General features: G+C 67.8%; 106 protein-coding genes and 1 pseudogene (2 of these 107 cut by a window edge). 59 read left to right on the top strand and 48 right to left on the bottom strand.

Features of this window, described 5'->3' with window-relative positions; all coding sequences use genetic code 11:
• Positions 1-529 carry the 3' portion of a glycosyltransferase family 2 protein gene (locus AB0M15_RS16665; protein WP_363818964.1) on the top strand. It extends 515 nt beyond the left edge of the window, so the window shows 529 of its 1,044 coding nt (coding positions 516-1,044); the start codon falls outside the window, past its left edge; the stop codon is at positions 527-529.
• 52 nt (positions 530-581) lie between these two features.
• On the opposite strand, the gene AB0M15_RS16660 is transcribed toward AB0M15_RS16665, so the two are convergent.
• Both AB0M15_RS16660 and AB0M15_RS16655 read right to left on the bottom strand, forming a co-directional pair.
• Positions 582-1,343, bottom strand: a complete 762-nt coding sequence (locus AB0M15_RS16660) for an ABC transporter ATP-binding protein (RefSeq protein WP_363818962.1) — start codon at positions 1,341-1,343, stop codon at positions 582-584.
• On the bottom strand, positions 1,336-2,226 hold the full coding sequence (locus AB0M15_RS16655) for an ABC transporter permease (protein ID WP_363818959.1): 891 nt from the start codon (positions 2,224-2,226) through the stop codon (positions 1,336-1,338). The genes AB0M15_RS16660 and AB0M15_RS16655 overlap by 8 nt, the downstream gene beginning before the upstream one ends.
• 91 nt (positions 2,227-2,317) lie before the next feature.
• Between AB0M15_RS16655 and AB0M15_RS16650 the strand changes: the two genes are divergently transcribed.
• The 3 genes from AB0M15_RS16650 to AB0M15_RS16640 all read left to right on the top strand — a co-directional run bounded on the left by AB0M15_RS16650 (position 2,318) and on the right by AB0M15_RS16640 (position 6,118).
• Positions 2,318-4,021 (top strand): metallophosphoesterase, encoded by a 1,704-nt coding sequence (locus AB0M15_RS16650; protein WP_363818956.1) that lies wholly within the window; start codon positions 2,318-2,320, stop codon positions 4,019-4,021.
• Between the two features lie 222 nt (positions 4,022-4,243).
• Positions 4,244-4,738 (top strand): carbonic anhydrase, encoded by a 495-nt coding sequence (locus AB0M15_RS16645; RefSeq protein WP_363818953.1) that lies wholly within the window; start codon positions 4,244-4,246, stop codon positions 4,736-4,738.
• A 156-nt stretch (positions 4,739-4,894) separates the two neighbouring features.
• Complete coding sequence (locus tag AB0M15_RS16640) at positions 4,895-6,118, top strand: alkaline phosphatase (protein ID WP_363818951.1); 1,224 nt, start codon at positions 4,895-4,897, stop codon at positions 6,116-6,118.
• 8 nt (positions 6,119-6,126) lie between these two features.
• Here the strand turns inward: AB0M15_RS16640 and AB0M15_RS16635 are convergent, their stop codons facing one another.
• Positions 6,127-6,414, bottom strand: coding sequence for a YiaA/YiaB family inner membrane protein (locus AB0M15_RS16635; protein WP_343983461.1), 288 nt, complete (start codon positions 6,412-6,414; stop codon positions 6,127-6,129).
• Positions 6,415-6,550: 136 nt separating this feature from the next.
• On the opposite strand from AB0M15_RS16635, the gene AB0M15_RS16630 reads away from it, so the two are divergent.
• From AB0M15_RS16630 to AB0M15_RS16615, 4 genes are all read left to right on the top strand, one after another.
• Positions 6,551-7,567, top strand: coding sequence for a YihY/virulence factor BrkB family protein (locus AB0M15_RS16630; RefSeq protein ID WP_363818948.1), 1,017 nt, complete (start codon positions 6,551-6,553; stop codon positions 7,565-7,567).
• A gap of 311 nt (positions 7,568-7,878) precedes the next feature.
• Positions 7,879-8,484, top strand: coding sequence for a type IV toxin-antitoxin system AbiEi family antitoxin domain-containing protein (locus AB0M15_RS16625; protein WP_363818946.1), 606 nt, complete (start codon positions 7,879-7,881; stop codon positions 8,482-8,484).
• Entirely contained in the window at positions 8,484-9,017 is a 534-nt protein-coding gene (locus tag AB0M15_RS16620; RefSeq protein WP_363818943.1) for a nucleotidyl transferase AbiEii/AbiGii toxin family protein, read from the top strand. The genes AB0M15_RS16625 and AB0M15_RS16620 overlap by 1 nt, the downstream gene beginning before the upstream one ends.
• Positions 8,900-9,382, top strand: a complete 483-nt coding sequence (locus AB0M15_RS16615; RefSeq protein ID WP_363818941.1) for a nucleotidyl transferase AbiEii/AbiGii toxin family protein — start codon at positions 8,900-8,902, stop codon at positions 9,380-9,382. The genes AB0M15_RS16620 and AB0M15_RS16615 overlap by 118 nt, the downstream gene beginning before the upstream one ends.
• A 333-nt stretch (positions 9,383-9,715) precedes the next feature.
• Here the strand turns inward: AB0M15_RS16615 and AB0M15_RS16610 are convergent, their stop codons facing one another.
• The 4 genes from AB0M15_RS16610 to AB0M15_RS16595 all read right to left on the bottom strand — a co-directional run bounded on the left by AB0M15_RS16610 (position 9,716) and on the right by AB0M15_RS16595 (position 14,349).
• A complete protein-coding gene (locus AB0M15_RS16610) occupies positions 9,716-11,665 on the bottom strand; it encodes a glycosyl hydrolase family 8 (RefSeq protein WP_363818939.1) in 1,950 nt (649 codons plus the stop codon).
• A gap of 157 nt (positions 11,666-11,822) precedes the next feature.
• Positions 11,823-12,533 (bottom strand): tyrosine-protein phosphatase, encoded by a 711-nt coding sequence (locus AB0M15_RS16605; protein WP_363818937.1) that lies wholly within the window; start codon positions 12,531-12,533, stop codon positions 11,823-11,825.
• Positions 12,530-13,606 (bottom strand): iron-containing alcohol dehydrogenase family protein, encoded by a 1,077-nt coding sequence (locus AB0M15_RS16600; protein ID WP_363818935.1) that lies wholly within the window; start codon positions 13,604-13,606, stop codon positions 12,530-12,532. The genes AB0M15_RS16605 and AB0M15_RS16600 overlap by 4 nt, the downstream gene beginning before the upstream one ends.
• 5 nt (positions 13,607-13,611) lie before the next feature.
• The gene (locus AB0M15_RS16595; protein ID WP_363818933.1) at positions 13,612-14,349 is read right to left on the bottom strand and encodes a phosphocholine cytidylyltransferase family protein; all 738 of its coding nucleotides are present in this window, start codon (positions 14,347-14,349) and stop codon (positions 13,612-13,614) included.
• Between the two features lie 131 nt (positions 14,350-14,480).
• Between AB0M15_RS16595 and galE the strand changes: the two genes are divergently transcribed.
• The 3 genes from galE to AB0M15_RS16580 all read left to right on the top strand — a co-directional run bounded on the left by galE (position 14,481) and on the right by AB0M15_RS16580 (position 19,123).
• Positions 14,481-15,434 (top strand): UDP-glucose 4-epimerase GalE, encoded by a 954-nt coding sequence (galE, locus tag AB0M15_RS16590; protein WP_363818931.1) that lies wholly within the window; start codon positions 14,481-14,483, stop codon positions 15,432-15,434.
• 99 nt (positions 15,435-15,533) lie between these two features.
• A complete protein-coding gene (locus tag AB0M15_RS16585) occupies positions 15,534-15,953 on the top strand; it encodes a cyclic nucleotide-binding domain-containing protein (RefSeq protein ID WP_363818929.1) in 420 nt (139 codons plus the stop codon).
• 11 nt (positions 15,954-15,964) lie between these two features.
• Positions 15,965-19,123, top strand: coding sequence for an AAA family ATPase (locus tag AB0M15_RS16580; protein ID WP_363818927.1), 3,159 nt, complete (start codon positions 15,965-15,967; stop codon positions 19,121-19,123).
• Here the strand turns inward: AB0M15_RS16580 and AB0M15_RS16575 are convergent.
• The gene (locus AB0M15_RS16575) at positions 19,076-20,320 is read right to left on the bottom strand and encodes a homoserine O-acetyltransferase (RefSeq protein WP_363818925.1); all 1,245 of its coding nucleotides are present in this window, start codon (positions 20,318-20,320) and stop codon (positions 19,076-19,078) included. The genes AB0M15_RS16580 and AB0M15_RS16575 overlap by 48 nt on opposite strands.
• Positions 20,321-20,327: 7 nt before the next feature.
• A complete protein-coding gene (locus AB0M15_RS16570) occupies positions 20,328-21,653 on the bottom strand; it encodes a bifunctional o-acetylhomoserine/o-acetylserine sulfhydrylase (protein WP_363818923.1) in 1,326 nt (441 codons plus the stop codon).
• Between the two features lie 1,139 nt (positions 21,654-22,792).
• Here AB0M15_RS16570 and AB0M15_RS16565 point away from each other — a divergent pair.
• On the top strand, positions 22,793-23,605 hold the full coding sequence (locus AB0M15_RS16565) for an alpha/beta hydrolase (protein WP_363818921.1): 813 nt from the start codon (positions 22,793-22,795) through the stop codon (positions 23,603-23,605).
• Here the strand turns inward: AB0M15_RS16565 and AB0M15_RS16560 are convergent.
• A complete protein-coding gene (locus AB0M15_RS16560; protein WP_363818918.1) occupies positions 23,590-24,375 on the bottom strand; it encodes an SDR family NAD(P)-dependent oxidoreductase in 786 nt (261 codons plus the stop codon). The genes AB0M15_RS16565 and AB0M15_RS16560 overlap by 16 nt on opposite strands.
• On the bottom strand, positions 24,376-25,053 hold the full coding sequence (locus AB0M15_RS16555; RefSeq protein WP_363818916.1) for a TIGR03089 family protein: 678 nt from the start codon (positions 25,051-25,053) through the stop codon (positions 24,376-24,378).
• A gap of 159 nt (positions 25,054-25,212) precedes the next feature.
• On the opposite strand from AB0M15_RS16555, the gene AB0M15_RS16550 reads away from it, so the two are divergent.
• A complete protein-coding gene (locus tag AB0M15_RS16550; protein ID WP_363818913.1) occupies positions 25,213-25,413 on the top strand; it encodes a twin-arginine translocase TatA/TatE family subunit in 201 nt (66 codons plus the stop codon).
• Between the two features lie 70 nt (positions 25,414-25,483).
• Here AB0M15_RS16550 and AB0M15_RS16545 read toward each other — a convergent pair whose 3' ends face one another.
• The gene (locus tag AB0M15_RS16545; protein ID WP_363818911.1) at positions 25,484-26,395 is read right to left on the bottom strand and encodes a LysR family transcriptional regulator; all 912 of its coding nucleotides are present in this window, start codon (positions 26,393-26,395) and stop codon (positions 25,484-25,486) included.
• A gap of 70 nt (positions 26,396-26,465) precedes the next feature.
• Here AB0M15_RS16545 and AB0M15_RS16540 point away from each other — a divergent pair, with 70 nt between their 5' ends.
• Positions 26,466-27,317, top strand: a complete 852-nt coding sequence (locus tag AB0M15_RS16540) for an SDR family NAD(P)-dependent oxidoreductase (protein ID WP_363818909.1) — start codon at positions 26,466-26,468, stop codon at positions 27,315-27,317.
• A gap of 71 nt (positions 27,318-27,388) precedes the next feature.
• Here the strand turns inward: AB0M15_RS16540 and AB0M15_RS16535 are convergent, their stop codons facing one another.
• Positions 27,389-28,201, bottom strand: a complete 813-nt coding sequence (locus AB0M15_RS16535; RefSeq protein WP_363818906.1) for a class I SAM-dependent methyltransferase — start codon at positions 28,199-28,201, stop codon at positions 27,389-27,391.
• Positions 28,202-28,255: 54 nt separating this feature from the next.
• Here AB0M15_RS16535 and AB0M15_RS16530 point away from each other — a divergent pair, with 54 nt between their 5' ends.
• The gene (locus AB0M15_RS16530) at positions 28,256-29,593 is read left to right on the top strand and encodes a hemolysin family protein (RefSeq protein ID WP_363818904.1); all 1,338 of its coding nucleotides are present in this window, start codon (positions 28,256-28,258) and stop codon (positions 29,591-29,593) included.
• Positions 29,590-30,678, top strand: coding sequence for a hemolysin family protein (locus tag AB0M15_RS16525; protein WP_363818901.1), 1,089 nt, complete (start codon positions 29,590-29,592; stop codon positions 30,676-30,678). The genes AB0M15_RS16530 and AB0M15_RS16525 overlap by 4 nt, the downstream gene beginning before the upstream one ends.
• A gap of 5 nt (positions 30,679-30,683) precedes the next feature.
• Here AB0M15_RS16525 and AB0M15_RS16520 read toward each other — a convergent pair whose 3' ends face one another.
• From AB0M15_RS16520 to AB0M15_RS16495, 6 genes are all read right to left on the bottom strand, one after another.
• Positions 30,684-32,540: an ATP-binding protein gene (locus AB0M15_RS16520; RefSeq protein ID WP_363818899.1), complete on the bottom strand. Its 1,857-nt coding sequence runs from the start codon at positions 32,538-32,540 to the stop codon at positions 30,684-30,686.
• A gap of 1 nt (position 32,541) precedes the next feature.
• Positions 32,542-33,237, bottom strand: coding sequence for a response regulator transcription factor (locus AB0M15_RS16515; protein ID WP_363818896.1), 696 nt, complete (start codon positions 33,235-33,237; stop codon positions 32,542-32,544).
• Positions 33,238-33,314: 77 nt separating this feature from the next.
• Complete coding sequence (locus tag AB0M15_RS16510) at positions 33,315-34,589, bottom strand: ABC transporter permease (protein ID WP_363820234.1); 1,275 nt, start codon at positions 34,587-34,589, stop codon at positions 33,315-33,317.
• Between the two features lie 74 nt (positions 34,590-34,663).
• Positions 34,664-35,332, bottom strand: coding sequence for an ABC transporter ATP-binding protein (locus AB0M15_RS16505; protein ID WP_363818894.1), 669 nt, complete (start codon positions 35,330-35,332; stop codon positions 34,664-34,666).
• Positions 35,329-36,600 carry a peptidoglycan-binding protein gene (locus AB0M15_RS16500; RefSeq protein WP_363818891.1) on the bottom strand — a complete coding sequence of 424 codons (1,272 nt, stop codon included), beginning with the start codon at positions 36,598-36,600 and terminating at the stop codon, positions 35,329-35,331. The genes AB0M15_RS16505 and AB0M15_RS16500 overlap by 4 nt, the downstream gene beginning before the upstream one ends.
• Positions 36,597-37,238: a hypothetical protein gene (locus tag AB0M15_RS16495; RefSeq protein WP_363818889.1), complete on the bottom strand. Its 642-nt coding sequence runs from the start codon at positions 37,236-37,238 to the stop codon at positions 36,597-36,599. The genes AB0M15_RS16500 and AB0M15_RS16495 overlap by 4 nt, the downstream gene beginning before the upstream one ends.
• A 128-nt stretch (positions 37,239-37,366) precedes the next feature.
• On the opposite strand from AB0M15_RS16495, the gene AB0M15_RS16490 reads away from it, so the two are divergent.
• The gene (locus AB0M15_RS16490; protein WP_363818886.1) at positions 37,367-38,491 is read left to right on the top strand and encodes an NAD(+)/NADH kinase; all 1,125 of its coding nucleotides are present in this window, start codon (positions 37,367-37,369) and stop codon (positions 38,489-38,491) included.
• A gap of 25 nt (positions 38,492-38,516) precedes the next feature.
• Entirely contained in the window at positions 38,517-39,614 is a 1,098-nt protein-coding gene (locus tag AB0M15_RS16485) for a sugar phosphate nucleotidyltransferase (protein WP_363818884.1), read from the top strand.
• 78 nt (positions 39,615-39,692) lie between these two features.
• Here the strand turns inward: AB0M15_RS16485 and AB0M15_RS16480 are convergent, their stop codons facing one another.
• From AB0M15_RS16480 to cofD, 3 genes are all read right to left on the bottom strand, one after another.
• Positions 39,693-40,412, bottom strand: a complete 720-nt coding sequence (locus AB0M15_RS16480; protein WP_363818882.1) for a DUF3105 domain-containing protein — start codon at positions 40,410-40,412, stop codon at positions 39,693-39,695.
• Between the two features lie 87 nt (positions 40,413-40,499).
• Complete coding sequence (locus AB0M15_RS16475) at positions 40,500-41,468, bottom strand: coenzyme F420-0:L-glutamate ligase (RefSeq protein WP_363818880.1); 969 nt, start codon at positions 41,466-41,468, stop codon at positions 40,500-40,502.
• The gene (gene cofD, locus AB0M15_RS16470) at positions 41,465-42,442 is read right to left on the bottom strand and encodes a 2-phospho-L-lactate transferase (protein WP_363818877.1); all 978 of its coding nucleotides are present in this window, start codon (positions 42,440-42,442) and stop codon (positions 41,465-41,467) included. Before cofD ends, AB0M15_RS16475 begins: the two co-directional genes overlap by 4 nt.
• 114 nt (positions 42,443-42,556) lie before the next feature.
• Between cofD and AB0M15_RS16465 the strand changes: the two genes are divergently transcribed.
• From AB0M15_RS16465 to AB0M15_RS16450, 4 genes are all read left to right on the top strand, one after another.
• Positions 42,557-43,783, top strand: coding sequence for a hypothetical protein (locus AB0M15_RS16465; RefSeq protein WP_363818874.1), 1,227 nt, complete (start codon positions 42,557-42,559; stop codon positions 43,781-43,783).
• A gap of 272 nt (positions 43,784-44,055) precedes the next feature.
• A complete protein-coding gene (locus AB0M15_RS16460) occupies positions 44,056-44,322 on the top strand; it encodes a WhiB family transcriptional regulator (RefSeq protein ID WP_164594311.1) in 267 nt (88 codons plus the stop codon).
• Between the two features lie 169 nt (positions 44,323-44,491).
• Positions 44,492-47,404, top strand: a complete 2,913-nt coding sequence (locus tag AB0M15_RS16455) for a glycosyltransferase family 2 protein (RefSeq protein WP_363818872.1) — start codon at positions 44,492-44,494, stop codon at positions 47,402-47,404.
• A 5-nt stretch (positions 47,405-47,409) separates the two neighbouring features.
• The gene (locus AB0M15_RS16450; RefSeq protein ID WP_363820232.1) at positions 47,410-48,879 is read left to right on the top strand and encodes a DUF5719 family protein; all 1,470 of its coding nucleotides are present in this window, start codon (positions 47,410-47,412) and stop codon (positions 48,877-48,879) included.
• A 4-nt stretch (positions 48,880-48,883) separates the two neighbouring features.
• Here the strand turns inward: AB0M15_RS16450 and AB0M15_RS16445 are convergent, their stop codons facing one another.
• A complete protein-coding gene (locus tag AB0M15_RS16445; protein WP_363818869.1) occupies positions 48,884-49,330 on the bottom strand; it encodes a metallopeptidase family protein in 447 nt (148 codons plus the stop codon).
• A 31-nt stretch (positions 49,331-49,361) separates the two neighbouring features.
• Here AB0M15_RS16445 and AB0M15_RS16440 point away from each other — a divergent pair, with 31 nt between their 5' ends.
• The 9 genes from AB0M15_RS16440 to AB0M15_RS16400 all read left to right on the top strand — a co-directional run bounded on the left by AB0M15_RS16440 (position 49,362) and on the right by AB0M15_RS16400 (position 57,215).
• Entirely contained in the window at positions 49,362-49,754 is a 393-nt protein-coding gene (locus AB0M15_RS16440) for a DUF3499 domain-containing protein (protein WP_363818866.1), read from the top strand.
• Positions 49,755-49,837: 83 nt separating this feature from the next.
• Entirely contained in the window at positions 49,838-50,455 is a 618-nt protein-coding gene (locus tag AB0M15_RS16435) for a hypothetical protein (protein WP_363818864.1), read from the top strand.
• Between the two features lie 76 nt (positions 50,456-50,531).
• On the top strand, positions 50,532-51,620 hold the full coding sequence (locus AB0M15_RS16430; protein ID WP_363818862.1) for a Gfo/Idh/MocA family oxidoreductase: 1,089 nt from the start codon (positions 50,532-50,534) through the stop codon (positions 51,618-51,620).
• Positions 51,613-52,347: a ThuA domain-containing protein gene (locus tag AB0M15_RS16425; protein ID WP_363818860.1), complete on the top strand. Its 735-nt coding sequence runs from the start codon at positions 51,613-51,615 to the stop codon at positions 52,345-52,347. The genes AB0M15_RS16430 and AB0M15_RS16425 overlap by 8 nt, the downstream gene beginning before the upstream one ends.
• 37 nt (positions 52,348-52,384) lie before the next feature.
• Complete coding sequence (locus AB0M15_RS16420) at positions 52,385-53,773, top strand: phosphomannomutase/phosphoglucomutase (protein WP_363818857.1); 1,389 nt, start codon at positions 52,385-52,387, stop codon at positions 53,771-53,773.
• Positions 53,774-53,977 (top strand): Trm112 family protein, encoded by a 204-nt coding sequence (locus AB0M15_RS16415; RefSeq protein ID WP_328334834.1) that lies wholly within the window; start codon positions 53,774-53,776, stop codon positions 53,975-53,977. It begins immediately after the preceding gene.
• The gene (locus AB0M15_RS16410) at positions 53,977-55,059 is read left to right on the top strand and encodes an SIS domain-containing protein (RefSeq protein ID WP_363818853.1); all 1,083 of its coding nucleotides are present in this window, start codon (positions 53,977-53,979) and stop codon (positions 55,057-55,059) included. The genes AB0M15_RS16415 and AB0M15_RS16410 overlap by 1 nt, the downstream gene beginning before the upstream one ends.
• Positions 55,053-56,219, top strand: a complete 1,167-nt coding sequence (gene manA / locus AB0M15_RS16405) for a mannose-6-phosphate isomerase, class I (RefSeq protein WP_363818850.1) — start codon at positions 55,053-55,055, stop codon at positions 56,217-56,219. The genes AB0M15_RS16410 and manA overlap by 7 nt, the downstream gene beginning before the upstream one ends.
• Positions 56,220-56,255: 36 nt before the next feature.
• A complete protein-coding gene (locus tag AB0M15_RS16400; RefSeq protein WP_363818847.1) occupies positions 56,256-57,215 on the top strand; it encodes a cation diffusion facilitator family transporter in 960 nt (319 codons plus the stop codon).
• Between the two features lie 39 nt (positions 57,216-57,254).
• On the opposite strand, the gene AB0M15_RS16395 is transcribed toward AB0M15_RS16400, so the two are convergent.
• The 4 genes from AB0M15_RS16395 to AB0M15_RS16380 form a co-directional block, all read right to left on the bottom strand.
• The gene (locus AB0M15_RS16395; RefSeq protein WP_363818845.1) at positions 57,255-57,917 is read right to left on the bottom strand and encodes an ABC transporter ATP-binding protein; all 663 of its coding nucleotides are present in this window, start codon (positions 57,915-57,917) and stop codon (positions 57,255-57,257) included.
• A 12-nt stretch (positions 57,918-57,929) separates the two neighbouring features.
• A complete protein-coding gene (locus AB0M15_RS16390) occupies positions 57,930-59,888 on the bottom strand; it encodes a hypothetical protein (RefSeq protein WP_363818843.1) in 1,959 nt (652 codons plus the stop codon).
• 160 nt (positions 59,889-60,048) lie between these two features.
• Entirely contained in the window at positions 60,049-60,378 is a 330-nt protein-coding gene (locus AB0M15_RS16385) for a lactococcin 972 family bacteriocin (protein ID WP_343983591.1), read from the bottom strand.
• A gap of 319 nt (positions 60,379-60,697) precedes the next feature.
• Complete coding sequence (locus AB0M15_RS16380; RefSeq protein ID WP_363818839.1) at positions 60,698-61,066, bottom strand: MerR family transcriptional regulator; 369 nt, start codon at positions 61,064-61,066, stop codon at positions 60,698-60,700.
• A gap of 122 nt (positions 61,067-61,188) precedes the next feature.
• On the opposite strand from AB0M15_RS16380, the gene ahcY reads away from it, so the two are divergent.
• Positions 61,189-62,625, top strand: a complete 1,437-nt coding sequence (gene ahcY, locus AB0M15_RS16375; RefSeq protein ID WP_363818837.1) for an adenosylhomocysteinase — start codon at positions 61,189-61,191, stop codon at positions 62,623-62,625.
• A gap of 117 nt (positions 62,626-62,742) precedes the next feature.
• Positions 62,743-63,165: a hypothetical protein gene (locus tag AB0M15_RS16370; RefSeq protein WP_363818835.1), complete on the top strand. Its 423-nt coding sequence runs from the start codon at positions 62,743-62,745 to the stop codon at positions 63,163-63,165.
• Here AB0M15_RS16370 and AB0M15_RS16365 read toward each other — a convergent pair.
• A complete protein-coding gene (locus tag AB0M15_RS16365) occupies positions 63,134-63,880 on the bottom strand; it encodes a helix-turn-helix transcriptional regulator (protein ID WP_363818832.1) in 747 nt (248 codons plus the stop codon). The genes AB0M15_RS16370 and AB0M15_RS16365 overlap by 32 nt on opposite strands.
• A gap of 31 nt (positions 63,881-63,911) precedes the next feature.
• Complete coding sequence (locus AB0M15_RS16360; RefSeq protein WP_363818829.1) at positions 63,912-64,913, bottom strand: RDD family protein; 1,002 nt, start codon at positions 64,911-64,913, stop codon at positions 63,912-63,914.
• Between the two features lie 77 nt (positions 64,914-64,990).
• Between AB0M15_RS16360 and AB0M15_RS16355 the strand changes: the two genes are divergently transcribed.
• Both AB0M15_RS16355 and AB0M15_RS16350 read left to right on the top strand, forming a co-directional pair.
• Positions 64,991-65,989 (top strand): stage II sporulation protein M, encoded by a 999-nt coding sequence (locus tag AB0M15_RS16355; protein ID WP_363818826.1) that lies wholly within the window; start codon positions 64,991-64,993, stop codon positions 65,987-65,989.
• Between the two features lie 31 nt (positions 65,990-66,020).
• A complete protein-coding gene (locus AB0M15_RS16350; protein WP_363818823.1) occupies positions 66,021-66,788 on the top strand; it encodes a DUF1206 domain-containing protein in 768 nt (255 codons plus the stop codon).
• Here AB0M15_RS16350 and AB0M15_RS16345 read toward each other — a convergent pair.
• Genes AB0M15_RS16345 through AB0M15_RS16335 form a run of 3 tightly spaced genes read right to left on the bottom strand, consistent with a single transcriptional unit; the run spans position 66,785 to position 69,943 of the window.
• On the bottom strand, positions 66,785-68,623 hold the full coding sequence (locus AB0M15_RS16345; protein WP_363818821.1) for a sensor histidine kinase: 1,839 nt from the start codon (positions 68,621-68,623) through the stop codon (positions 66,785-66,787). The two genes, AB0M15_RS16350 and AB0M15_RS16345, sit on opposite strands and share 4 nt — an antisense overlap.
• A 54-nt stretch (positions 68,624-68,677) precedes the next feature.
• Positions 68,678-69,334: a fibronectin type III domain-containing protein gene (locus AB0M15_RS16340; RefSeq protein ID WP_363818818.1), complete on the bottom strand. Its 657-nt coding sequence runs from the start codon at positions 69,332-69,334 to the stop codon at positions 68,678-68,680.
• Positions 69,335-69,340: 6 nt separating this feature from the next.
• A complete protein-coding gene (locus AB0M15_RS16335) occupies positions 69,341-69,943 on the bottom strand; it encodes a hypothetical protein (RefSeq protein ID WP_363818816.1) in 603 nt (200 codons plus the stop codon).
• 226 nt (positions 69,944-70,169) lie between these two features.
• On the opposite strand from AB0M15_RS16335, the gene AB0M15_RS16330 reads away from it, so the two are divergent.
• From AB0M15_RS16330 to AB0M15_RS16310, 5 genes are read left to right on the top strand one after another with little or no spacing between them, the layout of a single operon-like run.
• Complete coding sequence (locus AB0M15_RS16330; protein ID WP_363818813.1) at positions 70,170-71,981, top strand: ABC transporter substrate-binding protein; 1,812 nt, start codon at positions 70,170-70,172, stop codon at positions 71,979-71,981.
• A complete protein-coding gene (locus AB0M15_RS16325) occupies positions 71,978-73,009 on the top strand; it encodes an ABC transporter permease (RefSeq protein WP_363818810.1) in 1,032 nt (343 codons plus the stop codon). Before AB0M15_RS16330 ends, AB0M15_RS16325 begins: the two co-directional genes overlap by 4 nt.
• Positions 73,006-73,884 (top strand): ABC transporter permease, encoded by an 879-nt coding sequence (locus tag AB0M15_RS16320; RefSeq protein ID WP_363818808.1) that lies wholly within the window; start codon positions 73,006-73,008, stop codon positions 73,882-73,884. Before AB0M15_RS16325 ends, AB0M15_RS16320 begins: the two co-directional genes overlap by 4 nt.
• Positions 73,884-74,843 (top strand): ABC transporter ATP-binding protein, encoded by a 960-nt coding sequence (locus AB0M15_RS16315; RefSeq protein ID WP_363818805.1) that lies wholly within the window; start codon positions 73,884-73,886, stop codon positions 74,841-74,843. Before AB0M15_RS16320 ends, AB0M15_RS16315 begins: the two co-directional genes overlap by 1 nt.
• A 56-nt stretch (positions 74,844-74,899) precedes the next feature.
• Positions 74,900-75,769, top strand: coding sequence for an ABC transporter ATP-binding protein (locus AB0M15_RS16310; protein WP_363818803.1), 870 nt, complete (start codon positions 74,900-74,902; stop codon positions 75,767-75,769).
• 134 nt (positions 75,770-75,903) lie between these two features.
• Here the strand turns inward: AB0M15_RS16310 and AB0M15_RS16305 are convergent, their stop codons facing one another.
• Positions 75,904-76,137, bottom strand: a complete 234-nt coding sequence (locus AB0M15_RS16305) for a hypothetical protein (protein ID WP_363818800.1) — start codon at positions 76,135-76,137, stop codon at positions 75,904-75,906.
• Between the two features lie 19 nt (positions 76,138-76,156).
• Here AB0M15_RS16305 and AB0M15_RS16300 point away from each other — a divergent pair, with 19 nt between their 5' ends.
• From AB0M15_RS16300 to AB0M15_RS16290, 3 genes and pseudogenes are all read left to right on the top strand, one after another.
• Positions 76,157-76,486 carry a helix-turn-helix domain-containing protein gene (locus tag AB0M15_RS16300; RefSeq protein ID WP_363818797.1) on the top strand — a complete coding sequence of 110 codons (330 nt, stop codon included), beginning with the start codon at positions 76,157-76,159 and terminating at the stop codon, positions 76,484-76,486.
• A gap of 104 nt (positions 76,487-76,590) precedes the next feature.
• Positions 76,591-77,853 (top strand): AAA family ATPase, encoded by a 1,263-nt coding sequence (locus AB0M15_RS16295; protein WP_363818794.1) that lies wholly within the window; start codon positions 76,591-76,593, stop codon positions 77,851-77,853.
• Positions 77,853-78,466, top strand: a pseudogene (locus AB0M15_RS16290) (RloB family protein). Before AB0M15_RS16295 ends, AB0M15_RS16290 begins: the two are co-directional and overlap by 1 nt.
• Positions 78,467-78,729: 263 nt before the next feature.
• Here AB0M15_RS16290 and AB0M15_RS16285 read toward each other — a convergent pair.
• Genes AB0M15_RS16285 through AB0M15_RS16265 form a run of 5 tightly spaced genes read right to left on the bottom strand, consistent with a single transcriptional unit; the run spans position 78,730 to position 83,819 of the window.
• Positions 78,730-80,022 (bottom strand): DUF58 domain-containing protein, encoded by a 1,293-nt coding sequence (locus AB0M15_RS16285; protein ID WP_363818791.1) that lies wholly within the window; start codon positions 80,020-80,022, stop codon positions 78,730-78,732.
• Complete coding sequence (locus AB0M15_RS16280; protein WP_363818788.1) at positions 80,022-80,996, bottom strand: MoxR family ATPase; 975 nt, start codon at positions 80,994-80,996, stop codon at positions 80,022-80,024. Before AB0M15_RS16280 ends, AB0M15_RS16285 begins: the two co-directional genes overlap by 1 nt.
• Positions 80,993-82,153 carry a DUF4350 domain-containing protein gene (locus AB0M15_RS16275; RefSeq protein ID WP_363818785.1) on the bottom strand — a complete coding sequence of 387 codons (1,161 nt, stop codon included), beginning with the start codon at positions 82,151-82,153 and terminating at the stop codon, positions 80,993-80,995. The genes AB0M15_RS16280 and AB0M15_RS16275 overlap by 4 nt, the downstream gene beginning before the upstream one ends.
• Positions 82,150-82,785: a DUF4129 domain-containing protein gene (locus tag AB0M15_RS16270; RefSeq protein ID WP_363818782.1), complete on the bottom strand. Its 636-nt coding sequence runs from the start codon at positions 82,783-82,785 to the stop codon at positions 82,150-82,152. The genes AB0M15_RS16275 and AB0M15_RS16270 overlap by 4 nt, the downstream gene beginning before the upstream one ends.
• An 8-nt stretch (positions 82,786-82,793) precedes the next feature.
• Positions 82,794-83,819 carry a hypothetical protein gene (locus AB0M15_RS16265; protein ID WP_363818779.1) on the bottom strand — a complete coding sequence of 342 codons (1,026 nt, stop codon included), beginning with the start codon at positions 83,817-83,819 and terminating at the stop codon, positions 82,794-82,796.
• 225 nt (positions 83,820-84,044) lie between these two features.
• On the opposite strand from AB0M15_RS16265, the gene mtrA reads away from it, so the two are divergent.
• The 6 genes from mtrA (at position 84,045) to AB0M15_RS16235 (ending at position 91,315) form a co-directional block, all read left to right on the top strand.
• On the top strand, positions 84,045-84,722 hold the full coding sequence (gene mtrA / locus AB0M15_RS16260) for an MtrAB system response regulator MtrA (RefSeq protein WP_026163715.1): 678 nt from the start codon (positions 84,045-84,047) through the stop codon (positions 84,720-84,722).
• A 71-nt stretch (positions 84,723-84,793) separates the two neighbouring features.
• Positions 84,794-86,455: an MtrAB system histidine kinase MtrB gene (gene mtrB, locus AB0M15_RS16255; protein WP_363820229.1), complete on the top strand. Its 1,662-nt coding sequence runs from the start codon at positions 84,794-84,796 to the stop codon at positions 86,453-86,455.
• Positions 86,452-88,218 (top strand): LpqB family beta-propeller domain-containing protein, encoded by a 1,767-nt coding sequence (locus AB0M15_RS16250; RefSeq protein WP_363818776.1) that lies wholly within the window; start codon positions 86,452-86,454, stop codon positions 88,216-88,218. Before mtrB ends, AB0M15_RS16250 begins: the two co-directional genes overlap by 4 nt.
• 38 nt (positions 88,219-88,256) lie before the next feature.
• Positions 88,257-88,973 (top strand): phosphoribosyltransferase family protein, encoded by a 717-nt coding sequence (locus tag AB0M15_RS16245; RefSeq protein ID WP_363818773.1) that lies wholly within the window; start codon positions 88,257-88,259, stop codon positions 88,971-88,973.
• 215 nt (positions 88,974-89,188) lie between these two features.
• Entirely contained in the window at positions 89,189-89,815 is a 627-nt protein-coding gene (raiA, locus tag AB0M15_RS16240) for a ribosome-associated translation inhibitor RaiA (RefSeq protein ID WP_363818770.1), read from the top strand.
• Between the two features lie 153 nt (positions 89,816-89,968).
• Positions 89,969-91,315: a ferredoxin reductase family protein gene (locus AB0M15_RS16235; protein WP_363818768.1), complete on the top strand. Its 1,347-nt coding sequence runs from the start codon at positions 89,969-89,971 to the stop codon at positions 91,313-91,315.
• Here AB0M15_RS16235 and AB0M15_RS16230 read toward each other — a convergent pair.
• Positions 91,312-92,106, bottom strand: coding sequence for a serine protease (locus tag AB0M15_RS16230; RefSeq protein WP_363818765.1), 795 nt, complete (start codon positions 92,104-92,106; stop codon positions 91,312-91,314). The genes AB0M15_RS16235 and AB0M15_RS16230 overlap by 4 nt on opposite strands.
• A gap of 154 nt (positions 92,107-92,260) precedes the next feature.
• On the opposite strand from AB0M15_RS16230, the gene AB0M15_RS16225 reads away from it, so the two are divergent.
• The 4 genes from AB0M15_RS16225 to AB0M15_RS16210 all read left to right on the top strand — a co-directional run bounded on the left by AB0M15_RS16225 (position 92,261) and on the right by AB0M15_RS16210 (position 98,425).
• Entirely contained in the window at positions 92,261-93,007 is a 747-nt protein-coding gene (locus tag AB0M15_RS16225) for a helix-hairpin-helix domain-containing protein (protein WP_363818762.1), read from the top strand.
• A 33-nt stretch (positions 93,008-93,040) separates the two neighbouring features.
• Positions 93,041-94,252, top strand: coding sequence for a crosslink repair DNA glycosylase YcaQ family protein (locus AB0M15_RS16220; protein ID WP_363818759.1), 1,212 nt, complete (start codon positions 93,041-93,043; stop codon positions 94,250-94,252).
• A 207-nt stretch (positions 94,253-94,459) separates the two neighbouring features.
• The gene (gene secA / locus AB0M15_RS16215) at positions 94,460-97,384 is read left to right on the top strand and encodes a preprotein translocase subunit SecA (RefSeq protein ID WP_363818755.1); all 2,925 of its coding nucleotides are present in this window, start codon (positions 94,460-94,462) and stop codon (positions 97,382-97,384) included.
• An 87-nt stretch (positions 97,385-97,471) separates the two neighbouring features.
• Positions 97,472-98,425, top strand: a complete 954-nt coding sequence (locus AB0M15_RS16210) for a nitronate monooxygenase (protein WP_363818752.1) — start codon at positions 97,472-97,474, stop codon at positions 98,423-98,425.
• Here AB0M15_RS16210 and AB0M15_RS16205 read toward each other — a convergent pair.
• Genes AB0M15_RS16205 through AB0M15_RS16180 form a run of 6 tightly spaced genes read right to left on the bottom strand, consistent with a single transcriptional unit; the run spans position 98,415 to position 104,130 of the window.
• Positions 98,415-99,716 carry an alpha-glucosidase/alpha-galactosidase gene (locus AB0M15_RS16205; RefSeq protein WP_363818749.1) on the bottom strand — a complete coding sequence of 434 codons (1,302 nt, stop codon included), beginning with the start codon at positions 99,714-99,716 and terminating at the stop codon, positions 98,415-98,417. The genes AB0M15_RS16210 and AB0M15_RS16205 overlap by 11 nt on opposite strands.
• On the bottom strand, positions 99,713-100,267 hold the full coding sequence (locus tag AB0M15_RS16200) for a PfkB family carbohydrate kinase (protein ID WP_363818747.1): 555 nt from the start codon (positions 100,265-100,267) through the stop codon (positions 99,713-99,715). The genes AB0M15_RS16205 and AB0M15_RS16200 overlap by 4 nt, the downstream gene beginning before the upstream one ends.
• 5 nt (positions 100,268-100,272) lie before the next feature.
• Complete coding sequence (locus AB0M15_RS16195) at positions 100,273-101,091, bottom strand: carbohydrate ABC transporter permease (protein ID WP_363818744.1); 819 nt, start codon at positions 101,089-101,091, stop codon at positions 100,273-100,275.
• Positions 101,088-102,014, bottom strand: coding sequence for a sugar ABC transporter permease (locus AB0M15_RS16190; RefSeq protein WP_363818741.1), 927 nt, complete (start codon positions 102,012-102,014; stop codon positions 101,088-101,090). Before AB0M15_RS16190 ends, AB0M15_RS16195 begins: the two co-directional genes overlap by 4 nt.
• Positions 102,014-103,294 carry an ABC transporter substrate-binding protein gene (locus AB0M15_RS16185; protein WP_363818738.1) on the bottom strand — a complete coding sequence of 427 codons (1,281 nt, stop codon included), beginning with the start codon at positions 103,292-103,294 and terminating at the stop codon, positions 102,014-102,016. The genes AB0M15_RS16190 and AB0M15_RS16185 overlap by 1 nt, the downstream gene beginning before the upstream one ends.
• 35 nt (positions 103,295-103,329) lie before the next feature.
• Positions 103,330-104,130 carry an endo alpha-1,4 polygalactosaminidase gene (locus tag AB0M15_RS16180; protein WP_363818736.1) on the bottom strand — a complete coding sequence of 267 codons (801 nt, stop codon included), beginning with the start codon at positions 104,128-104,130 and terminating at the stop codon, positions 103,330-103,332.
• Between the two features lie 304 nt (positions 104,131-104,434).
• On the opposite strand from AB0M15_RS16180, the gene AB0M15_RS16175 reads away from it, so the two are divergent.
• Genes AB0M15_RS16175 through AB0M15_RS16150 form a run of 6 tightly spaced genes read left to right on the top strand, consistent with a single transcriptional unit; the run spans position 104,435 to position 111,595 of the window.
• The gene (locus AB0M15_RS16175; protein ID WP_363818733.1) at positions 104,435-105,466 is read left to right on the top strand and encodes a LacI family DNA-binding transcriptional regulator; all 1,032 of its coding nucleotides are present in this window, start codon (positions 104,435-104,437) and stop codon (positions 105,464-105,466) included.
• Positions 105,463-106,752 carry an extracellular solute-binding protein gene (locus AB0M15_RS16170; protein ID WP_363818730.1) on the top strand — a complete coding sequence of 430 codons (1,290 nt, stop codon included), beginning with the start codon at positions 105,463-105,465 and terminating at the stop codon, positions 106,750-106,752. Before AB0M15_RS16175 ends, AB0M15_RS16170 begins: the two co-directional genes overlap by 4 nt.
• Positions 106,749-107,651, top strand: coding sequence for a sugar ABC transporter permease (locus AB0M15_RS16165; protein WP_363818728.1), 903 nt, complete (start codon positions 106,749-106,751; stop codon positions 107,649-107,651). Before AB0M15_RS16170 ends, AB0M15_RS16165 begins: the two co-directional genes overlap by 4 nt.
• Positions 107,648-108,475, top strand: coding sequence for a carbohydrate ABC transporter permease (locus tag AB0M15_RS16160; protein ID WP_363818726.1), 828 nt, complete (start codon positions 107,648-107,650; stop codon positions 108,473-108,475). Before AB0M15_RS16165 ends, AB0M15_RS16160 begins: the two co-directional genes overlap by 4 nt.
• A gap of 22 nt (positions 108,476-108,497) precedes the next feature.
• Positions 108,498-109,556, top strand: a complete 1,059-nt coding sequence (locus AB0M15_RS16155) for a glycosidase (protein WP_363818723.1) — start codon at positions 108,498-108,500, stop codon at positions 109,554-109,556.
• Positions 109,553-111,595 (top strand): hypothetical protein, encoded by a 2,043-nt coding sequence (locus tag AB0M15_RS16150; RefSeq protein ID WP_363818721.1) that lies wholly within the window; start codon positions 109,553-109,555, stop codon positions 111,593-111,595. The genes AB0M15_RS16155 and AB0M15_RS16150 overlap by 4 nt, the downstream gene beginning before the upstream one ends.
• Here the strand turns inward: AB0M15_RS16150 and AB0M15_RS16145 are convergent.
• The 3 genes in view from AB0M15_RS16145 to AB0M15_RS16135 are tightly spaced (at most 60 nt apart) and all read right to left on the bottom strand, a layout consistent with a single transcriptional unit that may run on beyond the window.
• Positions 111,585-112,622, bottom strand: a complete 1,038-nt coding sequence (locus tag AB0M15_RS16145) for an aminoglycoside phosphotransferase (RefSeq protein ID WP_363818719.1) — start codon at positions 112,620-112,622, stop codon at positions 111,585-111,587. The genes AB0M15_RS16150 and AB0M15_RS16145 overlap by 11 nt on opposite strands.
• A gap of 10 nt (positions 112,623-112,632) precedes the next feature.
• Positions 112,633-113,322, bottom strand: a complete 690-nt coding sequence (locus AB0M15_RS16140; RefSeq protein WP_363818716.1) for a helix-turn-helix transcriptional regulator — start codon at positions 113,320-113,322, stop codon at positions 112,633-112,635.
• A 60-nt stretch (positions 113,323-113,382) separates the two neighbouring features.
• On the bottom strand, positions 113,383-113,440 hold the 3' portion of the coding sequence (locus AB0M15_RS16135) for a VanW family protein (RefSeq protein WP_363818713.1). 992 nt of this gene lie beyond the right edge of the window; 58 of the gene's 1,050 nt are visible here — the last part of the coding sequence; the start codon falls outside the window, past its right edge — the gene reads right to left on this strand; its stop codon occupies positions 113,383-113,385.

Raw genomic sequence — 113,440 nt, 5'->3', positions numbered from 1 at the left:
GCTGGAGCGGGTGGGTGGCTTCGACGAGTCCATGCACCGGGCGCAGGACTGGGAGCTCAACTACCGCATCCGCAAGACCGGCGGGCTGATCTGGTTCAGCCCCGACCTGTCGGTGACGTACCGCCCGCGCTCGTCTCTGAAGGACGTCGCCAAGCAGTTCTTCCACACTGGCCAATGGCGCCGCGAGGTCATCCGCCGCCACCCCGAAACCGCCAACAAGCGGTACCTCGCCCCGCCCGTCGCTGTCGTCCTGCTCGCCCTGGGCACCATCCTCGGCATCATCGGCCTGGCCACCGGCTCCGCCATCCTCGACCTGGGCTTCCTGGCCCCTCTCGGCTACGCCCTCCTGCTGATCTTCGGCTCAGCCATGGAAGGCCGCTACCTCCCCTGGAAAGCCCTCTTCTGGCTCCCCCTGATCTGCGCCACCATGCACATCTCCTGGGGCCTAGGCTTCCTCATCGGCCTCCAGGAACGCCCAGCCCCGCCGGCAACAGCACCCGGCGCGCCAGGGGCAGCCGCCTCGGCGTAGTACCGGACAGCTCCTCGTAGTTCCGGGCAGCTCCTCCGATGGTCTGGGGGAGCTACCGGGCTGCGGTTGCTTCGCGGGTGTAGGCGGCTACTACTTCCTTGACGTCCCCGTCCATCCGGAGGATGCCTTTGTCGAGCCAGATGGCTCGGTTGCAGGTGTCCAGTACTACGTCGAGGCTGTGGCTGACCAGGAAGACGGTGCCGGCTTCGGAGCGGAGGTCCTTGATCTTTTGTTCGGAGCGGACGCGGAACTCGGCGTCACCCGTCGCGAGGGCCTCGTCGACCAGGAGGATGTCGTGGGTTTTGGCGGAGGCGATCGCGAACTTGAGGCGGGCCGCCATCCCGGACGAGTACGTCGACATCGGCAGGTCGATGAAGTCGCCGATGCCGGAGAACTCGACGATCTCGTCGTACCGGGCGGTGATCTCGGCCGGTGACATGCCCATCGCCAGGCAGCCGAGGACGACGTTGCGGTCGCCGGTCAGGTCGTTCATCATCGCCGCGTTGACGCCGAGCAACGACGGCTGGCCGCCGGTGTAGATCGCGCCCGACGCGGGCGGCAGCAGGCCGGCGATGGCGCGCAGCAGGGTCGACTTGCCGGAGCCGTTGCGCCCGATGACGCCGATCGCATCGCCCTTGTACGCCGTGAACGTGACGTCCTTGACCGCGTGCACCTCGCGGATCGTCGGCCGGTCCTGGCGCTTCAGGATCCGCCGGAACGCGGTCGCCGCAGTCCCCTTGCCGCCCTGCCCGGCGATCACCTTGTAGATGATGTTGACGTCGTCGGCGATGACGGTCGGAATCTGTTCAGCCACGGCCGTACCGATCCTCGGCCCGCCAGAAGAACACGAACCCGCCGACCAGTACGACGACCGCCCACGCGGCCGCGATCGACCAGGCGTGCGGCAGCTCGTTGCGCGCGTGCTCGCGGAGCAGCGATCGGCGTACCAGATCGATGTACGCCGAGATCGGGTTGAGCGACAGCACCTGGATCACCCAGCCCGGCGCGTCCAGCGCGCGGAGCTTGTCGGGGATCGAGAAGAAGATGCCCGAGGCGTACAACCAGGTCCGGGTCACGAACGGCAGCAGCTGGCTGATGTCGGACACGAAGGTCCCGATCCGGGCGAAGATCAACGTCATCCCGAGGTTGAACATGGTCTGCATCGCCAGCGCCGGTACGACCATCAGCCACCGCCAGCTCGGCCCGTCGGTCAGCCCGACGAACGCGAACAGGATCGCCATCGAGACCAGCATCTGGTTGAGCTCGTTCACCACGTACGCCAGCGGCAGGGTCGCCCGCGGGAAGTGCAGGGTGCGGATCAGCGACATGTTGAGGGCGAGCGATCGCGACCCCTCGGTCATCGAGCGCTGCGTGTAGGTGAAGACGAACATCCCGCAGATCAGGAACGCGGCGTAGTTGTGGATGCCGTTCTTGGTGCCCAGCAGGACGCCGAAGGCCAGGTAGTAGACGGCGGCGTTCATCAGCGGCGTGAGTACTTGCCAGACGGAGCCGAGGCGCGCACCGGCGTACAGGGCGTAGGTGCGCGCCCGTGCATAGCTGAGGATGAACTGCCGGCGTCCCCAGAGTTCCCGCAGGTAGCCGCCGAGTGGTGGTCTGGCGGAGCTTCTGGTCAGGCCATGTCGCTCTGCCAGCGCCGCCAGGTCGACGGTCTCGGCCGGCCCGGCCGCGTTAGACATGCGGGCCAATCTAGCGGCCCCGGTTGCCGACGCTCACATCGGCGGGCCGGTAGCTGTCGCGGTGCGCCCGGTTGCGCCGTAGCGTGTGCGGGTGAAGCAGAGCCGCCCTTCTGATCTTTCCGAGGAAGAACTCGGATTCCGCATCCGTGGTCCAGTGCGCTGGCTGCTGCCGTCAGTGCTCGGCAGTATCGGCGTCAAGGCTGTCCTGTCAGGGATCTTCGGCGCGTACGCCGACAAGCGCGAGCTGCAGAGTTCCTTGCCCGCGGACTTCTACCAGCACGGTACCGACGAGTTGTGGTTCGACTTCGTGGCCGATCTGGGGGACGGGTTCGATGCGACGTACACGGTCGCGTCGTTGCTGGCTGCCCCGGAGTTGGAGCCCGTCGACGGGTTGCGCCTTCCGCGCGCTTCGCTGCTCGTGATGGGTGGCGACGAGGTCTACCCAGCCGCGTCGTCGACGGCGTACGAGGATCGGACGAAGGGCCCGTACGGCGCTGCGCTGCCGGACCCGGTCGACCCGCCGACGCTGTTCGCGCTGCCGGGCAACCATGACTGGTATGACGGGCTGACTGCGTTCCTGCGTGTCTTCGCCCAGCAACGCGCGGTCGGCGGCTGGAAGACCGAGCAGGGCCGCAGCTACTTCGCGATCGAACTCCCGCAACACTGGTGGCTCGTTGCCATCGACACCCAGTTCGGCGGGTACATCGACGCGCCACAACTCGCCTACTTCCGGGCCGCGCTGGCCGGGATGCAGGCCGGCGACGCGGTGATTCTCTGTACGCCGACGCCCGCGTGGGTGCACGCCGGCGCGGGCGAGGACACGCACGAGTACGACACCATCCGCTTCTTCGACCGCGAGATCATCCAGCCGATGGGTGGGGTGACGCGGGTGATGCTGTCGGGGGACTCGCATCACTACGCCCGGTACGCCGAACGCGACGGCAGCGGTCAACGGATCACGAGCGGCGGGGGAGGGGCGTTCCTCTCGGCGACCCACCTGCTGCCCTCGTCGCTGACCCTGCCGCCCAAGGTTTCCCGGGTCGCCGATGTCAACGAGGTCGCGACCTTCGACCGGGTGGCGACCTACCCGACGGCTCGCGAGTCTGCGCGGCTGGCGAAGGGCATCTACAAGCTTCCCTTCCGCAATGTCGGCTTCTGGGGACTCACTGCCGGGCTGCAGACCGTGCTCGCCCTGCTGGTTCAATTCGGCCTGGCTCTGTCGCCGGACGGCATCTTCGGACTCATGGCCGTCTGGACCCCAGCGGCTTTCGGCGTGGTCTTCACGATCTTCGCCGGAATCCTCTTCGCCCGCTTCGGCCTGAAACGCAGCGGCCGGGCCGCCGGAGTCGCCGGCTTCCTGCATTCCCTGGCCCACTTGGCGTTGATGGTCGCCTGGGCAGCCGTACTGTTCCGCCTCAGCCAATCCGCGGCCGACTGGATAACCGTCCTCGTCACCCTCGTGGTGACTCCCGTCGTCGTCGGCTTCGTCGACGCCGAACTGGTCGCCGCGTACCTGCTGATCGCCGGCAAGTTCGGCTTCAACGTGAACGAACTCTTCGCCGGCCAGAGCATCGAGGACTACAAGGGCTTCCTCCGCCTCCACATCTCCCGCAACGGCGATCTCACGATCTACCCCCTGAAGGTCCCCAAGGTCTGCCACACCTGGAAAGCCGCCCCCGACGCCCCGCCAGAAACCCCGTGGCTGATCCCCACCCGAGGCACCCTCCACACCTCCCTGATCGAACCGCCGATCTCAGTACCCCGCAAACGCAACCCCACCACCGCCGTCCTGTAGAAGCACCCACCCCTTTCGATGTTGTGCTCTGCGTCCCGCTCGACAGGAGGTGCCGCCGATAAGCCGGTATCTCCGTCCGATGCTCAGCGTGGGTGACCGACCGCCGCCGGAGCACCTCCTGTCGACTGGGCCTCATCCCAGGTAGTGAGATGACTCCCCGGAGTGATGGGGAAAAGTTAAGTTTGTGTATCTGCTTACTCGACTTTCCCGGAGGTCCGGACCATGAGCGTGACCGATGAACTGCTTGCCAACGCCGAGCAGTACGCGGCGACCTTCGACAAGGGTGACCTGCCGCTGCCTCCTGGCAAGCACGTCGCCATCGTGGCCTGCATGGACGCCCGCCTCAACCCCTACGGCCTGCTCGGGCTGAGTGAGGGCGACGCGCACGTCATCCGCAACGCCGGTGGCGTGATCACCGCCGACGAGCGCCGCAGCCTGGCGATCAGCCAGCGCCTGCTCGGCACCAAGGAAATCATCCTCATCCACCACACCGATTGCGGCATGCTCACCTTCACCGACGACGGATTCAAGGCCGACATCCAGGCCGAAACCGGCCTCAAGCCCGACTGGTCCGCCGAAGCCTTCGCCGACCTCGACGAAGACGTCCGCCAATCCCTCCAGCGCATCGCCGCCGACCCCTTCATCCCCGTCAAGGACTCGGTCCGCGGTTTCATCTACGAGGTAGAAACTGGCCGCCTCCGCGAGGTCAAGAACTAACCCCTCGTCGCACCTCAATAAACCCAGGTCGCTTCGGTGACCTGGGTTTCTTATGTCCGCCACATAACCCCGACGGTTGCTACTCCTCAGCTGGATCGCTACAGTCGATTTCTGTTAGTAAGGTTTCCTAATAGTTTCACCAAGCTGGGGGACGGTATGCGCGGTCTTGCCGTGGTGGTGGCGTTGACGGTACTCGGCGGAAGTACGGCCGTCGCCGTCGCACAGACGACGATGGGGCCGGAGGTGACGAGTGCCCGGGTCGCCAAGAACATCATCTACATCCAAGGCGACGGCATGGGGCTGGGGCAGCGCGACCTGATCCGGCTGGCGCTCAAGGGCCGGTACGGCGAACTCGAGCTCAACAAGCTGCCGGTCGCCGGGCTCGTGCGCACCACGTCGGAAGACCCGGACGAGATCGTCACCGACTCTGCGGCCTCGGCGACAGCGTTGGCGACCGGGCACAAGACCCGCAATGGAGTCGTCGGTATGGACTCGAAGGGCCGCCCGGTCGAGACGATCCTGGAGCGGGCGAAGCGGGCGGGGAAGTCGACTGGGCTGGTCACCACGGCCCAGGTGACCGGTGCCTCGCCGGCAGCGTTCGCGGCGCATGTGCCGAGCCGTGATCTGCAGAGCGACATTGCCAGGCAGTACATCGAGAACATCCGGCCGGACGTCCTGCTCGGGGGCGGCGAGGACTGGTGGTACCCGAAAGGCAATCCCGGGCTGTGGCCGGACAAGCCCGGCGAGGAAGAGAGTCGGAGCCCGTACGGCAACCTGGTCGAGAAGGCGCAACGTACGGGGTACACCTATGTGCGCAACGCCGACGAGCTGCGCGCCACCCGTTCGAATCGGCTCCTCGGGCTGTTCTCCAACGAGGACATGGTCGACTACGGGCCGGACGGCGTCGGCAGGTACGCGCCGCGGGTGCCGCTGCAGCTGATGGCGCGCAAGGCGCTGGACGTGCTTTCGAAGAACCCGCGCGGCTTCTTCCTCTTCCTGGAGGAGGAGGGCATCGACGGGCTGTCGCACGAGAACAATGCCCACGGGGTGATCGACGCGGGCCGGGCGCTCGACAGTACGGTCGCCGAGGTGATGCGCTTCGTCGCCACCCACCCGGACACGCTGGTGATCATCAACGGCGATCACGAGACCGGTGGCCTGAGCATCGAGAACTACGACAGCGACGAGACCGACCCTCGCCAGGACGGCCCGTTCCCGATCCCGGGCTCGAAACTGCGCTTCACCGTCGACTGGACCACCAACAGCCACAGTGGCTCCGACACTCCGTTGACAGCCAGCGGTCCGGGATCGGCTCGGTTGGGCCGGGTTCAGGACAACACCGAGGTGTACTACGCGATGCGGGCCGCTGCCGGACTGTGAGCCGGCTGTCAGGCGTCGACCTTGAAGGGGTCGTGTTCGGAGAGGAGTTTGTCCAGCCGGGCCTGGTCCACCCGGTTGGTGACTTCGGATAGCTCTTGCCGATCCCGGACGACCTTGCACAGCGTCACCGTCGACGTGACGAGGTACAGGAGGCCGAGGGCGAGGAAGGCGCGGATCCAGCCGGCGGCGGGGAGGTACACGATGGCGATGGTCATGGCGGTCATCGAGAGGGCGAAGGACAGGATCGCCTGGAGGTAGAAGGCGGAGGTCTGCGAGGGCTGGATGGGTTTCGTCATGGGCTTATCGTCGGGGCGGGTGTGGCGTCGGCGCATGAGATGAACTACTCAAGGTGAGGGTGCGGGGCTTCGGCTGTTGGGGTGGTGTCGGGGAGTCCTGGGCTGGGGGCGTGGGCTGGGGCCGTACCGTTGGGGGGTGAATGGGATTGCGGGGCGGGTCGATTCCGTGCAGCGGAAGCGGCGCGTGCTGGGGTTTCCGTTGGCTGTGGTTTACAAGTTCTTCGACGATCAGGGCAGTTATCTGGCGGTGATCGTCACGTACTACGCGTTCGCGGCGATCTTTCCGATGTTGCTGATCTCGTCGTCGGTACTCGGTTTCGTGCTGCAGGGGAACGAGGATCTGAAGAACGCCGTGTTGCAGTCGGCGCTCAAGGAGTTCCCGATCGTCGGGACTCAGCTGGCGACGCCGCAGGGGCTGCAGGGGAGTACGCCTGCCGTGATCATCGGAACGCTGGCCGCGTTGTACGGCATCATCGGGCTCGGGCAGGCGGTACAGAACGCCGTCAACGTGACCTGGGGAGTACCGCGCAACGGGCGGCCTGATCCGTTCCGCGGGCGCCTCCGGTCGGGGGCGTTGCTGGCGCTGGCCGCTCTGACGGTACTGAGTTTCGCGACGCTCACCGTACTAGCCTCTGGTAAGGCGCCGCTCCCCGGCGGAGTGGCGGAAGGCATGGGGTGGCTGGTCTCGATCGCCTCCGTTCTGGTCCTGACAGCCATGCTGACGCTCGTCCTCCGCCCCGGCGCCAGGCCGCGGCCGCCGCTCCGGAAGGTTGTTCCTGGAGCATTCTTCACCGCTGTCGGCTGGCACTTGCTCGAACGCCTCGGCGGCATCTACGTCGACGATGTCCTCGCCAAGGCCAGCGAGGTGAACAGTGTGTTCGCCCTGACCCTCGGACTGATCGGCCTCATCTACGCGGCGTCGGTGATCGCCGTCATCGGCGCGGAACTCAACTCGGTGATAGTCCATCGCCTGTACCCGCGCTCGCTGCTGGCTCTCTTCACCGACTCGGCTGTCAATCTGACGCCGGCCGACCATCGGGCGTACGCCATGTACGCCCAGGCCCAACGCCACAAATCAACCGAAACAATCGACGTCACCTTCAACCACCCAGACGTCGACCCACCCCACAACCCGGACCCCTCGGCCGACTGAGTTCCGCACGCGATTCCCCACGCGGCCTGGCTACGCGGGCTCCTCCGTCGCTCCACAGACCGCTCCCACCCACCCTGATTCGCGTGCTGCGCCCGCTCGGAAACGGTCGCCGCTCCCCACCCCCAGCTCCCGCGGTGCTCCTCCGTCGCCCCGCCCGCTGCCTCGCTCCCCACCGTGCCCTCGCATGTCGATGACTGTCAGCGCTCTACGAATTGCTCTCGAAGACCGGCCCTGCGCTTCACCATCACTCGCGAGCGCACCTGTGTATCGAATCCGACCCCTCAGTACCCTCAAGGGGTAGGATTCGATACATGGAGCTATCTCGCCTGGGGCATCGGATGGCATCGCTGCCGCCCACGTTCACCACAGCGCAGGCTCGCGAGGCCGGCCTATCTCCCCGGGATCTGGCGACGCTGGTCAGCGACGCAGTGGTGGATGAACTGTCGCACGGCGTATACCGGCAGACAGAGGCCCCCGAGACCGCCCACCCCGATCTGCTGGCAGTGCATGCCAGAGCTCCTCACGCCGTCATCTGCGACGAGTCCGCCCTCGCTCTTCATGAGCTGATCGACGACATCCCCTCGGCTGTCCATATCGCCGTACCACGTGGCAGCGTCCGCCCCGCAATCTCGTATCCACCGGTCGTGGTGGCGCAGTACGCGGTCAAGAACTTCACCCTCAACATCGAGCAATACGAGGCGGCCGCAGGAGAATTCGTCCCGGTCTACGATGCGGCCCGGAGTGTGGTCGACGCCATGCGACACCGCCATCGCATCGGGCAAACGCTGGCGCTGGCGGCACTCGGCCGCTACTTGAGAACCAGCGGGCCGGATGGGATCGGCGATCTCCAGCAGATCGCTCGCGAGCTGAACGCCCTCTCCATCATTCGGCCAGCCATCGAAGCGGTGCTTGCCTGATGGTCAATCCCACTCGTGACAGCACCGCCGGCCGGGTCTACAACGACCTGCGCAATGCCGCACGCCGCGCTGGCCGCTCGACCGACGAAGTCATGATCGAGTACATTCTTGAACGCTTTCTCTACCGGCTGGCCACATCTCCAGCGGGCGGTAGCAACTTCGTCCTCAAAGGCGGCCTGCTCCTGGCGCAGTTCGGCGCACGCCGGGCGACGCGGGACATCGATATTCTCGGACAAGCGTTCAGCGGTGACGACACTGAGATCATTCGGCGAATCACGGAAATCGCTGGGACCGAGGTCGACGACGGCGTGCTGTTCGATGCCGCGAGCCTGAAGACCGTTCCGATCCGTGAAGACGGCCGCTATCACGGTTTGCGCCTCGTGATGCCGGCCTCCATCGCCGCGCCCGTCTCAAGTTGCAGCTCGACGTCAGCCTCGGCGATCCCGTCACCCCAGAACCCCAGCTCATCGAGTACCAGCAGCTACTGGCTGCAGAGGGCTTCAGCATTCTCGGCTATCCCCTCGCAACCGTAATCGCTGAAAAACTCTCCACAGCCATTGAACTTGGCGACCTCAACACCCGCGACCGGGACTATGGCGATCTTTACCGCCTGCTGCGAGGCAATGCCCTCGACGCCAAAGAAATCTCGACTGCTCTCGCGATCACGGCAGCGTACCGAGGGATCACCCTGAGATCACTCAGTTCAGTCATCACCGATCTTCCACAACAACGACAGTCCTCCTACACGGCCTGGCTACGACGTCAAGGCTCGGCTGCATCTGGATACCCGGCCGACTTCGCGGACACGGTCAAGCTGGTCGCAGCCTTCGCAGACCCACTGATCAGAGGCGAGGCACAGCACGGAAGGTGGGATCCAGACCAAGGCCGATGGGTCTGACCCACAGTTGCCCACGCAAACCCAGGCGCACGCTCGGGAAGCGGGCTGTGCCCGAGGGGCCGGCGTGCTGCGTCTGCGGCGGCCGGTCCAGCGGCGGGGGCGTAGGGGTTATGGCCAGCCGAGCACGGAACGGGAGTTCCACGGATGCCGCTGAATGCCCGATGAGGTGAGGCGCGATGCGGGTGTTCTCACCAAAGCGCGCGACGGAGGAGCGCGCCCAGGGTGGGTGGGAGCCGCCGAACGTGGTCGCGACGCATGAGCGGCCATCGGAGGCGGCGTGGGGAACGACGGAGCGCCCGCCAATTGGGTTGGCGGGCGCTCGGCGTACCGGGGTTACGGAACCCAGTGGTTGTGGGTGACGGTGATCATTACCTGGAGTTGGATGCTTGCGGCGTAGTAGCTGTTCGTCGCGATCGGGGTGGCGAGCATCTTGTTCCAGATGGCGTCCAGCCAGGCTTGGCTGCTGGAGTCGGTCATGGCGGTGACGGCGAAGGGGGCGAAGAAGGCGGCGTCGCTGCTGGAGTCGATTGCGGTGCCGTTGAGTTTGTAGCCGGTGGCGATGCTGTTGGCGTTGCCGCCGGTCTTGGACTTGATCCAGGTGTTGAGTTTGCGGGCCGCGGTCAGCGACGCGCTGTCGCCGCTGGTGACGGCGTCGGCGCCGATGCGCCACGGGTCGCGGCAGGCGTTCCACCAGAAGGCGCCGTCGTTCGGGTCTTCGAGGACCTGGCCGGTGGCCGGCTTCGGGGTGGTGTTGGTGTTGATCACGAAGTCGGGCAGCAGGCCAGTGGTAGCCGCATAGTTGGCCTGCAGGGACGCGGTGACGCTCTGATGCTTGGTGCGGATGGTGTCCCAGACCGAGTTGCCGGTGGCGGCACGGAAGGCGCGGAAGTGGTCGATCATCCAGTCCGACGTACGGGACATGTTGTACGTCGAGTCGCCCGAGGTGCTCCAGTCGCCGAAGGTGAGGAGGTTGGTGTTCGGGTTGATCTCGCTCGCCTTGATCGCGTTGATGTGCTTGATCGCGAGCTGCTTGTAGTTGTACGTCCCGGCGCTGCCCCATTGCCGGTCGGCCAGCAGCAGGCCGTAGGCGACGTCCATGTCGCCGTCGGTGGCGCTGTCGGAGCCGTTGACGCTCTGGCAGGAGGTGTTCTGCTCGGCGGCGAGCAGGTCGGCGTTGTTCACCGAGGGGTGGGCGAGCATGTACTTGACCAGGCCGTCGAAGATCGTCTTCGCGGCCGGGTCGGCGCCGGCCATGGTCGCGGTGATGACCATGCCGTAGCCCTGGGCCTCAGCGACGTACGGGTGGTCGGCGTCGGGGGAGATGATCTGGTACCAGCCGTTGCCGCAGTTCTGCTTGACGAACGCCGACTTCCACTGCTGGTAGTAGTCGATCACCTTCTGGTCGATCGCGGCCTGGCTGCCCGACGGCGTCAGCATCCCAGCTGCGTAAGGGATTGTGTGACTGCCGAACGGAACTGCCGGTCCGCCGCCGCCACCGGCCTGCGTGGTCGCGGTGACCGTGTTGCTCGCCCCGGACGTGTTGCCGGCGGCGTCGCGGGCCTTGACCGTGTACGTGTAGGAGGTCGAGGCGGTACGGCCGGTGTCGGTGTAGGCGGTACCGGCGACGGTCGCGACCTCCGCGCCGTTGCGGGAGATGACGTACCCGGTGACGCCGACGTTGTCCGTGGATGCGTTCCAGGCAAGGGAAACGCTGCTCGAGGTGGTACCGGTCGCCGCGAGGTTGCCCGGCGTACTCGGTGGTGTGGTGTCGGGGGTACCGCCGCCGATCGAGCCGTAGACCTCGAACTCGTAGAGCGAGTACCCGTACGCCGTACCGCGCGCCGTCCCGTAGACGCGGACGTACCGGCCGCTACCCGACAGCGTCAGGTCGTCGGTCGCGCCGTTGCCGGTCGTGGTCGAGAAGACGTCGGTCCAGCCCGTCGAGCCGTCGGCCGAGGTCTGGATCTTGTACGACTTCCCGTACGCGGCCTCCCAACTCAACTTGACCCTTGAGATGGTCGCGGTGGCGCCGAGGTCGACCCGGATCCACTCGGGATCGTGGGCCTCGACGCTGGCCCAGCGGCTGGTGGCATTGCCGTCGACGGCCTTGGTGGCCTCGAATCCGGTGCCCTCGATCGACGAGGCGGTGGCGGGCTTTCCCTGGGAGAGCAGGGTGTCTGCGGCCACTGCGTCGGTCGACGCGGAGCTGGCCAGCGCGGGTATTGCGAAGAGAAGTGAAGTGGCGACCGCGGCAGCGGTCAGCCCTCGAGTCAGGTACGACATCAGCGTCCTCCGGGCGGTGGGGGAAAGGACCTGCAGCAACAATCGTTAGGAAACCTTCCTAACGATTAGCCGAAGGTAAATCCCCACCCGACGGAGCGCAAGACCTCGACGCAGATCAGTACTGAGGGCGGGGGGAGGAGCCGGGGGGCCGCGTGGACTAGGCGGTGAGGCGGGTTCGGAGGTTGTCGAGGTCGGCGGAGGTCAGGCCGGCTTGTTCCAGGTAGGGGATTGGGCCCCCGTACTTGGTGTCCAGGTGGCGGAGGATCGCGGTGAGGGATTCGGGGCGGGTGTCTCGGTACTCGATCAGGTGCGGGTGCAGGGACTCGTCTGGTTCGGCCGCCAGCTGTTCGGCGAGCATGCCGGCCATGCGGGATTGGGTGAGGGCGTAGTCGGCGACGATCTCGTCCTCGGGGACGCCTGCGATGATCAGGGCGAGGGCGGCGACTATGCCGGTACGGTCCTTGCCGCCGTAGCAATGGATGATCACTGGGCCGTCGGGGGCTTCGGCGATGGCACGGAGGGCGGCGGCGAAGCGGTCGGGGTGAAGGTCGAGCATCAGGTTGCAGGACTCGACGATGGTGGTGTGGTCCTGCGGGTCGGCCGGGTCCTGGACGGGAACGTGCAGGCCGAGAGGGTCGCCGGTGAAGGGCGTGGGGAAGCGTGAGATCTCGGCGGTGGTGCGCAGGTCGATGATGCGGCTCACGCCGGTACTACGGACCGCCGCGACCCCCTCCTCGGACAAGAACTGCAGGCAGTCGGAGCGGATCAAGGCACCGACCCGGATGGAGCCGCCGTCCGCGGTAGGCAGCCCGCCGAGGTCCCGGGCGTTGCGGCAGTTGGGCCAGTCGAGATGCCGGTCGGCAGTCACTCGTCCTCCAAAACGGCAGTGATCCGGTCGTTCAATGCGTTCGCCTTCGCCGTGATCCGGGATGGGGTCAACGCGGATTCCTCCAGCACGGTGAAGCGGCCCGGCCGGGTCTGGGGTGCATAGCCGACCACCCCTTCGAACTCCTCGAGGCTGAAGCCGAGATCTGACGGCCGCACCGGCAGCCCATGGCGATGCAGGCAGCGGACAGTCGCCTCGAAAGCCGGCAGATCACCACGCAAGAACCAGGCGAAGGCAGCTCCGACGCCGACCTGTTCCCCATGAAAAGCCCGCCGCGCAGGATGCAGCAGATCAATAGCGTGCGAGATCTCGTGGCAAGCCCCGGACGACGGCCGCGAGGTCCCGGCGACGACCATCGAGATGCCCGACAGGATCAAGCCCTCGGCCAGAACAGTCAGAAACGCGTCATCAGAGACAAAACCGGGGTGATTCATCACCGCCTCGGCAGCGGTCCGGGCCAGCGACACGGCCAACCCGTCGATCTCCTCGCCCCGCAAGGCATGCGCAGTCTGCCAGTCCGCGATCGCCGACAGGTTCGAAACGATCTCGCCGATCCCCGAGCGCACCGACCGCACAGGCGCGGCGGCGATCAGATCGAGATCGACCAGCACGGCCAGCGGCGCCGGTACGCCGTACGAACCGCGCCCGGCGTCATTGTCCAAAGTGCTGATCGGCGACGCGATCCCGTCATGCGCGAGGTTGGTGGCCACGGCAACCATCGGCAACCCGAGTCGCGCGGCCGCGAACTTGGTGACATCGAGCACCGTCCCGCCGCCGATTCCCACGACCGCGTCATACCGCTCCCGCCGGATCTGCTCGACCAGCTTGATCGCCGTATTGATCGTCCCGCCGTCCACCGTGAACCAGTCGGCCCCGGCCAGCCCGTCGCGGAAGGTCGACTGCACGATCGGCCCGTACGTCGCCCCGACGGCGATCGCGACCCGCCCCGACGTCGAGATCCGCTGGTCGGCCAGGATCGCCCCGAGCTCAGCCAGCGCCCCGCGCCGGACGTCGACCACCAACGGCGCCGGCACCATCCGCGCGAGCAAAGGCATGACGGCTAGCCAAATCCGAGAATGCGACGAGCGCGGGCCAGGTCGTCGTGATTGTCGATCTCCACCCAGTCGACGGCCCCGATGCCCGCGACGTCGATCCGATGCCCCTGATCGACCAGCAACTGATACCCGTCCTCGTAGTACAGGTTCGGATCCCGCTCCCAGGTCGCCTTCAACGCGTCCGCCAGGACCACCGCGGCCGACGGCTCGAGCAGTGTGACGCCGATGTACTCACCAGATGCCGAAGCGGGATCAATCAACTTGGTGATCCGCTCGACGCCACCCGAAGCGGAGCAGATCACCTTCATCTCCTCGTCGGCCAGCGTCTTCTCGGTGTCCAGGGCGAGAATGATCGAGCGATCCTCGCCACGAGCGGAAAGCAGCGCCTCCTGCACCGACACGGGATGCACAGTGTCCCCGTTCGCCAGCATCACGCCGCCGCCGAGCAGATCGCGCGCACACCACAGCGAGTACGCGTTGTTCCACGTCTCGGCCTTGTCGTTGAAGACCAGTTCGAGCTGTACGCCGTACCGCTCCTCGAACCCGGCAACCCGCGACTCGATGGCCGCCGCCGCGTACCCGACGACGATCGCCACATCGGTGATCCCGACCGCCGCGTAGTTGGCCAGCGTCAGGTCGAGCACCGTCGTCTCCGGGCCGATCGGGACGAGTGCCTTGGGCAACGTGTCCGTGTACGGGCGCAGGCGGCGGCCGGTACCGGCGGCGAGGACGAGTCCGATCATCCGCGCATCCTAGGTTGGCCTGACCCCAAACGATGCCACTCGGCGCAAGATGATCGATTATGTTTGAACGTGAGTAGTTGTGTGGTTAAATGAGAATGAAAACACCACGCAGCGGATGGGAGCATCGGGACATGACATGGCTGGTGACTGGCGGAGCCGGATACATCGGATCGCACGTGGTGCGCGCCTTCAAGGCGGACGGGATCGACGTCGCGGTGATCGACGACCTGTCCAGCGGCAAGGCTGAGTTTCTGCTCGACGGCGTACCGTTCACGCACGCCAACCTGCTCGACGGCGACGCCACCCGGCGGGCCCTCGAAGGAGTCAGCGGCGTCGTCCACCTCGGCGGTTTCAAGTACGCCGGCGTCTCGGTCGAGCGCCCGATGCACACCTACACGCAGAACGTGACCGCCATGGTCAGCCTGCTCGACGCGATGGCCGAGCAGGGCGTCGGCAACATCGTCTTCTCCTCCAGCGCGGGCGTCTACGGCACGCCGAAGGACGAGGTGGTGACCGAGCAGACCGCACCGGACCCGCAGAGTCCGTACGGCGAATCGAAGCTGATCGGCGAGTGGCTGCTCAAGGACCAGGCCAAGGCGGTACCGCTCAACCACACCGCCCTGCGCTACTTCAACGTGGTCGGCTCCGGCGACCCCAAGGTCTACGACGCCAGCCCGTACAACCTGTTCCCGATCGTCTGCAACCTGCTCACCCAGGGCAAGGTGCCGCAGATCTACGGCACCGACCACCCGACCCCGGACGGTACCTCGGTCAAGGACTACGTGCACGTCGCCGACCTGGCCCGGGCGCACGTCGCCGCCGCGCGGATCCTGGACGACGGCAAGACCCTCGAGCCCGTCTACAACCTCGGCAGCGGAACCGGTACGTCCGTACGCCAGATCATGGACGCGGCCCGCCGGGTCACCGGCATCGACTTCACCCCCACCGAGGGCCCCCGCCGCCCCGGCGACCCCTCCCGAGTCGTCGCCTCAGGCGAGCTGGCCGCCCGCGACCTGGGCTGGAAGAACACCTACACCGTCGACCAGATGTTTGCCACCGCCTGGGAAGCCTGGCCGCGGGCATAGGACGGGTGAACCCCCGTGGTCGTGGGCCCCTCGCGGTTGTAGCCTTTGGCGCAGTTCACTGTTGTCCGCCTGGCGGACACCGATCAAGGGGTGCGATCCATGAGTCACGAGAGCCTGCCGCATTTCCTGGCGAAGGTCGACCTCTTCGCGGGGCTGTCCAAGGACACTCTGTCCGAGCTGGTTACCCGCGGGACCACGCTGGCGATCCAGCCTGGCGCCCACGCGACCGAGCAGGGCAGCGACGACGCCGGCCTGCAGGTCGTCCTGGAGGGTTCCGCCGAGGTCTCCGTCAACGGGGTCGACCGCGCGCCGCTCGGCCCGGGTGACTCCTTCGGTGAGATCTCCCTGGTCGACGGCCTGCCGCGCTCGGCGACCGTCGTCGCCGGGCCCGACGGACTGACCACGTTCGCGCTGTCCTCGCTCGCCTTCATGGAGGTCGTCAGGGCGAACCCGGACGTCGCCGAGGCGCTGCTCAAGGGTCTCGCCGCGCGCGTCCGGTTGCTCGAGTCGCAGGGCTGACCCAGCGCCTCATGCCGCCGGCGGAGGAGCGCAAGGTCGTCTCGGTGCTGTTCTGCGACCTGGTCGGGTTCACGGCTGCGGCCGAGGCGGCTGATCCGGAGGACGTCCGGCGCTGGCTGACGCCGTACCACCGAACCCTCAAGACCACGGTCGAGCGGTTCGGCGGTACGGTCGAGAAGTTCGCCGGCGACGCGATCCTGGCCGTCTTCGGCGCACCGCTGTCCCGCGAGGACGACGCCGAGCGCGCCGTCCGGGCCGGCTTGGCGATCCTCGACGAGCTTGCCGCGGGCACCCTTCAGGTCCGGATCGGGATCGAGACCGGCGAGGCGCTGGTGGAGATCAACGCCAGGCCTGAGCTGGGCGAGCCGTTCGTGACCGGTCTGGTGGTCAACACGGCCGCCAGGTTGCAGACGTCCGCCCCGGTCGGCGCGGTCGTCGTCGGCGCGGCGACGTACGCGGCAACCAGTCGTGTCTTCGACTACGAACCGCTGGAACCCGTTGCTGCCAAGGGGATTCGCCGCCCGCTGCAACGCTGGCAGGCCGGTGAACCGCGCGCCCGCGTCGGCGCCGACGTGATCCGCGACCTCACCACTCCGCTGGTCGGGCGGCAACGCGATCTGTCTCTGCTCCGGATGGCATTCGACAAGGCCGTCGCCGAGCGCTCACCTCAATTCGTCACGCTGCTCGGCGAACCGGGCATCGGCAAGTCCCGCCTGGTCGCCGAGCTCGGCGCGGAGCTGGACAAGCTCGACGACATGATCATCTGGCGGGAGGGCCGCTGCCTCCCGTACGGCGAAGGCCCGTTCTGGCCGATTGCGGAGATCGTCAAAGCCCAGGCCGGTATCCGCGAAAGCGACCCGCCCGCACAGGCCGCCGAGAAGCTCGAAGCCATCCTGCCCGAGGCCGACCGTTCCTGGTTGCGTGCCCGCGTACGCCCACTCGTCGGCGCCGAGGCCGACGGCAAACCCGCCGCCGTGGCGCAGGAAGAGTCGTTCGCTGCCTGGCGGGAGCTGCTGGAGAGCTTCGCCGAGTCGTACCCGACCGTCCTGGTGCTCGAAGACCTGCACTGGGCCCGCGACGCGCTGCTGGCGTTCGTCGACCACCTCGTCGAGTGGGTCAAAGAGCTGCCGCTTCTGGTCGTCATCACAGCCCGTCCCGAACTGCTCGAACGCGGCGCGCACTGGACCCGCGGGCAGCAGAACGCGTGGATGATCGGCCTCGCCCCGCTGTCCGGCTCCGAGACCGACCAGCTCTTCGGCGAACTCCTCGTCGGCGACCGGCTCCCCGCCCGCACTAGAGCGGACTTGGTCGGCCGTGCCGATGGGAACCCCTTGTACGCCGAGGAACTCGCCCGGATGGTCAACGAGCTGGGCCCTGGTTCGGTCGCCCTGCCGTCGGGGATCACCTCGATCATCGCCGCCCGGCTGGACACGCTCGAGCCCGATCGCAAAGCGCTGCTCGCGAACGCGGCGGTGATCGGTCGCGTCTTCTGGGCCGAGGCGGTCGCCGCGCTGGTGGATCGCGACCCGGCGGACGTCGTACAGGAGCTGCAGGAGCTGGCGCGCAAGGAGTTGGTCCGGCCGATTAGGCAGTCGTCGCTGGAGGGGCAGCGGGAGTACAGCTTCTGGCACTCGCTGACTCGCGACGTCGCCTACAGCCAGGTCCCGCGAGCAGCCCGATCGGCCAGGCATGTGGCGGCCGCGGATTGGCTGGAGTCGCAATGTAGTGCTGGGCAAGGCGATACGACGAGTGTGATCGCTCATCACCTCGGTACTGCGCTGCAGCTCGCCGATGCGGTCGGGGATCTCGAACTGGTGGAGCAGTTGGCTCCTCGCGCACGCGGGTACCTGCGTCGGGCGGCCGAGCAGGCGATGAACCTGGACGCGACCGAGGCGATGGACCTGCTCGACCAGGCGCTGGGGCTTACGCCAGAGGGCGATCCGGACCGGCCCGAGGTGCTGGCGCGGTGGGGTTGGGCGGCGTTCCTGACTGGGCGGCTGGACGATGCGCTGGCGGCGTACCGGTCGGCGGTTGTCGGATTCGATGCCGTCGGCGATCTGGTCGGGGTGGCTCGGGCGCTGCGGTTGTCGACGTACGCGATGAGCAGTATGGAAGAGAGTCTGGCGACGATCGATCGAGTGGTGTCGATCTTCGAGAGCTTCGGGCCGAGCGAGGATCTGGTCGGCGCGCTGGCTGGGCAGGCGGTCATCCTGACGGTCGCCAGCCGGCGTAATGAGGCGATCGCGGCGGCCAACCGGTCGCTGCGGATGGCCGAGGAGCTCGGGTACGGCGTACCGCATCGGGCGCTGGAGGCGCGTGGGCTGTCGCGGGTCGGCAACGGTGATACCGGCGGTGTGGTCGACATGAAGGACGCGCTGAGCGCGCTGCTCGACGAGGGCAAGGCGCGGGACGCGGCGGTCACGTGGCTGAACTACGGGTTCGTGGTCTGGCAGATCGAGGGACCGCGGGCGGCGCTGGAGACGCTCAAGGAGACCGAGGAGTTCACCCAGCGGCGACGGCTGGCGGAGTTGCGGCAGCAGCTCAGTTGCACGGTGCTCGAGCTGATGATGGAGCTGGGGCAGACCGAGGAAGTCATTGCTGCTTGCCGTGCGCAACTTGATGATCCGGGGCCGGCGTTCATCACTCTGCGGCGGATCGAGGTGCTGGCGGCGTTGGCTCGCGCCGAGCTCGAGCTGGGGATTCCGGGGGCGCGGGCTTCGGCTGAAGAGGCGTATCGGTTGGGGATCGAGACCGATTGGCCGGACTTCCAGGCGATCGGTGGGGCGCCGGCGGCTACGGCTCGTGCTGCTGATGGGGATCGGGCCGGCGTACAGGAGGTGCTTGAGCGGTTGCTCGGGTTGGAGGTGCTGACCGGGAGCCACGAGTTTGCTGCCCGGTTGCCGACCTTTGTGCGTGCTGGGTTGGCGGTGGATCTGCCTGAGCTGGCTGAGCGGGTCGCCGGGCTGATCGTTCCGTTGTTGCCGATGCGGGAGTATTCGCTGGCGACGGCGGCCGCGCTGCTGGCGGAGTACCGGGGTGATTCTGGTGCGGCGATTGCCGGGTTCGGGAAGGTCGCGGCGGACTGGAAGACCTTTGGGAACCTGCTGGAGGAGAGGTACGCGCTAGCGGCTGTCGAGCGTCTCCGCGATCAGAGCGCCGACCTGGTCTAACTCGATCAGGAAGCCGTCGTGGCCGTACGGGGACTTGATCAGGTGCAGCGGGCCGGCGTCTTTGCTTGCATCGATGAGCTCTGTGGAGAGCCTGCTCGGGTAGAGGCGGTCGGAGTCTACGGCTGCGATGACCAGGCGGGATTTCAAGCCCTGCAAGGCTTTTGTGAGACCGCCGCGGTTGCGGCCGACATCGTGGGTGTTCATCGCTTTGGTGAGGGCGACGTAGGAGCCGGGGTCGAATCTTCTGGCTAGTTTGTGGGCGTGATGGTCCAGGTATGACTCGATGGCGAACCGGCCGTCGCCTTGCGGGTTGCGGCCGAAGCGGGTGGCCAGCTCGTACTCGGAGCGGTAGGTGATGTGGGCGATTCTTCTCGCGATACCTAGGCCTGTGGTGGGTGCTTCGCTGGTGTCGTAGTAGTCGCCTTGGTTCCAGGCGGGGTCGGATTCGATGGCGGCCAGTTGGGGTGAGCACCAGGCGATTTGCTCTGCCGATGCGTAGCCTGTCGAGGCCAGGACGATCGCTGTGTTGACTCTGTCTGGGTAGAGCAGTGGCCATTCGAGGGCGCGCATTCCGCCCATCGAGCCGCCGATCACCGCTGTCCACTTGTCGATTTCGAGTTGCGTGGCGAGGGCGGCCTCCGCGGCTACCTGGTCCCTGATGGTGATGGCGGGGAATCGGCTGCCCCACGCTTTGCCGTCGGGCGCTGTCGACGACGGGCCGGTGGTGCCTTGGCAACCACCCAAGACGTTCGCGGCGACGACGTACCAGTCGGCGGGATCGACGTACCGGCCGCTGCCGATCAAGCCGTCCCACCAGCCCGGGGTCAGTTGCCCCGGGCCGGCCGGGCCGACCACGTGTGCGTCCCCGGTAAGGGCATGACAGATCAGGACGGCATTGTCCCGGGCCGCGTTCAGCCGGCCCCAGGTCTCATAGGCAACCAGTACTCCGGGCAGCTCGGCCCCGGACTCGAGTCTCAAGTCCCCGATCTCCGCGAACCGCCGGCCGGCCACCGGATCACCCGGCCGCCAACCACCTCCCACCCGGACGGAGGGTGAGGCAGGATCGCCCACCCACCCCACACCGGCCACCTGACCTGGTGTGGGGTGGGCTCCCGGCGTACCGGGACTACCTGGCTCGCCGCCGATGTCCCGCCCCCGGGCATCGACTGGTGAGGCAGGCGGGCGATCCTGGGTCATTGGATGGTCAGACCGACTTGGCCGCGGCGAAACCGACCTCGAGGTCAGCCAGGATGTCGTCGATGTGCTCGAGGCCGACCGCGAGCCGGACCAGGCCGGGGGTTACGCCGGATGCGAGCTGGTCCTCGGCGGAGAGCTGGCTGTGTGTGGTCGACGCCGGGTGGATGACGAGCGAGCGGACGTCGCCGATGTTGGCCACGTGGCTGTGCAGCTGCAGCGCGTCGACGAATCGCTTGCCCGCGTCGACGCCGCCCTTGATCTCGAACGCGACCACGGCGCCGGCTCCACGGGGGGTGTATTTCTGCGCCAACTCGTAGTACTGGCTGGACGGCAGGCTCGCGTACGCGACGCTGTCGACCTCGTCGCGTGCCTCGAGCCACTGCGCGACCTTGAGCGCGTTGTCGAGGTGGCGCTCGATCCGCAGCGACAGGGTTTCGAGGCCCTGGGCGATGAGGAACGCGTTGAACGGCGACACCGCAGTACCGAGGTCCCGCAGCCACTGGACGCGCGCCTTGAGGATGTACGCGAGGTTGCCGAGGTCCGAGCCGACGCCGAGCGCGGTCGCGTAGGTGAGCCCGTGGTAGCTGTCGTCGGGCTGGTTGAAGCCGGGGAACCGCTCCGGGTTCTGCGCGTAGTCGAACTTGCCGGAGTCGACGATGACGCCGGCGATCGCCGTACCGTGACCGCCCAGGTACTTCGTCGCCGAGTGCACGACGACGTCGGCGCCGTGCTCCAGCGGGCGCAGCACGTACGGGGTGGCGACGGTGTTGTCGACGATCAGCGGTACGCCGAACTCGTGCGCGACACCGGCGATCCCCTCGATGTCGAAGATCTCACTCTTCGGGTTGGCGATCGTCTCGCCGAAGAACGCCTTCGTGTTCGGCTTGATCGCGGCCTTCCACGACTCCAGGTCGCTCGGGTCCTCGACGAAGCTGACCTCGATACCGAGCTTGGGGAACGTGTAGTGGAACAGGTTGTACGTACCGCCGTACAGGCTCGGGCTGCTGACGATGTGGTCGCCGGCCTCGGCGACGTTGAGCAGCGCGAGGCTCGTGGCGGCTTGGCCGGAGCTCACCAGGAGTGCGGCCGTTCCGCCTTCCAGGCTTGCGATCCGCTGCTCGACCGCGTCCTGGGTCGGGTTCTGGATCCGGGTGTAGATGTTGCCGAACTCCTGCAGCCCGAACAGGCTCGCGGCATGATCGGTACTGTCGAAGGTGTACGACGTGGTCTGATAGATCGGCAGCGCCCGCGCGTTCGTCGTCGCGTCGGACGTCTGGCCGGCGTGGATCTGCCGGGTCTCGAAAGACCAGCTGGGGGTCGTGTTCTCGCTCATGACGGTCCTGTTCTCGGGTACGACGGCGCAGCCCATCAGCTCCGCTGCTCTCGTGCTGCGCGGAACGATCGGCACGCCTTGTGGTTAAGGGGTTTTCAGCTCACAACAGGCGCTAGCGGCAACAACACTCGCTCATAACAGCTCCTGGCTCCCCGGGCCGCCGCTGACGGACCGCCCTCGTACGAAAGACGATAACGTCACTAGACATTGACCCCCGGTAACCGTCCACATGCTGATCATCCGTAGTACTCCCCACGCCGGCGCCCCACTCGCTCCTCCGTCACTCGCCGGGCGCTGAGCTCCCACCCACCCAGCACGCGGGCTCCTACGTCGCCCGCTTTGTTGAAGCGTTCGCCCTCAGCTCTATCGCCGCCACAGCCCGACTCGCCAACCCGCCCACCGACTTACCCGACCACCTCACCCGGTCGCCCGACCCCGGGCTCGTGACGCTTGGCGTCACCTCGCCACCAGATGCGGCCCGGGCCACCAACTCCCTATGCGTGGAATGGTTGTCCGCTCCCAGCCGTTGCCGCCGACCGGCTCGTGACGCTTGGCGTCACCTCGCGCCGGGATGCGGCACGGGCGAAGGATTCCCACGCAAGCGAGCCGCAGCTGCTCCGGGTGCCCGCCGTCGTCGGCCTCGTAACGCTTGGCGTCACTTCGCCACCGGATGCGGCAAGGCAGACCAACTCCCCCTGCGGGGAAGGCCTGCGGCTTCGACGGTTGCTGCCGCACGGCTATTGACGCTGGGCGTCACCTCGGTCCGGACGCAGGACGGAATCGGCAGCCACGGCGTCGGTGCTCCGCTATGACTCGTCCTACCGGAAAGAGAAAATCAGCCCGAGCCGTTAGGCGTCCGGGCTGATCGTGATGGGTCGACTGTACTACTGCGACGCTCCGGCTGGGAGGCCCACAGAAATCGCCGGACAGGGGTGCCTATGAGCACGCTGCCGCCAGCCGCCACGTTCGCCGGATGTTGGGTTGTGGCGGCCTTTGTGGGGCAGATTGGATGCCCCGGCGAGGCCTCCATTTGTGCAGCGGCTGTTGCACAAATGGAGGAGCAGTTGTCGATGTGGAATCTGCACGTAAGGCCTTGCAGATTTGGGGTTTGTGGGCCCTTGGTGGGGTTGGATGGGGGGATGGCCAATCCGGAGACGTATGAAGTGGTTCGGGCGGATGGGGCGGTGCTTCGGTACTGCTTGTACGGGCCGGAGGGTGGGTATCCGGTGGTGTCGCACAACGGGACGCCTAGTAGTCGGTGGAAGTGGCCGGCGTTGGCTGAGTCGATGTCGGGGAGTGGGTTCAGACATCTGGTTTACGACCGGCCCGGGTATGGCGGATCGACCCGGCGGCCGGGGCGGATGGTGGTTGATGCGGTGGAGGATGTGCGGGCGTTGATGGACGCGCAGGGGTGGGAACGGTTTGCGGTGAGTGGTGGGTCGGGTGGGGCGCCGCATGCGTTGGCTTGTGCGGCGTTGCTGGGGGATCGGGTCAGCTCGTGTGTGGTGATCTCTGGGGTCAAGCCGGCCGATCCGAAGAAGGCTGCGCCTGAGGAGGGGGAGTTGCGGCGCCAACTTGCGGAGGTGGCGGCGGAGATCGTGGGGCGGATCGACGATGGTGCGCCGGAGTTGCCAACAGGGCCGGGGCCTGCGGCGCGGGATGATCCGGACGCGATGGAGCGGCTGCGGGCGACCTTTGTCGAGGGGACGGATGGGTGGGTCGACGACAGTTTTGCGCTTGCCCGGCCGTGGGGGTTCGAGCTGTCGGAGATCAAGGTGCCGGTGGGGCTGTGGCGAGGTACGAGCGACGCCAACGTTCCCTCGGAAGATGCCGACTATCTTCTCGAGCACATTCCCGGAGTGCAGGGCCATGTCTTCGAGGGTGGGCACTTGCCTGGGTCTGCCACGTACGAAGAGATCTACGACTGGCTGAGAGGTCAGGTCGTCGGGTAGTCCTTGCGGAAGGGGCCGGTGGGGGTCAGGTCCAGTAGGCCGGGGCCGGTGAGGACGCCGCCTTCTACGGGGAGGGTGTGGCCGGTGATCCAGGAGGCGTCGGAGGAGGCCAGGAAGGCTACGGCGGCGGCGATGTCTTCGGGTTGGCCTACCCGGCCCAACGGGTAGAGAGCCTTGAACTTCTCCAGGGTGTCCGGCTGGTTGTCCCAGTTCGGGGTGTGGACGGTGCCGGGGGCGACGACGTTGAAGCGGACGCCCATGCTGCCGTAGCGGGCGGCGAAGTTCTGGGTCAGTGCGATCTGGCCGGCCTTCGCAGCGGCGTACTCGATGTTGCCGAAGGCAGCGATCCCGTTCACCGAGCTGATCGTGACGACGTTGCCGCGGGTCTTCACCAGATGGGGAAGCGACGCCTGGATGCAGCGCGCCGCGCCGACCAACGTGAGGTCGAGTTGCCGGTGCCATTCGGAGTCGCTCGTGTCCTCAGGGACGGTACTGACGATGCACCCGCCCGCATTGTTGACCAGTACGTCGAGCCGCCCGAACCGCTCGACAGCCGCCGCAACGGCCGCGTCGACCTCCTCGCGGACGGTCACATCAAGACGGACGGCCAGCGCGTCACCCAACTCCGCGGCCAGCGCCTCGATCTTGTCCTCTTGCAGATCGGTGATCACCACCGAGCCACCCTCGGCCGCGATCCGCCGCGCGACCGCGGCGCCGATCCCCTGCGCCCCCGCCGTCACGAGCGCCACCTTGCCATCGAAACGCTGCATCTAGATCCCCTCCAGAACGCGATCGACCTTCTCGTCCGAGACCCGCCGGTCGAGCTTGGCGGGATCGAGGTTGCGGCAGAGCACGATTGAGCCACCGCCGGCGATCACGCCGATCAGCGTCCCGATGCCGGCCGGCGTGACGAGAGAGGTCGTGGTGAGTACGCGGTCGGAGATCGGTTCCGCCGCGGCGATCAGTTCGTCGTGGGTCTGCTCGTCGTACGCCGTACTCCCACCGCCCGGCGGATCGAACGGCACGAAGAGGTCCGGATGGTTGTAGACCTCGGCCCCGTAGTCGTGGACCCCGGCCGGCAACGGCTCCCGGAACCGGCCACCGAGCGGCAGCAGCGCCGACGCGACCGTCTCGCGCGATCCGCGGATGGCGAAGTCGGGCCCGGTGATCGCGAGCGTGCCGACGCCGTTGGTGACGGCCGCGCCGACCGACCAGGTCGACAGCGCCCAGACGACGCCGAGCCAGTGCGGCGGCAGGCCGATCGCGACGGACTCGCCCGGTTCCAGGTCGTACTCGTCGGCGAGCAGGTTGGCCGTCTTCGCCACCCAGTTCGCGGTGGTGACCGCGCTGAGCTCGATCCGCTCGCCGGTGACGTCGTCGTAATAGGTCAGGAACGGGTTGGCGCCATCCCGTCGTACCGCGGCGCCGAACAACTCAGGAAGGGTCACGCGACAACCATAGTGCTCTGGGTCGGGCGCGCCCGCCCATCTCCGGCGCCCAGGCAGGCACGCACCTGAACACCGGAGCTGAAGCGGGAGCGCCCGACCCAGAGCACTACGTTCGGCCCGAAGTACCGTGGTGGGGGACACCTGGAAAGAAGGATCGTCATGGCTTCATTGCTGGCGCTGCCCGAGGGCGGCGAGTGGAGCGTGCTGCTCGTCATCGTCGTGCTCATCTTCGGCGCGAACAAACTCCCCGACCTGACCCGCAACGTCGGCAAGGCCCTGGTCGAGTTCCGCAAGCTCTCCGAGAAACCGGACCCTCAGGACAAACCCCAGACCACCGAAGAACAAAAACCACAGCTCTGACAACCCCGTACTACGCGCGGCACGCGGCCTCGGGCCGAGTGCCGCGGCGTGCAGGAGGTGGTGGGTGTGGTTAGGGGTGGGCGGTTTGGTGGGCTGCTGTGCGGAGGGCGTCGGCTACTGCCTCGGTGGGGTCGGTGAGCTTGCCCGGAAGGCGGGCCAGCAGGATCCGGCGGAGTTCTTGGGGGCCGTTGCGGACGGTGAGGACCCGGATGCCGGGTGGGGTGGTGCGTTCCAGGGACGTGGAGACGGTGGTGATACCTGCGCCGGCGGCCACCAGGTGGAGTTTGGCCAGCCAGTCGCGGGCGGTGTGGGCGATTTCGGGGCGTTCGTCCAGACCCGGCCAGACGCCCATCTGGTCGGCTGAGGAGCCGGCGATCCAGCGTTGGCCGCGGAGGTCGGCGACGTCGACCGAGTCGGCGACAGCCAGCGGATGACTGGCCGGTACTGCGATGCGCAACGGCCGCTCAGCCAGCGTCTCCAGCTTCAGCGCGGGCGTCTCGCTGTCCGGCGGGCGGAAGGGTGGGGCGGCGGCGAGAAGCGCCAAGTCGATGCTGCCGGCCCGGAGCGATCGGACCAGCGAGGGAGTCGTCCCCTCCCGGGTGACCAGGTTGATCGCCGGATGCGAACGACGCACCGCAGTGATTGCCATCGGCAACAACACGGCACCGGCGCTCGGGAACCACCCCAACCGGACGGTTCCGCCCTCGACGGGCAGCCCGGACAGCTCCCGCGCTGTCGCGTCGATCTGGTCGAGTACGCCGGCCGCGTTCCGTAGTACCAGCTGACCGGCGGCTGTCAGCCGGACACCGTCTCGGCGCCGCTCGAGGAGCTGCGTCTGCGCCGCGCGTTCGATCGACGCGATCTGGCGGGAGACGGCCGACTGGGTGTAGCCGAGCGCGGTCGCCGCGGCCGTGAAGGTGCCGCGCTCGGCGACCTCGCGGAACACCCGCAGCGCGACCAGGGAGACGTCGGAGAAGTCCATGACGTTTACGCATACTACCCGTGCTCAAGTCTCGTTTGAGTCATGCAACCGCCGTTCCTAGCCTGGCGACATGAGACCGCAGAGAATCGCCCTGGTCACCGGGGCCAACCAAGGGATCGGGTACGCCCTCGTCGAAGGCCTGGCCGCCCGGCTCGACGCAGCTGATCTGGTCCTACTCACGGGCCGCAACCCGGAACGCGTCGCAGCAGCGGCCGAGCGGGTCAACGGGACAGCGCAGGTTGAAGGCCGAGTCCTCGACGTCACCGACGCGACCGCTGTCGCCGAACTGGCCGCCGACCTGCAGACCCGTTACGGCGGCGTCGACATCGTCATCTCGAACGCCGTCGGCCCGCTGTCCCCGGACCGCACGCAGGCCGAGCAGGCCGACGAGTTCATCGCAGTCGCCAACGGCGGCGCCACCGCCGTACTGCGTTCCTTCGCCCCGGTACTACGTCCAGCCGGCAGCCTGATCGTCGTCGCCAGCTCACTCGGCACCCTCGACCACCTGGACGCCAAGGTCCAGCCACTGTTCGAAGACGGCCACACCCTGGACCAGATCGAGCAGGCCGTCGAGGACTGGCGCCGGACCATCCACGCCGACACGCACGCCGATCACGGCTGGCCCGACTGGATCAACATCCCCTCCAAAGTCGCCCAGGTGGCCGCGGTACGAGCGGTCGCCGCAATCCGGCGTACCGACGATCTCGCCGGCGACACCCTGATCGCCTCGGTCTGCCCCGGCCTCGTCGACACCCGCGCCTCCCGCCCCTGGTTCGAAGACTTCAGCGAGGCCCGCTCCCCAGCAGAAGCAGTCCAACCGATCCTCGACCTCATCCTCACCAGACCCATCGACCCATCGACCTACGGCGAACTGATCCGCGACGGCAAAGTCCTGCCCTGGCTCGGCGAAACCACCGACTGAAGATCGACCCTGCTGGGTGTTTCGCCTTTGGTGGAAGGGATCGGCGGACTGACCACGACCTGAGCCGCGGCCTAGGTGGTGAAGAGGTTCAGGCGGTAGGTCCTGACCTGTGGTGCCAAGGCGAGCGCGCTCAGCTGTGCCCGGAAGGCGAGTGGCAGGGCGGCCTGGACCGCGGGCTGGGGTTCGGCGACGGTGCGGCTGTCGAGCAGGCGCAAGCCCCAGGACTCCAGCTCGCTCGGGTCGTTGCAAGGCCACAGGAACCTGGCCGACATCAGCTTGGCCTCGTTGTGGTTGTCGATCCGGTCCAGCATCGCCGCACCGGCCGTGTCGAAGGCGACCGGGCTGCCGGGGAACTGGTCCCGGATGAAGCCGATCGCGGCCTCGCAGCCTTCGCGGGGCACATACGGCAGGACGGCCTCGGCGACGAAGAAGTACGGCCCCGGGTGCTCGCGCACAGCGCCGAGCCAGTCGGCATCGGTCACCGACCCGGCGACCATCGCCCGCCGGTCGGTCGGCTCGAAGAACTGCCGCCGCAGCTCCATCGAGTCCGGCAGATCCAGCTCGACCCAATGGCACGCCCCGTTGTCGAGCCGCTCGAACCGCGTGTTCAGCCCGGCGCCGATCTCGACCACGGTCCCGCCGGGATGCTCACCGAGGAACTCGGAGACCCAGCCGTCGAAGATCATCCCGCGCAGCACCGCGCCAGCCAGGCTGCGGTTGCCGTCGAACTTGGCGAAGTCGTAGTCGAGCGAGTCGACGATCTCGACCGCCTTGGCGTCACTGAGCATCGGCTGCTCTTTGCGCGCCTCGACCGCCCGGCCGTACAGCGGGATCAGCATCGTCTCCTGGGCAGGACCGAGCTTCACCTCACGCCGTTCGCTCACCCGAAGCCTCCATCCGTCGCCGGTGCACCATGCTACTCAAGCTAAAGTCACTGCATGTTGATCGTGATCGGCCTGGTGCTGATCCTGGCGTTGACCGTTGCCACCGGCTATTTCGTGGCCCAGGAGTTCTCCTACGTCGCAGTGGACCGGAACCGGCTGCAGAGCCTGGCCGACGGGGGTAACGCGGCCGCGGCCAGAGCGCTGAAGGTGACGGCCCGGCTGTCTTTCGTCCTGTCGGGCGCGCAGGTCGGCATCACCGTCACCGCGCTGCTGGCCGGCTACGTCGCCCAGCCGTACCTGGGCGCCGGTCTGGAGGACCTGCTCGGTACTGCGGGCCTGCCGGCCGGCGTGAGCCTGACCATCTCCGTCATCCTGGCGTTGCTGTTGGCAACGATCATCCAGATGGTGTTCGGCGAGCTGGCCCCGAAGAACCTGGCGATCGCCCGGGCCGAGGCGATCGCGCTGCGGCTGTCCCGGTCGACGCTGATCTACCTGACCGTCGCCGGCCCGCTGATCCACGTCTTCGACGCCACCTCGAACCGGATCCTGCGCCGGGTCGGGATCGAGCCGGTCGAGGAGCTCCCGCAAGGCGCCACCGCCCAGGACCTGGACCGGATCATCGCCACGTCGTACGAGCAGGGCCTGCTGGACGAGGACACGATGCGGCTGCTCGATCGCGGGCTCGACTTCCGGTACCGCAACGCCGACGAGGTGATGACGCCGCGCGTCGACGTGATCACCGTGCACCGCGACGAGCCGCTGACCCGGGTGGTCGAGCTGCTCGACACCGGGCACAGCCGGTTCCCGGTGATCGGGGAGTCGGTCGACGAGGTGGTCGGGGTGATCGCGATCGGCGACGTGGTGGAGATCGAGCCGGCCCAGAGGGCCCGCTTCACGGCGGTCTCGCTGATCTCGCCGCCGGTCGTCGTACCGTCGACCTTGCCGCTGCCCGCAGTACTGCAGGCGCTTCGTACCGCGCATCGGCAGCTTGCGATCGTGGTCGATGAATTCGGTGGGTTCGCCGGGGTGTTGACGCTGGAGGACATCGCTGAGGAATTGGTGGGCGAGATCCGCGACGAGGATGATCTGCCGGAGCCTGACCTGATCTCGAACCCGGATGGGTCGTGGACCTTGCCCGCGCGGTGGCGGATCGATCAGGTGGCCGAGGCTACTGGGATCCAGCTGCCGGAGGACGAGGACTACGACACGGTGTCCGGTTTGATCATGGCTCGGCTCGGGCGGATTCCCGTGGTTGATGACGAGTTGGTGGTGGAGTTGCCTCGGCGCTTCGACCATGACGGGCGGCCGGTGCCTTTGGAGTTGGTGCGGCTTCGCGTTCAGACCGTACTTCGGCACGTGCCGGGCATCGTCGTACTGGAGCGTCTCTCATGAGTACTACGGTTGCGCTGCTGATCTCCTTGTTGCTGCTGATCCTCAATGGGTTCTTCGTGTCGGCGGAGTTCTCGCTGGTCGCGTCGAAGCGGCATCGGCTCGAGCAGGCGGCCGCGTCGGGTTCGCGGGCCGCGCGGGCGGCGATCGCCGGGGTGAGCGAGCTGTCGTTGATGCTCGCGGGTGCTCAGCTCGGGATCACGTTGTGCACGCTGGGACTTGGCTCGCTGTCGGAGCCGGCGGTGGCGGACCTGCTGCATCCGCTGTTCGAGCTGGTCGGAATCCCTGAGGAAGCTGGGCATGTGATCGCGCTGATCATCGCCGTCGGCGGGATCGGCCTGCTGCACGTACTGCTTGGCGAGATGGCCCCGAAGTCGTGGGCGATCAGCGATCCCGAACGGTCGGCTTTGCTGCTGGCGTTGCCGTTCCGGGGCTTCACGTACCTCGTACGCCCGCTGCTGATCGTCCTGAACTGGATGGCGAACCTCTGCCTCCGCGTCCTGAAGGTGACCCCGCAGAACGAGCTGGCCAACGCCCACGGTCCCGACGAGCTGCGCCTGCTGATCGAGTCCTCCCGCGAACACGGCACCCTGGAAGCCCCAGAACACGACCTCCTCACCGCGATGCTCGCCCTGCAGAACATCACCGTCGCCCAGGTGATGACCCCCACCGTCTCGGTATCCACCGTCACGGCCTCCGCCAGCGCCCGAGAGGTAGAACTGACCAGCCGCCGAGAAGGCCACTCCCGGCTAGCCGTCGTAACCCCCGGTACCACCGCAGTCTGCGGCATAGTCCACGTCAGCGACGCCGCCCGAGCCACCACCCGAGGCGGCACCACTCTCCAGGCATCCCAACTGATGACCGAGCCCCTCCGCCTACCAGCCACCACTCCGGTCGCGGCCGCAATCCGCCTGATGCGAGAAAAACGCTCCCAACTAGCCGTAGTCCAGGAAGGCGACACCCCCGTCGGCGTAGTAGCCCTAGAAGACCTCCTAGAGGAGGTAATCGGCGAATTCGACGACGAAACAGACCCCATAATCACGGCCTCCCGCCGAACCCCACCCCCGCCACCGGCCGCTGAAGGATGACCGGCTCACCGGTGGAGGGATGCGGGAAGGCGGAGGGTGAAGGTGGAGCCTCCGTCGAGGGTGCTGGTTGCGGTGGCGGTGCCGCCGTGGGCTTCGATCAGGCTGCGGACGATCGGCAGGCCGAGGCCGCTGCCGCCGGTGTGGCGGTTGCGGGACTGTTCTGCGCGCCAGAACCGGTCGAAGACCTTCGGTAGATCCTCAGCGGCGATGCCCGCACCGGTGTCGATCACGTCGATGACGACCTCGCCGGCCTCGTCTTCGATGCGGCCGGTGATTTGGACTGTGCCGGCCGCGGGGGTGAAGCGGAGGGCGTTGGCTACTAGGTTGCCTACGGCCTGGCGTAGGCGGACTGGGTCGGCTTCTAGTTCGATGTCGCCGGTGGTTGTTGAGGTTAACGTGATGTTGGCGTGTTCGGCTTGGCTGCGGAACGTAGTGGCGACCTGGTCGAGTAGCAGGCCTAGGTAGACCCGTTCGGGGTGGATGCGTAGGTTGCCGGCGTCGGCGGTGGCGAGGTCGCGGAGGTCGTCGAGGATGTGTTGCAGGAGCGCGGCCTCTTCGCCGAGTGAGGCGATGAAGGTTGCGTCCGGTTGGGCGACGCCGTCCTCGACGGCTTCCAGCCAGCCGCGGATGTTGCTGAGTGGTGTTCGGAGTTCGTGTGCGATGTCGCTGACCATTGCTCTGCGCAACGATTCGGTCTTGGCTCGGGCGTCGGCCAGCTCGTTGAATGCCAATGAGAGTTGGCCGATCTCGTCGATGCCGCGGACCTTCACCCGGACGTTCTCGTCGCCGCTGGTCATCCGTCGCGACGCCTTGGTGAGGGCTCGCAGCGGTTGGACCAGGCGGATTCCGCCGACGGCTGCGATCAGCACGGTGATACCGAGGATCGCAGCGGCGACGCCGGCGATGCGTTTCTGGTTCGCGGGGGACAGGTCGAACTCCGCCGACGCCTCGCTGTGGGTGCTGACGAAGAGGAGGGCGGGCGGAGCGACGTAAGGGGTGAGCAGGGCGCGCCGCGAGGCGGTCATACAGGCCTCGACAGCCGCGGGGTCGGGTAGCGGAGGCGCCACGGAGGGTTTGACGGATCGCCTGTCGGACGGGGTTTCGGCTGGCCTGCTGGTGGGGCCGGGCTGCAGCTGGCTGGTGGTGACACCGAAGTACGGGGTCCAGCTCAGGTCGGCCTGGAGCTTGATCGGCGTGGTCGGTCCGCGTTTGGCCAGGCAGGCGTTGACCCGGCTCTGCAAATCCGAATACGCCTTGCCCTGCTCGGAGTCGATCTCGTCGAGCGCATCCGACGGGCACTGATCCAGGATGTACTGCGACGCTCCCTCGATCTGCGGCCGGCCGGTCGGGTCGTAGGTGATCTTGCCGAGTCCGCCCGAGCTGAGCTGTACGCACTTGAGGACCCTCGTGGCCACGTCGTCGAGTCTGGACTTCGCCGCGTCGGAGAGCTTGAACGGGCCGACGACCCGGGAGTCGATCTGCCCGGTCGCGTCGGTCGGCGTACCGCCGAGGCCGGTACTGAGGTCGAGCGGCCAGACGAGCGCGGACGGGGTCTGGGTCGCCGGAACCGGCTGGCCGGAGATGAGCCGGCGGTCGCGGGTGGTGAGGCTGATCTGCCGGCCGGTGTCGAAGGCGAGCCGGGAGATCTCCTTGCCGATACCCGACCAGCTGCGATGGGTTGCGGCGAACCCGACCAGGGTGTTGTAGATCTTTGCGTCGTCGGCGAGCGCTTGGCCTTGTTGCTGCTGGATGGCGACCGTCGTACTGCGGGCCGCGAGCCAGGCGGTCGCCGCGATCGAGCAGAGCGCGATCAGGACGGCTCCGGCCAGCAGCCGGACGAGCAAGCTCCGCCGGGCGGTCATTTCACCCGTCGGTCAGCTTGTAGCCGACGCCGTAGACGGTCAGCAGGCGGATCGGTTTGCGGGGGTCGGGCTCGATCTTCTTGCGCAGGTTGAGTACGTGCGTGTCGATCGTGCGGGTGGTGATGTATTGGTCGATGCCGTGCAGTTGCTCGAGCAGTTGGGCCCTGGTGAAGACGCGGTGGGGGCGGGCGGCCATCGTCGCGATCAGGCGGAACTCGCCGGGCGTACAGGTGATTTTGGTGCCGTCGGCAAACAACTCGTGGCGTTCGGGGTCGATGGCGACGCCGCCTACTCGGAGCATGGTGTCCGGTTCGGTGGCTGGTGATGGTCTGCCGTTGCTTCGTCTCAGCAGGGTGCGTACGCGAGCTGCTAGTTCGCGGGGGCTGAAGGGTTTGGTCATGTAGTCGTCGGCGCCGAGGTCGAGGCCGAGGAGCATGTCGTCTTCCTCGGTACGGGCGGTGAGCATCAGGACGGGGATGTCGGACTCGCGGCGCAGGATCCGGCAGACGTCGAGGCCGTCGACGCCGGGGAGCATCACGTCGAGGACGAGGAGTTCGGGCTGACGGCGGCGGACTTCGTCGAGCGCCGAGCGGCCGTCGTGGACGACGGTGACTTCGTGGTTCTCGCGTTCGAGGTAGCGCCGGACGAGCTCGGCCTGCTTCTCGTCGTCCTCGGCGAGCACGACCTGGGCACACATGGCTTCGACTATAGGTCGGGTTGTCGTCGCTCCGGGTGATGTGCGGTCGGCCGGGACAACATCCTGACATTTGATAGTCAATCTGACGCGAGCGCTTCTGTTGGGGTGAGCAACGATGCGCGGATCGCGGGGTAGACGCCGGCTAGGACGCCGACGGAGATGGAGGCGGCCAGGCCGGCGAGGACGGCGGTGGGTGGGATGACGATGGGCCAGTTTTGCGCGTCGGCGTACCCGATCACGCCGAGGATGCCGAGGATGGCGCCCATCAGGCCGCCGATGGTGCAGAGGACGACGGATTCGGTGAGGAACTGGCCGCGGATCTGGCGGCGGTTGGCGCCGAGGGCGCGGCGGAGGCCGATCTCGCGGCGGCGTTCGAGGACGGAGATGACCATCGTGTTGGCGACGCCGATGCCGCCGACCAGCAGCGCTACGCCGGCCAGGCCGAGGAACAGGGTGGAGAAGGCGTTCTGGGTGATGCGTTTGGCGGCGAGGGCTTCGGAGGGGCGGCTGACCTGGACCATGCCGGGTTGCTCGGGGCTGAGGGTGCGGCCGAGTACTGCGCGGACGTCCTCGACTGCTGTGTCGGCGGAGCGGACGTAGACGACGGATGGTCGGCCGTCGAAGCCGAGAATCGTCTTGGCGGCCTCCCAGCCGATCAGGACGGATTGCTCGACGTCTGGGGCTAGCGGTGAGGTCGAGAGGATGCCGATGACGGTGAACCAGGTGTCGTTGAGCAGGATCCGCGGTGGCGGCTGACCGGCTGGCAGGTCGGTGATGCCGAGCCAGGTGGCGGCTTTGGCGCCGAGCACGACGGTCGGGAACTTGTCGGTTGCCTGAGACAAAAACTTGCCTGAGTAAACCTTCGCCCCGAGCAGATCCAGCAGATTGGGCGTCCCGGCCAACACAGTGATCCCACTGCTGTTAGTAGTCCCATCGATCTTGTCCGACCGCCGCACGCTCGCATGCACATTGGCCACGCCACTGACCTCGTGCACCGGCCCGATCCGCTCTGCCATCCCCACCGACTCAACCGGCAACCCAGCCGCCTGACTCTGATCATTCGCATTAGGCACAGCCGCAGCCCGCAACAAATCCGGCCCCAACGTCGACAACTCATCCAGCACAGCCTGCTGACTGGACGCGGGAATCCCGGTCACCACGATCATCGTCGCAATCCCAATCGAAATCCCCAACGCCGACAACGCAGCCCGCAGAGGCCTCGTCCGCACCCGAGTAAGCCCAAGCAGGAGGAGGTCAGAGAGCGCCAACCGCACAGGTTGGGTCAACTGGTCACCGCGACCACGCGACCTGCGCAGTCCCCGTCGCAGCCGGCTACCACCTTCGCCCGCCATCAGCCCACTGCCGCTCGCCTCTTGCTGTGGCCGGGCGGGGGTCTCGGTGGGTGGTTGGGTGGGGTTGGGGTGGGTCATGCGTCTCCTACTAGGTGGCCGTCGCGCATTTCGAGTCGGCGGGGGAGGTGGGCGGCTATGTCTCGGTCGTGGGTGATGACGGCGATGGTGGTGCCGGTGGAGTGGAGTTGGTGGAGGAGGTCCAGGACTGCGTGGCCGTTGGTGGTGTCCAGGGCTCCGGTGGGTTCGTCGGCCAGGACTATCGCGGGGGAGTTGACGAGGGCTCGGGCGATGGCTACTCGTTGGCGTTCGCCGCCGGAGAGTTGGTGGGGGTGGTGGTTGGCTCGGTGGGAGAGGCCGACCTTGGCGAGCGCCTCGAGGGCTAGGGGTTTGCGGGTGCGACGGGGCGTACCGGCGTACAGGAGGCCGGTGGCTACGTTTTCGGTGGCGGTGTGGCCGTCGGAGAGGTGGAACTGCTGGAATACGAAGCCGATCGAGCGGCCGCGGAGGGCGGAGAGTTCGCGGTCGGAGAGGGCGGCGACGCCGTGGCCGGAGATTGCGACCGTGCCGGCGGTGGGGCGGTCGAGGGTGCCCATCAGGTTGAGCAGGGTGGATTTGCCGGAGCCGGAGGGGCCGACGATTGCTAGCAGTTCGCCGGGTTCGATTCGCAGGGAGACGTTGTCGAGGGCGCGGACGCCGCCTGGGTATTCCTTTGTCGCATGGGTGAGTTCGACTACGGCGGTCATGACGTGGTCACCACCTTTTGGCCGGCCTGCAAACCGGTGCCGGTGATCTCGACGTCGCCGTCGGCAAACATTCCGGTTTTGACACCGATGAGCGCGGTCGTAGTACCGGTGACAACCTGTACTGCGTAGCCGCCTTCGCGCAACGCAAGCAACGCAGCGACCGGTACTACAAGCACGCCCTTCCGTGACGCCCCCGGCACCGGGACTGTCACCGGGCCCGAGTCGACCCCGGCGCTCGCGGCCTGATGGTCGAGTGTGATGAGCGCTGTCACCTGCGCCTTCTTGCCGCCGTCGGCCGGATTGCCATCGCTGGGTGGCGGTGTCGCGTCCGTACCGACGCTGCGGATCGTGCCGGTCGTCGCCTTGCCGTTCGGGAGGGTGAGCTTCACCTTCGCGCCGGCGCTGATGCCCTGGGTGGAGTCGGCATCGACGGGTAGCGTGACGACCTTGTCGGTCGCGGTCACGCCGAGGATTTCCGCCGCGGCCGGATCGCCGAGCGCCGCCTTGATCGAGTCGACGCGGACGGCTCCGGGGAGGACGACAACACTCGCCGGATCGATCACCCCGGTCTCCGCCAGGTCGAGGGATTTCTGCCACTTCTTGATTGCCTTGGTGGTTGCCGAGGTCAACTTGTCGGTCGTTGTCTTGGGCAAGAACCCGAGCGCGGTCAGGTTCTGCTTGACCACCCGCACATCCGGGCCCTCAATCGGCTTCTCCGCACCCTTGCCCGGCGAGCCACCCGGCGGCGTCGACGAGGAGTCGGACGGCGTGCCAGGCGAATCCGGCCTGCCAGGCGTGCCGGGCGAATCCGACTTGCCAGGCGAGTCCTGCGTGCCAGGCGACTCCGGGGTGCCCGGCGTTGAGGGTGCGCCGGGTGGGTTGCCGGCAGGGTCGACCGGTGGTGTTGGCGCCTTGCCGATGGTGCGGAAGAGCGGCGTACCGCCGTAGAACAGCAGCACCGGCTTGTCGTCGACCCGGAACAGCACACCACCCTGCTCCACCGCCGCGCCCACCTTCGGCAGCCAGGTGATCGTCCCCTCGGCATGACTCTTGACCGTCTGGCTGACGCCGTACCCGAGTTGCCCACTCAGATCCCTCGCCTGCGACAGATCCGTCCGCACGATCTCCACCGTCTGCGCGGGATCAGGACCGTCCGACGCCACTGCCTTCTCCGGCTTTTCGAACACCCGGACCCCCGCGACCCCCACCCCGGCGACCACAACAGCACCGATGACCAGCCCGACCACCCGGCGAGAACGCTTGGTCACTTGCCGGCCACCTCGCGCTGGCACTCCGGCATCAGGTCCATGCCCTTGGTGATCGACTGCATGTCGTTCTGCGGCCCGCCGAGCGCCGGGCCGACGATGCCCGACGACGTGTCGGTGGACAGCTCGACGTACTTGACGCCCTTGTCCTTGAGGCACTGCACGACCTTGCGGCCGAAGTCGAGCGCGTCGGGGTTGTTCGCGTCGATCTCCCAGGCGGGCAGCGGCAGCTTCGGCTCGCAGACCTTGCCCGCGTTCTTGGCCTTCTTCGGGTCGGTGGTCGGGCCACTGCCGAGTACGCCGGGCTCCTGGCCGCGCTTGGAGGTGTCGATCCCGTTGTCCTTCAGGCAGGACAGGTACGGCGCGTACAACCGTTTGCGGTCGGCATCGGTCATGTCGATCCGCTCGCGCGGCCGGCCGGCGTCCGGGTCCTTCGGTGTCGCCTTGGTGGTCGTCTTGCCGGGCGGCGGAGTGGTCAGGGTGGCGATCTCCGGGGCCTTGCCGGTGTCGTGGGTCTGCGCCTGGGCGTCCGCCTTCGAGGACGAGCAGCCGGTCGCCACGACGGCGAGCAGGACCAGCGGGGCCCAGTTGAGGAGCGACCGGGGTGGTGGGGCGGGGAAGGAATCGAGCACAGTGTTCATAGCGTTCACGGTGGCCGGTGAATGTCAGGGAAATGTCGGCTGACGGTGGTGATCCGGTCCGCACGACATACGGTGGTCGGCAGCGTCGTACAGGCGCCAGGCAGTCGTCGTACCGGAGGAGTCGCACAGTGCCCGTCAGTCGTCTCGGCCTCGTCGTCCACCAAGCCCGCCCGCTCGCCGTCCAGGCGGCAGGGGTGGTCCGCGAGTGGTGCAAGAAGAACGACATCGGCTGTACCGACATCGACGTCTGGAAGGACCACGAGCACCGCCGCGGCGGGATGGCGGAGATGCAGCACGCCGGCAACCCCGACCTGGTCGTCACCCTGGGCGGCGACGGTACCTTCTTGCGCGGCGCCCGGATCGCCGCCAAGAACGGTGCCGCCGTACTGGGCGTAGACCTCGGCAAGGTCGGCTTCCTGACCGAGGTGGCCTGCAGTGACGTCGAGGAGGCGCTAGAGGCCGTCCACCACGACCAGGCGACGATCGAGGAGCGGATGACGCTCACCATGCGCGCCTCCCGGCCCCTGGAGATCCCGAGCGGCATAGAGGCCCTACTGCGCTACGGGCACGGCCCGGCGCTACCGCCACCCGCTGTACGTGAGGAGAGCCCGGAAGCCGACGGGTGGGGTGTTGCGCTCGACGTGACCGCCCTCAACGACGTAGTACTCGAGAAGCTCGCCCGCGACCACCAGGTGAGCGTCGGCGTCTACCTGTCCGGCCGCCTGCTCGCGTCGTACTCCGCGGACGCCCTCATCGTGGCCACCCCGACCGGCAGTACGGCGTACAGCTTCGCCGCCGGCGGCCCGATCCTGTCGCCCAACATGGAAGCAGTCGTCTTCACCCCCGTCGCCCCGCACATGACCTTCAACCGCACGGTCGTAGCCGCCCCCGACGAACCAGTAGGCCTCCGAGTCCTCCCACACTCCGGCCAGGCCGCAGTAAGCATCGACGGCCAACTACGCGGCGTACTGGACCCAGGCGACTGGATAGGCGTCTACGGCTCAGTCCGCCGCCTTCGCCTGGTCCGCCTACGCCCCACCGACTTCTACGGCCGCCTCCGCGACCGCTTCCGCCTAACCGACGCCCCCGCCACCGGCATAGACGGCGACCCAGACCCCTTCTTCCGCCCCATCACCCCCATCCCCCCAGACCTGGCCCACCTCCGCCTCCCACCACCCCCAGAGCCTCCGTCAGACAACCCGGCCTGCGAAGTAGAGCCTGCCGCCGAGTCAGCCACTGGGCCGGCGGAGTAGTCCCAGCCCGGTAGGCTCCCTCCCCATGCGAAACGTGGTGATCCTGGCCGGCGGCTCGGGGACACGGCTGTGGCCGCTGTCCAGGGCGGACAAACCCAAGCAGGTACTGCCCTTGGCAGCAGGCAACTCCCTGCTCCGAGTGGCCTACAACCGGCTGAAGGGTCTGGTCGATCCGGCCAACATCTATGTCTGCACGGTGGCAGCGCACACGGACCTGGTCCGCGAGGAGCTGCCGGAGCTCGGTGAACACAACATCATCGGCGAGCCGGTCGGCCGGGACACGGCCAACGCGGTCGGCCTGGCCTCGGCCGTAGTTGCCCGCAACGACCCGGACGCTGTCCTGGCGATCGTCGGATCGGACCACCTGATCACGCCTGAGGACGAGTTCCGCGCGGCGATCGAGGCTGGGTTCGAGGTCGTGGAGCAGCGGCCCCGGTCGCTGGTGACGTTCGGGATCGAGCCGACTCATCCGCACACGGGACTCGGCTACGTCGAGCGCGGTGACGCGATCGAGGGCACACCGGCGTACGCGGTGGACCGGTTCCGGGAGAAGCCGGATCGCGAGACGGCCGAGGAGTACCTGGCCACCGGCCGGTTCTGGTGGAACTCCGGCATGTTCGTCTGGCGCGCCGAGACGGTGCTGGACCTGCTCGACAAGCTGCTGCCGGAGTCGGCCGCGCAGCTCCGGCAGGTCGCCTCGGTCTGGGACACGGCGGAACGCGAAGCCACCCTGGCCGAGATCTACCCGACCCTGCGCAAGATCAGCATCGACTACGCCATGCTGGAGCCGGCCTCGCAGGGCAAGGTCGACGCGGACGTCGTCGTCCTGCCGATGCCGGTGCACTGGCTCGATGTCGGCTCCTGGGCGGCGCTGGCCGGTACGTACGAGGTCGATGCCGACGGCAACCGGCACGAGCCGTCGGCGCTCAGCTGTCTGCTCGACTCGCACGACAACGTGATCGTCACCGACGACCCGGACCACCTGATCGCGGCGGTCGGGCTGAGTGGGCACATCATCGTGCACACCAAGGACGTCACCCTGGTCTGCCCGCTGGCCGACGGCGAGCGGATCAAGGACCTGGTCGCGATAGTCCAGTCCGACCACGCCGACCGCTACGTCTGAACCCGCGACAACAAGAAGCCCCGGACCTCAGGTCCGGGGCTTCTCTCTGTACCAGGAAAACTCAGCGTGCTGGGGAACTCAGCCGCCGTTGGGCTCCTGGGCGTCGGTCGACGGGTACTTGTCCATGAAGTTCTTCAGGGCTTCGCCGGAGACGGAGTTGCAGAACTGGCGGTGGCCGAAGGCGGTTTTGCCGTCGGCGGCCATGCCGGACCAGTGGGAGAAGGCGATGTTCTTGCCGGCCGGCCAGGCGGCGCCGTCGGAGGCCTTGAAGGGGGCGGCGATGAACTTGCCGTTGGAGCTTTCGGGGAGTTTCGCCTTGGAGATCTTCTCGATCAGGTCTACCTGGTCCTGCTTCTTCATCGTTTCCTCGTTGTACCAGAGGATCGTGTAGCCGTGTTCCAGGTTGTGGACCAGGTTCGGGACCGGCGGGCGGTCGCTGTCGGCGTAGAACTTCTTCGACAGCGGGGCCCAGACGGCGTAGTGCGGGCCGGACGAGGGCGGCGAGACCGGGTACGCGATCACTGTGCCGTCCGGCTTGTGGTCCTGGGTGCCGGAGGCCTTGTCCTCGGTCGGCGTGTCACAGGACGCGGCCGAGGCGGCGACGCCGAGGTCGGAGATGGCCGCGTTCCGGGTCTTCGAGTCCTGGATCAGCTTGATCGCCGGGTAGGCGATGATCGCGAGACCGACCACGATGCAGGCGGCAATGATGAGACGAGTGCGGTTTCGGTCACCGCGGGCCTGATCGCGCTGCATCTTCTCGACGAGCTCGCGGCGTGACTGCTTCTGAGACTTACCCACAGTGATGGTCTTCCCGGATCAGGGGCGGTCTCGGAGCCGCCGTGCGGATGCAGTGTACGCAAGGTGCCTGAGAAGTTGCCTAGAAAACTATCGAGACCGTGAGCCGAACGTGACCGTCGCCTCACTCCCCGGTCCAGTCGCCACAGAGACCCCGTAACCCTCCGCGTGCAGCACCACGGCCAGCCGCTCGGCTGCCACTCCGACAGCGACGCCAGAGGCCCCGGTGACCTTCAGAGCACTCCCGAGAAGCTCCACCTGTACGCCGTCCAGCGGCACCGACTCCCACAGCGAAGCGGAGGCCTCGCGTGGCCCGGCAGGCCCTCGACGATCCAGTACTGCGGCCAGCGCCGCCTCCCGAGTCCCCAGGCTGAACAGGTCCATCTCCGCGTCCCGCACCAGCGCCCGAGCGCCCGGCCCGTGCTCACCGGCCGGGAACACCACATCAGCCAGCCCACGCAGTACAGCGACCGGTACGCCGTCCGCCTTGCCCTTCACCAGCTCGCTGGCCGCAGCGATCTCATCGGCCAGCGCAGGCTCGGTCACGGCCAGCACATTGCCGTGACTGTCGGTACTGCCGCGCAGGTCCTCGATCACCTGGACCCCGGCGGCTCCGATGGCCAGGTCGATCTGCCCGTTGCGCCAGGGGCGGCCCAGCGTGTCCGTGATGACTACGCCCACGTTCACGTCGTACCGGTCCTTCAGCGCCTCCCGCAGCGACCGTGCGGACAGGTCCGGGTCGACCGGGAGCAGCAGGACGGTGCCGGGGTGGGTGTTGGAGGTGTCGGTGCCCGCAGCGGCCATCACCAGCCCATGCCGCGTCTGCACGATCCGGGTGTCGCCACGCGAAGCCACCACCCGCACGAGCTCGGCATCGATCGCCTCGTCCCGGGTGCCCGTGGTCAAACGACCCTCGGCCTTGCTGACGATCTTCGAGGTCACCGAGACGACGTCGCCGTCATGCAAGTCAGCAGCCGACCCGATCAGCCCGGCCAGGTCATCCCCGGCCGCGACCTCAGGCAGGCCGACTACTGGGAATACTTCGAGGTGCTTCCTCACCGGCGGACCGCCTCGGCCAAGGTCAGCGCAGCAGAGGCCAGCGCAGCCGTCGTGTCCTCGTCAGTCATCCATAGCGGCACCGCCTGCGCATGGATGCCGGCCGTCGCGATCGACTCCAGCTGGGCCGCATCCGACGTGTCGATCAGCCACCCGTCCAGTACGCCGTCCGCCGCCCGCGACCCGTAGTGCCGGGCGACGGCACCCGCCGTGGACTCGACCCCGATCGCCGCCAGCACCTTGTCGGCCATCCCGCGGACCGGGCTGGTGCCGATGATGGGGGAGATCCCGATCACCGGCGCGGACGTCTCGCGGACCGCGTCGCGGATGCCGGGGACACCGAGGATGGTGCCGATCGAGACGACCGGGTTCGACGGCGGCAGCAGCAGCGCGTCGCACTCGGCGATCGCGTCGAGCACACCCGGCGCCGGCTTGGCCTTCTCCGAGCCGACCGCCACGATCTGGTGCGCGGTCACCTCGGCGTGCAGCCGGACCCAGTACTCCTGGAAGTGGATCGCCTTCTTGGTGCCCGGGTTGTCCGGGTCGTCGACCACGACATGCGTCTCGACCCGGTCGTCGCTCATCGGCAGCAACCGGACCGGCAGCTTCCACCGGCTGCAGAGCGCCTCGGTCACCGCGGCCAGCCCGTAGCCGGCGTCGAGCATCTGGGTCCGCACCAGGTGGGTGGCCACGTCCCGGTCGCCCAGGCCGAACCAGGTGGGCTCCACGCCGTACGCCGCGAGCTCCTCCTTGATCACCCAGGTCTCGTCCTCCCGGCCCCAGCCACGCTCCTTTGAGATGCCGTCACCCAGGGTGTACATCACCGTGTCGAGGTCGGGGCAGACCCGCAGCCCGAACAGGGTGATGTCGTCCGCGGTGTTCCCCACCACGGTGATCTCGGCGTCCGGGCGGGCCTTCAGCAGACCGCGCAGGAAGGTGGAACCGCCGATGCCGCCGGCAAGCACTGTCAATCGCATGGGAACAGTTTCCACGAGTCGTCAAAGCAGTCGACCACCGCACGACTATGCTGCCGAGGGTCCGATGTGTGTCAACTGTCAGTTGAACGGCCCCCAACATCCCGAGGAGCCCTCGTGGTCACCGACGCAACCAAGAAGCTCAGAGAGCCGGTCGCGTACATCTTGCTCGCCTTCGCCGGCCTCGTGGCGCTGGCCTTGCTGATCCGGCTGTTCGTCGGCAGCGCGGGCTTCACCAACGCCGCTGCTGTCGTGCAGGGCCAGGTCACCCCGCCCACCCTCCAGGCACTCGTGCTGCTGGTCTCCCTGGCGGCCTCCGTCTGGCTGGTGAACGAAGCGGGTGAGCGGACCCCGAACGCCCGCACCGTCACCCTGGCGGCGCTCTCCATCACGGGCCTGCTGGTCGTGATCGGACTGATCGTGGCCTTCGCCAGCTTCGGCGAGACCAGCACGGCCGGTCTGAAGATCACCAGCTTCATCTTCGCCATCGGCGGCCTCGCGCTGTACGGCGTCGCCGGTCTCTACATCCTGAAGACCTTCCAGAGCCTGCCGGCTCCGGTCCGCGTTCCGAAGGCCGGTGCGCAGGGCCAGTTCGCCGGCCAGCAGGGTCAGTACGGCGCTCCGGGCCAGTACCCCCAGCAGGGCGGCCAGTACGGCACCCAGCAGGGCCAGTACGGGCAGTACGGCGCTCCCCAGGGCCAGTACGGTCAGAACGAGCAGTACGGCGCGTACGGTGCCGGTGCGGCCGGTGCCGCTGCAGGCGCAGCTGGTGGCTACGCCGCAGCACAGGGCGGCGAGCAGCAGTGGCCGCAGGAGCAGAGCTGGAACCAGGGCGAGCAGCAGCAGACCTGGCCTGTCACCGACGCAGAGGCCCAGCCGCACGCCGAGACCCCGGCTGCTCAGCCCGCCGAGCAGGCCTGGTCCGCTGAGGGCCACGCAGCCGAGCCGACGCAGCAGTGGAGCCCCGAAGGCCAGCAACAGTGGGGCGGCCAGGAGCAGGGCCAGCAGTGGCCGCAGGAGCAGCAGCAGTGGGGCGGCGCCGACTCCGGTCAGCAGTGGGGCGCGCCGGCTCAGGAGCAGTACGGTCAGCAGCCTGCACAGCAGGAGTGGCCCGCGCAGGAAGCCGCGCAGCCCGAGCAGCAGCACCAGACCTGGCCGCAGGAAGGCCAAGCCTGGCAGGCGGAGGCAGCTCCGGCGGCCGAGCAGCCGGCCGAGGCAGCGGTTCCCGAAGGGGCAGACGAAACCCGCGTCGAGACGCCGGTTTCCGACGCTCCGAAGGACGAAGAAGGACAGCAGCAGCAGGGCCAGAACGGTCAGCAGGGCTGGTGGTCACAGCCTTCCTGACCAGGAAGTCAACCGCCCTGACAGGGCGCTGAAGTAGACCGAGAGGCCTGTGCAGACAGGCCTCTCGTTCTTTTGCAGCCGTGTTGCGGATGATGCCAATAGCAGACCACGGCTTGACTTTCGTGGATTGCAGGAATGTAATTTCAACCGTGTCGTTCGTTGGACACTCGGTATCGGGGACCGCTTTCAGCACACAGAGCGGTCGAGGTCAGGCATGTGGGACCGCAAGCCCACATGTACAGGGGAACGAACAGGGTCGAGGAGGTCGTACCGTGACAGAAACGCTGCTGGCGATTGTCGACGGTGAGGCGATCGAGGAGGAGCCGAACTGGCAGGAACGGGCGCTGTGCGCCCAGACCGATCCAGAGGCTTTCTTCCCGGAGAAGGGTGGTTCCACCCGCGAGGCGAAGAAGGTCTGCCTCGGGTGCGACGTACGGGGCGAATGCCTCGAGTACGCACTGCACAACGACGAACGCTTCGGAATCTGGGGCGGGCTGTCGGAGCGGGAGCGCCGCAAGCTGAAGAAGAAGGCCGTCTGACGGGCTTACTTCATTAAGTCAACAAGTTCATACAAACATCGGCGTGAGGCCCCGGAGGGACTTTGTCCACCGGGGCCCGCTGCTGTGTTCAGGGGTGCTGCCGCTGTCGCGTAAGGTGAAGCCTCGCTGCACCAGGTCGTCACTTTCCCCTGAGGTGTCACTGCTCCGCATGGAATCAGAAGCTCCGGCCGGCTGGGAGTTCTTCGACTCAGTCGACTTCCCCACCGACCTCACCAACGATCCGATGGGTCGCGCGCCGATCCGGCACGTCGTCACCGCGGTCGTGGTCGGCCACGAGGGAGCCGCCTGGCTGCCCCGGCTGACCGAGGCGCTGTGGGCGCTGGGCCGCCGTCCTGAGCGGCTGATCGCGGTCGATACCGGTTCCACCGACGAGACCGCCGAACTGCTCGCCACCATGCCCGCCGTCGAGCCCGTGGTGAGCCTGTCGGCCCGTACCGGCTTCGGTACTGCGGTCGCCCGCGGCATCGAGACAGTCGGCTTCGCGCCCGTACCGTCCGCGGTCGGCCCGTACGGCGACGACCAGCACATTCCCGTGGTCGAGTGGCTCTGGCTGCTGCACGACGACTGTGCACCGGCCCCGAAGGCGCTGGAGCAACTGTTGTTGCAGGCGACGATGTCGCCGGAGACCGCTGTCTGGGGCCCGAAGCTCAGGATGTGGCCGCGCGACCGTGAACTGCTCGAGGTCGGTGTCACCACCTCGCTCGGCGGCCGCCGCGACACCGGAATCGAGAACGGCGAGCTCGACCAGGGGCAGCACGACCAGCCGCGCAACGTGCTCGCGGTCAGCTCGGCCGGCATGCTGGTCCGCCGCGACGTGTGGGAATCGCTGCGTGGCTTCGACCCGCGGTTGCCGATGTTTCGCGACGACATCGACTTCGGCTGGCGCGCGAGCCGGGCCGGGTTCAAGGTCGGCGTCGCGCCGGATGCCGTCATCTACCACGCCGAGGCCGCCGCGACCGGTGAGCGGGCACTGGCCGGCACCCGTCGGCATGCGTACCAACTCGACCGCGCCCATGCGTACTACACCGTTCTCGCGAACGCACCTGGCAAGCTGCTTCCGCTGCTGGTGCTCAGGTTCCTGCTCGGTACCTTCGTCCGCTCGGTCTGGTTCATCATCGGCAAGACGCCGTCCGGCGCGGTCGACGAATGGACCGCACTGCTCGGGACCTTGCTGGCCGGTGGCTGGAGGCAGGCCCGCAAGGACCGTCGCCGGCTCGACCAGGTTCCGTACGAATCGATCAAGCCGCTCTTCTCGCGCTCGGTGCACGCACTGCGGCACAACCTCGAGGAGACCGGTAGCACCATCACCGAGCGCCTCCGTGAGGCCTGGGCCGACGAGCCCGAGGAGCAGGTCGTCACGACCGCTCGCCGGGCCAAGAGCACGGCCCGGGTCGCGCAGGACCAGCCGCGCTGGCGCCGGCAACTCATCCGCCGGCCTTTCCTGGTGACTTGGGTCTTCCTGGCTCTCGGTACGTTCATCGCCGCACGCAGCCTGATCGGCAGCGGCGTACTGCGTTCCACGCTGTTGCTGCCTCCGCACGAGAGCCTCGGCTCGCTCTGGCATGCGGCCGCGGCAGCGCCGCCCGGTGTGACTCCGCCCGCATGGCTCGCTCAGTTCTGGGCGCTGTCGACGGTGACGTTCGGACCGTCCGGTGCGACCAACGTCATCCTGCTCGGCGCGATTCCCCTTGCTGCGTTGGCGGCTTGGGGTCTGCTGCGCGCCTTTGTCGTCGACCGTGTTGCGCGAGCTTGGGGCGCGGCGGCGTACGGGTTTGCTGTCTTCACCAATGGCGCGATCACGCAAGGCCGGATCGGGACGGTTGTCGCGGCGATCGCGCTGCCGTTGCTCGGTGCTGCGGTTCATACCGTGGCGCGGCGGAGACGCGTGGTCATCCAGGGCAGTTGGCGTGCGGCTTGGTTCGCCGGCATCTGCCTGGCTGTGCTGATCGCTTTCACGCCGGCTCTGGGTCTGTTGGTCGGAATCACCTTGGCTGTCGGCGCACCGCTCGGTCTCGGGTGGCGTCGTCAGGGTCGGCAGCTGGTTTTCTCCGTCGTACTGGGCCTGGTGCTCGTCCTGCCGTGGACGATCGAGCTGGTGATGCACCCGTCGCGGCTCGGCCAAGAAGCCGGCGGCCCACCCACCGCAGCGGTCGGCCCGGGCGACAGCCTCACCCACCTGCTGACCGGTACGCCGGTTGGCGCGCCGGTGCCGTGGTGGTTCGCGGTACCGCTGATCCTGGTGGCCCTGTTGAGCTTGCTGCGCGAGTCGCGGCAGCGGTACGAGCTGATCGGGTGGTTCGCAGCACTGGCCGGATTGGCGGGCACGTTGATCGCCAGCCGGCTCGGTGGTGGCAGTGGCCCGCTGATGTTCCTGATGACGGCCGGCTGGATCATCGCGATCACCGTCGCGTGGGACTCGGTCGGCAAGTCGCGCGATGTCATCGTCCAGGCGGTACTGGGCCTGGTGCTGGTCGCGACGCTCGTCACGGCCGGCTTCTGGCTCGTGCGGGGTGACGACGGCCCGTTGCGCCGTGGACCTGAGCAGGACCTCCCGGAGTACCTGATGTCCTCGCAGGCGCCGCCGGAGAACGCGTCGATCCTGGTGGTCCGCAAGGATGCGACGACGGCAATGCGCTTCTCGCTGGTCCGCGACGGCGGTCCGCGGATGGGTTCGCTGGAGGCTGCGCCGAAGCCGGAGCAGACCAAGCCGATCACCGACATCCTGTCCGCTCTCGGCGGCGGTGGTACCGGTGAAGAAGGCCGGCAACTCGCGGGGCTCGCGGTCGACTACGTCTATCTGCCGGCGCCCGTCGATCCGACGTTGATGGCGACGCTCGACTCGCTGCCCGGCCTGACCAGGGCCAGCGCGGCCGACGGCGACGCCAGCTGGCTGGTCGACCGGTCGACGATCGAGGGCAAGACGCCGTTGCAGGACAACGTGAACGACATCTGGCGGGTGCTCGGCATCATCGCGTGGATCATCGCGCTGATCTCCTGCATGCCGACAGCGCGGCGCACTGTCGCGACACCGCGCGGGTCACACGCAAGGAGGGTGTCGTGAGCGGCATGTTGTCCGACGTCCGGATCAGGGTCGGGGCCTGCGTGCTCGCGATGGCGGCCGCGGGCGGCCTGGGTGTCGTGACGCACGCCAAGGAGCCGGTCACGCGTCCCGAGGGTGCCGCTGGGGTGACCCGCACGATCGTGAACCGTACTGCGCTGAGCTGCCCGGCCCCCGGCCCCGGCGGCAAGATCCAGAGCGCGGTCGACTCGGTCTCACCGTTGCTGCCCGAAGGCACTCCGGTCGCCCCGGGCGCGGCGACGCCGCTGTCGATCGGCCCGCTGCCGGCCACCTCGGACCCGATCGGGTCCGTCCTGGTCCGCGGCAAAATCGCTTCGACTGCCAAGACCGCAAAGCCCGTACCGCTCTCGATCCGCGGGATCGGCCCACTCGCGGCCGGCACGGTCGGTACCAGTACGACGGTGTCGACCGAAGGCGTGAACCGCGGCATGGCGAGCGCGCCTTGTCAGCTGCCCGGGTCGGACTTCTGGTTCGTCGGTGCGAGTGGTGCCGCCGGTCGGCGCGACATCCTCGAGTTGACCAACCTCGACAGCGTCAACGCCGAGGTCAACGTCACCGTGTACTCGGCCAGCGGCGCGCTCGACCTGCCGAACGCGCGCGGCGTCGTAGTACCGGCGCGGGGAACCACGTCGGTGTATCTGAGCCTGGTGGCCCCGAAGGTCCGGGATCTGGCGTTGCATGTCGAGTCCACCGGCGGCCGGGTTGCGGCGGCTCTGCGGGACAACGCGAGCACGGGCAAGGAGCCCGCAGGCGTGGACTGGATCAGCCCGTCGGCTCCACCGGCCAGGTCGCTGGTGATTCCCGGGCTCGCTGCGGGCAAGGGCATCCGGATCATCACGCTGGCCAACCCGAGCGATCTGCAGGCGACGGCGACGCTGACCATCAACGGCCCGAACGGATCGTTCAAGCCGGCCGAGCTGTCGACGATGCAGATCCCGGCCGGCACGGTGAAGTCGATCCGGCTCGATCCGGTACTTCTCGGTGACCCGTCCGCCGTGACCGTCAGTTCGGACCAGCCGCTGACCGGTTCGACCCGCACGATCGACGCGAGCGGCCAGGACTTCGCGGTGCTCGGATCGGCCGAGGCGCTGTCCGGACCGGCCTATCTCGTGCTGCCCGGCCATGCGCAGCCCGCGCAGCTGCAGATCACGGCGCCGAGCAAGACGGCGACGGTGAAGTTCGAGCTGCGTGACGTGGCCGGCAAGCTGCTCGCCGCGCGGTCGCTCGACGTGATCAACGGTGCGACCACGATGATCCCGTTCAAGGCGCAGCCGCGGCCGACGTACCTGATGGTCGAGCAGGTCAAGGGTTCGGCGGTGGCGGCGGTGACGTTGATGCCGCCGGCGAAGCTCGGTGATGACGAGGTGCCGTTGGTTGCCGCTTGGCCGCTGACCACCTCGCTGGTGTTCCGGGCTCAGCTCGGCGCACAACCGGACGTACGGGCTGCTCTGAAGTAAGGGCTCAGTCGTCGTCGGTCTCGAACTCGGGGTCGATCTGCTCCGGCGACAACGCCAGGACGTCGGCTAGCTCGAGCACCAGCGCCGACCGGACCAGCCAGGCCAGGCTGGTGCCGGAGCGTTCGGCTCGCAGCTCGATCGGGCGGCGGAAGACGACGATCCGGTACGGCTCGTGCGACGTGCCGCCGGTCGAGTGCGTCAGCGGGATCTCACCCGCGTGCATGTCGAGGTTCGGCACGTCCTCGATCGCGAACTCGACCCGCGCGACGACCTGCGGCAGCCGCTTCTCCAGCCGGGTCACCTCGATCGCGACGACCTCGTCGAACTGGGCCGCGGCGGACCGCTGCAGGGGCAGTCCGCGCGGGGCGAAGCTGCTCGGCCGGCTGATCGGTCCGAGCATGCCGCGCCCATGGCGGTCGATGTGCCGTCGATGACGGCGAGCCTCGGTCACGCGATCAGCCTAGTGGGGGTAGCGTCTGGACGTGAGCATCGCCAGGATCTGTTCGCGCGCCGCCTGCCATCGGCCGGCGGTGTCGACGCTCACTTATGTCTACGCCGACTCGACCTGTGTGCTGGGCCCGCTCGCGACGTACGCCGAACCGCACTGCTACGACCTCTGCGCCGATCACGCCGACCGGCTGACCGCGCCGAACGGCTGGGAAGTGATCCGGCTCGCTCCGGACCCGGCTGCCTCCGGCCCCTCGGACGACGACCTCGAAGCGCTGGCGAACGCGGTCCGCGACGCCGCCCGGCCGATCCCGCCGGCGACGCGTGGACCCGCACCGGGCGCTCCGGTCGAGGTGATCCGCCGGGGCCACCTGCGGATGCTGCAGGATCCGGGACCGTCGGCCGAGGACAACTCCGAGCAGGCCTGAGGACTTTCGGTCAGGGCCTGAACTTTTGGGCGGAACCCCGCGTCGTATTGGGCAGAACACACCAATACACAGGGGGCAAGGAAATGAACGGACGCAAGATCGCTGTTCTGGCCGCAGGTTTGTCCGCGCTGGGCGCGTTGACGGTGGGGGCCTCGACGGCGAACGCGGGGGCGTACATGGATCGCACGCGGCTGGTGACGCTGTCCCAGGTCAAGGCGGCCGATCCGGGGACGAAGTGGATCACGCAGGTCGACAACGGCACGCTGCCGAAGGCGTACTGCGGCCCGGCGTCGACCGAGGGCAAGGCGGTGGCGCAGCGGCTGGCCCGCGGCTACACCGACGAGATGATGTCGTACGGCACGCAGTACCTGAGCCGGTACCAGAACGACGCGGCGGCCAAGGCGGCGTACAAGTCGATCCTGGCCACGCTGCAGACCTGCAAGTACTCCAAGCCGGCGCCGACGCACGCGCGGCGGATCACCGAGAACCGGCACATCGTGGCCGGTGACGCGACCACCATCCTGCGCTGGTGGGACTACGCGCTGCCGAGCGACCCGGGCAGCGAGAACGGCGCCTTCCCGTACGCCGTCACGGTCAAGGGCAATGCCGTCTCGGTGCTGGCGTTCAGCGGCGACGGGGTGGGCATGAAGGCCGCCAACTTCGACAAGATCGCGAAGGCCGCGGCGGCCAAACTGCCCTGAGGCTGAATGTTGGAATGTGTTTCGTCACGTGGGATGAGGTTGACCACTCCGTCAGGTACTGACAAGACTCGTGGCTGTGAACGATCAAAAGCTACGAGTCGGAGTGGTCGGCCTCGGCTTCGCCGGACGGACCGCACTGGAAGCGTTCTCGGAGTTGCCCGACGTCGAGGTAGTGGCGCTCGCGGGGCTCGAGACGGACATCCTGAAGAGTCTCGGCGCCGAGCATTCGGTGCCGAACCTCTTCGAGAAATGGGAGGACCTGCTCGCCCTCGACGGCCTCGACGCCGTCAGCATCGGTACGCCGACGCAACTGCACGCCCCGATCGCACTGGCGGCCCTGGATCGCGGGCTGCACGTGCTCTGCGAGAAGCCACTGGCCCGGACGGTGGCCGAGGGCACCGCGATGGTCGAGGCCTCGAAGAAGGCCGGCCGGGTGCTCAAGGTGGTGTTCAACCACCGCGAGCGGGGTGACGTCGCCACCCTGAAGCATCAGATCGACGAGGGCCTGCTCGGCCGGATCTACTACGCCAAGGCGCACTGGATGCGCCGCAACGGCATCCCCGGGATGGGTGGCTGGTTCACCAACCGCGAGCTGTCCGGTGGCGGCCCGCTGATCGACCTCGGCGTGCACATCCTCGACATGGCGCTGCACCTGATGAACGAGCCGACGGTGACGACGGTCAGCGCGAACACCTTCGCCGAGCTCGGCCCGCGCGGTCGCGGCAGCGTCAGCAGCGTGATCCGGCCGACGGTCGACACGCTCGGCGCCAAGTTCGAGGTGGAGGACCTGGCCACGGCGTACCTGCGGCTGGAGGGCGGCGGGGCGCTGCAGCTGGAGACCAGCTGGGCGACGTACCGGGCGCCCGGCGACAACTTCGGGATCGAGCTGTTCGGCACCGAGGGCGGCGCGAAGATCGACGTCCAGAACTACACGAACACCGACACGCTGAAGATCTTCACCGACGTCGGCGGGATCCCGGCCGAGGTGCGTCCGGCCACCGGCGCCGGGCTCGGCCACCGCGCGGTGGTCAGCGAGTTCGTCGCGATCGTGCTCAGCGGCGACTGGTCGGTCCACAACGGTTCGGAGGCGCTGGCGCGCACCCGGATCATCGACGCCGCCTACGCCTCGGCGCAGGCCGGACGAGAGGTAGTACTCGATGCTTAAGGTCACCGTCTGGGGCGAGAACGTCCACGAGCAGGACGACGCCGCCGTCCAGAAGATCTACCCCGACACGATGCACGAGACGATCGCGGCCGGCCTGCGCTCCTCGCTCGGTGAGGAGATCAAGGTCCGGACGGCGTGGCTGCAGCAGCCCGAGCACGGCCTGACCGAGGAGGTGCTGGCCGACACGGACGTGCTCACCTGGTGGGGGCACCGGGCGCACGGCGACGTCGACGACGCCGTCGTCGACCGGGTGCAGGAGGCGGTGCTCTCGGGCATGGGCCTGATCGCGCTGCACTCGGCGCACTTCTCCAAGATCTTCAAACGCCTGATGGGTACGACGTGCTCGCTCGACTGGCGTTCGGAGGACGACCGGGAGCTGCTTTGGACGGTCGCCGCCGGGCACCCGATCGCGGCCGGCATACCGCATCCGCTGGTGATCCCGCAGGAGGAGATGTACGGCGAGCTGTTCGACGTACCGCAGCCGGACGAGCTGGTCTTCGTCAGCTCCTTCTCCGGTGGCGAGGTGTTCCGCTCCGGCTGCTGCTACCGCCGCGGCCAGGGCCGGGTGTTCTACTTCCGCCCCGGCGACCAGGAGTACCCCACCTACCACCAGCCCGAGATCCAGCGCATCCTCGCCAACGCCGTCAACTGGGCCGCCCCGGTCGTCGAACGCAAGCTCCCCGACGTCCACCACCGCGCCACACCCGGCTGGTTCGAAACAGCCTGAAACACAGGTTTGATGCCGGGCCAGATAGGGTCCACGCATGGCTGATGTAGCTGCGATCTTCAAGGCGTACGACGTACGGGGTGTTGTTCCGGACGAGCTGGACGAGGCGGTGGCCCGGGCGACCGGGGCGGCGTTCGTCGAGGTGCTGGACGTCCTCGCCGGTCCTGGAGCCGTGGTGATCGGCTATGACATGCGTCCGTCGAGCCCGGGGCTGGCCGCCGCCTTCGCGGAGGGGGTGACCAGCACCGGGGCCGACGTGATCGACATCGGGCTGGCCTCGACCGACCAGCTGTACTTCGCCTCCGGCCGCCTGCAGCTGCCCGGTGCGATGTTCACGGCCAGCCACAACCCGGCGAAGTACAACGGGATCAAGATGTGCCGCGCGGGCGCCTCCCCGGTCGGTGCGGAGTCGGGCCTGCGGGACATCGCGGACCTGGTCGCCAAGACGCTGATCGACGGGCTCTCCCCGGTCGCGGTCGCCGGGCACGTCAAGCAGAAGGACCTGCTCACGGCGTACGCGGACCATCTGGTCGACCTGGTCGACCTGAGCGGCATCCGCCCGCTGAAGGTCGTCGTCGACGCCGGCAACGGGATGGGCGGGCACACCGTGCCGGCCGTCTTCGCCACCGGCCCGGTCGAGATCCTGCCCCTGTACTTCGAGTTGGACGGCAACTTCCCCAACCACGAGGCCAATCCGCTCGACCCCAAGAACCTGGTCGATCTCCAGGCGAAGGTGCGCGAGACCGGCGCCGACCTCGGGCTCGCCTTCGACGGCGACGCGGACCGCTGCTTCGTGGTGGACGAGAAGGGCGACCCGATCTCGCCGAGCGCGATCACCGGTGCGGTCGCCGTCCGTGAGCTGGCCAAGCACCCCGGCTCGACCATCCTGTACAACCTGATCACCTCCAAGGCGGTGCCGGAACTGGTCGCCGAGCACGGCGGCGTACCGGTCAAGACCCGGGTCGGGCACTCCAACATCAAGCAGAAGATGGCCGAGACCGACGCGGTCTTCGGTGGCGAGCACTCCGCGCACTACTACTTCCGGGACTTCTGGCGCGCCGACACCGGCATGCTGGCGGCACTGCACGTGCTCGCGGCGCTCGGCGAGCAGGACAAGCCGGCCTCGGAGCTGTTCTCGATCTACGAGCGCTACGTCGCCTCCGGCGAGATCAACAACCGGGTCGAGGACGCCGCCGCCACGGTTGCGGCGATCGAGGACACCTACGGCGACCGCGAGGGTATTACCGTTGGCCATCTGGACGGTCTGACGATCGACGCCGGCGACTGGTGGTTCAACGTCCGCACGTCGAACACCGAGCCGCTGCTGCGGCTGAACGTCGAGGCCGGGGACGCCGCCACCATGGAGCGTGTCCGCGACGAAGTACTGGCCCTGATCACCGGTGCACCGGTGGAGGAGAAGAACTAGATGCCTGTGAACCTGGACCCTGACCTGTTGAGCATCCTGGTCTGTCCGAAGTGCCGGTCGGAGTTCCGCGTGGACGACGAGGCGAGCGAACTGGTCTGCACCAACCCGACCTGCGCGCTGGCCTACCCGGTCCGCGACGACATTCCCGTGCTGCTGATCGACGAGGCGCGCGAGACCAAGGATGCAGAGGCCTCCGAGAACTGATGAGCGTCTTCGACGATTCCCGGCTGGACGACCCGGCCGCCCTTGAGGCTTCCGACCACTTGCTGCGCCGGCTGGCCGGGGCGGGCGCCCGGGTGCGGGCCGAGCTGGAGGCCTCTGAGGAGTCCCTTTCCCAGCTCGCCACAGACGGCTTCCGCCCGCGCGCGATCGTCGCCGCCGGCCGGGATGCTCGCCTGGTCCGTGCGGTGCTGGAGCCGGTCTGCCCGGTGCCGTTCGTGGCCTGGCCTGGTCCGGGTCTGCCGGGCTGGACCAGCCCCCTCGACCTCGTAGTCGTGCTGGGCGGCTCCGACGCTGACCCGGGTGCCGTGTCCGCGGCATCCGAGGCCGTACGCCGGGGTGCCGGACTGCTGGTGGCTGCGCCGCCGGACTCGCCGGTGGCCCAGGCATCGGCCGGCTCGCGGCACGCAGTACGGCTGCCGTCGCAGTCGGACGACCAGCTGGCAGCAGCTGTCGCCGTGCTGCAGGGTCTGCACCAGATGGACCTCGGGCCGGCTGTGGACGGCAAGGCTGTCGCGGAGATGCTCGACGAGGTAGCGATCGAGTGCTCGCCCAACAACGACGTAGCGTCCAACCCTGCGAAGGACCTGGCGCTCATGCTCGCCGACGCGCTTCCCCTCGTCTGGGGCGGCTCCGTGCTCGCTGCCCGCGCCGCACGTCGTGTGGTGGAGGCTGTGCGGCTCGCTAGCGGTCGCCCGGCGCTTGCCGCCGACTGTGGGCACCTGCTGCCGGTGCTGGCGAACCAGCCGCCGAGGGACGTCTTCGCCGACCCCTTCGACCAGCCGGAGGAGCTGCGGCCGGGTCTGGTCATCCTGGACGACGGGGTGGAGGACGCGGGCGTCGCCGAGCACCGTCGCCAGCTGGAGGAGAAGGCCGAGCGTCACGACGTACGGGTGCACGTGGTGCGGCAAGCGAACGGGACCGATGTCGCCCGGTACGCCGCTCTCACGCAGCACGGCCGGTACGCCGCGGCGTACCTGGGAATCGGACTCGGCCGCTACGGCACGCCGCGGGAGGACCAGGCTCCGGGACCGGCGGGCAACCCCGCGGAGGACCCGGCGTGGTAGTTCGGCTCCAGAACACCATCCGCGACTACGCCTGGGGATCGCGGACAGCGATCCCCGAGCTGATCGGGGTGGAACCGGACGGCAAGCCGCAGGCCGAGCTGTGGATGGGCGCGCACGAGTCGGCGCCGTCCGTACTGCCCTCAGGCGACTCGTTGTTCGACCTGGTGTCGGCGGACCCCAGCGGTGTGCTGGGGGAGGAGACAGCCGCCGAATTCGAGGGCCGGTTCCCGTTCCTGGCGAAGATCCTGGCGGCCGAGCAGCCGTTGTCGATCCAGGCGCATCCCTCCCGGGCGCAGGCGATCGACGGTTATGCGCGCGACGAGGCCGCGGGAATTCCGCGCGACGCGGCCGATCGCAATTACAAGGACGCCTGGCCGAAGCCGGAGATCCTGATCGCCTTGGGTGAATTCGACGCGTTGGTGGGATTCCGGCCGGTGGCGGATTCCGTCGCTTTGCTCGACGCGCTCGGTGTGCTGGACGAGCTGCGGGCATTGTTGCTGGACGGCAAACTGCAAGAGGCGTTCACGACCTTCATGAGCACCGACCGGGATGCGATCCGTCCTTTGGTGTTTGCGCTCGGTGAGGCCTGCCGGGCTTATCAGGGCTCCGAATTCGCCCTCGAGACCGAGACGCTGAGCCGGCTGTGTGAAGAGTTCCCGGACGATCCCGGGGTGCTGGCCGCGTTGTTGCTGAACCGGGTGCGGCTGGAACGGTTCGAGGCGGTCTACCTGCCGGCCGGCAACGTGCACGCGTACGTGCACGGGACCGGGTTCGAGGTGATGGCCAACTCGGACAACGTGTTGCGGGGTGGGCTGACGCGCAAGCATGTCGACGTACCGGAGCTGGTGTCCGTGGTCGACTTCGAGCCGCTGGCGTCTCCTGTGCTGCACGGCGTGGAGATCGCGCCGGGCGTCACGGAGTACGAGACCGGGTGTGAGTATTTCGCCGTCCGGCGGTTCGATCTGTCGGTCGGGCCGACCAAGGTACCGGGCAGCGGGCCGCGGATCGTCGCGTGTGTTGACGGAACGGCCGCGGTCGATGCCGCGGGCACCGAAGAAACCGTGCGGTTGTCCGCCGGACAGTCCGCGTTCGTCCGTGGCACCGAAGGACCCTGTACTCTGCGTGGTTCCGGCACGGCGTTCGTCGTGTCCGCTCGCTGATCCCCTGATTCTTGATTCCTCCGGAGGACAACGGAAATGGCTGGTGGCGGTAACAAAGCCGTCGTCGCGGCACTGCTGGCGAACACCGGTATCGCGGTCACGAAATTCGCCGCCTGGGGGCTGACCCAGTCCGCCTCGATGCTGGCCGAGGCGATCCACTCCCTGGCCGACGCCGGGAACCAGGTGCTGCTGCTGGTCGGCGCCAAGCGGGCCAAGCGCGAGGCCGACGAGCTGCACCAGTTCGGCTTCGGCCGCGAGCGCTACGTGTACTCGTTCATCGTCGCGATCGTGCTGTTCAGCGTCGGCGGGCTCTTCGCGCTGTACGAGGGCTACCACAAGGCGCACGACCCGCACCCGATCGAGCACTGGAAGTGGGTGCCGGTAGCGGTCCTGCTGGCCGCGATCGTGATGGAGTCGCTGTCCTTCCGGACCGCCATCGTCGAGGCGAACAAGCTCCGCGGTACGACGCCGTGGGTGCGGTTCGTCCGCAACGCCCGGGCGCCCGAGCTGCCGGTCATCCTGCTGGAGGACTTCGCCGCGCTGACCGGTCTGGTGCTGGCCCTGATCGGCGTCGTCCTGACCCTTGCCACCGGCAACGGAATCTTCGACGGCCTCGGCTCGATGGCGATCGGCGCGCTGCTGGTCTGCGTGGCGATCTTCCTGGCGATCGAGATGAAGTCCCTGCTGCTCGGTGAGTCCGCGACCCGCGAGGCACAACAGAAGATCGTCGCCGCCATCGAGAACACCCCCGGCGTCAACCGGCTGATCCACATCCGCACCCTGCACCTGGGTCCGGAAGAGGTCCTGGTCGCCGCCAAGGTCGCGGTCGAGCCGGGCGCCGACGCGGCCGCGATCGCCGCCACCATCGACGCCGCCGAGCGCGCGATCCGCGAAGCCGAGCCGATGTCCCAGCACGTCTATCTCGAGCCGGACATCTACTCCGACACCTACACCCCCGACGAGCGCCCCGCAGTCCCCGAGGCGCCGTCCCACTGAGCGGCGCCGGCTCCGCCGGCCGCTGAGCCGGCCGGCGGACTAGCTGGTGAGGAGTTGTTCGGCTGGGCGCGTGAGTGAGTGGCGCGTGTCGCAGGCTGCCATCATCTCGTCGTCGTGGGTGGCGACGATGACGGTGCAGCCGCGGGTGGCCAGGTTGCGGAAGAGGTCGATGACGCGGGTGCGGTTGGCCTCGTCCAGGGACGCCGTGGGCTCGTCCACGAAGACCGCCTTGGCGTTCTTGTAGATGGCGCGGGCGATCGAGAGGCGTTGCTTCTCGCCGCCGCTGAGGTGAGCTGCCAGTTCGTTGTCGCGGCCCTGCAGACCGGTCAGTTCCAGGGCCTCGGCCAGCGCCTTCTTGTCGCCCAGGACGCGGGAGCCGAAGACGCTGGCCTTCATCACCACGTTGAAGGCGACCGACTCTTCTTCCATCACGCCGTAGTCCTGCAGGACGAAGGCGCCGGAGTCCTTCCAGAAGCGACGGCGCTGGCCGGCCTTCCAGCCGGAGGTATCGACGCCGTCGACCAGCACCTTGCCCGAGGTGGGTTGCTGGAGCAGTCCGAGGCAGTGCAGCAGCGTCGTCTTACCGCAGCCGCTGGGGCCGACGAGCGCGGTCATCGTGCCCGGCTCGCAGGTGAGCGACGCCTGGCGGACGATCTCGCGACCGTCGATGACGACCGAGACGGCTTGGGCTTCTATGGTCATGGTTCTTCCCGTCTACAGTCTGCGTCGGCTGACGTTCTCGAAGGTCCAGCGGGTGGCCAGCAGGTGCGTGACCGGCGCCGCGAGCAGACCCAGTACTGCGGCTGCCGCGATCAGCAACGCGCCGTCGCCGCGGCGGAGCAGGATGATCATCGCGGCCAGCCCGATCCCGACGCACCATTCGATGATCACCCGGTCGGCCAGGATCTCCCGCCACTGCTGTCCGGCCAGGCGCAACGGGAAGTCGCGCTTGGCCCGGAGGACGGCGGTGATGAAGGCCGCGATCAGCGATGACACCACCAGCGCGATGATCAACGCGATCAGCGAGACCGCTTGCAGCCAGGCGAAGTATGCCGTGAACTGCGCGAGCAGCACGCCTTCCTCAGCCGCGTACCGAACTGTCGTCTTGTACTGCAGGTCGTGCGCGGCGAGCAGCGCCTGCGTCGGTCCGAGCCCGGTGAAGACCAGGTTCCGGCTGGAGGCGGCCGAGGCGAGGAAGTCGTCGTTGAAGGTGTCGTGCAGATTCGGCACGAACATCACGATCGCGTCCTTCGGGAAGATCAGCTCGCCACCGCCCCCGCTCGCCAGCGGCATCGTGCCCGGCTGGGTGAAGTGGTAGAACGACACCTTGCGCAGCGCCGCGTCCCCGGCCGACTTGTCCCGGGTCCAGAGGCCGAGGTTGCCGCTGAGGTACTGCTTGGCACCTGCCGGGATCTCAGCAGCAGGCAACGGAGTCAGCCCGGGAGTCTCCCCGGCCGCGCCCTTGTTCATCAGCCGCAGCCACCCCGGGCTGAGGACCGCCAGCGTCTCGAACTTGCCCAGGTCGACGCCCTTGAGCGCCTCGTCGTCCCAGGTGTAGGACAGCGCGACGGCGTCCTTCTTCTCGGCGTCGTTCACCACGTCGCCGACCTGCTTCAGGATCTGCTCGAAGCCTTTCTCACCCATCCCGCCCTGGAAGGAGATCGTGACCTGGTCGGCCAGCGCCTTCCAGCGGGACTGCTGCTCGGCCGACCCACGGGCATTCGTGTACGCCGTGAAGGCCGGTGCCACCGCGGCGAGGACGAGCACGAAGGTCAGGCCCTTGAGGGCCATCGACACCTTCCGCAGCGACTTGACCGCCGGCTCCCGCCTGGCCAGCATCGCCGGACCGGGCCACGAGGCGGCCGACATCACGACGGCGAAGGCCATCGTCGCGATCAGCACGATGACGTCGAAGGTCGCCAGGATCGACAGGTACTTCGGGACGAACGTCCAGCCCTGGGAGAATCCGGTCCACGCCAGGGCCAGCACGTCGACACCGAGCGCCCCGATCAGTACCGCGACCAGGAAGCCGGTCAGATCCTCGTACTGGATTCGCCAGCCGGAGACCCCGGCCAGGGCGCGGAGTGCCCGGCCACGGGCCTTCACCGACAGCCAATACAGGACCAGCGACACCATCAGCGCGGTCGCGGCGAGCAGGCTGGTGGCGAAACTGCCTTGTTTCATGACGAGTCTGAGCGTGCCGGCGAGGTTGTTCTCGCTCCACTTGCTGATCACCCGGTGCTCGCCGAGCCAGCCGCGGAACGCGGCCTGTCCGGAGGTCGAGCCGGTGATCAGATACTCACCGCTGGCATAGGAATGGGCGAGCGCGTCCTGGGTGCGGACGGTCGCATCCTGGTCGTTGCCGAAGCGGCGGATCCGCTCGGGGAACGAGCCTTCGGTGCCGACCTTCACGAAAACCTGGCCGGTCTGGTCGCCGCCGAGGTCGGGAGCGACCTTGACCAGCCCGAGGTCCAGCTGGTCGCTCAGCGTGCCGAGCTCACGGATCGCGGCGGCGTCGTCCATCCCGGCGCTGCTGAAGTCGAGGTTGACGATCGACTTCGTCGAGAGCTGCTCGGGGTACGACCGGTCGTGCATGGTGGCGACCAGCGTGACCGCCACGGCCAGCAGCGCGAACAGCAGCGCCGACACCGCGACGGCGATTTTCCTGTGCACTGCAGGTCTCCAGGCGGGTTGGAAAGGGCGGATTGGGCGGCTCATCCTCGCACGCAGAGCGACGCCGCGCGACTCTGCGCGACCTTCGGGCGACCTCTGGGCGACGCGCATCCGTGCCCGCCCGGCTGAGACCGGGCCGGGCACGGGAGCGCTGAGGAAATCAGCAGGTGCGGTAGTAGTACGAGTCGTCGGCACCCGGGCTGTTGATCGCACCCTTCTCCGCGATCGACTTGTAGCCCGACGCCGTGTTGATGCTGCGGACCAGGCTGCCGTTGAGAATGACCGACGAACCGTGGCACTTGTTCACGGTGTAGTAGGAACGGATCTTGACGTTCCAGAAGCCGTACTCCCAGGTGCCGCCTTCGGCCGGGTGACGAGTCTCCGAGCCGACGTGCAGCCAGGCGTTGGCGGCCGGTGCCGCGATACCGATCCCGGTGAATCCGAGGCCGGCCATCAATGCGACGGCGAGACCCTTGCGTGCTTTGTTCATGAGCTTCCCTCTCCTTGGAAAAACAGGGCGGAAAAGGAATTGCGGAAAACCACAGAACACCCCGAAACGCGCACGGAAAAGTCCGCTGAAATACCGCTGGCAGCTGATTTCCCCGTGTCGGGCCGCTTCGGCTCCGCAACCCCCTTGTTACGGAAAAGCTACGAGACCTACACAATCCGAAGCAATCCCGAGGATGGTCACGAAATCATAACGGCGCAATTCGTTGCAGGAACCTGCAATGAATATGACAGATTCTCCGAACGGTGCAATCGTGGTCGTTTTTTCGCCGGTATTGTTTGAAGACTGAACGGTTTTGTATTCAACGCGGCCGGTTGTGCGGCGGCGGCAGCATGCCGCTGCGGCCGAGCCAGCGCAGGGCGCGCTCGCGATCGATCTCGGCTGTGGTCGGCGGGGCGCTGAGCCGGCCGGTGCGGTAGCCGAGATTGCGCAGGTCGGCGGCGACCGACGGTTCGGCCAGTGCTCGCAGGGCGAAGGCGAGCGCGGCCGGCGTCACGTCGTACCGGCGTTCGAGCTCGAGGGCGAGGCGGACCGCGGCTAGGTCGCGGTCGTCGTACTGGCGCTGGGTGTTGCGCGCGGCGCGGGATCTCGGCAGCAGGCCGAGCGCCTCCCGGTAGCGGAGCATCCGGGGGGTGGTGCCGAGGCTCTTGGCTGCTTCCGTAATGCGCATGACAGCAATCCTGACATTTCGGTGTCAGAAATGCCGCCCCACCCGACCAGGACCCCGGCCGCGCCCCCTAGGCTCGGTTCCGGCAGGAAGCACAACGACATCCCCAGGGGAGCGGCAACGGTATGACGTTCGACTACAAGGTGGCAGACCTCGGCCTGGCCGAGTTCGGGCGCAAGGAGATCCGGCTCGCCGGGCACGAGATGCCGGGCCTGATGGCGATGCGCGCGCAGTACGGCGAGAGCAAGCCGCTGGCCGGCGCGAAGATCATGGGCTCGCTGCACATGACCATCCAGACCGCGGTGCTGATCGAGACGCTGACGGCTCTCGGCGCCGAGGTGCGCTGGGTGTCCTGCAACATCTTCTCCACCCAGGACCACGCGGCCGCCGCGGTCGTCGTCGGCCCGAACGGTACCGCGGACGCGCCGGCCGGCGTGCCGGTCTTCGCCTGGAAGGGCGAGACGTTGGAGGAGTACTGGTGGTGCACCGAGCAGGCGCTGACCTGGCCGGGCGCTGATGGTCCGAACATGATCCTGGACGACGGCGGCGACGCCACCATGCTCGTCCACAAGGGCACCGAGTTCGAGAAGGCCGGCGTCGTTCCGGACCCGAAGACGGCCGAGTCCGAGGAGTACGGCGTCGTCCTGTCCGTGCTGACCCGGTCGCTGCAGGAGGACAAGCAGCGCTGGACCAAGATCGGCCAGAACATCCTCGGCGTCACCGAGGAGACCACCACCGGCGTGCACCGGCTGTACGAGATGCACAAGGCCGGCGCGCTGCTCTTCCCGGCGATCAACGTCAACGACTCGGTCACCAAGTCGAAGTTCGACAACAAGTACGGCTGCCGGCACTCGCTGATCGACGGCATCAACCGCGCCACCGACGTGCTGATCGGCGGCAAGGTCGCGGTCGTCTGTGGTTACGGCGACGTCGGCAAGGGCTGCGCGGAGTCGCTGCGTGGCCAGGGCGCCCGGGTGATCGTCACCGAGATCGACCCGATCTGCGCGCTGCAGGCCGCGATGGACGGCTTCCAGGTCACCACGATCGAGGACGTCGTCGGGATCGCCGACATCTTCGTCACCACGACCGGCAACAAGGACGTCATCACCGCCGATCACATGGCGCAGATGAAGCACCAGGCGATCGTCGGCAACATCGGCCACTTCGACAACGAGATCGACATGGCCGGGCTGTACAAGACGGCCGGCATCGAGCGGGTCAACATCAAGCCGCAGGTCGACGAGTTCCGGTTCGCGGACGGCCACACGATCATCGTGCTGTCCGAGGGCCGGCTGCTGAACCTGGGCAACGCGACCGGGCACCCGTCGTTCGTGATGTCGAACTCGTTCACCAACCAGGTGCTGGCGCAGATCGAGCTGTTCGCCAAGACCTCGGAGTACCCGACCGACGTCTACGTGCTGCCCAAGCACCTCGACGAGATGGTCGCCCGGCTGCACCTCGACTCGCTCGGCGTCAAGCTGACCGAGCTGTCCAAGGAGCAGGCCGAGTACCTCGGCGTACCGGTCGAGGGTCCGTACAAGTCGGACGCCTACCGCTACTGAGCGGTCGTCCCTGACCAAGGCCCGTCGTGCTCTCATTCCCTGCCGGGAATTGAGGGTGCGGCGGGCCTTCGTCAGGATCAGGGGTGTTGACAAAACGCTTCTGTGCAAGGAGAAACGATGACTGACAGCGCTACGCGCGAACTGGTTTCGCGGTACGTCGGAGTGTGGGCTCTGGCGGACGCCGGCGAGCGTCGGAAGGCGATCGAGGGGCTGTGGGTGGAGTCCGGTACGCACGTTCTGCAGCCGCCGGAGGAGATCCGTACCGCGGCGGCGGGACTGGGGTTCGTGGCGAGCACGCTGGAGGCGACGGGGTACGACGAGCTCGAAGCTCGCGTCGCGCGGACGTACGAGGAGTTCGTCGCTGGGGGCGGGTACTCGTTCCGGCCGGGGGCGTATGCCGTCCGGCTGAAGGATGTGGTGCGGTTCGACTGGGAGATGGTCGCGGCCGCCAGCGGTGAGGTTGTCGGTGGCGGGCAAGAGGTGCTGATGGTGGGTGCGGATCAGCGGATCATCGCGGACTACCAGTTCCCCAATCCCTGAGCAGGGCGGCTGTTGCCGCGTCGGCCGGCAGGAAGGCCTCCAGCTTCAGCTCGGCGACGGTGACGTCGAGGGCGGTGGCGAAGGTGGTGATGGTGGTCGTCAGGTGCAGGTCGCCTTTGGGGGAGCGGAGGTGCATGGGGGCGGCGAAGCCGACGTGTTCGGGGCCTGGTTCCACGTACGGGACGTAGGCGGCGAGTTCGTCGCGGAACTCGCCGGGTGGTAGCCGGTCGAGGATGTGCTGGGCCCAGGTCGAGAGGTTGACGATGCGTGGGGCGACGCCGTCGGGGTGGAGTGACAGGCGGAGGACGTTGATGGGTGGTTCGAGGAGTTTGTCCGCGACGCCTTCGGTGAAGAGGGTGAAGGCGTCGTTCGCCAGGACCAGGTTGTGGTTGGCGTCGACGACTATCGCGGGGTACGGCTGGTGGCCGGTGAGGATGTGGCCCAGCGCATCCCGGACGTGGTGCAGGGCGGGGTCGTCCAGGGCGGTCTGCGGGTAGACGGGGGCGAAGCCGGCGGCCAGTAGGAGGTCGTTGCGCTCGCGGAGGGAGAGTTCCATCGACTCGCCGAGGCGGACGACCATGGTCCGGCCGGGGGTGGAACGGCCGGATTCGATGAAGCTGAGGTGGCGCTGGGTGGTGCCGGCGCGCAGGGCCAGTTCGAGCTGGCTCAGGTGGCGGCGGTGCCGGGTGGTCCGCAGGGTGTCGGGGAAGTTCACATCCGCCAGTCTGCCGCGCGGATCCGACAGTTCAGGACCACTGGTCGGGTTCGCTGCCCGGTGCATGCCAGCCCTGAGCGTTGACCTTGGTGGTCTCCGGCGCCGGGACGTGCGGCCGGGCCTGGGGTGGCGGGGGTGGCGTGTAGGGCGGCGGCTGGGCGCCATACGGGTTGGGCGGCGCAAACGGTCCAGCGGGCACGGCGTACGGATTGGCCTGTGGGTTGGGGGGAGCGAAGGGGCCGGTTGGCACGGCGTACGGGTTGGTGCTGTAGGTGGCTCTGGTTGTGGCCAGGCGGGCTAGTTCGCGGCGGCGGCGTTCGGCCAGTACTGCGGACAGGAACGCAGGGGCGATGATGTGGACCGGCGGAGCGGGAGCAGTCACCTGCCCGACGCGGTAGGCGAGCGCGTCGCCGATGGCTATCCGGGCCGAGACTTCCAGTTCCATGTAGCGGGCCAGGTACTCGCGGCACGTGTTGGCCAGGTCGTCCGACAGCCGCGACAGCTCCAGCGACTGCGCCCACATGACCAGGTGCCCCGGTACGAACAGCGGCGGCGACGCCATCGGCTGGTGCCGTTCGCGGATCACCACCGTGCCCGCGACCATGTCACCGATCCGCTTGCCCTGCTTGTTCATCAGGCTCGCCACGATCCCCGGGCTGGCGGCGAACCACGGCGCGAAGTCCACGAACAGCCACAGCAGTCCGCGGACGAGCGCATGCCGGAACCGGATCGAGCTGCCGTCGTCGCGGACCACCTTGAGCCCGAGGATCAGCTTGCCGAGCGTCTTGCCCCGGGTCAGCGTCTCCATCACGACCTTGTACCCGACCACGACCAGCAACACGGTGATGATCGCCAGCGCGGCACCGAGCGCCGGGCTGGCCTCGACGATCAGGAACCCGAGCAGGAAACCCAGCAGCGTGCCCAGCACGATCATCTGGATGATGAAGTCGATCGCACACGCCAGGGCGCGGGTCGGCATCCGCGCGATCCGCACCTGGAGGACGACCGCTTCCCCCGTGACCAGCTGAGACACCCGCGCCCCTCCCTGTACAGACACCTCGGACAGCTAGTGTGACGCAAGGCAGAGCCAGAGAAGCCAAGGGAGGGCTGATGGACGTCGAGGCGTTCGTGTCCGTGCATCAGCCGCAGTGGGATCGGCTGGCGGCGTTGACCCGGCGGCAGCGTCGGTTGACCGGGGCAGAGGCTGATGAGCTGGTCTCGCTCTACCAGCGGGTCGGTACCCACCTCTCGGCGCTCCGGGCGAGTGGAGCCGACCCAGTGACGATCGGGCGACTCTCCGGGCTGATCGGCGACGCGAGAGGCGCAGTGACGGGTGCACAGGCACCTGTCTGGCGCGACATCTCCCGGTACTTCCTGGTGAGCTTCCCCGCAGCCCTCTACACGTCCCGCCGCTGGTGGCTCACCATCGGCCTGCTGTTCTATCTGGTGGCCGCCTGGATGGCGTGGCGGATCATCGCGCACCCAGAGGTGCTCGACTCGGTGACCACTCCGGCACAGATCCAGCAGCTCGTCGACGAGGACTTCGCCAACTACTACTCCGAGAACCCGGCCCAGGACTTCGCCCTGCGGGTCTGGATCAACAACGCGACGGTATCGGCCGCAGTACTCGCGATCGGCGTACTGCTGGTGCCGACGATGTTCGTGCTCTGGAGCAACGCGATGAACCTCGGCATCAACGCCGGGGTGATGATCGGCCACGACCGGGCGAACGTGTTCTTCGGACTGATCACGCCACACGGTCTGCTCGAGCTGACGGCCGTTTTCGTCGCGGCGGCGGCCGGATTGCGGCTCGGCTGGTCGTGGATCGCGCCCGGCCCGCGCACCAGGATGCATGCGCTCGCCCAGACCGGACGGGCCACCGTCGGGATGGCGATCGGGCTCGCGGTCATCCTGTTGATCACTGGTTTGATTGAAGCGTTCGTCACTCCGTCGCACCTACCGACCGCGGTCCGGGTCGGCATCGGCGTACTGGTCGAGATCGGCTTCTTCGTCTACGTCTGGACGCTCGGCCGGCGGGCCGCGAGATCCGGCGAGTACGGCGACGTCGAGCTGTCTGAGCGCGAGGCGAGCGCACCGCTGTCCGTCTGACCTGCGTTTCCGGGCGGGTACAGGGTGCTCTATGAGGACCGCCCAGCAAGCCCAGAACAGTCGTCTGTACGCCGTCGCGATCACCGTCGGCCTGATCGCCTATGGCGTGGTCCACCTGTTGATCGCGTGGATCTCCCTGCAACTCGCCTGGGGCAAGAGCTCGGGTGAGGCCGACCAGCAGGGCGCCCTCCAGGAGCTGGCGAGCAAGTCCTTCGGCGACGTGCTGCTCTGGGTGGTGGCCGTCGGCCTGCTCGCGCTGGTCATCTGGAAGATTCTCGAACTGGCATACGGTCATCTCGACACCGAGAAGAAGGTCTCGTCGATCGGCCGCGGCGTCGTCTACCTCGCGCTGTCGATCAGCGCGGCCAAGGTGGCGATGGGGTCCGGCAAGTCCGGTACCAGTCAGTCGAGCGGCATGACCGCGAAGCTGATGCAGAACGGCCCCGGCCGGGTGCTGGTCGTGATCATCGGTCTGGTCATCATCGGTGTCGGTATCCGCCAGCTGTACAAGGCCTGGACGAAGAAGTTCACCGAGGACCTGACCGGTGGTGCCTCGGAGTCGACCATCCTGCTCGGCCGGGTCGGCTACGCGGCCAAGGGAATCGCCTTCCTGATCGTCGGCGGCCTGTTCGCCTACGCCTCGATCAACTACGACTCGAAGAAGGCCGGCGGTCTCGACACCGCCCTGCGCACCATCAAGGACCAGCCGTTCGGCTCAGTCCTGCTGACCCTGATGGCCCTCGGCATCGCCTGCTTCGGCGTCTACTGCTTCGTCTGGTCCCGCAACGCCAGGCACTAGCGCGGGAGCGTGGCCCTGATCGTCGTACCGTCGCCAGGCGAGGACGTGATCTCGAGCGTGCCGTGGTGGATCCGGACTCGTTCGGTCATCCCGGCCAGGCCGTGCCGGTTCCCGACGGAGGCCGCTGCGACGTCGAAGCCGGATCCGTCGTCGCCGATCTCGATCGTGACCGCGTTCGCCCCGACGTCGACGAGCAGCCGGGCCGTCTTCGCCCCCGAGTGTTTCGCGACGTTGGTGAGTGCTTCCTGTGCCAGCCGGTAGATCGTCAGTTGCAGCCCGTCGGACAGCCCGGCCGGGTCTCCGCTGATCTCGAGCTCGACCGGGATTCCCTGCTCGGCGAGGCCTTCGAGCAACGTGGGGAGCTGGCCGAGCCCGGGCGTCGGCGCCTGAACCGGCGAGCCGGGTTCGCCCCGCAGCGCCCACAACATCCGGTCGAGCTCGGTCAGCGCGCGCCGGCCGGTGTCGCCGATCCGCTGGAAGCCCTCTACGGTCTCGTCCGTCTTGTGAGCCTCTGCCTGGATGACCATCAGGTTGACGTGGTGTGCGACCACGTCGTGCAGGTCCCGCGCGATCTGCGCTCGTTCCTCCAGCAGTACCTGGCTCTGCTCGTGCTCCTGGTTGCGCTTGAGCAGTTGCGCTTCGCGGACCGAGGTCTGCTGGCTCCGGCGTACGGTCCGCACCAGCAGCCCGAGGCACCAGGGCGCGACCAGGGCGACGGAGTACGAGAGCGGCCAGACCCGCTCGAACCCGGACCGCAGTAGCTCGAGCTCATTGTCCGCTCCCGGGAACATGTACATAGCTGCCAACTGCTGGTTTGCATACACGATCTTGACCAGCGCATGGTCGCCGAGCCCCCTGCTGGCCACATACATGGCTGCCAGTACGCCGCCGGCCAACGCCGCGGAGTAGGCGGGCCTGCGCCAGGCCGCGGCCGAGTACAGCGCCACCGCCAGCGCGACGATCAGAGCCCAGGGGGTTTGGCCGGTGGCGTACCCGGCCGTCGCGGCCACGCCGAGCACGACGCACGGTACGACCGGCAGTCGCCGGCGCAGGACGAGCGACAGCGGTGCAAGCAGCAGAAGGGCGGTCAGCGCCCCGCGGATCCCCACTTTGTACTCGCCCTCGATCTGCGAGTGGTCCCACAGTTGCAGGAGAGCGAAGGCGGCGGCGAGCAGCCCGTCGAACCGCCAGGGATTGCCTGGATTCTCGACCCGTACGACGTCGTCGATCAACGGAGCCAACCGGGACCGGAGATCGACCGAGCGCAGCAGGTAGCCGGACAGCCAGCTGGCGGCCAGTACCAGCGACAAGGCCACCGGCCAGTGCTGGATCGTGTCGTGCTCGGTGTAGTCCGAGGCCGCGATCCTCGCGTAGTTCGGGAAGAGCCAGGTCGGTGTGTCCGGGCGGCAGTAGACGAGGTCGACCACCTTCGGCCAGATGGTGGTGGTGACCACCAGCGGCAGGAAGACGATCACCGGCGCCGCCCAGCGGATGGGCGATTGCTGGGAGCGGGCCGCCGAGAAAAGGGCTACGGCCAGGCATACCAGCAGTACCGGCTGGGTGTTCGTCGGGAGATAGGCCAGCGTGATCGCGACGGTGAGCGCGACGCAGGGGATCAGCGGGCGGCTCTCCCGGAAGACCAGGGTGGCCGGCGCGAGAATGATGCCCAGGGCAATCCAAGGGTCGACGAAATGCCAGCGTTCCGTGCCGCCGATCAGGAAGATGTCGGCCACCATGGCGCAGACGCCGAGCGCCGCGACCAGCAGCCCGGCGACCGGGGCGGTCGGCAGCGCTCGCGCGGGGAGCAGGCGGATGCTACTGGTCTGGGCACTCACCTCTACATTCTGTGACGCCCAGGGGGCGCCAGGCGTCACTCCTTCGAGTGATGCTCAGTCGGCGCCGGTGGTCTGGTGGGCGAGGTTGGATGGCGTGCCTCGGTAGAAGGCGCGGATCCGGTACGACGCGATGCGTTCGGCCGGGAGGGTGGTCAGGTCGGTGACGGTGGAGTCGGGGTCGATGAAGCCGGCTACCCGGTACTCGCTTCGGTTTTTCGGCTTGATCTCGAGGAGGTAGCCGTCCTCGTCGGTGGCGTTGTCCGTCCAGGTGACCCGGACGCCGTCGGTGCCGATGGACTGGGCGGCGACCTCGGTCGGCGTACCGGCGCCTGTTCGGACGGAGCCTGGTGCGGCGGTCGCGCCGGCGGCCTGGGAGATTGTTGCTGCGGGCAACTTGATGTCGACGGACGCTGAGGCGGGGCCGAGGACCGGGGTGACGCGGTAGTAGAAGGGGGTCTTCGGGATCAGGTCGGGATGCTTGTACTGGTTGCCGCTCACGAAGTCGAGGATGGTGTAGCGGCCCTCGGGCTCGGTGGCGAACTCGACGATGGTGCTGGTGGATTCGGCCGGGGCGCCCGACCAGGACAGGGTGATGTCGGTCGGGGTGTCGAGGGTTGCAGTAAGTTCTGGGGCGGCCGGCTGGCCGGTTGCTTCGGATGCGCAACCGGTCAGCACGGCCAGCAGTGCCACCGCTGTGGCGAGACGGATCAACAGGACCTACTTCCGCCAGAAGTTGACGCCGCTCCACTGGACCGTGATCGGGCCTTTGCCGCTGTCGGTGCGGTACGAGCCGAACTTGTCGTAGAAGCTGCCACGGGGGCTGGAGATGGTCTGCTTCAGGGAGCCGTTGATGTAGGTCTTGTGCGTGCTGCCGACGACATGCACGGTGTTCACCCGGACCGTCGTACCGACCGTGGCGCCGTTCGCGACGGTGCCGGCGCCGACCCGGTAGAGCCGGCCGCCGCTCTCCACCGCGAGCATGAAGTACGGCCCGGCCGCGCTCTCGTTGAAGGTCTGCTTGAGGCTGATCCGGGTGCCGCCGGACATCGAGGTGATCTTGAAGTACCCCTCGAACTGGCGGCTGCCGCTGGAGTAGGTGGCGTACCGGCGCTCGGCGCGCTGGTCGCCGCTGCCGGTGGAGCAGGTCAGCTGGAAGGTCAGGCCGTTGATCTGGCCGCAGCCGCGTTCCTGTTCGGAGAAGGACGGGGAGTAGGAGGTCCAGCCACCGGGCTCGACCTCGGCGAAGGCGCTGGGGGCGGCGAGCGTCAGGACGGCGGCCACTGCGGCGGCCGCGCTGAGCGCGCGAAAGCGTTGCTTCATCGTGTTACCTCATCGGATAGTTCGGGGCGTTAACTGTCCGCGTACGCCCGCTCACCATAAGGCAAACGCTTACCGCTCAACAGATCCCTCCGCGGGATTTTATGGAACCCAGTTCCATGACCCGGCGCAACGATACTGTGACAAAACTACGTCAATCATTGACGAATGGTAGCCGGATGGTGTGGTTTTCTCCCTAAACCACCAGGGCGGAAGGTGCGTGGGGCGGATGCGGAGATGGATCGGCGCGGCGGCGGCGATGGGGATGCTGGCGCTCGGAGGACTACCAGGAGTGACCGCTCAGGCGGTTCCTCGAGCTGACCCGGTGGCGCCCAAGGTGATCAGGGTCGGGGCCACCCAGTCGGTGGACTCGCTGAATCCGTTCCTGGCCGTCCGGCTGGTCTCGTCGTCGATCCACCGCTGGATGTACGGGTTCCTGACCGTGCCCGACGCCAAGACCCTGCAGCCCAGCCCCGACCTGGCCGAGTCGTGGACGACCTCGCCCGACGGTCTGACCTGGACGTTCAAGATCCGCCAGGCGAAGTGGTCCGACGGCCAGCCGATCACCGCGGACGACGCGGCCTGGACGTTCAACAAGATGATCACCGACGACGGCGCCAAGACCGCGAACGGCCCGGCGGTGGAGAACTTCGCCAGCGTCACGGCCAGCGGCCAGGAGTTGACGATCAAGCTCAAGGCCCCGCAGGCGTCGATGCTCGACAACCCGGTGCCGATCATGCCCAAGCACGTCTGGGAGAAGGTCGCCGACATCTCGAAGTACGAGGCGACCGACTTCCCGGCGGTGACGAGCGGGCCGTACATCGCGGTGGAGCAGAAGAAGGACCAGTACGTGAAGCTCAGGGCGAACCCGGACTACTGGCGGGGCGCGCCGAAGATCGACGAGCTGCAGGTGATCTTCTACGACAACCCGGCGGCCGCGATCGTGGGGCTGAAGAAGGGCGACATCGACCTGATCGGCCGGCTCGCGCCGCCGGACTTCGATGCGCTCAAGGGCGACAGCAACATCGTCCAGTGGAACGAGCAGGGCCGGCGGGCGACGTACCTGCAGATCAACCACGGCGCGACGACCAGCGACGACAAGCCGATCGGTGACGGGCATCCGGCGCTGAAGGACCCGAAGGTGCGGGAGGCGCTGCACTACGCGATCGACAAGCAGAAGCTGGTCGCCGAGGTGCAGAACGGGCTGGCGGTGCCGGCCGACGGATCGATCATCCCGCCGATGTACAAGGACTTCTTCTGGCAGGCGTCGGGCGCTGAGAAGGTCAGTTTCGATCTTGCGAAGGCGAACCAGATCCTTGACGAGGCCGGGTACAAGAAGGGCGCCGACGGGGTCCGGACGATGCCGGACGGGTCGCGCAAGCTGCAGTTCCGGTTCAGCATCCACACCGATACGCCGATCGAGGAGAAGCTCGCGGAGTACCTGACCGGGTGGTTCAAGGAGCTCGGCATCACGCTGACCACCAAGCGGCTCGACTCCAGCAAGTTCACCGAGGAGACCGGGACGACGGCGCTGTTCGACATCGCGATCAGCGGCTGGTCGGTGAACCCGGATCCGGAGGAGGTGCTCGCGACGCACCTGTGCAGCCGGCGGCCGACGGCGTCGGGTGAGGGCGGCGGTACCGAGTCGTTCTACTGCGACCCGCAGTACGAGGCGCTGTACCAGCAGCAGTTGAAGGAACTCGACCGGCCCAAGCGCGCCGACATCATCAAGAAGATGGAAGAGCGGCTCTACACGGACGCTCCGGTGATCGCGCTGTACTACCCGAACGACCTCGAGGGCTACCGCAAGGACCGGATCGCCTCGATCACGCCGATTCCCGAGGACAAGGGCATCCTGTACGGCGGCAGCGGCTACTGGCCGTTCTACACGCTGCAGGCCGTCACGAAGGACGCCGGTACCGACGAAGGCGGCTCCAACACCGGCGTGATCGCCGCCGCGGCCGCAGCCGTCGTGGTCCTGCTCGGAGGCGGCTTCTTCCTCACCCGCCGCCGCAAAACCGTGGCGGACGACCGCGAATGACGATCGCACCGCCGGCGGCCGAGGCGATCGACGAGCAGCCCGCCCGCCGGGGGTTGCTCCGGTACGCCTTGGCCAAGGTCGGTGGGGCGTTGCTGAGTATCGCGATGGTGATCGTGGCGACGTTCTTCGCGTTCAGGTTGTTGCCGGGGGATCCGGTGCGGGCGTTGGCGCAGGGGCGGAACATGACGCCGGAGCAGCTGGATCTGGAGCGGCACCGGCTCGGGCTGGACAAGTCGCTGGCTGAGCAGTTCGTCCATTTCGTCAACCAGACGGTGCATTTCGACCTCGGTACGTCGTACGAGTACAAGCGCCCCGTACTGGACCTGATCGGCGAGCGCATCGGCTCCACCCTCCTGCTCACCGGTACCGCCCTGGTGATGGCCGTCAGCCTCGGCATCTGGCAGGGAGCGCGCGCCGGCTGGAAGCCGGGCAGCCGGTTCGACAAGTTCTCGACCGGGGTGTCGCTGGTGCTGTGGTCGGTACCGACGTTCTGGCTCGGACTCCTGCTGCTGATGGTGTTCGCCGCCGGGATCGGGCCGATTCCGGGCATCTTCCCGACGCGGGGGATCGAGAGTGTCGATGCGCCGGACGGGTTCGGGTACGTGCTGGATGTGGCCAAGCACATGGTTTTGCCGTGCTTGACGATGGTGGCGGTCGTCTACGCGCAGTACCTGCTGGTGATGCGGTCGTCGGTGCTCGACGAGGTCGGGCAGGACTACGTGACGACGGCCCGCGCGAAGGGATTGCGGGATGACGAGATCCGGCGGCGGCACGCAGTACCGAATGCTCTGTTGCCGACGGTGACGCTGGTGTTCATGCGGATCGGGTTCGTGGTCGGTGGAGCGGTGACGGTCGAGGCGATCTTCAGCTGGCCGGGATTGGGGCAGTTGTTCTACGAGGCGATCCGGGTGCCTGACTTCACGTTGATGCAGGGCACGTTCCTGCTGATCACGGTGTCGGTGATCCTGATGAACACGCTCGCCGATGTCGTGTACCACCTGCTCGACCCTCGGGTGAGGTCCGCATGAGCATCACTTGGACGCGACGGCGCCGTTCCTTGCAAAGGTTCTGGAGCGACTTCCGTGGTCACCGCGCAGGCGTGATCGGGTTGGCGATCCTGCTGCTCGCCGTGCTGCTGGCGGTGATCGCGCCGCTGTTCATCGACGCGGGGGTGACCAACGTCGTCAGTGGCACGCGCGAGAAGCTCGCGCCACCGAGCTGGGCCGATCCGTTGGGTACGGACGAGTCAGGGCGGTCTGTACTGCTGATGATCTGGTGGGGATCGCGGACGTCGTTGCTGATCGGGTTCCTCGCTGCGCTACTGAGCATGGTGATCGGCACCGTGCTCGGGATCGCGGCCGGGCATTTCCGCGGCTGGATCGGTGCGATCGTCATGCGGATCACGGACTGGTTCCTGGTGCTGCCGTCGTTGGTGACGGCGCTGGTGCTGGCGGCGATTCTGGGTGGCAGCACGGTGACGATCATCGCGGCGATCGGTGTGACGTCCTGGCCGTCGACGGCCCGGCTGATTCGCGCGCAGACGCTGGCGGTGGAGGCACGGCCGTACATCGAACGCTCGCAGGCCTTGGGCGGCGGGCACTGGCACATCACCACGCGGCACGTGCTGCCGAACGTCGCACCGTTGCTGTTGGCCAGTACGACGCTGGAGGTGGCCAGCGCGATCGTCACGGAGTCGACGCTCGCGTTCCTCGGGGTCAGTGCGAACAAGACGTCTTGGGGGACGATGCTGCGTGGGTCGTATGACTGGGGCGCGGCGACGTCGGGTGCGTGGTGGTACATCCTCGTACCGGGCTTGTGCATCGTGATCGTGGTGATGGCCTTCACGCTGTGCGGGCGGGCACTGGAAACCGTACTGAACCCGCGACTGCGGAGGGCCGCCTGATGAGTCTGCTCGAGTTGGACTCGTTGTCGGTGACGTACCGGATCGCGTCGGGGGACGTGCCCGCAGTACGGGGTGTGTCGTTGTCGCTGGAGGCCGGCGAGGCGCTCGGCGTGGTGGGCGAGTCGGGGTCGGGGAAGTCGACGCTGGCGATGGCCTTGCTGCGGTTGCTGCCGCGTGATGCCCGGACGTCCGGGCGGATCATGCTCGGTGGCGAGGACGTGCTGGCGATGAAGTGGGGACGGTTGCGGGCGGTTCGCTGGGCCGAGGCGTCGATCGTCTTCCAAGGGGCGCAGCATGGGTTGAATCCGGTGCAGCGGATCGGCGATCAGATCGCGGAGCCTTTGCTGGTGCACAAGATCTGCTCTTTGGATCAGGCCCGCGCGCGTGTGGTCGAACTGCTTGGCCAGGTGGGGTTGCCGGCCTGGAGAGCGCGCAGTTATCCGCACGAGCTGTCCGGCGGTCAACGGCAGCGGGTGATGATCGCGATGGCGCTGGCGTGTGAGCCGCAGTTGATCATCGCGGACGAGCCGACCACCGCGCTCGACCTGATGGTGCAGGCGCAGGTGCTGACGCTGATCAAGTCGCTGATCGCCTCGCAGGGGATCTCGCTGCTGATGATCTCGCACGACCTGTCCGTACTGGCTGACACCTGCGACCGGTTGGCCGTCATGTACGCCGGGCGACTGGTCGAGACCGGTCCTGCGGATGGTGTTTTCCGGCATCCGTACAGTCAGGCGCTGGCGGCTGCGTTTCCGACCGTCGGTGATCCCGCGTCGCGGCTGGCGCCTCGCGGTCTCGGGGGCGATCCGCCCGATCCGCAGCAGTTGCCGTCGGGGTGCGTGTTCCATCCGCGCTGCCCGGTGGCGCTGGAGTCGTGCTCTTCGGTCGACGTCGAACTGCGGCCGGCGGGCGATCGGCGTACGGCGGCCTGTGTCCTGGTGCTGGAGGAATCTTGCTAGAGGCAACCGCTTTGGAGGTCTCGTTCGCCTCTCGTGGCAGGCGCGCGGCCCGTGCCGTGGACGGCGTCAACTTGGCCGTCGGCGCTGGTGAGATCGTGGCGCTGGTCGGCGAGTCCGGCTGTGGCAAGACGACGCTCGCCCGCACGCTGCTCGGCCTCGAACGGCCGAGCTCGGGCACGGTCTCGTACGACGGTACGCCGCTGTCCTATCGAGCCAAGGCCCTCAAGGCGTACCGCCGCCAGGTCCAACTGGTCCTGCAGGACCCGATGGGCTCACTCAACCCACGCCAGACGGTCTACGAGGCCGTTGCCGAAGGCCCCCGAATCCACGGCCTGCCGGACGAGGAGAAGGTCGTCGCCGAGGCGTTGTCGCGGGCAGGCCTGCGCCCGCCTGAGCGCTTCTTCCTCCGCTACCCCCACGAACTCTCCGGCGGCCAACGCCAACGAGTCGTCATCGCCGGCGCTCTCGCCCTCAACCCGAAGGTCCTGATCGCCGACGAGCCGGTCGCCTCCCTCGACGCCTCCGTCCGCGGCGAGATCCTGGCCCTCCTGCTCCACCTCCGCGACGAGCTCGGCCTGTCCGCCCTCGTCGTCACCCACGACCTCGGCCTGGCGTGGAACATCGCCGACCGGGTCGCCGTCATGTACCTCGGCCGCATCGTCGAATCCGGCCCCACCGAACAGATCCTGAAGTCCCCCCAACACCCCTACACCCAGGCCCTGCTCTCGGTACTACCCGAGTCCCCGTCCCGCATCGTCCTGACCGGCGAACCGCCCGACCCCACCCGCATCCCCGGCGGCTGCCGCTTCCACCCCCGCTGCCAGATCGTCGCCGCCGGCAACCCCATCGCCGACAAGTGCCGTACCGACCAGCTCCCGGTCCTGCCGGCCACCGCCGAACCACAGGCCGCCTGCCACCTGCTGTAGCTACGGCCGCTCTGGAGGGTCAGGGAGGGCAATCGTTTGGCTGAGTTCGTTCATCAGCGCGAAACGGGCCAGCAGGACGTCGTCGAGCGGCGGGACCTCTTGCCCCGGGACGGCGGGGAGTACGTGGTCCCCGATCACCGACTCGAGGCCGCCTCGTTCGGATGCGCATGCGGCGGCGGCCCGCCACCAGCCGGTACGGTCGCCTCGATGAACCCGAAGCCGCTGTGCGTCTGGGATGCGCGCGCCTTGATCGTGTACACATCACCGGCCGCCCAGACCGTATGCCCTTCACCGGACGGCACGTACAGCGCGCCACGCTTGAACCACTCGGGATCGTCATGCGGAAGCTCAGACCAGGGAAAGCTCATGGAACCAACCTGATCCACGATGGCGATGATCGGCGAGAAATGGTCCATCCAGGTCCTCTTCGAACTCCGCAACGGCCCCGTCCGCTTCAACGAACTCCGCCGCATCCTCACCCCGGTAACCCAACGCATGCTCAGCTCCAGCCTCCGCACCCTGGAACGCAACGGCCTGATCACCAGAACCGTCCACCCAACAGTCCCACCCCAGGTCGACTACTCCCTGACCGCCGCCGGTACCGACCTAAACACAGCCATCCACCAAATAGCTCTCTGGACCGAAACCCACGGCCCCGCCATCGCAGCCGCACGGGCCGACTACCAAAAGTGTGAAGTCAGCCGCGTCAGCGCGTAGGGCGAATCGGCCATCTGAAGGCGAGACGGCTATCGGTAGACGGCCAATTCTGTCAACTTCTGACGAGATTGGCGGTATGATTGCGTCGTCGACGTTAGGAAGCCATGCTGATTCGTTTCGAAGTCTCGAACTTCCGCTCTGTCCATGAGTCGGTGGAGCTGTCCATGGTCGCCGTCGATGCGGGGCGTCCGGAGGCCACCGAGGTCGCAAATCTGGGCGAGAGCCTGCTGCACGTCGCGGCGATCTTCGGTCCGAACGCGTCCGGGAAGTCCAACATCATCGCTGCCTTCAACTGGCTGCGGGATGCGGTTCAGCTGTCGCTGCGTACCTGGGACCACACCATCCCGGTCGAGCCCTTCGCCTTCGCCGGAGGGGCCGAGGAGCCGTCCGGATTCACCGTCGAATCGGTGATCGACGGCGTCCGTTTCGAGTACGTCCTCGAGTTGGATCGGCATGCCGTGTCCTACGAAGGGCTCTTCCATTATCCGGAGAAGAAGCGTCGCCGGATCTTCGAGCGTGACGGAGCCGAACTCAAGCTCCAACGTGGACTGGGAAGCCTCTCGGGGACCCGTGAACTGCTGACCGACCGGACTCTCGCGTTGTCCGCCGCCAGGCGATTCGACGAGCCGCTTGTCTCCGGTTTCGCCAACAACCTGCTGCGAACCCAGACGCTGGGCCTCAAGACTCACGACCGTCGTCGGCCGATCGATCGGAGACCGACGCGGAGCCTGTTCGAACACGAGACCGAGCAGAGCCAGGATGCCTTGTTCGATCTCGAGGAGTCTGATGATTCCTCGCGATCTGATCGCGCGCAGGCACTGGCCATGCTCAGGCTGGCCGATCTGGGGATCGAAGATGTCGTTGTCGACGATCTCGACGACTCGGTCGGCGGAGCGCGTATCCGCCGGCTCCGTTTGACTCATCGAACGGCGGGCGGCGCCGTGCCGCTCGACTTCTCTGCCGAATCCGAGGGCACCCGGACTTGGTTCCGGCTGATCGGTCCGGTGTTGGCCGCGTTGAAGAGCGGCTCCGTCCTGCTCATCGACGAACTTGATGCGAGCCTCCACCCAACGCTGTCCGGCGAGCTGATCCGTCTCTTCCAGGACCGTGCGACGAACCCCAGGAACGGCCAACTGATCTTCACCAGCCACGACACGAGCCTGCTCAATCACCTCAACCGGGACGAGGTCTGGCTGACGGAGAAGTCGGCCAGTGGGGCCAGCCGGTTGGGCGCCTTGGCCGAGTTCGCCGGCGAGCGGGTCCGAACATCGGTGAATCTGGAGAAGGCGTATCTCCACGGCCGTTTCGGCGCGCTTCCCGACACAGATCGTACCGACCTGCTGCGAGTCCTGGGGCTGATCGGCTGATGGCGCCGCGTAGGCGAGGTAAGGACCTACGACGACGTACGGCGACACGGACGGAACGCAAGACGGTCTTGATCTTCTGCGAGGGCGGGGCATCCGAGCCCGACTACATCAACGCCGTGAAGCGCCTACCGCACGTGCAGCGCAACGTCGCGATCAAGATCGAGATCGATCCTGGACAAGGTGTGCCGATGACCCTGGTCGAGCGGGCAGCGGAGCGGCTGAAGTCCGATCCCGAGATCGACGAGTGCTGGTGCGTCTTCGATGTCAGTGGCCACGCCACCATCCGCATCTCGACCGAGTGCTCCGGATCGCAGCGGCGAACGGAATCAAGGTGGCCGTGTCGAACCTCTGTTTCGAGTTGTGGCTGATTCTGCACTTCCAGGATCAGACGGCGTTCCTCGACAACCGGGCGGCTGAAAGCCTGAGCAGAAGACTGGACGGCAGGACGGGTAAACGGATCGACGGCGCGAAATACCTGCCATTGCGGCGTGATGCCGCGAAGCGTGCTGCGGCGCTCGTCGACCGTCATCGACGGGACCAGACAACCTTTCCGGACGACAACCCCTCGTCGACCATGCATGAGTTGCTTGCTGCCATCGAGCCCGAAGACTAGACGCGACGGCCAGGCGGTCCGGGCGGCTAGGGCTGAGTCGCAGGTCCTCGTCAGTCCGGGCTTGAGCATCACGCGTGAGGGGCTACCGGGCCGCGGCAGCGTGAGTGCCCCGGGTACGGATCGTTTCGCGTTCGCGGAGACAGCGACGGCACAGTGCTGTCGAGCAAGCGGGCGGCAGCACGCGCCCCACGGGCGGGTGGGAGCGACCGGCGTAGCTCGCGACGGAGGAGCGGGCGTAGCGGGGCGCGTGGGGGAGGACTGGGTTAGAGGCGGCCGGCTTTTTTCAATGCCAGGTAGGTGTCGGCTAGGGCGGGGGCTATTTGGTCTGGGTTGGCGTCTACGACTGTGGCGCCGGCTCGGGTGAGGACGGCGGTGACTCGTTCTCGGTCCAGGCGGGTGCGGGCGGCTGAGGCGGCGCCGTAGATTTCGATCATGTCGGAGAGGGTGGACTCCATCTCCGTCAGGCGGGGGTCGGCTACTGAGGCTAGGACTACTACGTGGCGGCGTAGTAGGGGGCCGATGACGGGGAGGAGGGACTCCTCGATTACGGCTGGGTCGAGCCCTGTCAGGAGGACTACCAGGGAGCGTTGGCCTAGGCGTTCCAGGACTTGGGAGACGACTACCCGGAAGTCGGTTTGGACTAGTTGGGCGTCTACGTTGGCCAGGGCGTTGACGAAGGACGGTAGGACGTCTTGGGGAGCGGGGCGGCGGACGTCGGCCCGGACCTCGGAATCGCAGGCCAGCAAGGAGACTCGGTCGCCGGCGCGGGTGGCCAGGGCGGCCAGCAGGAGGGCGGCGTCCATGGCGTGGTCCAGGCGGGGTGCGTCGCCTACGCGGCCGGCGGACATCCGGCCGGAGTCGATGACGATGGCGACCTGGCGGTCGCGCTCGGGGCGCCAGGTGCGCAGTACTACGGAACTGCGGCGAGCCGTCGCCCGCCAGTCGATGCTACGGACGTCATCACCCGGCACATAGTCCCGCAATGAGTCGAACTCGGTCCCCTGACCCCTTACCAGCAAGGCAGTTCGGCCATCGAGCTCCCGCAGCCGGGCAAGCCGCGACGGCAGGTGCTTGCGGCTGTTGAACGGCGGTAGCGCCCGCACCGTCCACGGCACCTTGTGCGCCCCCTGCCGTCCAGCAAACCCGAGCGGCCCGATCGACCGCACGGTCACACGATCCGCATGCCGGTCCCCACGCCTGGTAGGCACCAGATGCGTCGTCAACCGTCGCCGCTCACCGCCAGGCAGGTCCAGCTTGTGTGGCGGGTCCTGTACTCCGGCCGAAGGCGGCCAGGCATCACGCAGCAGCCCCTTGACCCGCCGCCCGGGATTCGCCACCAGCAACGTCACCGAAGCCGGCTGACCCAGCCGCACCGCTGTATCGCCCTCCCGACTCAACTGCAGCCGCCGAGGCGACCCAGCCAGCAGCAGGTCGACCACGCACACCACCAGCACGACAGCGACCACCAAGCCGACCCCAGCCCACCTGGGCATGAGCACGGCGACGAAGAGCACCCCCGCCGCGGCCAGTACGCCGGCCCGGCCAGTGAGAACCATCAGCGTGGCACTGGCACCGTGGCCAGCACACTCTCCAGTACTGCGTCCGCCGTGACACCTTCCAGCTCGGCCTCAGGCCGGATCTGCACCCGATGCCGCAGGCAAGGACGTGCCATGGCCTTCACGTCATCAGGGATCACGTAGTCGCGCCCGGACAACCAGGCCCACGCCCGAGCGACCGCAAGCAGCGCAGTAGCCCCACGAGGCGACACCCCGAGCTGCAGCGACGGCGACTGCCGAGTGGCCCGACACAGGTCGACCACATAAGCCAGTACGTCCTCCCGTACCGCGACCCGCCGCACCGCCGCCTGCCCAGCCAGCAAGTCCTCCGGCCCAGCCACCGGACGTAGCCCTGCCGCCTTAAGGTCGCGCGGGTCGAAACCGGCAGCATGCCGAGCCAGCACCGCGATCTCCGCATCACGCGGCGGAATGTCCAGCGTCACCTTCAACAGGAACCGGTCCAACTGCGCCTCGGGCAACGGATAAGTGCCCTCGTACTCGATCGGGTTCTGCGTCGCGGCAACGACGAACGGAACCGGCAGCAGCCGAGGCTCGCCGTCGACGGTGACCTGCCGCTCCTCCATCGCCTCGAGCAGTGCGGCCTGCGTCTTCGGTGGCGTCCGGTTGATCTCGTCCGCGAGCAGGATGTTGGTGAACACCGGCCCCTTGCGGAACTCGAACTCGCTGGTCTTCGCGTCGTACACGAGCGACCCGGTGACGTCGCCGGGCATCAGGTCGGGAGTGAACTGGACCCGCTTGGTCTCCAGCCGCATCGCCATCGACAGCGCCCGCACCATCAGCGTCTTCGCCGTACCGGGGACTCCTTCCAGCAGGACGTGGCCGCGGCAGAGCAGGGCGAGGACCAGCGCGGTGACAGCCGTCTCTTGGCCGACCACCGCCTTGCCGATCTCGTTCCGCAGCTCGACCAGAGCCTGCCTGGCCCGTTCGGGGGTGACCTCGATAGCGGTCGTCACGGGTGTCGTACCTCCAGCGTCAGCAGGTCTAGCTCATGGGACAAGAACATCAGGGCGGCATCGTCGAGTGGTGGTTGACCATAGAGCAGTTCGTAGAGCATCGCCGGATCCCTGCCCGTCCGGGCGGCGATCGCGGCCACCACTGCGGTCGGCTCGGCCCTGCGCGGGATGCCGTGCGCAGTATGGAGCTTGCCGAGCGCCGACTCGCGCAGGGCAGCCGCAGCACGATCCCTAGCCCGCGAGCGCCGGTAGAGGCGGGCCCTGCCCTCAGTGGTCTCCGCTGCATGCACGATGACCGGCAGTGGCTCCGGTACTACGGGTCCGAGCCGTCGCCCACGCCAGATGGCCACCACGAAGGCCGCGAACGCCAGTGCCCAGGCGATGTATCGGACGTCCGGCGGAACCAGTGGCGGCCCGTCGCTGTCGTCGTCATCGCCGTAGTCGTAGCCGTCGTTCTCGTACTGCGGCAGGTACCAGACCACCTCGGAGGTGGTGCCGATCAGGTTCAGCGCGAGGGCCGCGTTGCCGTCCTCGGCCAGCATCTCGTTGGTGAACGTCTGCGGTGAGCCGACGACATCGACGATCTTGCCGCCGGTCTCGAGCCGGACGAGCGTGTGGTTGATGCCGTCGCCGTAGCAGGTGATGGCCGAGTCGGGCGCGGAGTACGAGGCGCCGCTGACGGTCGCGCTACCGGCTTTGATGGCGGCGGGGAGGTCGCAGTCGGGGGCGCGGCTGTCCTCGGGCAGTGTCGAGCTCGCATTCTGTACGCCCGGGGCGATCAGCTCCAGGGCCCTAGTGCCCGGCCGGATGAGCACCACATGGCCCCAGCCGGCCATGGCGATGTCCTGCCAGTCCGAGCGACTCAAGGAGCCGCCGGGCGCGATCAGCAGCGTCTTGTCCGCGCTGCCGTCGACGGCGTCCTGGTAGGCCGTCGTGCCGGTCACGTCGACCTGGTGGTTCTTCAGCAACGCAGCAAGGGCTTTAGCGCCCGCCGGATCGGCAGAGTCCGGGCTGAACGGTCCAGAGGTCCGGGCAGCCCCTGCAATGAGCAGTACTAGAAGGCCGAGCACGACGAGCCCGGTGACCAGCAGGGGCACTCGCAACGCCCGCCAGGCCTCGGTACCGCTCCGGCCGACCGCAGTAGTAGGGCTAGTCATTCCTGCACCAACTGTCGCGTCGACACATGCCTGGCGGCCTCATCAGCAGCCACCACCAGCGCATAGCGCTCAGGTGTCCCAGGTCGGTTGCCGTAGACAACCTCCGTGAACACGAGCGCCGCCGGCTGCAGTGGCTCCCGCAGAGCCGGTACTACGCGCCCAGCGTCCGCCACAGCCTCGTACGCCGTCCGCCCCGGCCGATCGTCCAGCACAGTGCGCTCGGTGAGCTCCGCAACGCAAGCGCGGAAGCGACTCCGCACCGCAGCCGCGTAGTCACCCCGCCCAGCCTCCTCCAACGCCTGAGCGCGGTAGGCAGAAGCACCAAGCGGCCGGTCGCTCTCGAAGACCGCCTGGCCCTTGGTGCCGCGAGTGGTCCGCAGTACGCCGGCCCGCCACAACACCACGATGACGACCAGCACGATCAGCCCGAGCAGCATCGCCAGGCCTGCCCGGCCGTCGGTGGACTGGCCGGTCAGGTTGCGCAGCAGGTCGGCGATCCACTCCAGGATGTGGTCGAGGATCCGGGAGATGACGTTGTCGCCGGCCTGGCCGTAGGCGGGCTTGGCCAGCTCCTTCGCGGCCTCCCGCGCGGCGTCGTCGCGGTTGACGTCGACCGGGGGCTCGAGGAACACCAGGGCCCTCACAGAGTCGGCCCGGTAGGTGACTTGAGCGCCGGACGCATCCACAGGTCGAGCCCCTCGCGCCGGACCCGCAGGTCCAGGTAGATGAGCGCCTGGACCGCCGACATGAAGGCGAGGCTGGCGATCAGGGTCAGGATGGTCGCGAGCCCCGCAGAGACGGCCAGCACGATCGAGACGATGGTGGCCGTGTTGTCCTCACTGCCGTCGGCCCAGGAGCCCAGGGTCGCGGTCAGCGTGCCGATGCCGAACTGCAGCGCGTAGCTGACGATGTTCACCACCAGCCCACCGAACAGCAGGATGCCGAGCACCCGCCAGAACTTGCCGCGTACCAGTCGCCAGGACCGCTTGAGCGAGCCCCAGACGCCAACCCTGGCAGGGATGTAGAGCCCGATGTCCGGCGCACGCTTGCCCTCCATCAGGACCACAGTGCCCGCCAGCACGAGCCGGATCCCGAAGATGAGCACCAGCACGCCACCGACCAGCACCAGCAGTACTGCGACCAGCCCGGCCGCCTCGGACGAGATCAGCGCGTCCGTACCGGCCCCGATCGCGAAGACGCCCAGCCCCCAGCCGGCGATGATCACGCCGAAGCAGAGCGACTGGACGATCCCCACGGCAGCCAGAGCCGGCAGGGACGGTCGTACCAGCCGGAGGAGCTCGCGTGGGCCGACCCGGTTGGCCAGCTGGCTGCGGACGGCGGCCAGGGCGATGATGCCCGACAGCATGCTCGACACCACCGCGAACAGGATCAGCTCCACTCCGTACATGACCAGCATCGCGATGCCGGCCTGCTCGAAGGGGGAGTCCGCGTTGAAGAAGCCGCTGATCCCGCCGGGCACGGTGAGCTGGGTCAGCCCGGCCTGTACTGCGGCCAGCGCGACCCCCGCCAGCACCGGGAGGCCCAGCATGATCGTCTTGTTCTCGGAGATGGTCCGGGCGGCGTTGTCGAGCAGGTCGGCGGGCAGCCACGGCCGCAGCGGTTCGGAGTACTCCGAACTCTCGTAGACCCCGATGTCGTCGCTCATCCCGCCCCTCCCAGGTTGTCCCGGACCCCCGCAGTGCACCATGATCACAGGCCGGGCGGGTCCATACCCCCATTAGTCCCGTCCCGCACGGCGATCCGGCGTGTGCGTTGGCCGGGGAATGGGACACTATCCGTAGTGCGTACGATCGGCGTCCGCTGGGCGCCAGTACAACGCGCAGTACATCCGGACCGGCAAGGAGCAGGCGTGGCAGAAGGTAACCGGACGATGCGGGGCCGAGTCCTCATCGTCGATGACGACACGGCGTTGTCCGAGATGCTCAGCATCGTGCTGCGCAACGAGGGCTACGACACCTATCTGGTCGCCACCGGCGACAAGGCGGTGCCTGCCTTCCGGGAGTTCAAGCCCGACCTGCTGCTGCTCGACCTGATGCTGCCCGGGATGGACGGGATCGACGTCTGCCGCGCGATCCGGGCCGAGTCCGGCGTACCGATCGTGATGCTGACCGCCAAGAGCGACACCGTGGACGTGGTGCTCGGCCTGGAGTCCGGCGCCGACGACTACGTGGTGAAGCCGTTCAAGCCCAAGGAGCTGGTGGCCCGGATCAGGGCCCGGCTGCGCCGGATGGACGAGCCCGGGCCGGAGTCGCTGACCATCGGCGACCTGACCATCGACGTGGCCGGTCACTCGGTCAAGCGCAGCGGCGAGACCATCCAGCTCACCCCGCTGGAGTTCGACCTGCTGGTCTGCCTGGCCTCCAAGCCCTGGCAGGTGTTCACCCGCGAGGTGCTGCTCGAGCAGGTCTGGGGCTACCGGCACGCGGCTGATACCCGCCTGGTCAACGTGCACGTCCAGCGGCTGCGCTCCAAGATCGAGAAGGACCCCGAGCACCCGGAGATCGTCGTGACCGTCCGTGGCGTGGGATACAAGGCTGGTGCGGACTGATCGAGTACGGACGCGACGGCCAGTCGCAAGGGGACAAGCCGGCCACCGAACCGGAGCCCCGCGGAACCGAGATCGAGCTCACCGCCGCCGGGGCCGACTGGCATGCCCAGCCGCAGCCGCTGTGGCGGACTCACCCTCGGTACTGGCCAGATGTCTGGCGGCGCTCGATCCAGGCCCGGATCGTCACCGGCACGCTGCTGATGTCGACGATCGTGCTGATCCTGGTCGGCTGGGTGATGATGAGCCAGGTCACCGACGGCATCCTGGAGTCCCGCCGGGACAGCGCCAAGCAGGAGGCCGTCGCGCAGCTCGCGTCGCTGACCAGCTCGATCAACGCGGCCGACCCCGGCGCCCTGCAGAACAAGCTCTCGCTGCTCGTCGCCGGCTCCAACCGCCCGGGCCTGTACGAGGTCGTGCTGATCCCGAGCGACAGCGCCGACTCGAACGCCATCCGGAGCACCGGTCTGGTCAAGAGCGAGTCGATCCCGCCCGAGCTGCGGGCGTCCGTCACCCAGGACGACACCAAGCTGTTCGACACGTACATGCGGATCGACTACCAGGGCAACCGCAGCGAGCCAGGCCTGGCAATCGGCTCCCAGCTCCGGGTGCAGGGCTCCAGTGCCCAGCGGTACGAGGTGTACTTCCTCTTTCCGCTCACTGCGCAGAAGGAGACGCTCGACGTCGTCCAGCGGGCCCTGGTCACCGCCGGGCTGCTACTGGTCATCCTGCTCGGCGCCGTCGCCTGGCTGGTCACCCGGCAGGTCGTGACCCCGGTCCGGATGGCCCGGCGGATCGCTGAGCGGCTGGCGGCCGGCCGGCTCGAGGAGCGGATGCAGGTCCGCGGTACCGACGACCTGGCCCGCCTGGCGGTCTCCTTCAACAAGATGGCCAGTAACCTGCAGCAACAGATCCGCCGGCTGGAGGAGCTGTCCAGGCTGCAGCGCAGGTTCGTCTCCGACGTCTCGCACGAGCTGCGGACGCCACTGACCACGGTCCGGATGGCGGCCGACCTGCTGCACGAGACCCGGGACGACTTCGACCCGATCACCCGCCGCTCGGTCGAGCTGCTGCAAGGAGAGCTCAACCGGTTCGAGGGCCTGCTCGCCGACCTGCTCGAGATCAGCCGCTTCGACGCCGGTGCCGCCGCCCTCGACCTGGAGGACGTCGACCTGCGCGACATCGTCTCCCGGGTGCTGGAGAACCACGAGACCCTGCTGGAACGCAAGGGCTGCGAGGTCCAGCTGGACATGCCCGCGCCGTGCCGCGCCCAGGTGGACTCGCGCCGGATCGAGCGGATCCTGCGCAACCTGATCGGCAACGCGATCGAGCACAGCGAAGGCCGGCCGATCCGGATCAGCACCGCGTACGACGACGACGCCGCTGCGGTGGCCGTCCGCGACCACGGTGTCGGCTTCCGGGCCGAGGAGGCGGACATGGTGTTCAGCCGGTTCTGGCGGGCCGACCCGGCCAGGGCACGGACCACCGGTGGTACCGGGCTGGGCCTGTCCATCGCCTTGGAGGACGCCCGGCTGCACGGCGGCCGACTGGACGCCTGGGGATCGCCCGGAGACGGCGCGTACTTCCGCCTGACCGTGCCGCGTCGCCCGGACGTCACCCTGACCGGCTCGCCGCTGCCCCCTCGCCCTGCTGACGCGGTACGAGTGGTGCCCGAGATGTCGCTGGTGGATGTCGGCGCGCCGTACCAGAAGCTCACGGGTGGTGATGAGGCGTGAAGGCCAGACTGCTCGCCGGAGCGCTCGCAACCGCACTGCTGGTGGCCGGTTGCGCGACCGTACCGACCAAGGGGCCGATCCGGAACAGCAGCCAGGACGCGCCCGCGCCCGGCCTCGGCGGTATCGGCGTCGAGGCGCGGCCGCCCCGGCCCAACGCCCCTCAGCAGCAGCTCGTCAACGGCTTCGTGGAAGCGATGTCGGACTCGAACGCCTTCGACGTGGCCCGGGAGTACATGACCCCGGAGGCCGGCGACGCGTGGAAACCCGAGTCCAAGATCCTGGTCTACGACCAGTCCTCCAGCTCGGGGATCGCCAGGGAGGCCGACGGGAAGTTCCATCTGTCGGCGCCGCTGATCGCCACCATCGACTCCCGCGGCTCGTGGGCGCCGGCCCCGTCGGACACCCAGCTCGACTTCGCCTTCGACCTGACCAAGGTCGGGGACCAGTGGCGGGTCGCGAACCCGCCGCCCGGCGTCTTCCTGGGCAGCAACCAGCTGGTGCCCAGGCTGACCCCCTACGCCCTCTACTTCTTCAACCCGAGCAAGCACCTGATGGTGCCGGATCCGGTCTACCTGCCGCGCAACCTGCCCTCGGGCCAGGCGGCGACCCAGCTCATCCAGGAGCTGCTGAAGGGCCCGACCACCCGGCTCGGCAACAGCGTCGTCTCCAACGCGCCGCCCGGGACCACCGTGGACGTGTCGGTGCCGGTCGAGTCGGGCGTCGCGACGGTCGCCCTGAGCGGTACGGCCTCGTCGCTGACCGACGCGACCGACCGCGAGCAACTGGCCGCCCAGATCACCTGGACGCTGCAGCCGATCACCACCCGGGTGCGGATCACGGTCGAAGGCGCTCCACTGCTGCCGGACCGGCCCGAGGAGCTGTCGTACCACGACTTCACCCAGTACGACCCGGCGGTGCCCAGCGGACGGCTGAAGGACCTGTACGGCGTCCGCGCCGGCCGGATCCAGCGGATCCAGGGCCAGGACGACGGTCAGACCATCGAGGCCAAGCCGATCGCCGACAGCCAGCTCTATCCGTTCCGGGCCGAGTCGTTCGCGGTGAACCTGCACGGTGAGACCGGCGCGGTCGTCAGCACCTCCAAGGCCGGCCGTCCGATCGTGGTCGTCGGCCGGCTGGACGCGCCCAAGGCCGAGACGCCGCCGTCCGTCATCGAGGCCGACGGCAAGGTTCTGCGGCCGAGCTTCGACGGTGAGGACAACCTGTGGATCCTGGACCGGGCGGACAGCGCGAAGCCCAGGCTCCGGGTCCGGACGGCGGACGGCAAGGTGTCGAACGTGCTGACCAGCTTCGGCGCGAACCGGCTGGTCGTGCTGCGAATGGCGCCGGACGGCGTCCGGGCGCTGCTGGTGATGGAGCGCAACGGCGTCAACTCGGTGATGACCGCGTCGGTCGCCAGCAGCGACGGCAAGCCCGCACTGGGCCGGTTCATGCCGCTGCAGTTGCCGCTGGTGGACATCACGGACGCGACCTGGAACAACCCGGGCATCCTGCTGGCCGGCAGCTCGCCCAAGCGCGACGGGGCGCGGCCGTGGCAGGTCAACGTGGACGGTTCGCAGCCACAGGTGATCCCGGGCGCGAGCAGCTCGTTCGAGACGATCCACGTGGCATCCAACCCGAATCACGACACCCTGCCCGCCGTCCAGGACGCGCAGAAGCAGCTGCACTGGCAGGGCAAGGACCTCAACTGGGTCGACATGGCCGAAGGGCCCGAAGGCCTGATCACGCCGGTCTACCCCGGCTGACTTATCCACAGCGCCGTCCCGCCCCGGTTGCGGCCGGGATGGGTGATCGCGGATCGTGGTCCGGGTGGTTGCTGCGGGACGCCCTCGTCGACCTCGTGCTCGGCGGGCGCTGCGCAGGGTGTGGCCGCCCAGGGGTGTCGCCCTGCCCCGATTGCGGGCGCGCCCTCGCCGTCAGTACGCCGTACCGGGCCTGGCCCGAGCCGGTGCCCGGCTGGTTGCGTCCGACAACGGCCACAGCCGAGTACGCCGGGGCGGTGCGCTCGCTGATCCTTGCCCACAAGGAATACGGCCGGTACTCGCTGGCTCGCCCGCTGGGTGAGGCGCTCGCCGTCGCGATCCAGGCTGCGCTCGATCCCGGGCGGGCCGCGTGGCTCTGCCCGGTGCCTTCGTCGCCGGCGACGGTCCGGCAGCGCGGCCATGATCCGCTCAGACGGATGACAGACGTGGCGATTCGGCAGTTGCGCAAACGTGGGTACGACGTGCGGCGGGCCGACGCGCTGGCCGTAGTACGGCGTCCCGAGGACCAGGCCGGGCTGTCCGCTGAGCAGCGTGCGGCCAACCTGGCCGGGGCTTTCGCGGCCCGTTCGCGCTGGGCTGAAAGGCTGACGGATCAACCGGTGATCCTGGTCGACGACGTGCTGACCACCGGATCCACGCTCGCCGAGGCCTGTCGCGCCTTGGCATCACGGGGAATTCCGGTGCTCGGCTGTGCGGTGCTGGCGGCCACCCGGCGCCGGGTGGCGTCTGGTTCATGAGAACTTCCCTACCGGTTTTCGCCGAAGCCGACTAGCGTTGGCCTATGACACCCGCTTGGGCTTGTCGAACGAGGATGTGGGCGAGGACCGGATCAGCCGGATTCCTTCCCACGGAGTTCGCCGGGCCGGACAGCGGGTGTTCTCGTTTCGGGCATCCGAACCGTGGTTACGGGGGTCCGAAGACGTAACAGAGTCGCCGATCGATGGAGGTTTCCGTGGACGTCGTTGTCAAGGGTCATCACTGCGAGGTCAGTGACCGCTTCCGGCAGTACGTCGAGGAAAAACTCGAGCGGATCGAGAAGGTCGATCACCGGGTACTGCGATGCGAAGTAGAAGTCAGCCAGGAGAAGAACCCGCGACAACACGACCGGGCGATGCGAGTCGAGCTCACCATGTACACGAAGGGCCCGGTGGTCCGCGGCGAAGCCTGTGGTGAGACCAAGCAGGCCGCCTTCGACGTCGCGCTGGACCGGCTCCAGGCCCAGGTCCGCAAGGCCGCCGACCGCCGCCGGGTGCACACCGGACAGCACGCCCCCGAAGGACTGCGGCACATCGCCGCCAAGCTGTCGGACAACGGTGCCGCCGCGGCGCCGGTGGAGACGGTCGCCGAGGACGAGGTGACCACCCAGAAGTTCGGCTCGCTGACGGTGACCGGTGACGGCCCGCTGGTGATGCGCGAGAAGACCCACACCGCCAAGCCGATGTCGCTGGACCAGGCGCTCTACGAGCTCGAACTGGTCGGCCACGACTTCTACCTGTTCGTCGACGCCGACGAGAACCAGCCCAGCGTGGTCTACCGCCGCCGCGGCTACGACTACGGCGTGATCCGGCTGGCCGTCTGACCTCGGGAGGATCCACAAAGATGCGGGGCCCGGTCCATCGGACCGGGCCCCGCATTGTGCCCGCCAGATGACAGTGTTGACAGAATCGCTGCGGAGCGACCGGCGCGGGCGTAGGTTTCCAGCACTCCCGAAGGATCCTGGAAACCCACTGGTATGTCGCGCCGTCGGATCTCCGCTCACGTCCACGGGCCGGTCGCCCGGCTGGGATGGTTCCTCCTCTACGCCGCCATCCTGCTGGTGCCGTTACTGCTGACCCGGACCGTGGTCGGCGACCCCGGTCTCTCGCCTGGAGAGGCGATCGCGCTCAGCAGCGGCCTGGTCGGATTCTCGGCACTGGTGGTGGCGGTCGTCCTGCCGGCCCGGCTGCCGAGGCTGATCGCGACCTTCGGGATCGAGACGATCCTGACCGTGCACCGGCTGATCGCCCTGATCGCGGTGCTGATGGTCGTCCTGCACCTGGTCGCGGTGCTGATCGTCGACCCGCGTGGGCTCCGCATCCTGAACCTGCCCAGCACGACCTGGGCCGCCCGGGCCGCGCTCACCTCCACGATCGCCCTGGTGCTGCTCGTCGCCCTCGCTGTCCGGCGGCCGCGCCGGCAGCCTCGCTACGAGGGCTGGCGGCTGGTCCACAACGGGCTCGTCGCGATCGTCGTGACGACGGCGTGGCTGCACGTGTGGTGGTTGAGGCATCTCATCGCACACTGGCTCGTCGCGGTCTGGTTCGTCGGCTCGGGACTGCTACTGGTGGCGCTCGCCGCGCGGCGATGGCTCTGGCTGCCGATCCGGTCCCGGCGCTACGCGTACGTCGTCGCGGAGGTCCGTCCGGTGCCCGGCGACGGAATCACCCTGGTGATCCGGGCCGACGGCCACGACGGCCTCCCGTTCGAGGCCGGGCAGTTCGCCTGGCTCAAGATCGGCTCGACCCCCTTCGTCTTCGAGGAGCACCCGTTCAGCATCGCCTCGACCGCCGAACAACCCGAGCGGATGGAGTTCACGATCAAGGCGCTCGGCGACTTCACCGAGCTGCTCAGCGCCCTGCGGCCGGGACGCCGGGTCTTCCTGGACGGCCCGTACGGCGGTTTCACGATCGAGGGGCTCGACGCCGCCCCGGGGTTCGTGCTGGTCGCGGCCGGTGTCGGCATCACCCCGCTGCTGAGCATGTTGCGGACCCTGGCCGACCGTGGTGACCGCCGCAGGCACCGCCTGTTCGTCGCGGCCCGGACCGAGGACCAGTTGATGCTGCGCCCCGAGATCGCCGACCTCCGCACCCGGCTGAACCTGAAGGTGGTCGAGGTGATCAGTGATCCCGGTCCGGAGTGGACGGGGGAGCGCGGCAGGATCGACGCTGCCCTGCTGGAGCGTTTCCTGCCGCGACGCCCGTACCGGTTGCACTACTTCATCTGCGGCCCACCGTCCATGGTGGTCGCGATCAGCCAGGACCTGGCCGCCCTCGATGTCCCGCTACGCCGGATCCACACCGAGCGATTCGGTGCGGTCTAGCCGTCGATCTGGGCCTGGAGCTCGGTTGCGTAGGCGGCCACCTCCGCGTAGACGCCGGGGTTGCCGGCGTCGGCGCAGCCGATGCCCCAGGAGACGACGCCGAAGAGGCGGCCGTTCAGGACCAGCGGGCCACCGGAGTCGCCCTGGCAAGAGTCCTTGCCGCCCTCCTCGTAGCCGGCGCAGATCTCCCCGGCGCCGGTGTAGCCCTCACTCGCGTACGCCTTCTCGCAGACCGCGTCGCCGAGTACCGGCACGTCGACCTTCAGGAAGGTGTCGGCCGGGCCGGTCCCCTCGGTCTCGCCCCAGCCGTAGACGACGGAGGGCGCGCCGGCCGTGTCGGCGGCGGTACTGGTCTCCAGCGCCAGCGTCGGTACGCCGGTGAAGGGTGTGGCCAGCGTCATCACCGCGACGTCGTGCCCGGGGGACTTGCCGTACTCCGGGTCGACCCAGATGCTGCTGATCTTGGACTCCTTGCCGGTCGACTTGTCCGTCAGTACGTCCCGGCCCTGGATCGCCGTGTAGGTACTGGCCGGCTGGTCGGAGCAGTGCGCCGCCGTGACGATCTTGTTCGCCGCTACCAGCGTGGAGCCGCAGTACTCCTTGGACGGGACCGGTGAGCCGCTGTTGGACAGCTGGATCGCCCAGGGGAAGTCAGCGGTATGGGCGACGTCGCCACCGACGATGGGAGCGGGCGGTCCCTCCGGTGCCGGGGCGGCGGACGCGGATACCGTGCCGAGGGATGCAGCGGTCAGGACACCAGCCGCCAGAACGGCGCGAACAAGTCTTGCCATGCCTCACACTCCAGGGTGATAGGGGCTGCGCGGGCGGCGCGGCCTACCCGGACCCTCTCCCGGCTACCCCACGTAGCGCACCTCTCACTTCCGGTAACTCCGAAGTTATGACCGCGCCGATCTCTACACTCTGACCGGACAAGGGGAGGAACCGATGGGATCTGTCGTACCGCCGTACCTCTCGCAGGAGCGGCCAGGGCCGTCGGGCTGGAAGCTGCTGGTCCTCAAGCTGCTCGGCGCTGCGGTACCGGTGGTGACCATCGGGCTGGCCGGCTGGCTGATGACGGGGCTGGTCGCCATCAAGCGACGCAGTGCCTTCCTCGGGCTGTCAGCGGTGGGCTACCTGGCCGTGACCGCCTTCTACATCTTCTACGTGCTCGAGTCGGACGAACCTGAGCTCACCAACGGCCAGCTGGTCGCCACCTTGGTCTACCTGATGGCCAACGTCGTCTGCGCCTTCCAGGCGGCAGTGGTGATCGGCAGTCCCCGCTTCCGGAAGCCGCAGCAGAACCCGTACTTTCTTCAGCCCGAGCAGGCGCCGTGGGTGGGTCATCCGCAGGCATCGGGGCTATCGCCCGACCCGCTCCGGCGGAGTCAGGCCAGGCAGCTGGCCGCAGAGCAACCTGCGCTGGCGCGGAGTCTCGGGATCGGCCGGCCCGACCTGCCTCGGCAGTACGACGACGGCGGGCTGATCGACCTCAACGACGCCCCGGCCGACCTGATCGACGCGCTGCCCGGCATCACGGGCAAGCAGGCCGCGGCGATCGTGGTGAGCCGGATGCAGCACGGGCGGTTCCAGGTGGTCGATGAGCTGTGGACCCGGGGACTGCTGCCACCGGGCGCCGCTCCGGAGGTTGCCGAGTATTTGGTGGTCATCGGCGTACAGGACGCCGGTCGATGAGTTTTGTCGGTGGCGTCCGGCAGACTTCGTGAGGTGATCACCGACGTGTTGTCGACGGCTCAGGCCCGGCGGATTGCGCTCGCCGCCCAGGGGTTCACCGATCCACGCCCCAAAGGGGTGCCGGACATGCGGGCGCTGGCGCGTGTGCTCGGGCGGATCGGGCTGATCCAGATCGACTCGGTGAACGTGCTGAGCAGGGCGCAGTACCTGCCGCTGTACTCCCGGCTCGGACCGTACCCGCGGGATCTGCTCGACCGGGCGTCCGGGAAGTCTCCGCGGAAGCTGGTGGAGTACTGGGCGCACGAGGCGTCGCTGATCCCGGTCGAGACGCATCCGTTGATGCGCTGGCGGATGGCTCGGGCGAGTACCGAGGCGTGGGGTGGGCCGCGGTCGATCGCGGTCGAGCGGCCGGATCTGGTGAAGCAGGTGCTGGCCGATGTGCGCGATCACGGGCCGCTGACGGCGCGCGAAATCGACGACGACGTGGAGCGCGACCGGACCAACTGGGGCTGGAACTGGTCCGATGTGAAGCGGGCGCTGGAGTTCCTGTTCTTCGCCGGTGAGATCACGGTGGCGCGGCGCAACCAGCAGTTCGAGCGGATGTACGACATTCCCGAGCGGGTGCTGCCGGCCGCGGTGGTCGACACGCCGACGCCCACCCCGGAGGAAGCTCACCGCGGGCTGGTGTCGATCGCGGCGCGGGCGCACGGGGTCGCGACGGCTCAATGCCTGAAGGACTACTTCCGTACTTCGCCCGCCCCGACCGCGCAGGCGATCGCCGAGTTGGTCGAGGAGGGGGAGTTGCTGCCGGTCACCATCCAGGGCTGGAAGCGCCAGGCGTACCTCCACCGCGACGCCAAGCTCCCGCGCCGGGTCAACACGCGCGCCCTCGTCAGTCCCTTCGACTCGCTGGTCTTCGAACGCACCCGCGCCGAGGTCCTCTTCGACTTCCGCTACCGCATCGAGATCTATGTCCCCGCCGAGAAACGAGTCCACGGCTACTACGTCCTGCCCTTTCTCCTCGGCGACCGCCTCGTGGCCCGGGTAGACCTCAAATCCGACCGCCCCAGCGGCACCCTCCTGGTCCAATCCGCCCACGCCGAGCCCGGCGCCCCGGTCGAAACCGCCGAGGAACTGGCCGCCGAGCTGATCCAGCTAGCCGGCTGGCTGGGCCTTGACCAGGTCCGCCTAGCAGGCGGCGGCGACCTGGCCCCCGCCCTGAGCCTCGCCCTCCGCGGCCACTGAGGGGCGTAGTACTGGAACTTTTCGGGGTGCTCGCTCGTGGGTGGGGCAAGGGTGCTACGTAGTCCGGCGCGTGGGGTGACGCTGATAGCCCAGTACCATGGGTGACGCCCGCCAGGCGGGCGGGCTGTGTCGCGTCCGTTACCGGATGAGCACGGTCAGGCACCCGCCGCATTGAAGGCTGCACAGTCAAGGAGTGGACCCCCCACGATGAAGGCGTTCGACAAGTTACTGCGGATCGGCGAGGGCAAGATCGTTCGCAAGCTCGAGACCATCGCCAAGGTGGTGAACTCGATCGAGGACGACTTCCTCGGCATGTCCGACGAAGAGCTGCGCGCCCAGACGGCCGACTTCAAGCAACGGGTCGACAACGGGGAGTCCCTGGACGGCCTGCTGCCGGAGGCCTTCGCGGTCGTCCGCGAGGCGGCCAAGCGGACCCTGCACCAGCGCCACTACGACGTCCAGATCATGGGTGGCGCCGCGCTGCACCTGGGCAACATCGCCGAGATGAAGACCGGTGAGGGCAAGACCCTGGTCGGCACCCTGCCGACCTACCTGAACGCGCTGTCCGGCAAGGGCGTGCACGTGGTCACGGTGAACGACTACCTGGCCCGCTTCCAGGCCGAGTGGATGGGCCGGGTGTACCACTTCCTCGGCCTCGACTACGGCGTGATCCTGCCGGAGATGTCGCCGGCCGAGCGCCGGGTGGCCTACGCCAAGGACATCACCTACGGCACCAACAACGAGTTCGGCTTCGACTACCTGCGCGACAACATGGCCAACTCGATCGAGGACTGCGTCCAGCGCGAGCACAACTACGCGATCGTGGACGAGGTCGACTCGATCCTGGTCGACGAGGCCCGGACGCCGCTGATCATCTCCGGCCCGGCCGAGGACTCCCAGCGCTGGTACGTCGAGATGGCCAACCTCGCGAACGTCCTGAAGCCGCGGTTCGCCGACGACAAGATCGCCGAGGACCAGCGCCCGGTCGCCGACTACGAGGTCGACGAGAAGAAGCGCACCGTCGCCATCCTCGAGCGCGGGATCGAGAAGGTCGAGGACCGGCTCGGCATCGACAACCTGTACGAGTCGGCCAACACCCCGCTGATCAGCTACCTGAACAACGCGCTGAAGGCCAAGGACCTGTTCCGCAAGGACAAGGACTACGTGGTCGTCGACGGCGAGGTGCTGATCGTCGACGAGCACACCGGCCGGACGCTGCACGGCCGCCGCTACAACGAGGGACTCCACCAGGCGATCGAGGCCAAGGAAAAGGTCGAGATCAAGGAGGAGTACCAGACGCTGGCGACCATCACGCTGCAGAACTACTTCCGCCTCTACAGCAAGCTGGCCGGCATGACCGGTACGGCGATGACCGAGGCGGCCGAGTTCTCCAAGATCTACGGCCTCGGCGTCGTCCCGATCCCGACCAACAAGCCGATGGTGCGGCAGGACCAGCGCGACCTGATCTACCGCACCGAAGAGGCCAAGTTCGAGGCCGTCGTCGAGGACATCGCCAAGCGGCACGAGACCGGGCAGCCGATCCTGGTCGGCACCACCAGCGTCGAGAAGTCCGAGCGGCTGTCCAACCAGCTCCGCAAGCGCAACATCGCGCACGAGGTGCTGAACGCGAAGCAGCACGCGCGGGAGGCCGCGATCGTCGCCGAGGCGGGCCGTAAGAACGCCGTCACGGTGGCCACCAACATGGCCGGCCGTGGTACCGACATCATCCTCGGCGGCAACCCCGAGCACCTGGCCGACAAGGACCTGCGCGCCCGCGGTATCGACCCGGTCGAGTCCGCGGAGGACTACGAGGCGGAGTACCCGAAGGTCCTGGAGAAGTTCGAGAAGCTGGTCAAGGACGAGCAGGTCGAGGTCCGCGAGGCCGGCGGTCTGTACGTCCTGGGCACCGAGCGGCACGAGTCGCGCCGGATCGACAACCAGCTGCGCGGTCGTTCCGGCCGTCAGGGCGACCCGGGCGAGTCCCGCTTCTACCTGTCGCTGGAAGACGACCTGATGCGCCTGTTCAAGCGCGAGATGGTCGACTGGGCGATGTCGCGCAACGACGACGACACGGTGCCGCTGGAGAACAAGGTCGTCACCAAGGCGATCGCGTCGGCCCAGTCCCAGGTCGAGGCGCAGAACTTCGAGACCCGGAAGAACATCCTCAAGTACGACGACGTGATGAACCGGCAGCGGCACGTCGTGTACGACGAGCGCCGCCGGGTGCTCGAGGGCGCCGACCTGCAGGAGCAGGCGCTCGACATGCTCGACGAGACGGTCACCGGCTACGTGCAGGGCGCGACCGCCGACGGGTTCGCCGAGGACTGGGACCTGGACCAGCTGTTCACCGCGCTGAAGACGCTGTACCAGACCGAGATCACCGAGGACCAGCTGATCGAGGAGGCCGGCGGCGACCGGTCCGGGCTGACCCAGGACTTCCTGATCGACACCTTCGTCACCGACGCCCGCGAGGCGTACGCGCGGCGTGAGGAGGCGCTCGGCAGCGAGGCGATGCGCGAGCTCGAGCGGCGCGTGGTGCTGAGCGTGCTGGACCGCAAGTGGCGCGAGCACCTGTACGAGATGGACTACCTGCGCGAGGGTATCGGCCTGCGGGCGATGGCGCAGCGCGACCCGCTGGTCGAGTACCAGCGCGAGGGCTACGACATGTTCGCCGCCATGATGGAGTCCATCAAGGAGGAGTCGGTCGCGTTCATCTTCAACGTCGAGGTCGACCTCGAGGCGATGCAGGCCGACCTGGCCGCCCAGGCGGAGCTGGCCGAGCTGGAGGAGACCGAGGCCGAGGACATCCTGGTGCCGGGCGCTCCGGTCGCCGAGTTCCCGGGCCGGCAGGCCGCCGTCGATGACGACGACCGGCCGCAGGACTCGCCGCGTCCGCAGGACACCCCGAAGCTGCGCGCCAAGGGCCTGTCCACCGAGAGTCGCCCGCAGCGGCTGACCTACTCGGCGCCGACGATCGACGGCGACGACGAGGTCTCGGTGCACGCCGATGCGGTCGAGGATGGCGCGCTGGAATACCCGGGTACGCCGCGCAACGCGGTCTGCCCGTGTGGCTCCGGCAAGAAGTACAAGCGCTGCCACGGCGACCCGGCATCGGACGCCTACAAGAACTGATCGCTTGTACTGTCGAAGGCCCGCCCCTGATTGCTCGGGGGCGGGCCTTCGCCGTTGTCTTGAGCCTTGCCGAGAGGGAGTGGACGGATGGGTACCTGGTTGACGGAGACGTTCGGGTTGTCGGTGCCGGTGGTCGGGGCACCGATGGCGAACGTGAGCGGCGGACGGCTGACCGGCGCGATCTCGGTGGCGGGTGCGCTGGGCATGCTCGGCGCCGGGTCGGCGGTGTCGGCCGAGTGGATCCGTACCGAGGGAGCCGTCGCGGCTGCGGCGGGCCGGCCGTACGGCATCGGGCTGATGGCGTGGGCGGTGAAGGATCATCCTGACCATCTCGAGGCGGTGCTTGAGCTCAAGCCCGCGCTCGTCTCGCTCAGCTTCGGCGACTACAGCCCGTACGTCGAACCGCTGCGCGCGGCCGGCATCGTCGTCGCCACCCAGGCCGGCACGGTCGCCGACGCCCGCGAGGCGATCGACGCCGGAGTCGACGCGATCGTCGTCCGGGGTGCTGAGGCGGGAGGGCACGGGCGCAACGAGGTCGGCACGCTGCCTTTGCTCCAAGCGATCCTGGACCTTACCGACGTACCAGTGCTGGCCGGCGGCGGCATCTCAGGCCCGCGAGGCCTAGCCGCCGTACTGGCCGCTGGCGCCGCTGGAGGCTGGATCGGCACCGCCTTCCTGACCGCCGAAGAAGCCCTGACCCCCGAGACCTCCCGCCAACGACTCCTCGAAGCCGATGAAACCGACACCGTCTACGGCACAGTCTTCGACGCCGCCTCCCGAGCCGGCTGGCCCGACGAGTTCGGCGGCCGAGCCCTCCGCAACACCTTCTACGACACATGGGAAGGCCGCGAAGAAACCCTGAAGTCAGACGACGAAGGCCACGACCAATACGTAACCGCCACCAGAGCGGCCGACCCGACGTCAGCTTCTTTGTACGCTGGCCAGGGTGTTGGAGCCCTCCACTCCAACACCACGGCCGCGGGAGTCGTAGCTGACCTCGCCACCTACAAGAACTATTTGAAGGCTGCGCTTACAGATTGATGCGCGTTCGCAGGGCGGGTGCGAGGTAGTTGCTGTGGGCATCCACCAGATCGTTCGCCATGGACCAGATCTGCGGCAGGGTGAGAGCGGCAGATGTTGCCGGGTCGACCATCAGCGCTTGACGGATGGCCAGTGGGTCCTCTTCCAATGCTGCCTGGACGACCAGTTCGTTGACGTTGATGTAAGCGCGGTTGAGGGCTGCGCATTGGGGTGGGAGGGCGCCGACCGAAGTGGGTTGGACGCCTAGGGAGTCAACCAGGCAGGGGACTTCGACGACTGCGCCGTCGGGGAGGTTGGAGATCAGGCCGGTGTTCACCACGTTGCCGTAGATGGTTCTGGGTGTGCCGGTGACGATGCTGTGGATGACTTGCGGGGCGTACTCCATGGTGCCTTCGACCGGTAGAGGGTCGCCGGCCTTCAGGGCGTCGCGGGTGTGTTCGTAGAGGGCGACGTTCTCCTCGACGATGCGGAGGTAGTCGCCGACCGGTAGCCGCAAGCGCTCCACCTCGGACTCGTCGTGCAGGTACCACGGCACGTACTCCGACGAGTGCTCGCTCGTCTCCGTCGGATAGTGGCCGAGGCGCTTGTACATGTCCACCCGAACCCGTCGAGCCAGCTCCGGATCACGCGCGATGACCTCGTCCAGAGCCGGGTACAGGTCGCGTCCTTGGTGCTCGAAGCGGAGTACCCACGCCTGGTGGTTCACCCCAGCGGCCAAGTAGGACACCTCGCCCAACGGCACGCCCACCAACGTCGACAGGTCGTTCATCGTCCAGTAGACCGAGTGGCACAGCCCGACGACGTTCTTCACGCCGAGGGCCGAGAGGTACCAGACGTTCATCGCCATCGGGTTCGTGTAGTTCAGCAGCCACGCCTCCGGGCAGATCTCCGCGATGTCGGCCGCGAGCCCCCGGAGTACCGGGAAGGTCCGGAGCGCCCGGAACACCCCGCCGACCCCGAGCGTGTCCGCGATGGTCTGCCGGACCCCATAGCGCGCAGGGATCTCGAAGTCGATCCGGGTCGCCTCGTTCATCCCGACCTGGACGATGTTGATCACGAAGTCGCAGCCGTCCAGCGCCGCGCGCCGATCGAGATGCGCGCTGATCTCCGGCGAGACCCCCAGCGAAGCAGCGATGGCGGATGCGGCACCCGCAGCAGTAGCGAGCCGCTCGGGATCGATGTCGTGCAAGGCGATCCGCAACGAGCCGAGATCCTTGAAGCCGAACAGATCGGCCAGCAGGCCCTGGGTGAAGACGACGCTCCCGGCGCCGATGAACGCGATCTTCGTCATCGCCCACTCTCCACGGCGATCGACAGCGCGCGATCCCGGCCGAGCCCGCTCAGCATGGCGGCCAGATACCCCGCATCGAAGCCGTCCCCGGCGGGAAGCGCACCCACCGATCGGACCTTCGACCCGTCATGAGCCAGCGCTCCGGCAGCACCGTCCCGCACCACCACCAGCGGCCCACGCCGCGCCAGAATGCCGGCCGCGTCGGCCAGTACCGGGTGTCCCGTCAGCGCATGCGCCGCGGCCGCGTTGAGCAGCAGCACGTCGGTCACCCGCAAGGCCCCATCCAGTACGACGCGATCCCACCGTCCGGACGGATCGTCGTCGATCGCCAGCGACGTAGAAGCCTTGCTGAACTTGGCCTCCTTCAGCAGCACGGCAAGCCGCGAGGCCAGCTCAGGCGTCCGGTAGAACGAGGTCACATGCAGGTGCCGCGCCGACCGCAGCAACTCAGGCGTTCCGTCCGCCGAGACAGCGACGGTCAGCCCCAGCCGGGCCGCTCCACTCGCCATCTGTTCGGCGGCGTCGCCGATTACCAGTAGATCGCTCTTCATATGTGTCAGCCTTTGAGTCCGGTAGAAGCCAGCGAGCGGATGAACGCCTTCTGAGCCAGCAAGAAGCCCAGCAGGACAGGCAGAACCGTGATGACGTTGCCCGCCATCACCGCCGCCCACTGGGTGTGGTGCTGGCCCTGGAAGGTCGTCAGGCCGAGCTGGAGCGTGTAGTTGGTGTCATGGTTGATGGCGATCAGCGGCCAGGTCAGGTCGTTCCAGGTACTCAGGAATGTCAGTACCGCGACCGTGCTGAGCGCAGGCCTGGCCAGCGGAAGTACCACCGAGATCAGGATCCGCAGCCGCCCGCAGCCGTCGAGCCAGGCCGCCTCCTCCAGCTCACGCGGCAAGGAGACGAAGAACTGGCGGAACAGGAACACCGAGAACGGCGTCACCAGCGACGGCACGATCAGCGCGCCGAGGGTGTCGATCAGGCCGAGTTCCTTCATCACCAGGAAGGTCGGGATCATCGTCAGCTGGAACGGGATCACCATCGTCGCCAGCATCAGTCCGAGCATCAGCCTCGACCCGGCGAACCGCATCCGCGCGAAGGCGTACCCGCCCAGCGACCCGAGCACCAGGTTGGCGCTGACCGCGACCGCCGAAACGATGAACGAGTTGAGGAACCAGCGCGGGAACAACGCGTTGCCCAGCACGAAGCGGTAGCCGTCCAGCTTGATGCCGGAAGGAATCAGCGCCGGCGGGAACCGGTTGATCTCCGCGTTGCTCATCACCGAGCTGACCAGCAACCAGAGCAACGGCAACGCGAACAGCAACGCCAGCGGCGCCAGGACGAGATGCCAAGGACTGAAGGGCAGTCTCTTCATCGCGCGACCTTCCGCCGGTAGATCTGCAAGGCGAGTCCGATGACGAGCAAGGCGACGGCGAGTGCGTACGCCGCGGCCGCGCTGTAGCCGGCGGTGAAGGTCTTGAACGCCTTCTCCCAGATGAAGTACACGATCACGGTCGTCGAGCCGAGCGGCCCGCCCTTGGTGGTGACGAAGACCAGATCGAACACCTGCAACGCGTTGATCGTCTGGAACAGCACCAGGAAGATCGTCACCGGCGTCAGCGTCGGCAGCACCACGTGCCGCAGTACGCCGCCCCGCCCCGCCCCATCGATCCGCGCCGCCTCGACCAACTCGTTGGGCACCCCTTGCAGTCCCGCGAGATAGACGATGACGCAGAACCCGGTACCGCTCCACAACGAGATCGCGACGAGCAGGTACAGCGCCTGCCCCGGATCGCTGAAGAACCCCTGCGCCGGCAACCCCAGCTTGTGCAGCAGCGAGTTGGCCGCCCCGAACTCGGGGTCGAGCACAAACGAGAACAGCACCCCCTGCGCAGCCGCCGAGACGACGAACGGCACGAACACCAGCGTCCGATAGAGACTGATGAACCGGATCTGCCGATCCAGCATCAACGCGATCGCCAGCCCACCCACGACACTGAGCGGCACATACAACACCGTGTAGAGCAGCGTGTGCTCAACAGCTGAAGCAAAAGCCGGATCAGCCGCCAGTGCCTTGTAGTTGGCAAGCCCCACCCACGAGCTCGGCGAGACCAGGTCGTTCGACTGGAACGACAGCAGCAACGACCACAGCACCGGTACGACGCTCAGCCCGAGGATGATCAGCACGGACGGACTCACGAACGCCCAAGCGGTCGCTCCTTCACCCCTCGTACGCCGCTTCGCCGCCGCCCGCCGCGCTCGAGGGTCGATCGTGAAGGTACCGACGACGCTGGCCATCAGCTCGGCACAGCCAGGAGAGCGTTGCAGGCCTTGACGCACGCACCGAGCGCGTCGCCCGGCGACTTCTTGCCCAGCAGCACGGCGACGGTCGCCTCACCGAGATGCTGCGAGATCTGCGGGTACTGCGTGATGGTGGGCCGCACTCGGGCGGTCTCCAACGCGTCGACGAACACCTGCAGCCCCTTGGTGGCAGTCGCGTGTTTCTTCCACTCGGGCAGGGCCGCCGTCGTGGTGTTGACCGGCAGGCTGCCGGCCTGAACGTCCCACTTGACGTCCTGCTTCGGATCGTTCAGCCACTTGACGAACTCGGTCGCCGCCTTGACCCGCGCCTTGCCGTTGTCGAACACGGTCCAGGTGTCCGGGCCCGAGATGGTGATGGCCTTACCGGAGTACGAGGGAAGTGGTACGACGCCGTAGTCGATGCCCTTGTCGAGGACATCGGGAAGCTGCCAGGGGCCGGTGGCAACCATCGCCATCCGGCCGCCGAGGAAGACCTGGTAGAGCTGCTCGCTGCCCGGCTTGGGATCGATGTACAGGGACTTGTCGGAGCGCAGCTTGTCGAGCGTACCGAGCACCTGCTCGCCGACCTTGTCGAAGGCGACGGTCTTGCCGTCCTGGTTGACGACGTCACCGCCGAGGTCCCAGATCATCGGCCAGAGCCGCCAGACCGTGTCCTCGTCTCCGACGCCCGGCCAGCCGGTCCCGAAGATGCCCTTCGCCGGGTTGTTCAGCTTCTGGGCGGTGCTGACGAAGTCGTCCCAGGTCCAGCCCGCCTTCGGTTCCGGCACCCCGGCCGCGGCGAAGAGTTTCTTGTTGTACACAACGCAGAGCGAGTCGAGCAGGGCCGGCATCGCCCGGACCTTGCCCTTCACCGTGACCGCGTCGCGCGCCGCCGGCCAGGCGTCCTTCAGGTCCACCGTGGACAGGTCCACCACCTGAGGGCTACGGGTGATGCTGGCGAGGTCCGACCCGAAGATGTACGCGATATCCGGGAAGGACCCCGCCGCCAGGCCCGCGGTGACCTTCTGCAGCATGCTGTCCGCCGTCACCCCACCGCCACCGCCGACGATCTTGATCTGTGGATGCGTGTCGTTGAACTGCTTGATCAAGGCATCGAGCGCCTTCTTGCCGGTGTCGGTCTGGCCGTGCCAGAGATCGACGGTGACGACGCCACCGGCTGCCTCGTCATCGCTTGACTTGCCGCAGGCTGCGAGAGTGCCGGCGGCGGCCAGAGCCGCGGAGAAGCGAAGGATGTCGCGACGGGTTGGTGCAGACATGGGTAACCCCTAGGACTTGGGTTGGGAGGGGGAGATCAGCAGGTCTTGCGGACGTAGCCGCTGGTACCTGGGGTGGAGACGTCGACGTCGCGCTGGACGATGCTCAACGTGGATCCGAAGCCGGAGCAGGCCCTCGTGCGGCCGGTGTTGGTGTACTCGATCACGATGACGTTGTTGCCGAAGTAGTCGACGTAGTCACCGCACTCGTTGTACTGACCGCACTCCTCGGCGACCGCGAAGTCCAGGCCGACAGTGGTCCGGTACTGGGCCAGGTCGACAGTGTTCTTCTGCGCGATGGCCAGGTTCTTCACGTGCGCGTGGTCGGCCAGCAGTTTCAGGTACGTCCGTGCCTGCGCGGTGGTGATCAGGTTCTTCGAGCGTTCGTAGCTGTCGTAGTTGTCGGGCTCGATCGCCTTGTAGCCCTTGGTCGCGCAGCCGTCGATCCAGCCGTTGACCTTGGCGGCGACCCGGGCGGCCTTCGCTCCCCGGATGTCGAGCAGCGGCTCGCCCCAGTCCTCGTCGATCACGAGGCGGCCGGCGGAGTCGCGCAGCAGCAGGTCGGACTCCCACTGGCTCTGCTCGCCGGGCTGGACCTGGAAGGCGTTCACGTAACAGATGTTGTAGAGGCCGGCGGCGGGGGAGGCGGTCCGGTCGCGAGTGACGACCTGGACGCCGGCGGGTGGCGTGTAGGCGCCACCGATCTGGTAGTCGAACTTGGCGTGGGTGGGCGGGAGGGTGACGGCCGCGTTGGCGGCGGTCGGGGTGAGGGCGGTAGCAGTGGCGATGGCGGCGGCCGCGGCGGCCACCATCAGACGGGCGGTACGAGAACGGGACACGATTTGCTCCATCGGTCCTGGGGACGCTACCCCGCCTCGGGCCGTCGCCCTGGCGCCTGAAAACCGGACTCCGAACATCGTTCGCTACCGGCTGGGTGCGTCACTGCAGCGGGGGCTGGCTGGCCCGGCGCTGATGGCTTAGTTAAGCGATCAGGTGACGCACCGTCAAGGGAAACTGCAAACGAGTGCGCGGAAACCATCGGTTAGCGCATTCCCGTGCATTGCACGCGAACCCTTGACGTCGACCGTTTATACCGGTTTAGTGAGCGATTAAACCGGTTTAAACACTCACCGAGGGACACTGATGAGCAAGGAACGGCCGACGATCGCGGATGTCGCGACCCGCGCAGGCGTTTCCAAGGGCGCGGTCTCCTTCGCGCTGAACGGCCGGCCGGGACTGGCCCGGACGACCGTCGACCGGATCCTGGCGGCCGCCGACGAGCTCGGCTGGCGGCCGAGCAACCGGGCCCGCTCGCTCTCGGTCTCGAAGGCGTTCGCGCTCGGCCTGGTGATCACCAGAGATCCGGGGGTGCTCTCGTCGGACCCGTTCTTCCCGGCCTTCATCGGCGGCGTCGAGAGTGTGCTCGCACCCCGCGGGCAGGCCCTCGTGCTGCAGGTCGTCGCACCCGGCGAAGGCGAGGAGGCGGGGTACCGGCGGCTTGCTCAGGACGGGCGCGTCGACGGCGTCTTCCTCTCCGACCTGCGGCACAACGATCCCCGGATCGATCTGCTGACCTCGCTCGGCCTGCCGGCGGTCACGTTGAACCGGCCCGAGGTTCCGTCGCCCTTTCCCGCGGTCTGTCTGGACGACCGGCCGGGCACGATCGCGGTCGTCCAGCACCTGCTCGAGCTCGGCCACCGCCGGATCGCGCACGTCGCCGGTCCCCAGGACTTCGTGCACGCCACGGCGCGTACCGAAGCCTTCGTCTCCGCTCTCGCCGAGGCGGGTCTGCAGCCTGCCGCGATCGAGACCAGCGACTTCACGGCCGTCGGCGGGATCGAGTCGACCAAGCGGTTGCTCGCCCTGCCGGATCGGCCGACCGCCATCGTCTACGCCAACGACCGGATGGCGATCGCGGGCATGGGCGCCGCGCAACAAGCCGGGCTGCGGATCCCGGACGACCTCAGCGTGGCCGGCTTCGACGACAGCGAGCTCGCCGAGTTCGTCCATCCCGGTCTGACCACCGTACGCGCCGACCCGCACGCCTTCGGCGAGGCGGCCGCGCGGACTCTCAACCAGCTCATCGACGGCGACGGGAGCGCAGTACCGGATGTGGAACTGCAACCCGCCCGCTTGATCATCCGGCGTTCAACCGCGCATCTGGAGGACTCATGAAACGCAAAGTCATGGCCGCTGTAGTGGCCCTCGGCCTGGCCGGTACTACGGCCTGCGGCAGCGGAGGCGGCGGTGGTAGCGCCGACGAGGCCGCCAAGGCCCGCGGCGACATCACCGTCTGGCTGTCGAACAACGCCGAGGAAGTGGCCTGGGGCAAGCAGATGGTGGCTGCCTGGAACACGGCCCACCCGGATCAGAAGGTCACCGCGCAGGAGATCCCGACCGGCAAGAGTTCCGAAGAGGTCATCGGCGCCGCGATCACCGCGGGCAACGCGCCCTGCCTGATCTTCAACACCTCACCGGCGTCCGTCTCGCAGTTCCAGAAGCAGGGTGGCCTGGTGGCGCTCGACAGCTTCGGAGACGGCAAGTCGTACGTCGAGGAGCGGTCGGGCAAGGTCGCCGAGCAGTACAAGTCGACCGACGGCAAGTACTACCAGCTGCCGTGGAAGGACAACCCGGTGATGATCTTCTACAACAAGAAGACCTTCGCCAAGGCGGGTCTCGACCCGGCCAAGCCGGCCCTGTCGACGTACGACGAGTTCCTCGCGACCTCGCGCAAGCTGGTCTCGTCGAAGGCGGCGAAGTTCGCCATCTACCCGGCACCGAGCAACGAGTTCTACCAGTCCTGGTTCGACTTCTACCCGTTGTTCGCGGCTGAGACCGGGGGCAAGCAACTTGTTGCCGACGGCAAGGCACAGTTCGCGTCGGAGGAGGGCAAGAAGGTGGCCGGGTTCTGGCGGACGCTGTACGCCGACAAGCTCGCGTCGCAGGAGAAGTACACCGGTGACTCGTTCGTCGACGGCACTGCGGCGATGGCGATCGTGGGGCCCTGGGCCATCTCGACGTACAAGGGAAAGGTCGAGTGGGGCGCAGTACCGGTGCCGACGTCGGCCGGTAAGTCTGCTGCCGACACCTACACCTTCAGCGATGCGAAGAACGTCGCGATGTACTCGGCCTGCAAGAACCGGGGCACGGCGTGGGACGTGCTGAAGTTCGCGACCAGCAAGGAGCAGGACGGCAAGCTGTTGCAGGGCACCGGTCAGATGCCGCTGCGCGCTGACGTGGCCGGCACCTACCCGGAGTACTTCGCGAAGAACCCGGACTACAAGCAGTTCGCCGACCAGGCCGCCCGGACGGTCGAGGTACCGAACGTGCCCAACTCGATCACCATCTGGCAGACCTTCCGCGACACGTACTCCAAGTCCGTGATCTTCGGTCAGCAGGACCCGGGCGCAGCCCTCGACGGTGCCGTCCAGAAGGTCGACCAGCTCGCCGCCGGGTCATGAGCCGACGCCGTGGGCTGGTGGCCGGGATCCTGGGCAAACAGCCGATCGGTACCGCGTTCGTCACGCCGTACGTCGTGTTCCTGGCGGTGATCTTCGCCTATCCGCTCGGGTTCGCCGTCTACATGTCGTTCCACGACTACTTCTTCACCGCGCCCGGCGCGATCGTGGACCGGCCGTGGGTCGGCTTCGCGAACTACGCGACGGTGCTGTCGGATCCGGCCGTACGCCGTTCGTTCGTGAACGTCGGCATCTTCTTGGTGATCAACGTCCCGCTGACCGTCATCCTGTCGCTGGTGCTGGCCTATGCGCTGAACAGCGCGATCCGCTGGCGCACGTTCTTCCGGGTCAGCTACTACGTCCCGTACGTCGCGGCGAGCGTCGCCGTGGTCGGGGTCTGGCTGTTCCTCTTCAACTCCAACGGACTGGTCAACTCGGTGCTCGGCCCGCTCGCGCCCGATCCGTCCTGGCTGGTCAACTCGAAACTGGCGATGCCGACGGTGGCGTTGTACGTGACCTGGAAGCAGTTGGGATTCTTCATCCTGCTCTACCTGGCCGCGCTGCAGAACGTGTCGAAGGACCTGTACGAAGCGGCGTCGATGGATGGGGCCGGTCGGCTGAAGTCGTTCTGGAACGTCACCGTGCCAGGGGTGCGGCCGGCGACCACGCTGGTCGTGCTGCTCGCCACTGTGACGGGGGCGAACCTCTTCACCGAGCCGTATCTGCTCACCGGTGGGGGTGGACCGGACGGTCACTCGGCCTCGCCGGTTCTGATCATGTACCAGAAGGGAATCGAGCAGGGCAATCCTGATGTCGGTTCCGCGATCGGAGTGCTGCTCGTGATCGGCGTACTGCTGCTGGCTCTGGCCGAACGTCGCTTCGTGGGGCGGGAGGACCGATGAAGAAGTCTCCGTTGCGGTTCGTGCTCCTGCTGGTCGGAGCGTTCGTCTTCCTGTTTCCCTTCTACTACATGCTGATCGGGTCGCTTCAGGCCGAGCCGGATCCGTCCATCACGGGCGCCTTCCCGAATCCGTCGAACCTGACGGGGCACAACTACGTGGAGATCAACGCCGCGATCCACCTCGGCAAGTCGTTGCTGAACTCGGGCATCTTCACCGGCGGGGTCATCCTCGGCACGCTGGTCTTCGGAGTGCTGACCGGGTATGCACTGGCCCGGCTGCAGTTCCGTGGCCGGGGGATGGTGTTCAACCTGATGCTGCTGGTCCAGGTGGTGCCGTTCCAGCTGCTGACCATCCCGCTGTACGTGATGATCGTGCGCAGCTACGGCCTGGCCGATTCGTACCTCGGCATGATTGCTCCGTTTGCGATCAACTCGACCGCTGTGTTCGTGTTCCGGCAGTACTTCCTGCAGTTGCCGCAAGAGCTGTTCGACGCGGCCCGGATCGACGGCGCCAACGAGCTCAACATCCTTTGGCGGGTGGCGATCCCGTTGGTGAAGCCCGCGTTGCTCACCGGCGTACTGCTGACCTTCATCGGGCCGTGGAACGAGTTCCTCTGGCCGTTCCTGATCACCAAACAACAAGACCTGCAACCGCTGGCGGTCGCCTTGTCGAACTACCTGACGACCGTGTCGGCGCGAGCGGCGAACCCGTTCGGCGCCGTACTGGCCGGGGCCTGTGTGCTGGCCGCGCCGGCGGTCGGGTTGTTCATCGCCTTCCAGCGTCGCTTCATCTCGTCCAGCCTCGAATCCGGGGTCAAAGGCTAGTTTCTTTCGAGAGGTTCCTGCTGTGACTGTTCCTTATACTTTGACGCGCCTCGGTGTCGTGATGACGCCGGAGCCGGGCAACTCGCTCGAGTCCGAAGGGGTGCTCAATCCGGCCTCTGGACATACGCCTGACGGCCGGCTCTACCTGCTGCCGCGGTTGGTTGCGCCAGGCAACGTGTCTCGGGTCGGGCTGGCTGAGGTCGAGCTGACCGACGGCGTACCGACCGGTGTCCGTCGCGAAGGCATCGTGCTCGCGCCGGACGAGGGCTGGGAGCGTGGGCTCAACAACGCCGGGGTCGAGGATCCGCGGGTGACGTGGATCCCTTCGCTGGGCAAGCACGTGATGACGTACGTCGCCTATGGGCCGCTCGGACCCAAGCCTGCCCTCGCAGTCTCGGACGACTTGCGTTCATGGCGGCGGCTCGGACCCCTGCACTTCGAGTACCAACCGGATCTCGACACCGACCTGAACCTGTTCCCCAACAAGGACACGGTGTTCTTCCCCGAGCCGGTGCCGGGGCCGGACGGTTCGCCTTGTTACGCGATGTTGCATCGGCCGATGTGGGATCTGGGCTGGTTCCGCGAGGGCGAGGGCGTCCATCTGCCGGCTGGGGTGAAGGACGACCGGCCGGGGATCTGGGTTTCCTTCGTGCCGGTCTCCGAGGTGGAGCGGGATCTGCGCAACCTCGTGCATCTGCGGGAGCACCGGCTGGTGGCGATGTCGGAGTACCCGTTCGAAGAGCTCAAGATCGGTGCGGGTCCGGCGCCGCTGCGGGTGCCGGAGGGGTGGCTCGTCATTCATCACGGAGTGACGGGGGAGCAGCCGAAGGGGTTCGATCCGACCACTCAGAAGGTCAGCTACGCGGCTGGTGCCCTGTTGCTGGATCCGCTGGATGTGACCCGGATTCTCGATCGTACGGCCGAGCCGATCCTGGTGCCGGAGACCGAGGAAGAACGGATCGGCACGGTCGGCAACGTCGTCTTCCCGACCGCCATCGAAGAGGTCGATGGCGTCCACTACGTCTTCTACGGCATGGCCGACGCGAAGATCGGTGTTGCCAGACTGGATCGATTGACATGACCGTCACCCGCCGAACCGTCCTCGGCACCTCCCTCGCCGCCACCACCTTCGCTGCCGTCGCCGGCGCATCCACCACCGCGAAGGCCTCTGCCGTCGGCACCGCCCCCGCCACTGCTGTGTCCAGCGCGACATCGGGGAACCTCACCAACCTTGCCCACCTCGACTACCTCGGTGCTGTGGTCTCACCGCCGGCCGCCGAAGGCCATTCGACCTATGGGACCGGCCCGATCGGTGTCCTCTGGACCTATGCGGACCGCCGCGACGACGGCTCCTACGCCCGCGTCGGTGGCGGCGCCTATGACCCCGCCACCAACACCTACGGCCAAGGCGCCTTCAATGCCGACGACCTCGCCCGGGCCGCCGTGGTCTACCTGCGCCACTTCAAGCTCCGAGGCGACGCGCACAGCCGGGCCGCGGCATACGGGCTCCTCCGCGGCTTGACCTTCCTGCAGACAGCTACCGGACCCAACGCCGGCAATGTAGTGCTCTGGATGCAGCCTGACGGCACACTCAACCCCAGCGCCGACCCGGTCGAGCTACCTGACCCATCGGACTCTGGACCGGCGTACTGGCTGGCTCGCACGGTCTGGGCGCTGGGGGAGGGCTACGCCGTCTTCCGGTCGGTGGACCCGGGGTTGGCGGCGTTCCTGCGTGGACGACTCGAGTTGGCGATCGCTGCGCTCGAACGGCAAGTACTGGTCCACTACGGCAACTGGAACATCGTCGACGGCCGCCGCGTACCGGCCTGGCTCATCGTGGCCGGTGCCGACGCCACCTCTGAAGCCATCCTCGGCTTGGCCGCCTATGTCCGCGCCGGCGGATCCACCCGGGCTCGCCGCGCGTTGGAACGGTTCGCCGAAGCCGTAGCCGCCATGAGCGCCGGAGACAGCCAGACCTGGCCCTTCCGCGCCCTGCTCCCGTGGGGCGAGTCGATCTCCGACTGGCACGCCTGGGGCGCCCAGATGCCCTCCGCCCTCGCTGCCGCCTCATCCGTACTCCGCAAGCCGCGCCTGCTGGACCCCGCTCTTGGCGACGCGGCCGGGTTCACCCCACTGCTGATGACTGCCGGCGGCCCCGACAACGGCTGGCTCCCAGCGCCCATCGACCGGACCCAGATCGCCTATGGCGTCGACGCGCGCCTACAAGCACTGCTCGGCGTAGCCTCCGCCGCCAACCGCCCCGGCCTCGTCCAGGTCGCCATCTTCGTCGCAGCCTGGTACTTCGGCGCGAACCGCGCAGGCACCGCCATGTACGACCCGGCAACCGGCCGCACCTACGACGGCATCTCCGCGGAGGGAGTCGTCAACCGCAACTCCGGCGCCGAATCCACCATCCACGGCCTACTCTCCATGCTCGCCCTGGACGCCCACCCGACGCTCGCAGCCCAAGCCCGCGTCCTAGGCCCCGCTACCCGCACCCTCTCCGGCCTCCACACCCTCGAAGCCGAATCGGCAAACCTCTCCGCCGGCGCCACAGTCATCACTCCGCCATCCCCCTGGACCGGCGAATCCCAATGGAGCAACAACTCCTACGTTGCCTTCACCCCAGGCAGCTCGGCGAAGTGGACCCTCCCGGCGACCGACCAGCCCCAACTGGCCTTACCCATCATCGACACAGTCCCGGACCGTCAAGCCGGCCGAACCGCCTGGACAGCCAACGGCCACCCGCTAGGCACCATCAACCACGGCACCGCCGGTCCTCAAGGCGTCTCCGCCGCTCCCGGCGCTCTGCTCCCGCGCACTCTCCCCAGGTACGTCCCCGCAACCGGAACCCTCACCGCAACGGCTTCCGGATCCACCACCCTCCGCGTGGACGCAATCTTGCTGTTGCCTTTGATCTCCCGGCTCCAACTGGCCTCGGCGATCCTGCTCACCAGCGTGGACACGCACCCGCGCTCGCACGCAGTCACCGCCGGAACTGCACGCCGCAGTACCGTCTCGGCCTACGACAAGTCCGGCGCCCTCAAAACCCGCTTCACCACCACTACGCAGACCTTCGACGTCCCCGTCCAACCCGGAGGCTTCACCGTCATCCTTTGAGCGCCTCCGCACACCAGTCAGCGACGAACTTCAACGCGAGCCCGCGCTGCTGGAAGAGGTACTGGCTGTCAGCGTCCTGGTGATAAGCCTTGTGAGACGAGTCGGACGCCCGCCTGAGCAACCCGGGCAGGAGCCACGCGTACTTGACGGTCGACGCCATCACCGACCGCCGGACGACGTCCGCCTCGCCTCGCCAGCCACCCTCTCGAAGCCCCTCGAGGTAGCTGTCGATGCAGGTCTCGGCCAGCTCAGGCAACCGCTCAGCCGGCCAGAACAAGTCGAACACCGCATCGGGAATGTGATTCCCGATGTCCTCGCCGATCGCCCCGTCCCCACAGAAAGCCCAATCCAGCAAGGCGATCTCACCATCCGCCCGCCGGATCGCATTGCTCACCCAAAGATCCAGATGACACCCCGCCCGCGGCGCCTGCTCGACGATCGTCAGCAGTTCATCCCGCTGAGCAACCACCCGCTCCCACCCCTCCCGAAGCCCCGCCGGCCAGTTCTCAGCCACCAACGGCTGCCGCCAAGCCGCATCGTCGTGCAGCAACCCCCATGGCACCTCGCGAGTAGTCGAGTACTCCCGCAAGAACCCAACCGAGGTCCAAGGCCGAACCACCGCCGGCCGAGCCTGCCACCGCCCCACCGCCCGGGCCAACGCCGCATGATCCTCCAACCCGAAGTCCGTCCCCGCCCGCCCGGCAACGTCCTCCAGGTACAACACCGCACCCCCAGCAAGCTCATCAACCTCGGCGCCTGGCAACACCAGCCCCGTCCCTTGCAACTGAGCCCGCACCTCATCGTCGAGATAGACCTCGACTTCCCGCCGCCAGTAATTCCAGTGGCGAGGCTCCACCGACGCCGCCCACGGCTTACCAATTTCTTGCCTTGGCACCGGCTCTCGGAGTTCCTTGCGGATGTAGGTGGTGCCGTCTTCGCGGGTGATTCGTTCGACGGTGGCAGTGACTGCGTTCAAGGGATTGTGGCGGAGCGTCGTGGCCGTACCAGGCTCGCGCGAAAGGCTCATACAGCGATTGTCAGGCCAGCAGAGTTCGCGGCGGCACCCCGGCCAGCGCCTTCACCTCGCGGGTGAAGTGGGCCTGATCCGCATACCCGGTCCGCGCCGCCACCTCGGCCAGCGACAGTCCCGTCCGCGCCCGCTCCAGCGCGAGATTCAGCCGCAGTACCCGATCCAGCATCTTCGGCCCATACCCGAACGCATCCAGGCACCGCCGGTACAACTGCCGCTCACTCAACCCGACACTCCCAGCCAACGCCCGTACGCCGACCCCGCGCCGAACCCCACCCAGCACCTGCCCCACCAATCGATCAGGCGCCGCGTCGAACAACCCGCCCGCAGCCTCCTCCAACGCCACTCCCGGATCCGCAGCCCGCCCGATGCGATCGGCCAACCGCCGACTCCGCGCCGGTGACCAGACATCGGCCAACGGCACCAGCGAATCCAGCACCTCCCGAGCCGGTACGCCGAGAAACCCCGGCGCAGTCCCCGGCGCGAACCGCAGCCCGGCAAACCGAACCCCCGCCTCAGCCGCCCCCACATGCGCCCGGCTGTCCGGCCCAGCCACCGCCAGCTCGCCCTCGATCCAGAGCAGGTCCATGCACCCGTCCGGCAACACCCGATACTCGCCGCCATCCGCCGTACGGGTCCACAGCACGGCTCCGGGCAGCACTGCTGCTGCCCGCTCGCGATAAACCCCTACGTCCACACCCCGAGTCTGCAACGCCGCACCGACATCTTCACCCAGGGGAAGTCTGGATCGGCCAGGTCAGCCGGCCGGCGGGTATTGCTGGAGGTCGACGTCGATGACGTTCACACCGGTAGGG

The sequence above is a fragment of the Kribbella sp. NPDC051718 genome (genome assembly GCF_040681515.1).
Lineage (GTDB): Bacteria > Actinomycetota > Actinomycetes > Propionibacteriales > Kribbellaceae > Kribbella.
This window is presented reverse-complemented; position numbering and strand designations above follow the sequence as displayed.

Excerpts from the sequence above, each read along its gene's own strand:
- AB0M15_RS16185 (WP_363818738.1), bottom strand. The coding sequence starts at position 103,294 with ATGTCTGCACCAACCCGTCGCGACATCCTTCGCTTCTCCGCGGCTCTG.
- AB0M15_RS16235 (WP_363818768.1), top strand. The coding sequence starts at position 89,969 with ATGTCGCGCCGTCGGATCTCCGCTCACGTCCACGGGCCGGTCGCCCGG.
- AB0M15_RS16325 (WP_363818810.1), top strand. The coding sequence starts at position 71,978 with ATGACGATCGCACCGCCGGCGGCCGAGGCGATCGACGAGCAGCCCGCC.
- AB0M15_RS16190 (WP_363818741.1), bottom strand. The coding sequence starts at position 102,014 with ATGGCCAGCGTCGTCGGTACCTTCACGATCGACCCTCGAGCGCGGCGG.
- AB0M15_RS16205 (WP_363818749.1), bottom strand. The coding sequence starts at position 99,716 with ATGACGAAGATCGCGTTCATCGGCGCCGGGAGCGTCGTCTTCACCCAG.
- AB0M15_RS16585 (WP_363818929.1), top strand. The coding sequence starts at position 15,534 with ATGAGTCACGAGAGCCTGCCGCATTTCCTGGCGAAGGTCGACCTCTTC.
- AB0M15_RS16225 (WP_363818762.1), top strand. The coding sequence starts at position 92,261 with ATGGGATCTGTCGTACCGCCGTACCTCTCGCAGGAGCGGCCAGGGCCG.
- AB0M15_RS16450 (WP_363820232.1), top strand. The coding sequence starts at position 47,410 with ATGTTGTCCGACGTCCGGATCAGGGTCGGGGCCTGCGTGCTCGCGATG.
- AB0M15_RS16620 (WP_363818943.1), top strand. The coding sequence starts at position 8,484 with ATGGTCAATCCCACTCGTGACAGCACCGCCGGCCGGGTCTACAACGAC.
- AB0M15_RS16400 (WP_363818847.1), top strand. The coding sequence starts at position 56,256 with ATGGCTGGTGGCGGTAACAAAGCCGTCGTCGCGGCACTGCTGGCGAAC.
- AB0M15_RS16160 (WP_363818726.1), top strand. The coding sequence starts at position 107,648 with ATGAAGAAGTCTCCGTTGCGGTTCGTGCTCCTGCTGGTCGGAGCGTTC.
- cofD (WP_363818877.1), bottom strand. The coding sequence starts at position 42,442 with ATGCGATTGACAGTGCTTGCCGGCGGCATCGGCGGTTCCACCTTCCTG.
- AB0M15_RS16435 (WP_363818864.1), top strand. The coding sequence starts at position 49,838 with ATGAACGGACGCAAGATCGCTGTTCTGGCCGCAGGTTTGTCCGCGCTG.
- AB0M15_RS16575 (WP_363818925.1), bottom strand. The coding sequence starts at position 20,320 with ATGACCCAGGATCGCCCGCCTGCCTCACCAGTCGATGCCCGGGGGCGG.
- AB0M15_RS16300 (WP_363818797.1), top strand. The coding sequence starts at position 76,157 with ATGGCGATGATCGGCGAGAAATGGTCCATCCAGGTCCTCTTCGAACTC.
- ahcY (WP_363818837.1), top strand. The coding sequence starts at position 61,189 with ATGACGTTCGACTACAAGGTGGCAGACCTCGGCCTGGCCGAGTTCGGG.
- AB0M15_RS16380 (WP_363818839.1), bottom strand. The coding sequence starts at position 61,066 with ATGCGCATTACGGAAGCAGCCAAGAGCCTCGGCACCACCCCCCGGATG.
- AB0M15_RS16485 (WP_363818884.1), top strand. The coding sequence starts at position 38,517 with ATGCGAAACGTGGTGATCCTGGCCGGCGGCTCGGGGACACGGCTGTGG.
- AB0M15_RS16530 (WP_363818904.1), top strand. The coding sequence starts at position 28,256 with ATGTTGATCGTGATCGGCCTGGTGCTGATCCTGGCGTTGACCGTTGCC.
- AB0M15_RS16545 (WP_363818911.1), bottom strand. The coding sequence starts at position 26,395 with ATGGACTTCTCCGACGTCTCCCTGGTCGCGCTGCGGGTGTTCCGCGAG.
- AB0M15_RS16415 (WP_328334834.1), top strand. The coding sequence starts at position 53,774 with ATGCCTGTGAACCTGGACCCTGACCTGTTGAGCATCCTGGTCTGTCCG.
- AB0M15_RS16510 (WP_363820234.1), bottom strand. The coding sequence starts at position 34,589 with ATGGCGGGCGAAGGTGGTAGCCGGCTGCGACGGGGACTGCGCAGGTCG.
- AB0M15_RS16525 (WP_363818901.1), top strand. The coding sequence starts at position 29,590 with ATGAGTACTACGGTTGCGCTGCTGATCTCCTTGTTGCTGCTGATCCTC.
- AB0M15_RS16560 (WP_363818918.1), bottom strand. The coding sequence starts at position 24,375 with ATGCAGCGTTTCGATGGCAAGGTGGCGCTCGTGACGGCGGGGGCGCAG.
- secA (WP_363818755.1), top strand. The coding sequence starts at position 94,460 with ATGAAGGCGTTCGACAAGTTACTGCGGATCGGCGAGGGCAAGATCGTT.
- AB0M15_RS16580 (WP_363818927.1), top strand. The coding sequence starts at position 15,965 with ATGCCGCCGGCGGAGGAGCGCAAGGTCGTCTCGGTGCTGTTCTGCGAC.
- AB0M15_RS16210 (WP_363818752.1), top strand. The coding sequence starts at position 97,472 with ATGGGTACCTGGTTGACGGAGACGTTCGGGTTGTCGGTGCCGGTGGTC.
- AB0M15_RS16505 (WP_363818894.1), bottom strand. The coding sequence starts at position 35,332 with ATGACCGCCGTAGTCGAACTCACCCATGCGACAAAGGAATACCCAGGC.
- AB0M15_RS16200 (WP_363818747.1), bottom strand. The coding sequence starts at position 100,267 with ATGAAGAGCGATCTACTGGTAATCGGCGACGCCGCCGAACAGATGGCG.
- AB0M15_RS16595 (WP_363818933.1), bottom strand. The coding sequence starts at position 14,349 with ATGATCGGACTCGTCCTCGCCGCCGGTACCGGCCGCCGCCTGCGCCCG.
- AB0M15_RS16355 (WP_363818826.1), top strand. The coding sequence starts at position 64,991 with ATGGACGTCGAGGCGTTCGTGTCCGTGCATCAGCCGCAGTGGGATCGG.
- AB0M15_RS16385 (WP_343983591.1), bottom strand. The coding sequence starts at position 60,378 with ATGAACAAAGCACGCAAGGGTCTCGCCGTCGCATTGATGGCCGGCCTC.
- AB0M15_RS16550 (WP_363818913.1), top strand. The coding sequence starts at position 25,213 with ATGGCTTCATTGCTGGCGCTGCCCGAGGGCGGCGAGTGGAGCGTGCTG.
- AB0M15_RS16275 (WP_363818785.1), bottom strand. The coding sequence starts at position 82,153 with ATGACTAGCCCTACTACTGCGGTCGGCCGGAGCGGTACCGAGGCCTGG.
- AB0M15_RS16170 (WP_363818730.1), top strand. The coding sequence starts at position 105,463 with ATGAAACGCAAAGTCATGGCCGCTGTAGTGGCCCTCGGCCTGGCCGGT.
- AB0M15_RS16150 (WP_363818721.1), top strand. The coding sequence starts at position 109,553 with ATGACCGTCACCCGCCGAACCGTCCTCGGCACCTCCCTCGCCGCCACC.
- AB0M15_RS16625 (WP_363818946.1), top strand. The coding sequence starts at position 7,879 with ATGGAGCTATCTCGCCTGGGGCATCGGATGGCATCGCTGCCGCCCACG.
- AB0M15_RS16420 (WP_363818857.1), top strand. The coding sequence starts at position 52,385 with ATGGCTGATGTAGCTGCGATCTTCAAGGCGTACGACGTACGGGGTGTT.
- AB0M15_RS16600 (WP_363818935.1), bottom strand. The coding sequence starts at position 13,606 with ATGCCTTTGCTCGCGCGGATGGTGCCGGCGCCGTTGGTGGTCGACGTC.
- AB0M15_RS16245 (WP_363818773.1), top strand. The coding sequence starts at position 88,257 with ATGGGTGATCGCGGATCGTGGTCCGGGTGGTTGCTGCGGGACGCCCTC.
- AB0M15_RS16455 (WP_363818872.1), top strand. The coding sequence starts at position 44,492 with ATGGAATCAGAAGCTCCGGCCGGCTGGGAGTTCTTCGACTCAGTCGAC.
- AB0M15_RS16645 (WP_363818953.1), top strand. The coding sequence starts at position 4,244 with ATGAGCGTGACCGATGAACTGCTTGCCAACGCCGAGCAGTACGCGGCG.
- AB0M15_RS16315 (WP_363818805.1), top strand. The coding sequence starts at position 73,884 with ATGAGTCTGCTCGAGTTGGACTCGTTGTCGGTGACGTACCGGATCGCG.
- AB0M15_RS16515 (WP_363818896.1), bottom strand. The coding sequence starts at position 33,237 with ATGTGTGCCCAGGTCGTGCTCGCCGAGGACGACGAGAAGCAGGCCGAG.
- AB0M15_RS16655 (WP_363818959.1), bottom strand. The coding sequence starts at position 2,226 with ATGTCTAACGCGGCCGGGCCGGCCGAGACCGTCGACCTGGCGGCGCTG.
- AB0M15_RS16565 (WP_363818921.1), top strand. The coding sequence starts at position 22,793 with ATGGCCAATCCGGAGACGTATGAAGTGGTTCGGGCGGATGGGGCGGTG.
- AB0M15_RS16395 (WP_363818845.1), bottom strand. The coding sequence starts at position 57,917 with ATGACCATAGAAGCCCAAGCCGTCTCGGTCGTCATCGACGGTCGCGAG.
- AB0M15_RS16330 (WP_363818813.1), top strand. The coding sequence starts at position 70,170 with ATGCGGAGATGGATCGGCGCGGCGGCGGCGATGGGGATGCTGGCGCTC.
- AB0M15_RS16230 (WP_363818765.1), bottom strand. The coding sequence starts at position 92,106 with ATGGCAAGACTTGTTCGCGCCGTTCTGGCGGCTGGTGTCCTGACCGCT.
- AB0M15_RS16145 (WP_363818719.1), bottom strand. The coding sequence starts at position 112,622 with ATGAGCCTTTCGCGCGAGCCTGGTACGGCCACGACGCTCCGCCACAAT.
- AB0M15_RS16305 (WP_363818800.1), bottom strand. The coding sequence starts at position 76,137 with ATGAGCTTTCCCTGGTCTGAGCTTCCGCATGACGATCCCGAGTGGTTC.
- AB0M15_RS16165 (WP_363818728.1), top strand. The coding sequence starts at position 106,749 with ATGAGCCGACGCCGTGGGCTGGTGGCCGGGATCCTGGGCAAACAGCCG.
- AB0M15_RS16320 (WP_363818808.1), top strand. The coding sequence starts at position 73,006 with ATGAGCATCACTTGGACGCGACGGCGCCGTTCCTTGCAAAGGTTCTGG.
- AB0M15_RS16570 (WP_363818923.1), bottom strand. The coding sequence starts at position 21,653 with ATGAGCGAGAACACGACCCCCAGCTGGTCTTTCGAGACCCGGCAGATC.
- AB0M15_RS16265 (WP_363818779.1), bottom strand. The coding sequence starts at position 83,819 with ATGAGCGACGACATCGGGGTCTACGAGAGTTCGGAGTACTCCGAACCG.
- AB0M15_RS16410 (WP_363818853.1), top strand. The coding sequence starts at position 53,977 with ATGAGCGTCTTCGACGATTCCCGGCTGGACGACCCGGCCGCCCTTGAG.
- AB0M15_RS16495 (WP_363818889.1), bottom strand. The coding sequence starts at position 37,238 with ATGAACACTGTGCTCGATTCCTTCCCCGCCCCACCACCCCGGTCGCTC.
- AB0M15_RS16640 (WP_363818951.1), top strand. The coding sequence starts at position 4,895 with ATGCGCGGTCTTGCCGTGGTGGTGGCGTTGACGGTACTCGGCGGAAGT.
- AB0M15_RS16540 (WP_363818909.1), top strand. The coding sequence starts at position 26,466 with ATGAGACCGCAGAGAATCGCCCTGGTCACCGGGGCCAACCAAGGGATC.
- AB0M15_RS16295 (WP_363818794.1), top strand. The coding sequence starts at position 76,591 with ATGCTGATTCGTTTCGAAGTCTCGAACTTCCGCTCTGTCCATGAGTCG.
- AB0M15_RS16285 (WP_363818791.1), bottom strand. The coding sequence starts at position 80,022 with ATGGTTCTCACTGGCCGGGCCGGCGTACTGGCCGCGGCGGGGGTGCTC.
- AB0M15_RS16350 (WP_363818823.1), top strand. The coding sequence starts at position 66,021 with ATGAGGACCGCCCAGCAAGCCCAGAACAGTCGTCTGTACGCCGTCGCG.
- AB0M15_RS16520 (WP_363818899.1), bottom strand. The coding sequence starts at position 32,540 with ATGACCGCCCGGCGGAGCTTGCTCGTCCGGCTGCTGGCCGGAGCCGTC.
- AB0M15_RS16370 (WP_363818835.1), top strand. The coding sequence starts at position 62,743 with ATGACTGACAGCGCTACGCGCGAACTGGTTTCGCGGTACGTCGGAGTG.
- AB0M15_RS16335 (WP_363818816.1), bottom strand. The coding sequence starts at position 69,943 with ATGAAGCAACGCTTTCGCGCGCTCAGCGCGGCCGCCGCAGTGGCCGCC.
- AB0M15_RS16175 (WP_363818733.1), top strand. The coding sequence starts at position 104,435 with ATGAGCAAGGAACGGCCGACGATCGCGGATGTCGCGACCCGCGCAGGC.
- AB0M15_RS16610 (WP_363818939.1), bottom strand. The coding sequence starts at position 11,665 with ATGTCGTACCTGACTCGAGGGCTGACCGCTGCCGCGGTCGCCACTTCA.
- galE (WP_363818931.1), top strand. The coding sequence starts at position 14,481 with ATGACATGGCTGGTGACTGGCGGAGCCGGATACATCGGATCGCACGTG.
- AB0M15_RS16635 (WP_343983461.1), bottom strand. The coding sequence starts at position 6,414 with ATGACGAAACCCATCCAGCCCTCGCAGACCTCCGCCTTCTACCTCCAG.
- AB0M15_RS16425 (WP_363818860.1), top strand. The coding sequence starts at position 51,613 with ATGCTTAAGGTCACCGTCTGGGGCGAGAACGTCCACGAGCAGGACGAC.
- AB0M15_RS16195 (WP_363818744.1), bottom strand. The coding sequence starts at position 101,091 with ATGAAGAGACTGCCCTTCAGTCCTTGGCATCTCGTCCTGGCGCCGCTG.
- mtrA (WP_026163715.1), top strand. The coding sequence starts at position 84,045 with ATGCGGGGCCGAGTCCTCATCGTCGATGACGACACGGCGTTGTCCGAG.